This window comes from Streptomyces sp. NPDC044704 (genome assembly GCF_056433525.1).
Map to the genome: position 1 here is coordinate 1 of NZ_JBWKGY010000024.1, position 106345 is coordinate 106345.

At 73.1% G+C, this 106345-nt stretch carries 77 protein-coding genes and 2 pseudogenes; 53 read left to right on the forward strand and 26 right to left on the reverse strand.

Features of this window, described 5'->3' with window-relative positions; all coding sequences use genetic code 11:
• From AC07B0_RS35390 to AC07B0_RS35405, 4 genes are all read left to right on the forward strand, one after another.
• A partial coding sequence (locus tag AC07B0_RS35390; RefSeq protein ID WP_478900011.1) for an elongation factor 1-alpha C-terminal domain-related protein occupies positions 1 to 616 on the forward strand: 616 nt, incomplete at its 5' end.
• A 2-nt stretch (positions 617 to 618) separates the two neighbouring features.
• Positions 619 to 1749: an aliphatic sulfonate ABC transporter substrate-binding protein gene (locus AC07B0_RS35395; RefSeq protein WP_478900012.1), complete on the forward strand. Its 1131-nt coding sequence runs from the start codon at positions 619 to 621 to the stop codon at positions 1747 to 1749.
• A 6-nt stretch (positions 1750 to 1755) separates the two neighbouring features.
• Positions 1756 to 2541 carry an ABC transporter ATP-binding protein gene (locus AC07B0_RS35400; protein WP_478900013.1) on the forward strand — a complete coding sequence of 262 codons (786 nt, stop codon included), beginning with the start codon at positions 1756 to 1758 and terminating at the stop codon, positions 2539 to 2541.
• Positions 2528 to 3481: an ABC transporter permease gene (locus tag AC07B0_RS35405; protein ID WP_478865468.1), complete on the forward strand. Its 954-nt coding sequence runs from the start codon at positions 2528 to 2530 to the stop codon at positions 3479 to 3481. Before AC07B0_RS35400 ends, AC07B0_RS35405 begins: the two co-directional genes overlap by 14 nt.
• A 10-nt stretch (positions 3482 to 3491) precedes the next feature.
• Here AC07B0_RS35405 and AC07B0_RS35410 read toward each other — a convergent pair whose 3' ends face one another.
• From AC07B0_RS35410 to AC07B0_RS35420, 3 genes are all read right to left on the reverse strand, one after another.
• Positions 3492 to 4247 carry a sirohydrochlorin chelatase gene (locus tag AC07B0_RS35410; protein ID WP_478900015.1) on the reverse strand — a complete coding sequence of 252 codons (756 nt, stop codon included), beginning with the start codon at positions 4245 to 4247 and terminating at the stop codon, positions 3492 to 3494.
• 10 nt (positions 4248 to 4257) lie between these two features.
• Positions 4258 to 5037, reverse strand: a complete 780-nt coding sequence (locus tag AC07B0_RS35415) for an AfsR/SARP family transcriptional regulator (protein ID WP_356883078.1) — start codon at positions 5035 to 5037, stop codon at positions 4258 to 4260.
• Between the two features lie 336 nt (positions 5038 to 5373).
• The gene (locus AC07B0_RS35420) at positions 5374 to 6792 is read right to left on the reverse strand and encodes an MFS transporter (protein ID WP_478900017.1); all 1419 of its coding nucleotides are present in this window, start codon (positions 6790 to 6792) and stop codon (positions 5374 to 5376) included.
• Between the two features lie 158 nt (positions 6793 to 6950).
• Here AC07B0_RS35420 and AC07B0_RS35425 point away from each other — a divergent pair, with 158 nt between their 5' ends.
• Positions 6951 to 7550 carry a TetR/AcrR family transcriptional regulator gene (locus AC07B0_RS35425; RefSeq protein WP_356883074.1) on the forward strand — a complete coding sequence of 200 codons (600 nt, stop codon included), beginning with the start codon at positions 6951 to 6953 and terminating at the stop codon, positions 7548 to 7550.
• Positions 7551 to 7626: 76 nt separating this feature from the next.
• Here AC07B0_RS35425 and AC07B0_RS35430 read toward each other — a convergent pair whose 3' ends face one another.
• The 5 genes from AC07B0_RS35430 to AC07B0_RS35450 all read right to left on the reverse strand — a co-directional run bounded on the left by AC07B0_RS35430 (position 7627) and on the right by AC07B0_RS35450 (position 14981).
• A complete protein-coding gene (locus AC07B0_RS35430) occupies positions 7627 to 8088 on the reverse strand; it encodes a nuclear transport factor 2 family protein (protein ID WP_356883072.1) in 462 nt (153 codons plus the stop codon).
• 87 nt (positions 8089 to 8175) lie between these two features.
• A complete protein-coding gene (locus AC07B0_RS35435; RefSeq protein ID WP_469382532.1) occupies positions 8176 to 8967 on the reverse strand; it encodes a thioesterase II family protein in 792 nt (263 codons plus the stop codon).
• A 5-nt stretch (positions 8968 to 8972) separates the two neighbouring features.
• Complete coding sequence (locus tag AC07B0_RS35440; protein ID WP_356883068.1) at positions 8973 to 10574, reverse strand: long-chain-fatty-acid--CoA ligase; 1602 nt, start codon at positions 10572 to 10574, stop codon at positions 8973 to 8975.
• Positions 10575 to 10641: 67 nt separating this feature from the next.
• Positions 10642 to 14724, reverse strand: a complete 4083-nt coding sequence (locus tag AC07B0_RS35445; protein WP_478900019.1) for a type I polyketide synthase — start codon at positions 14722 to 14724, stop codon at positions 10642 to 10644.
• Positions 14725 to 14747: 23 nt separating this feature from the next.
• Complete coding sequence (locus AC07B0_RS35450; protein ID WP_356883064.1) at positions 14748 to 14981, reverse strand: acyl carrier protein; 234 nt, start codon at positions 14979 to 14981, stop codon at positions 14748 to 14750.
• A 202-nt stretch (positions 14982 to 15183) separates the two neighbouring features.
• Between AC07B0_RS35450 and AC07B0_RS35455 the strand changes: the two genes are divergently transcribed.
• On the forward strand, positions 15184 to 15936 hold the full coding sequence (locus AC07B0_RS35455; protein WP_356883062.1) for a 2OG-Fe dioxygenase family protein: 753 nt from the start codon (positions 15184 to 15186) through the stop codon (positions 15934 to 15936).
• Positions 15937 to 16121: 185 nt separating this feature from the next.
• On the forward strand, positions 16122 to 16808 hold the full coding sequence (locus tag AC07B0_RS35460) for an RlpA-like double-psi beta-barrel domain-containing protein (protein ID WP_478900020.1): 687 nt from the start codon (positions 16122 to 16124) through the stop codon (positions 16806 to 16808).
• 116 nt (positions 16809 to 16924) lie between these two features.
• Here the strand turns inward: AC07B0_RS35460 and AC07B0_RS35465 are convergent, their stop codons facing one another.
• Together AC07B0_RS35465 and AC07B0_RS35470 are read right to left on the reverse strand one after the other, a co-directional pair.
• Complete coding sequence (locus AC07B0_RS35465; RefSeq protein WP_356883058.1) at positions 16925 to 17263, reverse strand: DoxX family protein; 339 nt, start codon at positions 17261 to 17263, stop codon at positions 16925 to 16927.
• Positions 17264 to 17407: 144 nt separating this feature from the next.
• On the reverse strand, positions 17408 to 18379 hold the full coding sequence (locus tag AC07B0_RS35470) for a LuxR C-terminal-related transcriptional regulator (RefSeq protein ID WP_469382537.1): 972 nt from the start codon (positions 18377 to 18379) through the stop codon (positions 17408 to 17410).
• A gap of 327 nt (positions 18380 to 18706) precedes the next feature.
• On the opposite strand from AC07B0_RS35470, the gene AC07B0_RS35475 reads away from it, so the two are divergent.
• From AC07B0_RS35475 to AC07B0_RS35570, 20 genes are all read left to right on the forward strand, one after another.
• Positions 18707 to 18955: a hypothetical protein gene (locus tag AC07B0_RS35475; protein WP_356883054.1), complete on the forward strand. Its 249-nt coding sequence runs from the start codon at positions 18707 to 18709 to the stop codon at positions 18953 to 18955.
• 268 nt (positions 18956 to 19223) lie between these two features.
• The gene (locus tag AC07B0_RS35480) at positions 19224 to 20186 is read left to right on the forward strand and encodes an LLM class flavin-dependent oxidoreductase (RefSeq protein ID WP_478900022.1); all 963 of its coding nucleotides are present in this window, start codon (positions 19224 to 19226) and stop codon (positions 20184 to 20186) included.
• Positions 20187 to 20251: 65 nt separating this feature from the next.
• Entirely contained in the window at positions 20252 to 21304 is a 1053-nt protein-coding gene (gene mpaB / locus AC07B0_RS35485; RefSeq protein WP_467298928.1) for a daptide biosynthesis RiPP recognition protein, read from the forward strand.
• Positions 21301 to 22122, forward strand: a complete 822-nt coding sequence (gene mpaM / locus AC07B0_RS35490; protein WP_467298926.1) for a daptide-type RiPP biosynthesis methyltransferase — start codon at positions 21301 to 21303, stop codon at positions 22120 to 22122. The genes mpaB and mpaM overlap by 4 nt, the downstream gene beginning before the upstream one ends.
• Positions 22119 to 23390, forward strand: coding sequence for a daptide-type RiPP biosynthesis aminotransferase (gene mpaD / locus AC07B0_RS35495; RefSeq protein ID WP_356883046.1), 1272 nt, complete (start codon positions 22119 to 22121; stop codon positions 23388 to 23390). Before mpaM ends, mpaD begins: the two co-directional genes overlap by 4 nt.
• 108 nt (positions 23391 to 23498) lie before the next feature.
• Entirely contained in the window at positions 23499 to 23669 is a 171-nt protein-coding gene (locus AC07B0_RS35500) for a daptide-type RiPP (RefSeq protein ID WP_478900023.1), read from the forward strand.
• 331 nt (positions 23670 to 24000) lie between these two features.
• Positions 24001 to 25401: a daptide-type RiPP biosynthesis dehydogenase gene (gene mpaC / locus AC07B0_RS35505; protein WP_478900025.1), complete on the forward strand. Its 1401-nt coding sequence runs from the start codon at positions 24001 to 24003 to the stop codon at positions 25399 to 25401.
• Positions 25402 to 25466: 65 nt separating this feature from the next.
• The gene (locus tag AC07B0_RS35510) at positions 25467 to 25625 is read left to right on the forward strand and encodes a daptide-type RiPP (protein ID WP_356883040.1); all 159 of its coding nucleotides are present in this window, start codon (positions 25467 to 25469) and stop codon (positions 25623 to 25625) included.
• 127 nt (positions 25626 to 25752) lie between these two features.
• Positions 25753 to 25911, forward strand: a complete 159-nt coding sequence (locus tag AC07B0_RS35515; RefSeq protein ID WP_356883038.1) for a daptide-type RiPP — start codon at positions 25753 to 25755, stop codon at positions 25909 to 25911.
• Positions 25912 to 26017: 106 nt separating this feature from the next.
• On the forward strand, positions 26018 to 26179 hold the full coding sequence (locus AC07B0_RS35520; protein WP_356883036.1) for a daptide-type RiPP: 162 nt from the start codon (positions 26018 to 26020) through the stop codon (positions 26177 to 26179).
• 238 nt (positions 26180 to 26417) lie between these two features.
• Positions 26418 to 28055 carry a daptide biosynthesis intramembrane metalloprotease gene (mpaP, locus tag AC07B0_RS35525; protein ID WP_356883034.1) on the forward strand — a complete coding sequence of 546 codons (1638 nt, stop codon included), beginning with the start codon at positions 26418 to 26420 and terminating at the stop codon, positions 28053 to 28055.
• 78 nt (positions 28056 to 28133) lie between these two features.
• The gene (lanKC, locus tag AC07B0_RS35530; RefSeq protein ID WP_467298915.1) at positions 28134 to 30671 is read left to right on the forward strand and encodes a class III lanthionine synthetase LanKC; all 2538 of its coding nucleotides are present in this window, start codon (positions 28134 to 28136) and stop codon (positions 30669 to 30671) included.
• Positions 30671 to 31939, forward strand: a complete 1269-nt coding sequence (locus AC07B0_RS35535) for a YcaO-like family protein (protein WP_469382541.1) — start codon at positions 30671 to 30673, stop codon at positions 31937 to 31939. The genes lanKC and AC07B0_RS35535 overlap by 1 nt, the downstream gene beginning before the upstream one ends.
• 53 nt (positions 31940 to 31992) lie before the next feature.
• Positions 31993 to 32877, forward strand: coding sequence for an ABC transporter ATP-binding protein (locus tag AC07B0_RS35540; protein ID WP_356883030.1), 885 nt, complete (start codon positions 31993 to 31995; stop codon positions 32875 to 32877).
• On the forward strand, positions 32874 to 34133 hold the full coding sequence (locus AC07B0_RS35545; protein ID WP_356883028.1) for an ABC transporter permease: 1260 nt from the start codon (positions 32874 to 32876) through the stop codon (positions 34131 to 34133). The genes AC07B0_RS35540 and AC07B0_RS35545 overlap by 4 nt, the downstream gene beginning before the upstream one ends.
• 50 nt (positions 34134 to 34183) lie before the next feature.
• The gene (locus AC07B0_RS35550; protein WP_356883026.1) at positions 34184 to 34372 is read left to right on the forward strand and encodes a hypothetical protein; all 189 of its coding nucleotides are present in this window, start codon (positions 34184 to 34186) and stop codon (positions 34370 to 34372) included.
• 33 nt (positions 34373 to 34405) lie between these two features.
• Positions 34406 to 34639: a hypothetical protein gene (locus AC07B0_RS35555; protein WP_478900027.1), complete on the forward strand. Its 234-nt coding sequence runs from the start codon at positions 34406 to 34408 to the stop codon at positions 34637 to 34639.
• Positions 34640 to 34775: 136 nt separating this feature from the next.
• Positions 34776 to 34979, forward strand: a complete 204-nt coding sequence (locus AC07B0_RS35560; RefSeq protein WP_356883022.1) for a cold-shock protein — start codon at positions 34776 to 34778, stop codon at positions 34977 to 34979.
• 152 nt (positions 34980 to 35131) lie between these two features.
• Positions 35132 to 35725: a flavodoxin family protein gene (locus AC07B0_RS35565; protein ID WP_356883020.1), complete on the forward strand. Its 594-nt coding sequence runs from the start codon at positions 35132 to 35134 to the stop codon at positions 35723 to 35725.
• 110 nt (positions 35726 to 35835) lie between these two features.
• Positions 35836 to 36372 (forward strand): GNAT family N-acetyltransferase, encoded by a 537-nt coding sequence (locus AC07B0_RS35570; protein WP_478900028.1) that lies wholly within the window; start codon positions 35836 to 35838, stop codon positions 36370 to 36372.
• Positions 36373 to 36388: 16 nt separating this feature from the next.
• Here the strand turns inward: AC07B0_RS35570 and AC07B0_RS35575 are convergent, their stop codons facing one another.
• The 9 genes from AC07B0_RS35575 to AC07B0_RS35615 all read right to left on the reverse strand — a co-directional run bounded on the left by AC07B0_RS35575 (position 36389) and on the right by AC07B0_RS35615 (position 40583).
• A complete protein-coding gene (locus AC07B0_RS35575) occupies positions 36389 to 36841 on the reverse strand; it encodes a hypothetical protein (RefSeq protein WP_467298903.1) in 453 nt (150 codons plus the stop codon).
• 77 nt (positions 36842 to 36918) lie between these two features.
• Complete coding sequence (locus AC07B0_RS35580) at positions 36919 to 37395, reverse strand: DUF3515 family protein (protein ID WP_478865456.1); 477 nt, start codon at positions 37393 to 37395, stop codon at positions 36919 to 36921.
• The gene (locus tag AC07B0_RS35585; RefSeq protein ID WP_356879862.1) at positions 37395 to 37736 is read right to left on the reverse strand and encodes a hypothetical protein; all 342 of its coding nucleotides are present in this window, start codon (positions 37734 to 37736) and stop codon (positions 37395 to 37397) included. Before AC07B0_RS35585 ends, AC07B0_RS35580 begins: the two co-directional genes overlap by 1 nt.
• Before the next feature lie 55 nt (positions 37737 to 37791).
• Positions 37792 to 38103: a VOC family protein gene (locus tag AC07B0_RS35590; protein WP_469382545.1), complete on the reverse strand. Its 312-nt coding sequence runs from the start codon at positions 38101 to 38103 to the stop codon at positions 37792 to 37794.
• A 108-nt stretch (positions 38104 to 38211) separates the two neighbouring features.
• Complete coding sequence (locus AC07B0_RS35595) at positions 38212 to 38493, reverse strand: hypothetical protein (protein WP_478900031.1); 282 nt, start codon at positions 38491 to 38493, stop codon at positions 38212 to 38214.
• Complete coding sequence (locus AC07B0_RS35600; protein ID WP_478900032.1) at positions 38490 to 38864, reverse strand: DUF6247 family protein; 375 nt, start codon at positions 38862 to 38864, stop codon at positions 38490 to 38492. Before AC07B0_RS35600 ends, AC07B0_RS35595 begins: the two co-directional genes overlap by 4 nt.
• A complete protein-coding gene (locus AC07B0_RS35605; RefSeq protein WP_478900034.1) occupies positions 38861 to 39142 on the reverse strand; it encodes a hypothetical protein in 282 nt (93 codons plus the stop codon). Before AC07B0_RS35605 ends, AC07B0_RS35600 begins: the two co-directional genes overlap by 4 nt.
• 57 nt (positions 39143 to 39199) lie before the next feature.
• Entirely contained in the window at positions 39200 to 39958 is a 759-nt protein-coding gene (locus tag AC07B0_RS35610) for a hypothetical protein (RefSeq protein WP_478900035.1), read from the reverse strand.
• Between the two features lie 163 nt (positions 39959 to 40121).
• Positions 40122 to 40583, reverse strand: coding sequence for a nuclear transport factor 2 family protein (locus AC07B0_RS35615; RefSeq protein ID WP_469382548.1), 462 nt, complete (start codon positions 40581 to 40583; stop codon positions 40122 to 40124).
• Between the two features lie 356 nt (positions 40584 to 40939).
• On the opposite strand from AC07B0_RS35615, the gene AC07B0_RS35620 reads away from it, so the two are divergent.
• The gene (locus AC07B0_RS35620; RefSeq protein ID WP_467298886.1) at positions 40940 to 41182 is read left to right on the forward strand and encodes an MbtH family protein; all 243 of its coding nucleotides are present in this window, start codon (positions 40940 to 40942) and stop codon (positions 41180 to 41182) included.
• A gap of 94 nt (positions 41183 to 41276) precedes the next feature.
• On the opposite strand, the gene AC07B0_RS35625 is transcribed toward AC07B0_RS35620, so the two are convergent.
• Entirely contained in the window at positions 41277 to 42629 is a 1353-nt protein-coding gene (locus tag AC07B0_RS35625) for a lysine N(6)-hydroxylase/L-ornithine N(5)-oxygenase family protein (protein ID WP_356879850.1), read from the reverse strand.
• A gap of 300 nt (positions 42630 to 42929) precedes the next feature.
• Between AC07B0_RS35625 and AC07B0_RS35630 the strand changes: the two genes are divergently transcribed.
• A complete protein-coding gene (locus AC07B0_RS35630) occupies positions 42930 to 43574 on the forward strand; it encodes an FMN-binding negative transcriptional regulator (protein WP_356879848.1) in 645 nt (214 codons plus the stop codon).
• Between the two features lie 56 nt (positions 43575 to 43630).
• Here AC07B0_RS35630 and AC07B0_RS35635 read toward each other — a convergent pair whose 3' ends face one another.
• Complete coding sequence (locus tag AC07B0_RS35635) at positions 43631 to 44302, reverse strand: LmbU family transcriptional regulator (protein ID WP_356879846.1); 672 nt, start codon at positions 44300 to 44302, stop codon at positions 43631 to 43633.
• A 525-nt stretch (positions 44303 to 44827) separates the two neighbouring features.
• Between AC07B0_RS35635 and AC07B0_RS35640 the strand changes: the two genes are divergently transcribed.
• Positions 44828 to 46009 (forward strand): serine hydrolase domain-containing protein, encoded by a 1182-nt coding sequence (locus tag AC07B0_RS35640; protein ID WP_478900037.1) that lies wholly within the window; start codon positions 44828 to 44830, stop codon positions 46007 to 46009.
• 117 nt (positions 46010 to 46126) lie between these two features.
• Positions 46127 to 47158, forward strand: coding sequence for an acetylglutamate kinase (gene argB / locus AC07B0_RS35645; protein WP_478900038.1), 1032 nt, complete (start codon positions 46127 to 46129; stop codon positions 47156 to 47158).
• A 26-nt stretch (positions 47159 to 47184) separates the two neighbouring features.
• On the opposite strand, the gene AC07B0_RS35650 is transcribed toward argB, so the two are convergent.
• Positions 47185 to 47931, reverse strand: a complete 747-nt coding sequence (locus tag AC07B0_RS35650) for a thioesterase II family protein (RefSeq protein ID WP_356879840.1) — start codon at positions 47929 to 47931, stop codon at positions 47185 to 47187.
• 501 nt (positions 47932 to 48432) lie between these two features.
• On the opposite strand from AC07B0_RS35650, the gene AC07B0_RS35655 reads away from it, so the two are divergent.
• The 11 genes from AC07B0_RS35655 (at position 48433) to AC07B0_RS35705 (ending at position 74767) form a co-directional block, all read left to right on the forward strand.
• Positions 48433 to 48648 (forward strand): MbtH family protein, encoded by a 216-nt coding sequence (locus AC07B0_RS35655; RefSeq protein ID WP_356879838.1) that lies wholly within the window; start codon positions 48433 to 48435, stop codon positions 48646 to 48648.
• A 73-nt stretch (positions 48649 to 48721) separates the two neighbouring features.
• Entirely contained in the window at positions 48722 to 49441 is a 720-nt protein-coding gene (locus AC07B0_RS35660; protein WP_356879836.1) for an LmbU family transcriptional regulator, read from the forward strand.
• 91 nt (positions 49442 to 49532) lie between these two features.
• Positions 49533 to 51089, forward strand: coding sequence for an amino acid adenylation domain-containing protein (locus AC07B0_RS35665; RefSeq protein WP_469382553.1), 1557 nt, complete (start codon positions 49533 to 49535; stop codon positions 51087 to 51089).
• A gap of 20 nt (positions 51090 to 51109) precedes the next feature.
• Positions 51110 to 51340 carry an acyl carrier protein gene (locus AC07B0_RS35670; RefSeq protein WP_467298870.1) on the forward strand — a complete coding sequence of 77 codons (231 nt, stop codon included), beginning with the start codon at positions 51110 to 51112 and terminating at the stop codon, positions 51338 to 51340.
• A gap of 270 nt (positions 51341 to 51610) precedes the next feature.
• On the forward strand, positions 51611 to 52795 hold the full coding sequence (locus AC07B0_RS35675) for an NAD(P)/FAD-dependent oxidoreductase (protein ID WP_356879832.1): 1185 nt from the start codon (positions 51611 to 51613) through the stop codon (positions 52793 to 52795).
• A gap of 48 nt (positions 52796 to 52843) precedes the next feature.
• Positions 52844 to 60640: an amino acid adenylation domain-containing protein gene (locus AC07B0_RS35680; protein ID WP_478900039.1), complete on the forward strand. Its 7797-nt coding sequence runs from the start codon at positions 52844 to 52846 to the stop codon at positions 60638 to 60640.
• Positions 60637 to 68400 carry an amino acid adenylation domain-containing protein gene (locus tag AC07B0_RS35685; protein WP_478900040.1) on the forward strand — a complete coding sequence of 2588 codons (7764 nt, stop codon included), beginning with the start codon at positions 60637 to 60639 and terminating at the stop codon, positions 68398 to 68400. The genes AC07B0_RS35680 and AC07B0_RS35685 overlap by 4 nt, the downstream gene beginning before the upstream one ends.
• A gap of 11 nt (positions 68401 to 68411) precedes the next feature.
• Positions 68412 to 72227, forward strand: a complete 3816-nt coding sequence (locus tag AC07B0_RS35690; RefSeq protein ID WP_478900042.1) for a non-ribosomal peptide synthetase — start codon at positions 68412 to 68414, stop codon at positions 72225 to 72227.
• 79 nt (positions 72228 to 72306) lie between these two features.
• Positions 72307 to 73044, forward strand: a complete 738-nt coding sequence (locus AC07B0_RS35695; protein WP_478900043.1) for a thioesterase II family protein — start codon at positions 72307 to 72309, stop codon at positions 73042 to 73044.
• Positions 73041 to 74009: an ATP-binding cassette domain-containing protein gene (locus AC07B0_RS35700; RefSeq protein WP_478900044.1), complete on the forward strand. Its 969-nt coding sequence runs from the start codon at positions 73041 to 73043 to the stop codon at positions 74007 to 74009. Before AC07B0_RS35695 ends, AC07B0_RS35700 begins: the two co-directional genes overlap by 4 nt.
• The gene (locus tag AC07B0_RS35705) at positions 74006 to 74767 is read left to right on the forward strand and encodes an ABC transporter permease (RefSeq protein WP_478900045.1); all 762 of its coding nucleotides are present in this window, start codon (positions 74006 to 74008) and stop codon (positions 74765 to 74767) included. The genes AC07B0_RS35700 and AC07B0_RS35705 overlap by 4 nt, the downstream gene beginning before the upstream one ends.
• 76 nt (positions 74768 to 74843) lie before the next feature.
• Here the strand turns inward: AC07B0_RS35705 and AC07B0_RS35710 are convergent, their stop codons facing one another.
• Positions 74844 to 76352 (reverse strand): FAD-dependent monooxygenase, encoded by a 1509-nt coding sequence (locus tag AC07B0_RS35710; RefSeq protein WP_356879818.1) that lies wholly within the window; start codon positions 76350 to 76352, stop codon positions 74844 to 74846.
• A gap of 398 nt (positions 76353 to 76750) precedes the next feature.
• Here AC07B0_RS35710 and AC07B0_RS35715 point away from each other — a divergent pair, with 398 nt between their 5' ends.
• The 11 genes and pseudogenes from AC07B0_RS35715 to AC07B0_RS35765 all read left to right on the forward strand — a co-directional run bounded on the left by AC07B0_RS35715 (position 76751) and on the right by AC07B0_RS35765 (position 104294).
• The gene (locus AC07B0_RS35715) at positions 76751 to 77065 is read left to right on the forward strand and encodes a phosphopantetheine-binding protein (RefSeq protein ID WP_356879816.1); all 315 of its coding nucleotides are present in this window, start codon (positions 76751 to 76753) and stop codon (positions 77063 to 77065) included.
• Positions 77062 to 78312 (forward strand): cytochrome P450, encoded by a 1251-nt coding sequence (locus tag AC07B0_RS35720; protein ID WP_478900046.1) that lies wholly within the window; start codon positions 77062 to 77064, stop codon positions 78310 to 78312. The genes AC07B0_RS35715 and AC07B0_RS35720 overlap by 4 nt, the downstream gene beginning before the upstream one ends.
• Entirely contained in the window at positions 78309 to 79046 is a 738-nt protein-coding gene (locus AC07B0_RS35725; protein WP_478900048.1) for a thioesterase II family protein, read from the forward strand. The genes AC07B0_RS35720 and AC07B0_RS35725 overlap by 4 nt, the downstream gene beginning before the upstream one ends.
• Before the next feature lie 52 nt (positions 79047 to 79098).
• On the forward strand, positions 79099 to 82239 hold the full coding sequence (locus AC07B0_RS35730) for a type I polyketide synthase (RefSeq protein WP_478900050.1): 3141 nt from the start codon (positions 79099 to 79101) through the stop codon (positions 82237 to 82239).
• A gap of 82 nt (positions 82240 to 82321) precedes the next feature.
• Positions 82322 to 87826, forward strand: a pseudogene (locus AC07B0_RS35735) (type I polyketide synthase); the annotation flags it as partial.
• Positions 87827 to 87835: 9 nt separating this feature from the next.
• Positions 87836 to 94477, forward strand: a complete 6642-nt coding sequence (locus AC07B0_RS35740) for a type I polyketide synthase (protein ID WP_478900052.1) — start codon at positions 87836 to 87838, stop codon at positions 94475 to 94477.
• A 1-nt stretch (position 94478) separates the two neighbouring features.
• Positions 94479 to 97598, forward strand: coding sequence for a type I polyketide synthase (locus AC07B0_RS35745; RefSeq protein WP_478900053.1), 3120 nt, complete (start codon positions 94479 to 94481; stop codon positions 97596 to 97598).
• Between the two features lie 171 nt (positions 97599 to 97769).
• Positions 97770 to 101012: a non-ribosomal peptide synthetase gene (locus AC07B0_RS35750; protein ID WP_478900055.1), complete on the forward strand. Its 3243-nt coding sequence runs from the start codon at positions 97770 to 97772 to the stop codon at positions 101010 to 101012.
• Positions 101013 to 101066: 54 nt separating this feature from the next.
• Positions 101067 to 102422, forward strand: coding sequence for a crotonyl-CoA carboxylase/reductase (gene ccrA / locus AC07B0_RS35755; protein WP_478900058.1), 1356 nt, complete (start codon positions 101067 to 101069; stop codon positions 102420 to 102422).
• Position 102423: 1 nt separating this feature from the next.
• Positions 102424 to 103413, forward strand: a complete 990-nt coding sequence (locus tag AC07B0_RS35760) for a 3-oxoacyl-ACP synthase III family protein (RefSeq protein WP_356879798.1) — start codon at positions 102424 to 102426, stop codon at positions 103411 to 103413.
• Positions 103410 to 104294 carry a 3-hydroxybutyryl-CoA dehydrogenase gene (locus AC07B0_RS35765; RefSeq protein ID WP_467298841.1) on the forward strand — a complete coding sequence of 295 codons (885 nt, stop codon included), beginning with the start codon at positions 103410 to 103412 and terminating at the stop codon, positions 104292 to 104294. The genes AC07B0_RS35760 and AC07B0_RS35765 overlap by 4 nt, the downstream gene beginning before the upstream one ends.
• A gap of 60 nt (positions 104295 to 104354) precedes the next feature.
• Here the strand turns inward: AC07B0_RS35765 and AC07B0_RS35770 are convergent, their stop codons facing one another.
• The 3 genes and pseudogenes from AC07B0_RS35770 to AC07B0_RS35780 form a co-directional block, all read right to left on the reverse strand.
• Positions 104355 to 105119 (reverse strand): thioesterase II family protein, encoded by a 765-nt coding sequence (locus tag AC07B0_RS35770; protein ID WP_356879794.1) that lies wholly within the window; start codon positions 105117 to 105119, stop codon positions 104355 to 104357.
• Positions 105120 to 105408: 289 nt separating this feature from the next.
• Positions 105409 to 106200 carry an ABC transporter permease gene (locus AC07B0_RS35775; protein WP_467298838.1) on the reverse strand — a complete coding sequence of 264 codons (792 nt, stop codon included), beginning with the start codon at positions 106198 to 106200 and terminating at the stop codon, positions 105409 to 105411.
• Positions 106197 to 106345: pseudogene (locus AC07B0_RS35780) on the reverse strand (ABC transporter); the annotation flags it as partial. The gene AC07B0_RS35775 and the pseudogene AC07B0_RS35780, both read right to left, overlap by 4 nt.

Consider the following 106345-nt stretch of genomic DNA (forward strand, 5'->3'; position numbering starts at 1 on the left):
CCGCTTCCCCGTCCAGTACGTGATCCGCCCCCAGTCCGCCGAGCACCCGGACTACCGCGGCTACGCCGGCCAGATCGCCTCCGGCGTCCTGCGCGCCGGCGAAGCCGTCACCGTCCTGCCCTCGGGCCGCACCTCCGTCATCGAGGGCATCGACGCCCTCGGCGAGAGCGTCGACATCGCCCGGGCCCCCCAGTCGGTCACGCTCCGGCTCAAGGACGACATCGACGTCTCCCGCGGCGACCTCATCGCCCCCTCCACGAGCCCTCCCGAATCCACCCGGGAGATCACCGCGACGGTCTGTCACGTCGCCGACCGGCCCCTCACCCCCGGCCAGCGCGTCCTCGTCAAGCACACGACGCGCACGGTGAAGGCGATCGTCAAGGAGATCCCCTCCCGGCTGACCCTCGACGACCTGTCCCAGCACCTGAACCCCGGCCGGCTCGTCGCCAACGACATCGGCCGCGTCGTCGTCCGCACCGCCGAGCCCCTCGCGCTCGACGCCTACGCCGACTCCCGCCGCACCGGGTCCTTCCTGCTGATCGACCCCGCCGACGGAACCACCCTGACCGCGGGCATGGCGGGCGATGCCTTCACCGAGAACGAACGGACCCCCTGACGATGCCCTCACCGCGCCGTCCTCGCCGTCCTCGCCGTACCGCCGCCCCGCTCTGTCTGCTCCTCCTCGCCTGCGCCGCGACCGCCTGCGGCTACGGCTCCAAGGCCGCCGAGTCGGCGCCCGGCCCGCAGGCTCCGGTGGCCGCCGTCGGCGAGGAGCTCTCGGCGGACTCCGTACGGCTCGGCTACTTCCCCAACCTCACCCACGCGACCGCCCTGGTCGGCGTGCGCGAAGGCCTGATCCAGAAGGAACTGGGCGGCACCACCCTGAAGACCGTCACCTTCAACGCGGGACCGGCCGAGATCGAGGCCCTCAACGCGGGCTCCGTCGACATCGGCTTCATCGGGCCCTCACCCGCGGTCAACGGCTACGCCAAGTCCAAGGGCGAGAACCTGCGCATCATCTCCGGGTCCGCATCGGGCGGCGTCAAACTCGTCGTGAACCCGGCGAGGATCAAAACGCCCGACGACGTCAAGGGCCGCCGGATCGCCACCCCGCAGCTCGGCAACACCCAGGACGTCGCCTTCCTCCACTGGATCTCCGCACGCGGCTGGAAGGTCGACGCGACCAGCGGCAAGGGGGACGTGTCCGTCGTCCGCACGGACAACACGATCACCCCGGACGCCTACCGGTCCGGCTCGGTCGACGGAGCCTGGGTACCGGAACCGACGGCCTCCAAACTGGTCGCCGAAGGCGCCAGGGTGCTCCTCGACGAGCGGGACCTGTGGCCCGGCGGCACCTTCGTGATCACGAACGTGATCGTGTCGCAGAAGTTCCTGAAGGCGCATCCGGACGTCGTCGAGGCGGTGCTGCGCGGCACGGTGAAGACCAACGAATGGATCAACGCAGACCCGGACCGGGCCAAGGCCTCCGCCAACGCCGCCCTGAAGTCCCTGAGCGGCAAGGAGCTGGAGGCCGGGGTCATCGACCGGGCCTGGCCCGGCATCCTCGTCACCGACGACCCCCTCGCCGCGACCCTGCGGGCCCAGGCCGGTCACGCGGTCGCGGCCGGCCTGCTGGAGGAGCCCGACCTGACCGGCATCTACGACCTCGGGCCGCTGAACAAGGTCCTCGGTTCCCTGCACAAGCCCGCCGTCACCCCGGGCGCGGGCACCGACGACCAAGGGAGGTGACCGGCGATGGCGACCGCTCTGGTCAACGCGGAGAACACCACGGCGGTCCGCAGCGCCGTCCGCATCGAACACGTCTCGAAGTCCTTCCCCGGCCGCGCCGGCCCCCAGACGGTCCTGGACGACATCACCCTCGACGTCGGCCCCGGCGAGTTCGTCACCCTCCTCGGGGCCTCCGGGTGCGGGAAGTCCACCCTGCTCAACCTGGTCGCGGGACTGGAAGAGCCGACCGGCGGGACCATCGCTACCGAGGGCCGTCCCGCGCTGATGTTCCAGGAGCACGCCCTCTTCCCGTGGCTGACCGCGGGCAAGAACATCGAACTCGCCCTGCGTCTGCGCGGGGTCGCCAAGGCCGACCGGGGGCCCGAGGCAGAGCGGCTGCTGGAACTGGTGCGGCTCGGCGGCTCGTACGGCAAGCGCGTCCACGAACTCTCCGGCGGCATGCGCCAGCGCGTCGCCCTCGCCCGCGCCCTCGCCCAGGACAGCCGACTGCTCCTGATGGACGAGCCGTTCGCCGCCCTCGACGCCATCACCCGCGACGTGCTCCACGGCGAACTCACCCGCATCTGGGCCGAGACGAACCTCTCCGTCCTCTTCGTCACCCACAACGTCCGCGAAGCGGTCCGCCTCGCCCAGCGCGTGGTCCTCCTCTCCTCCCGGCCCGGACGCGTCGCGAAGGAATGGACCGTGGACATCCCGCAGCCGCGCCGCACCGAGGACACCGACGTCGCCGACCTGTCCCTGGAGATCACCGAACACCTGCGTGGGGAGATCCGCCGCCATGGCCGCCACTGACCTCGGGCCCCGGCCCGGTGCGAACGAACTGGCCGGGCTGGACGCGCTCGACACCCACCAGGACATGCGCACCCCGCTGCGGCGGGTCCTCGCGGCCAAGGCGCTGCCGCCGCTGCTCGCCGTCGTCCTGGTCCTGACGGTGTGGCAGGCCCTCACCCTCGCCCAGGTCACCGACGACTACATGCTGCCGCCACCCGCCGCGGTGTGGGACAGCCTGTCCGACCTGTGGCTGCGCGGCACCCTCCTGGACGTCGTGTGGACCAGCATCTGGCGCGGCCTGTCCGGCTTCCTGCTGGCCCTGGCCATCGGCACGCCGCTGGGACTGCTCGTCTCCCGGGTGAAGACCGTGCGCGCCGCGATCGGCCCCGTCCTGTCGGGGCTCCAGTCGCTGCCGTCGGTGGCCTGGGTGCCCCCGGCGGTGCTGTGGCTCGGCCTGAACAACTCGATGATGTACGCCGTCATCCTGCTCGGCGCCACCCCCTCCATCGCCAACGGCCTCGTCTCCGGCATCGACCAGGTCCCGCCGCTGTACCTGCGGGCCGGCCGTTCCCTCGGTGCGACCGGGCTGCGCGGCGCCCGGCACATCGTGATGCCCGCCGCGTTCCCCGGCTACCTGGCCGGGCTGAAGCAGGGCTGGGCCTTCTCGTGGCGTTCCCTGATGGCCGCCGAGATCATCGCCAGCTCCCCCGACCTGGGCCTCGGCCTCGGCCAGTTGCTGGAGTCGGGGCGCGAGACCTCGGACATGGCGCGGATCTTCCTCGCCATCGGGCTGATCCTGCTGGTCGGCATCGCCGTCGACCTGCTGGTGTTCTGCCCGGTGGAGCGCCGGATGCTCCGCCGCCGCGGGCTGCTCGCCGCGCCGGCCGCCGCCGGCTCCGGCCGCCCGCGCCGCAAGGGCGCCGGAAGGAGCACCGGGTCCCCTTCGCCCGGGCGGAGATGACCCGTCGGTGTCAGCCCGTCAGGGCCGGGGCGCGTACGGCGGCGTCGTACCGGCGCAGTACGAGCCGGGCGAGTTCGGGCGCGGCGCCCAGGACGGCGCCCAGGAGGTCCGCGCCGCCCTCGGCGGCGCCGTCCGCGATCCGGTCCGGGAGCCTGCCCGGGGCAAGGACGTAGGGGGCCACCGCCACCCGCCGGGCGCCGTCGGCGCGCAGGGCCCGTACGGCCTCCCCGGTACGGGGGAAGGCGCCGCCGGAGGCGAAGGCGGGGCGTACGTCGTACCAGCCGGTGCGCCGCCACTGCCGGGCGGTCCCGGCGAGCAGGGCGACGGCCTGCGGGTCGGTGGTGCCGGCGCAGGCGAGCACGACGGAGGTCGCGGCGCGGTCGCCGGGGTCCAGGCCCGCCTCGGTGAGCCGGCGTTCCAGCGCGGCGGTCAGCAGGGAGTGCGGTCCGAGCACCCCGGCCTGCCGTACGGAGAGGGACGCCGGGGCTCCGCGCAGCGCGTCGGGCAGGTCGGTCCTCGCGTGGAAGGCGCGGGTCAGGAGCAGGGGCTGCGCCACCACCCGCCGGGCGCCGAAGTGGGCCATCCGGTCCAGCTCCCCCGGTACGGAGGGCGGATCGAAGTCCAGGAAGGCCGTGCTCACGCGCAGTCCGGGCCGCATCGACCGGACCCGGCGGGTGAGGGCCCGTACGGTCGCCGCGTGCCGCGGATCGCGGCTGCCGTGCGCGATCAGGAGCAGCACACCGGCGTCGGCGTCAGCGTCGGCCATGGCCGTCGTCCTAGCTCGCGGCGAGGGCGGGCACGGGCCAGTAGGGCTCGTCCTGGAGCAGCATCGGGTCGTGGGTGAGGATCGCCCGCTCGTACTGGCTCAGGACGGGGGAGGGTTCGATGCCCTGGGACTCGATCATGTTGTGCCGGCACTGCCGGTACACCGTCAGGGCGTCGAGCTGCCGGCCCGAGCGGTACAGGGCCCGCATGAGGAGCATGCAGAACTGCTCGTGGTTCGGGTTGCGGGAGTAGAGCTCCGTGAGCTCCGGGAGAATCCGCTCGTGTCCGCCGGTGCGGAGTTCTAGATCGTAGAGCAGAATCAGTGCCGAATTTCTCGCCTCCAGATATCTCGCGGAAGCCGTCCGGCAGATCGGGCCGCCCGCGAGTCCGCCGAATACGGGCCCCCGCCAGCGCGAAAGCCCTTCGCGGAGGTCGGCGATGTTCTGCCGGTGTTCGGAGAGGCTGTCGTTTCCGGTCCGCGCGTGGATGGCGTCCACGGTGTCGAGGAATAAGTAGGCGTCGAGTTCCCACCGGTCGAAGAGGAACATGTAGCCCGAGGTGCTGGTCACCACCCGGGATCCCTCGCGGTCGGGCTCGACGGCCGAAAGCGTCCTGCGGACCCTGCTGACCTGCGCCTGGAGGGCGTTCTCGACCTTGGCGGGGGGAGTGGTGCCCCACAGTTCGAGGATGAGGGCGTCGACCGTGACGAGCGATCCGCCGGCGGCCAGCAGGGCCGCGAGAAGGGTCTGCTGCATGGCGCCGCCGAGCCGTACGGCGCCGCGGTGCTTCATTATCTCTATGGAACCTAGGACTGAGAACAGCAACACAAACATCTCCCCGCGAGATGGAAAGAGAACGGTGTCGTGTGCACGGGCGCCGGGCGAGTCATATACGTCCGGAACGAGACTGAATTCCTAGTGGACCGATCGGTCCCGACCGTACTTGGTCAGGTAGGAGCATGTCAATGAAGCCCCCGGCCGACGCGGGGGCGTCGTACCCGGGGGCAAACACGACAATGCCGTGCAACACGTCCGGCGCCGGATGCGGGGGATCCAATGGGTGCGCCTGACGTGTTGCACGGCGTTCGGGGGGCGGGGGCGCGGCCGCGGCGGCGCCCCCGGGTCCGGTCAGGCGGTGGCGGACTTGCGGTAGCGGGCGGCGCCCGCGAGGGCCACGGCGGTCACGGCGAGGGTGATGGCCGTGACGGTCCACAGGCCGGCCCGGTAGGGGGCGATCCCGCCGGCGGAGAGGGAGAAGGCGGTGGCGGTGATCGCGATGACCACGCCGTTGCCGATCTGCGCGCCGGCGTTGAAGAGGCCGGACACCAGACCCTGCTCGTCCGGGGCGGCGGTGCCGACGGCGGCGATGTTCAGCGCCGGGTAGACCGCGGCGAAGCCGAGGCCGCCGAGCAGCTGCTGGGCGAACAGGGTGACCAGCGGGTCGACCTGACCGAGCAGCAGGACCCAGCCGAGGTAGCCGATGCTCAGCAGGACCAGGCCGCCGGTCGCGACGGGCCAGGCGCCGTACTTGGTGACCAGCGCGGCGCCGTAGCGGGCGGTGCCGGCGGTCAGGACGCCGCCGAGGAGGAAGGCGAGTCCGGCCTGGAGCGGGCTCCAGCCCAGCTGCTCCTGGTAGTAGAGGGTCAGGACGAACTGGAAGGAGACGTAGGCGCCGAAGAAGAGCATGGCGACCAGTGCGCGGGTCAGCTGGCCCTTGCGGAAGACGGACAGCGGGACCAGCGGGGCCGGGTGCCGGCTCTCGACGACGGCGAACAGCGGGAAGAGCACGGCGGCGGCGAGGAGCGAGCCGATCGTCTGCGCATCGCCCCAGCCGTCGCTGGCGGCCCGGCTGAGTCCGTACACGAGGGCCACGGCTCCGGCCGTCACGGTGACGGCGCCGAGGATGTCGATGCTGCCGCGCTTGCCCGCGTCCTGCTGAGAGGGGACGACCGAAGCGGCGAGCAGGGCGACCAGCACGCCCGCGACGGCGGGGGCGAAGAGGACGAGCCGCCAGGAGACGCCCGCCATCAGGCCGCCGAGGATCAGGCCGAGGGAGTAACCGGCCGAGGCGACCGCGAGGAAGGTGCCGAGGGCCTTGTTGCGTGACTGCTCGTCACGGAAGGCGTCGAGCAGGATGGCCATGGCGGCCGGCGCGGTGATGCCGGCGCTGATGCCCTTGAGGAGCCGGGCGACGACGAGGACCACGCCGTCGTCGGCGATGCCGCCCAGGATGCTGGCGACCACGAAGACCACCAGCCAGCCGATCAGCAGCTTCTTGCGGTTGTAGAGGTCGGCCAGCCGGCCGCCCAGCAGCAGGAAGCCGCCGAAGCCGAGCGCGTAGGCCGATACGACCCACTGGAGCGCGGAGGTGGACATCCCCAGGTCCGCCTGGACCAGGGGGAGGGCCGGTCCCATGCTCGCGATGTCCATCGCGTCGAGGAACTGCACCGCGCACACGACCAGGAGCAGGAGCGGAAGGCTCTTGACCGCGGGAGCGGGCGGTAACGCCCGTGCGACAGGAGGAGAGGTGGGGGATGCCTCGGTCATGATCAGACTCCGATCGGAGTGTCGTCGGAAGCGGTGAGCGCAACAGGAAGAATGACGGACCGATCAGTCCCGGACTGATCGGTCCATTTCTAGCGCTCACAAACCCCTGTGTCAAACGTATGCTGGGATCCGCGGGGGAGAGGGGAAGGAGTTCAGACATGGCGCGCACACCGGCACCAGGCACGCGGCGGCGGATTCTGGAGGCTTCGGCCAAACTCTTCGGTGAACAGGGGGTCCGGGCCGTCGGCATGCAGCAGGTGATCGACGCGACCGGAGTCGGCAAGAGCCTGCTCTACCGCGAGTTCGCCAGCAAGGACGAACTCATCGCCGCCTGGCTCCGCGAGAGCGACGCCCAGTGGTGGGAGCGGGCCGAGGAGGTCACGGCGCCCCACACCGGCGACCCTGCCCGCCAGATCCTGGCCCTGATGGAGTTCTTCCACACCAGCGTCCAGGAACCGGACTTCCACGGCTGCATCTACTACAACACCTCCAGCGAGTTCCGCGACCCGCGGCACCCGGGTCGCCAGGAGGCGAAACTGCACCTCACGGGCCTGCGCAACTGGCTCCGCGACCGCGGCGCCCAGGCCGGGGCCGAGGACCCGGACGCCCTGGCCGACACGCTGATGCTCATCGTCGGGGGCCTCCTCGCCAACGGCGAGGTCCTCGGCGCGGCCGGCCCGGCCCGCATGGCCGTCGCCACCACCGAGCTCCTCCTGCGGCAGTACTGCCCGGACACCGTGACGGCCGCCGCGCACTGACGCACCATCCGGTACGCGACCGGCCCCGCGGCACGTCGATGCCGCGGGGCCGGGGTGCGTGCGCGTCCGCCCCCGGTCAGGGGCCCGCGACACCGGTCCGCCGCGGCCGGGCCGCCCGTACCGCCACGCCGTGCTCCTCGTAGCCGTCGTCGTAGACGAACGACGAGGGCATGCGGTCGTGGAACTGGTAGTCGGCCTGAATTCGCCCGTCCTCGGCGAGCACGACGATGTCCTGGCCCGACATCTCCATCTCGCCCGTGGCCGCCGAGACCATCACCCAGTTGAACCGGACGACGTCGTGGTGGCCGGTCGCGTTGTTCGAGGACCGGAACTCGTAGCCCATCGGCCCGTACACCTGGTGCGTGTACGCCAGCTGGTCGAGGATCGCCGCGTGACCGCGGATCGGATCCTTGCGGTAGAACACGTACACGGCGTCCGGCGCGTACAGGGCCTCCACCCTCTCGCGCCGGCGCGCCGGATCGGTCTCGTTCCACAACGCGACGTAGCGCGCGAGGAGTTCGTTCGGTCGGGGCAGCATGGGGAAACCTCCTGGGTCGACGGGTCGACGGGGCGACGGGCCGATGGGTCGATGGGGTCGGCGTGATCGCCGTGCGGGGCCGCCCGCTCAGCGCCCCGCGGCGTACCGCGGCAGCAGCTGGGCCAGGTCGGCCGTGATGGCGCGGGCGTGGGTCCGCAGGTAGAAGTGGTCCCCCGGAAAGGTCCGGCACCCCAGGTACTCCGGAGTCCGGCCCGCCCACGACCGCATGGCCCCGGGCGCGAGGAGGGGATCCTCCCGCCCGCAGTACGCGACGACGGGGCAGCCCACGGCCGCCCCGTCCTCCGGCCGGTCCGCGCACACCGCGGCGTCCGCGCCCATCGCCCGGACCGCCGCCGCCAGCTGCGCCGGATCGCCCTCGACCGCCGCCGGCAGCCCGCCCAGCAGCCGCAGCGCCTCCAGCGGATCGGCCGACAGCCCGGCCGGCGCCGAGAACCCGGCCGGAGCCCAGCCCGACACCGCGAGCAGCACCGGCGCCGGCAGGCCCCGCCGCTCCAGCTCCACCGTCAGCCGGTACCCCAGCAGCGCCCCCATCGAGTGGCCGAACACCGCGTACGGGCGCTCGTCCGGCTCGTCGGACACCACCCGGGCCAGAGCCTCCGCCAGCGGACCGAGCCGCGTGTACGGGGCCTCCCGGCGCCGCTCCTGCCGCCCGGGCAGCTGCACCGCCCGGCACGCCACCGACGGCAGCAGCCCCGCCCACTCCCGGTACATCGAGGCCCCGCCCCCGCTGTGGTGCAGCAGGAACAGCCTTACCTCGCCGTCCGGTTCGGCGTCGGCCGGATGCAGCCACCGCGCCGCGCCCTGCACCTCGGGCAGCGGACCCGCGGGCGCGGCCGGCCGTACGACGGTCCCGTCCACGCCGGTTACACCGCGGGCGCGGCGGCATCGGCCCGCGGGGCGGTGAACCGCTCCCGCAGCACCCGCCGCAGCACCTTCCCGGTGGGGTTGCGCGGCAGCGCCCCGACCAGGTCGTAGCCCGTGGGGATCTTGAACCCGGCGATCCTGCCGTTGAGGAACCTCAGGAAGTCCCGCGGCGTGGCCGCGGCGCCCGGACGCAGCACCACCGCGGCCCGCACCGCCTCGCCCCACTCCGGGTGCGGAACCCCGTACACGGAGACCTCCTCGACGGCCGGATGCTCCCGCAGCGCGTTCTCGACCTCGGTCGGATAGATGTTCTGACCCGCGACGATGATCGTGTCGTTGACCCGGTCCACCAGGAACAGGTAGCCGTCCGCGTCGAGGTGACCCATGTCCCCCATGGACAGCCACTCGCCCGACAGGGACCGTGCCGTCACCTCCGGCAGCCGCCAGTACCCGAGGAAACGCGCCGGGCTCTTGACGACGACCCGTCCGACCCCGCCCGGCGGCAGCTCGTTGCCGTCCTCGTCCAGGATCCGCACCTCGTTGCCGGGACACGCCCGCCCCGCCGAACCCAGCACCCGGCTGTCCGGGGTGTGGTCCGCCGGCGCCAGACAGGTCACGAAACTGCCCGCCTCCGCCGACGAATACCCCTGCGCCAGCTCGCAGCCCAGTACGTCGATGCAGGTCAGCAGGAGCTCGCGGTCGATCGGCGACCCGCTGTACACCACCTTGCGCAGCGACCGGAACGTCTCCCGCGTCGTACCCCGCTCGGTCAGCATCATCCGTAGCATCGCGGGCGCCGCCCACAGCGTCGTGATCCGGTGCGCCCCGATCAGCCGGGTCGCCTCGTCCGCGATGAACTGACGCATGATCACCGTCGTGGCACCGGCGTTGAACGCGTGCATGAACCAGCCGAAGCCGGAGGTGTGCAGGCCGGGGAAGCAGCTCAGCCCCCGGTCCTCGGGCCGCCAGTCGATCCAGTCCACCCCCTGCGCCCGCGTGTCGGCGATGAAGGTGAAGAACGTCCGCTGCGCCAGCACCACGCCCTTCGGCAGGCCCGTCGTCCCGCTCGTGTACAGCTGCGCCACCGCGTCGTCGAACCCGGCCGCGCCCGCCGCCGACGGCTCGCTGTCCGGCCGCCCCGCCTTCCACTCCAGGAACCCGCCCGCCACGTGCCGGTCGGAGTCCATCTCCACGACCTGCCGCAGCTCGGGCAGCAGCGGCAGCAGCTTGTCCACGACCGGCCGGAACTCCCGCTCCACGAAGAGCAGCCCGGCCTGCGAATCGCGCAGCACGTGCTCGACCTCGCCGGGCGTCAGCCGCGAGTTGACCGGCACCAGCACCGCACCGCTCTTCGCGCAGCCCAGCGCCAGGTCGTAGTAGTGCTCCGACTCCCGGCCCAGGTAGCCCACCCGCATCCCGGCGGCGGGGCCCGCGGCCAGCAGCGCGTGCGCGGTCCGGTTGCTCTCGCGGTGCAGCTCGCCGTAGGTGAGCGTGCGGCCCTCGCAGATCACCGCCGGGTGATCGGGCCGGGTCCGGGCGTGCAGCGCCGCGCGGGCGGCCAGCGTCCGGTCCTCCGTACGGTGGTTGTCTTCGTCGTCCATGGGGATCCCCCGTCGTGTCGTCCGTGTGGTCGTGTGGTGGGTGGGTGGGTGGGCCGGGCCGGCCGGCTCAGGGGGCCGGGTGCGCGGCCGGTTCCGGGGCGAGGGTCCGGCCCAGGTGGGCGGCGAGTTCCTCCACCGACGGGTGGTCGAACACCGTCGACGAGAGCAGCGGGACGCGCAGCCGCGCCTCCAGCCGGCTCTTCAGCACGATCGCCGTCAGCGAGTCCACGCCCAGCTCCAGGAAGCCCGCCCGGGTGTCCACGTACTCCGGGTCGTCGATCGCGAGCAGCGCGGCGACCGTGCCCCGGACCAGCGCGACCAGCACGCCGTGCCGTTCCTCCGGCGGGGCCTGCGCCAGGACCGCCGGGTCGAGGGGCGCCGCGGCCGCCGCGAGCTCCGCCTCCCGGGCGGTGTCCGCCGCCGGGGCCGGGCGGTCCGGAAGCCGGGTGAAGCCCATCCCGGACAGCTCCATCACCGGCCGGCCGCCCGTGGGCCCGCCGTCCAGCAGCAGCACGTCCAGGGTGAACGCCGGGTCACCGCCCGCGCCGACGACGGGATCCGCGGCGCGCCGCACCCGCGCGGCGGACCGCAGCACCTCCCCGCGCGGCTTCTTGAAGGCCCGCAGCCGGGCCACGCTCGTGGCCACGTACCGGTTCCCGTCGTCGGTGAGCGCGGCCAGCGCGTGCGTCGCCCCGTCCAGCACCGGCGGCGGCAGGTGCTCCGCCCGGGAGACGTCCGCCCCCGACAGCTCCGCCACCGCGAAGTCCGGGCCGTACGCCGCCACCCGGCGGGTCCGGCTGAACTGCGGCCCGTACGTGAGCCCGGCCCGCCCGTACGCGGCCCGTACCTCCTCGCCGTCCAGTACCCGCGCCGGCTCCTCGTCCTCCATCGCCCCGAGCAGGCCCAGCAGCTCCCGGCCCGGGCCCGCGAGTCCGCTGCCCGCCCGCTCCGCCGCCGCCGCGATCCACGCCGTCGCGTGCAGCCGTTCGGCGCCCCCGGCCTCGTCGGCCGGCCGGCTCGACACCTCCACGGCCAGCCGCCCGCCCGGCCCGGGCCGCACCCGGGTCAGCAGCAGCGTCGGCCGGTCGGTCAGGAACAGCGCCTCGTGGAAGCGCACGTCCTCCACCGCCCGCCCGGTGTCGCCGTGGACCTCGTCCTGTACCGCGAGCAGCAGCTCCAGGTATCCGGCCGCGGGCAGGAACGCCTGCCCGCCGATCGTGTGGTCCGCCAGGTACGCGGGCCGTCCCGCACTGATGCGCGCCGTGAACTCCCGCTGCCCGCCGTCCCGTTGGACCTCACGGCCCAGCAGTGGATGGGTGTCGGCGGTCCCGCGCGCCGCCGGGCGGGCGGGGAGCCGGTAGCGGCGCCGGTCGAAGGCGTACCCCGGCAGCGGGATCCGCCGCCCGGGGCCGCCCGCGTACACCTCGCCCCAGGCGATGTTCAGCCCGGCCGTGTAGGCACCCGCCAGCGCGGCGTCCAGCGAGGCGCCGGTGGTGTCCTTGGCACGCAGGCAGCTCAGCCAGCGGTGCTGCTCCTGCGGGACGCAGCGCCGGGCCAGCGAGGTCAGCGCCGACGACGGCCCGACCTCCAGGAACACGTGCCGGCCGCGCTCCGCGACGGCGCGCACCCCGGCCGCGAACTCGACCGTCTCGGTCACGTGCCGCACCCAGTACCCGGGGGTGGCCAGCTCCGCCGGCGACGCGATCCGCCCCGTCAGGTTCGACACGAGGGGCAGCCGCGGTTCGTGGAAGGAGATCCGGCCCAGCACCTCCGCCAGGGGCTCGGACACCCCGGCCATCAGCGGCGAGTGGAACGCGGCCGTCACCTGCAACGGCGTGACCGTCCACGTCCGTTCGCGCAGCGACTCGACCGCCTCGGCCAGCGACCCCTCCCCGCCCGAGATCACGCACTGGCCGGGCGCGTTGACCGCCGCGACCGCCAGGTCCGGCCAGACCTTCAGCAGCGGCCGCACCTCGTCCGCCGCCGCCGACACCGCCGCCATGCCGCCCGGCTCCGCCGCCGACACCGATTCGATCAGCGCGGACCGGGCGGCGAGGAAGGTGATCCCGTCGGCGAGCGTGAACAGCCCGGCCACCGTCGCCGCCACGATCTCCCCGACGCTGTGCCCGATCAGCACCCCGGGCCGCACCCCCCACGACAGCCACAGCCGGGCCAGCGCGTACTCCAGGGTGAACAGCGCCGCGTGCGTGAAGGACGTACGGGCCAGGGTCTCCTCGGCGTCGGGCGCCTCGCCGAACATCACGGCGGCCACGGAACGCCCGAGCAGCGGGGCGAAGAGGGCGTCGCACTCGTCCACGTACCGGGTGAACGCGGGGAAGCGGCCGTACAGGGACCGCCCCATGCCCACGTACTGCGAACCGGAGCCGGTGAACAGGAAGGCCACCTTGCGGAAGGCGTCCGGCTTCTCCTCCCCGCGCGGCGGGGCGCTCCACCGCTCCAGGTGGGCGCCCAGGTCGCCCGTGCCGGCGACGGCCGCCGCCGCCCGGTACCGGAAGTGCGAGCGGCCCGTGGCGCGGGTCCGGCACAGGTCCGCCAGGCCGGTACCGGGGTGCGCGGCGAGGAAGCGCGCGTACCGCTCGGCCTGTAGGCGCAGCGCCGGCCGCGACTTCGCCGACAGGGTGAAGACCTGCCCGGGCCGTGCCCGCTCCTGCGGCCGGTCCTGCGCCTGCTCCTGTTCCCGCTCCCGCTCCCGCTCCTGCTCTTGCTCCCGTTCCTGCTCCTGCGCCTGTTGCGCCGGGCGTTCCGGTGCCGGCCCGGTCCGCGGGGCCTCCTCCAGTACCGCCACCGCGATGGCCCCGGCGACGCCGAAGCCGTTGACGGTGGCCCGGCGCACCGGCGCCTCCCACGGCCGCTGCTCCGTCGCCACCGTGATCGGGTACGTCTCCCAGGGGATCCGCCCGGACAGGTTCCGCCACACGTGCGGGAAGAAGGCCCCCGCCCGCATCTGCGTGATCACCTTGATCACCGCACCCAGCCCGGCCGCGGGCTCCATGTGCCCGATGTTGGCCTTCAGGGAGCCGATCGTCAGCGGGTTCTCCGCGTCGTGCGAGGCACCGAACACCCCGTTGACCGAACCGAGCTCGATCGGGTCGCCCAGCGGCGTCCCCGTCCCGTGCGCCTCCACGTACTGGATGTCGCCCGGCTCCAGCCGCGCGTTGGCCAGCGCGGCCCGCATCACGGCCTCCTGCGCCGTGCCGTTGGGCGCGCTGAGGCCCGCGCTCTCGCCGTCCTGCCCGATCGCCGTGCCCCGTACGAGCGCCAGCACCGTGTCACCGTCCGCCAGCGCGTCCGACAGCCGCTTCAGCACCAGCGCCCCGCAGCCCTCGGCGCGCGCGTAACCGTCCGCGCTCTCGTCGAAGGTCTTGCAGTGCCCGTCGGGAGCGAGCATCTGGCCATGCGAGAGGATCACGAACGAGCGCGGATTGTGCAGCGCGTTCACCGCCGCGCACAGCGCGATGCCGCACTCGCGGCGCCGCAGCCCCTCGACCGCCAGGTGCAGCGCGGTCAGCGAGGCCGCGCACGCCGTGTCCGTCGTCAGGCTCGGACCGCGCAGGCCGAGGAAGTACGAGAGCCGGCCGGACATCGAATACCCGCCGAGCCCGGTCGTCAGGCTCCCGTCGAGCTGCTCGTCGGAGAGCCCTTCCAGCTCCAGCGCGAAGTCCAGCGGCGAAGCCCCCACGTAGACGCCGCCGTCGCCGTGCCGCAGGCCGGCCGGATCGATGTTGGCGTCCTCCAGGGCCTGCCACACCGTCTCCAGCAGCAGCCGTTGCTGCGGATCGATGAAAGGGGCCTGCTTCGGCGGAATGTTGAAGAACTGGGCATCGAATTCGTCGATACGGTCGAGAAAACCACCGGCGACCGCCGTGATGTCACCCCCGGCCACCTCCGGAACCCAACGGTCGCGCGGCAGCGGCCCGATTCCGGAACGGCCGTCCCGCAGGAAGGAATCCAGAGCCGAAGGGGAATCGTTCCCGCCGGGAAAACGCATTCCGATGCCGACCACCGCGATCGGCTCGTGCTTCTCCAGGAGGAACTGCCCGAGCTCGCCCTGCTGCCGGCGGATCGTCTCCTCCGCCGCTTCGAGCCTTTCCAGCAGGTCCGGATCCGGATTTCCCGGAGGATTCGGCATTCCCGGCATGGCGGCCGCCTCTCTCAGTTCGCGTCGAAGATGTCGGCCAGTACTTCGGAGGCCAGATAATCCGTCAACCGCTCGACGGTGGGCTGGTTGAACAGGGCCGTGCTGCTGATGCCCCGCCCCAGCTGCCCCTCCAGCCGCTGCTTGACCAGAGTGAGCAGCAAGGACGTCATGCCCAGCTCGAAGAAGCTGTCCTCCAGCGGCAGCTCCTCGTCTTCGGGCATGAGCAGTGCCGTCTTGAATTCCGCCACGACGATTTCTTCCAGAACCGAGCGGCGTTCCGATCTGGGTGAGGACACCAATTGTTCTGTCATACCGGCCGAGTGAACCACAGGCCGTGTGACGACCGGCTGACGTCCTCCTGACCCGTCCGCCCTGTCAGTTCAGCGTCAGCAGCACTGTGGGAACCTCGGGGAGCAGGAGTGCGTGACATCCGGCACGGAGGAGCCAGCAATGCAGAACAAGGTGCGAGAAGAACTGCGGACCAGTGGATATTCATTGATTCCGGCCGACCGGCTCGTCATCGACGCCGAATTGAGGCAGCACGTCAAGGAACTGGCCGCCGAATGGGAGAACCTGGAGACGGACCAGTACCTGAAGGGCGGGTCCCGGTTCCGGGAACGCCGCTACGACCGGTTCTTCTTCGTCCCCCGCACCGGAGAGGTCCGGCTGCGCCCGCACCGCCCCTACTTCCAGTCGATGGGCGCCAACGACTACGCCGGCGGCATCGACCGCGACGTCGCACCGCTCAGCCGCACCACCCTGGACAACCCGCTCCTCACCCGGCTCCTGCGGTCCGACTTCGAACGGTTCCCGGTCCCCGAGGACACCTGGCTCGACGACCCCTGGGACGTCCAGTGCCACCAGTTCCGCATCATCAGCACCCCGGACGAGACGGGCGAGCCGACCCCCGAGGGCCCGCACCGCGACGAGGTCGACTTCGGGGTCATCCACCTCATGGGCCGCTTCAACGCCCGGGGCGGGGAATCGCAGGTGTACGGCCTCGACCGGGAACTGGTCACCGAGTTCTGCCTCACCGAGCAGATGGACACCATGTTCTGGGCCGACGCCCAGATCCTCCACGCGGTGCGTCCGATCCTTCCCGTGGACCCGTCGAAGGCGGCCGTGCGCGACGTCCTGATCATGGGCTACCGGCACGCGCCGGAGCTGCTGCGCGAAGAACTGACCGCCGATCCCGTGAAGTGATCCGGGCCGCACGCTGTCACGGAGGCGTGGTGCGCGGTGTCTCGTGCCCGAACCGCGCCGAAACCTGTCGCAGGCGGATTTGTGGAGCGGTGACAAAACTGAACTCGCGTCCGACCCCGGGCCGTATGCAGGTCGTGGGGGAGCGTCCATCGGATCGAGGAGTGTCAGTGTCCAGAAAACGGACCATGAGTCCTGTGAAGAAGCTCGTGTTCACCGTGGTCGCGGGAGCGCTGGTGACCGGCGGCGTCGCCGTCACGGTGGCGACCGGCCACGCCGCGGCCCCCGACGTCGTCTGCCCGGGGTCGACGGTGACGTTGTCCGGTGAGGCGGGTGCTCCGGCGGCGAGCAGTGGGACGTTCCCGGTGGGGACGAGGCTGAAGGTGACGAACCTGGACAACGGCCGGGCGACGACGGTGACGGTGACGGGTCCGTCGGGCAGTTGCGCGCTGCTGAACAACGCGGCCTTCGAGCAGGTGCGGGAGCCCGGGAAGAACCTCATCCGGCGGGCGCGCGTCGAACGCGTGTCGGGCGGCGGGGGAGCGCAGGCCGGTGCGCCGGCGGGTCCTGCGGCCGGTTCCACGCCCGGTGCCGGTGCGGCCGGTCCGAAGGTGCCGTCGGCGACCGGGCAGGTCGTCTGCCCGGGGTCGACGGTGACGTTGTCCGGTGAGGCGGGTGCTCCGGCGGCGAGCAGTGGGACGTTCCCGGTGGGGACGAAGCTGAAGGTGACGAACCTGGACAACGGCCGGGCGACGACGGTGACGGTGACGGGTCCGTCGGGCAGTTGCGCGCTGCTGAACAACGCGGCTTTCGAGCAGGTGCGGGAGCCCGGGAAGAACCTCATCCGGCGGGCGCGCGTCGAACGCGTCGGCTGAGCGCCCCGGCGCGGTGCGAAGGACCGGGCCACGGCGGGGGCCACGGCGTTCCCGCCGTGGCCCGGTCCCCGCGGCCGCGCTGACGCGCAGTACCCGGTACCGCACGCCCCCGCCGCTCAGATCAGGGCGAGGACGGCGACGGCCGGGGCGGCGTAGACCATCGGGAACGCGACGTGGGCGTAGGAGCGGGCGCGCAGCACGGTGATGACGGCGCCCGTGAAGTAGAGGACGAGCCCGATGGCGGCGGCGACGCCGATCGCGGGGACGAAGAGTCCCGCGACCAGACCGGCCGCCCCGGCGGCCTTCGCGGCGCCGAGCCAGTTCCACCAGCTGCGGGGCACACCGTAGGCGGCGAGGGGCTCGACGGTGAACTTGGCCCCGAAGAAGATCGAGGCGCCGGAGAAACCGGCCATGAACGCGGCGACCAGGGTGACGACGGTGGCGGTGGTGGACATCGGGGGCTCCTCGGGGGCGGGGTTGCTGTGCTCGACACCCCTATGACCCGCGCCGCCGCACGGATGTGACAGCCGCCCGGAAAAAATTCTCGGGGGCGGGTCCCGCCGGCTGCGGCGCGGCGGACCCGCCCGGGACGTACGTCCCTACAGCCAGCCCTTCTCCTGTGCCAGGAGGGCCGCCTGGAAGCGGTTGGCGGCGTTCAGGCGCTGCATCAGCGTCGCGATGTGCTTGCGGTAAGTGCGGACTGAGATGTTGAGGTCGCGGGCGCCGGTCTCGTCCTTGTCCGCGTTGTAGAGCGTGCGCAGGATCCTGCGCTCGATCTCCGTGGGCTGCTCCGTGTCCTGCGTCGGCAGCTCCTGCGCCATCGCCCACATCCGTTCGAAGAGGGCGACCAGCGTGGCCACCAGGCCCGGTTCGCGGGTGAGGAGCGCCCCCTTGGCGGTATGCGCCGGATCCATCGGCGTGAGCGCGGCCGCCCGATCGCAGATGATCATGCGTTCGAGGGGCTGGTGGGAGATCCGGATCCGGGCCCCTTTGGCGGCGAGCTCGCGCAGGTACGCCATGGTGGTCGGATCGTCGAGCGCGGGCGAGGCCATCAGGGTGCGCATCCGTACGCCCCGCCGCAGCACCCGCAGGTCCAGCGGCCGGGAGATGTCGATCGACTCGGGGGTGAGGATCCCGTACGGATTGGTCGTCAGGTTCTCCGTCCGCGCGAAGAACGTCAGCTCGTCGATCGCCGAGCGCACCGCGTCCATCCCCTCGATCTGCTGGACGGCGGGAGCGTCGTGCGGGGCGGCCACCGGAGCGCGCGGGGCCGGCTCGCGCTCGCTCAGCAAGGAGTCCAGGATCCCCTGCCGGCGCGCGGCCTCCTCCAGTTCGTCCTGGAGCCGGGTCACCATGTTCTCGATGAGGCGTTCGACGGCTCTCGAAGGCTGGGCCGGTCTGAGCGCGCCGGTGAGCGTCTTGGTCGCGAGCCCCAGTTCGGTGACCCGCGCGAGGGTGTCGTCGGTGGCGTGAAGTTGACCCGGCTCGGTCGTCCCCCGGCGGAGGAGTTCCCGGTAAAGGGCCTCCTCGGCTGGGCCGAGGCCCAAGAACTCCAGACTTGGCTGCGCCACAGTTCCCCCCTGTGTTCATGGCCGATTTACCAGGAGTAAGAGATACATCGGCGGGATGCCGTGGCGCCATGGGCGGGCGTGACCCATGGGGCCCGTGGGGCTGGTGGGGACGGCGGAACGGCGGCGGGCGGGGGCGCTCGCGGGGCGTGCAGGAAACGGCACGGGAAGGCGCAGGATGCTGCACGGTCAGAGCCCTCGAACAGGGCTTGAGCGAAGGCAGAGTTGTCCTCGCAAGGAAGCAACGGGAACGGAAACGCAGACCGAAGACCGCAGACCGAAGACCGCACCATCCGATCACTGGGGGACAACGTGAACCGCACTGCCGCTGTGGGTGTTCAGGCCGGCATCGCTCGCCGAGGCGCTCGCGCCGCGGCGGTACTGCTGGCCGGGGGGCTGCTGACCCTCGCGGGCCAGGGCGCCGCCCAGGCCGACGGGACCACGCCGGTGCCCCAGCCCGCCCCCGTGGTCCAGCCGGTCACGCCCTGCACGCTCCTCGACGCGGTGGCCGGCCGGCTCCCGGACCCGCTCGGATCGGTGCTGGCCCCCCTGTGCAAGGAGACCAACGACTGGGGCTGACCCGGCCCGCGAGGGCCCGACCGGCCGACCACCGGACGGACCCGCGCACCCGGCGTCACCCCCACCGAGAACCACCGCACGAAGCACCACCCGCACCACCGCACGAAGCGCAACCGCACCGAGCACCACCCGCAGCGAGCACCACCGCACCGCGCACCCGCACCACCCCAGGCCCGCCGGGCCCGCCGCGCCACCCGCGCCGCACCGCCGCCGGCCACGCACCACCCCTCCCGCCCCCGCCCCCTCTACCAGAGAGACGTCTACCGCCATGACGGACTTTTCGGTCCTGATACCTTTCGTGCCGCGCCGATTGGAGCAGGCACTCCCCTTCGCGGGGCTGGTGAACTGGACCTCGGCGCTGCGCCTGTGGCAGGGGCAGTCGATGATCCTGGAACCCCACCAGACCTTCGTCGGGGCCGCGGGGGCCGGCTTCAGGGTTCCGACGGGCTTCGGTGTGACGCTGATGCCGCTGCGGCACCCCTTCGAGGCCGCGAACCAGGCCCGCTCGGTGGCCCTCACCACCGGCCACCCGGTCATCGCGGGCTTCGGCCCGGGAGCCCCGGCCTTCCAGGCGAACATCCTGGGGGCCCCGTACGACAAACCCCTCTCCGTGGCACGCCAGTACGTCACCGCCGTACGGCGCCTGCTGGACGGCGAACACGTCGAGATGGACGGCCCCCACTTCCGCTTCCAGGCACAGCTCGCCCCCAGCGCCGCGCCCCGCGTCGACGTCGGACTCGGTGTCCTGCGCCCCGGCATGGCCCGCCTGGCCGGCGAGGTGGCCGACACGGTCATCACCTGGCTCACCCCGCCCTCCTACATCCACGAGGTGCTGATCCCCGCCGTGGAGGAGGGCATGGCCCGGGCCGGCCGCACCACACGGCCGCGCATCGTCGCGATGGTCCCCGTCGGGATCGACCGCGAGGGCACCGAACCCGAACGCCTCGCGATGGCGAGCAACTACGCCCACATGCAGGCACCGCACTACCTGGACATGCTCCGGCGGGCCGGTGTGGACGTGGCGGGCGAGGACGTGAAGTCGGTGGCCCGGGGCGTGGTCGACGTGGGCGCGTTCGTCGCCGGCGACCTGGACACCGTCGCCAAACGGCTCGCCGCGTACGGCGACGCCGGCGTCGACGAGGTCGTACTCAACACCACCGGCGTCAACAAGATGTTCGGCACCCAGGAGGCGCTCGGCGACCTCCAGGCGATCCTCCGCGCCACCACGTGAACCGCACGGCACCACCACGGAACCAGGACTCACCAGGACACCAGGCCATCAAGGACGGGACTGCAATGGAAACGCAAGCGCGCAGACGCGCGAAGGAGCACATCATGTCGTGGGGCTCGGGCGGCGCACGCCCGGCAGGAGTCCCCACGGGCTCGGTCGCCACCATCGTGCTCGCCGACCGCGCCCACCTCGCCGCCCTCACGGCCTCCGGCCTCGTCGGCCCGGGCACCCTCGTCTTCGCCCCCGGCAGCGCCGACGGCGACGAAGCCGCCCAGGTCGTCGGCTACGAGGGGTCCCTCGCCGAGCCGGGCGCCGACTTCGCCCTCGGCGAGGACTTCTACCTCCAGACCCAGGACTACGCCTCCAGCGCCTACATGTCGGTGCTCGGCCCCACCCTGGTACGCGTCTTCGGCACCGAGGACTTCGCGGCCTTCTGCGCCGACGCCGACCGGGCCTTCGCCCAGGGCGTCTTCCCCGAGTTCCTCATCACCCCCTCCGTCGTCATCGCCGACCTCGCCGCCCTCGGCGCCGCCGGCCAGGAGGACGGACCCGGCCTGCGCCTGTACGTCGGCCCCGACGGCTCGGTGTCCACCTCACCGGGCGGCACCCCCCTCGGCACCGTCGGCGAGGCGCCCGAGGTCCTCGCCACCCGCTTCGAACACGTCAACGCCGCCAGCGAAGTCCCCTGCGCCGTCAGCCTCGGCGCCGTCGTGCCCGAGGAGGCCCGGACCGCGGCCCTCCAGGTCCGCCCCTTCCTGGCCCGCTACCTCGCCGCGGTCAGGGCCCTGCGCACGCTGACCGCCCAGGACATCGGCGGCCTGAAGGTCTCCGGCTTCGGCGCCCGCCTCACCCCGGGCCTGTCCGCCGCCGGTCACGAGAGCGACCTCCTCGACGCCGGCCTGCCGCTGGTGCTGTTCACCCCCGACCAGGCCTACGCCGTCCACTCCGGCCGCGTCTTCACCATCGGCCACACCACCGCCCGGGCCCTCGAAGCCCTGCTGGCCGCCCAGGACGCCGCCGAGGACTTCGCCGCCCCGGCCGTCCTCGACCGGGTCCGCACCTTCTTCGCCGACCGGGGCATCCGCCTCGACGCCCGCATCCCGGCCGGTGTCCGATGACCGCCACGACCCTGACCGCACCCGCCCCCCGCGCCCTCCCCGGCCGGGCCGGCCTGCGCGTCGCCGAACTCGGCGACCGGGCCCGCCTCTGCGGGATGTACGACACCGCGGGCGCCCCCGTCTACGACGACCTCGCCGCCGCCGACGGCTTCGAGGTCCGCGAGATCCTCGCCGCCGTACGCTCCGCCGACGGAGCCGTACTCGACCTGGCCGCCGGCTCGGGCCGCTTCACCCTCCCGCTCCTGGCCATCGGACGCGAGGTCACCGCCCTCGACCTGTCCACCGACATGCTCGCCCTGCTCGACGCCCGGCTCGCCGCAGCCCCCCGAAGGCTCCGCGAACGCGCCACCGTCGTCCACGCCGACATGTCCGCCTTCGACCTGGGCCGCACCTACGGCCACATCGTCCTCGGCACCACCTCCCTGTCCCTGCTCGACGCCGCCCAGCGCGCCGGCCTCTACCGGGCCGTCGCCGCCCACCTCGCCCCCGGCGGACAGTTCCTCGTGTCCGTCATGGAACGCGGCGACGCCGGCGGACCCACCGAGGTCAGCGCCCGGGTGACCGGAGCGAGCGGCACCACCTACGACATGTACGAGTACTGGCCCGAAGGGGCCGCCCACCGCAACGTCACCATCGTCCCCGCGGCGCCCGGGCCCGGCCCGGTCACCGTCTGCGTCGACGCGGTGTCCACCATGAGCGCCGCCGTGACCGAGGCCGAACTCGCCGCGGCGGGCCTCACGGTCACCGGACGCCGAGAACTGACCGGTCCCGGCGAACGCCACCGCGTCGCCCTGCTGAAGGCACAGGCCACCCCATGACCACCTCCGCCCTCTGGCCCTACCTGATCCCCCCGAGCACCCACGGCGACGACGGCCTCTGCGCCGTCTCCGCCCGGGGGCACCGCGTCACCTTCGCCGACGGCAGCGTCGCCCTCGACGCCGACAGCGGACTGTGGAACGCCAACCTCGGCTACGGCAACGAGGCGATCGCCGCCGCGATCGCCGAAGCCGCCACCACCGGCTCCTACCTCAACTCCTTCCGCTTCGAGAACACCTACGCCCGGCGGGCCGCCGACGCCCTCCTCCAGGTGTGCGGACCCGAGCACTACGCCCGGGTGCTGTTCTCCTCCGGCGGCGGCGCCGCCAACGACGCCGCGATGAAACTCGTCCGGCACTACCACGCCCTGGCCGGCCGGCCCCGCCGCAACCTGGTCGTCGCCCTGCGCGGCAGCTTCCACGGCCTGACCTTCGGAGGCTTCGCCCTCACCGGCGAGGACCTCGGACAGCGGGTCTACGGAGTCGACCAGCGGCTCATCCGGCACGTCACGCCCAACGACGCCGGCGAACTGCGCGACCTCGTGGCCCGCAGCGGCGACCAGATCGCCGCCGTCGTCGTCGAACCGGTCCTCGGCACCGGCACCGTACCCCTCGACGAGGAGTACATCGCCGAACTGGTCCGGCTGCGCGACGAAACCGGCTACCTGCTGGTCGCCGACGAGGTCGCCACCGGCTTCGGCCGCACCGGCACCTTCTTCGCCTCCCAGACCTGGCCCGGACAGCCGGACGTGCTCATCACGTCCAAGGGCCTCACCAACGGCACCTGCCCGGCCTCCGCCGTGGTCTTCTCCCAAGAGATAGCCGACGCCTTCATCGGGCACGACGCGATCCTCACGCACGCCGAGACCCAGGGCGGCAGCTCCATACCGTGCGCCGCCATCGGCGCGACGATCGCCGAGATGCACCGCCTGAACGCCGTCGTCGCCGGCCGGGCGCTCGCCGCCCGCCTCGACGCCGCCGTCGAGGACCTGATCGCCCGCCACCCCCTGGTGGTCGGCGCCTCCGGGAAGGGCTGCTTCCGCACCCTGCACATCGCCTCCCCGGGCGGCAACCGCCTCTCCGGAGCCGGCGTCGCCCACCTGGTCACCCGGATCAGGCAGGCCGGCGCCATCGTCCACCCCGGCCCCGCCGGCATCCAGCTCGTCCCCGCCCTGACCTACTCCGACGCCGAGCTCGACGAGCTCATGGCCTGCGTCGAGAGCGGACTGGACGCCCTGCTGCCCACCGCACCGTCCGCCGCCCGGAACTGACCCCGCACCACACCCGGCGCACACCACCCGCACCGCACCACCACCCGCACCACGCCACCACCCGCACCACACCCACCGCTCCGCACCACCACACCAAGGGAAACCGCCATGACCGAGCAGAACCCCACCGACCAGATCACCGCCCCGGCCACCGAGGAGTTCCAGCCGGAGACCACCGAGCTGGAGATGCAGGAGCTCGAAGCCCTCGAATCCCCGGGCTTCTGGACCGGCGTCTCGATCGGCACCATGGTCAGCGTCTCGGTCGTCGTCGCGACCTGATCCACCCCGGCTCCGCCGGAAGCCCCAGCGGCCCGGCCGGCCCGGTCGGCCTCAGCGACCTGAGGACCTGAGGGGCGACGACGGCCCGCACACCGGCAGTACCGCCCCACGGGGCCCGTACGGCCGCGCGTCACAAGAACCGAGGGAACGGCGGGTACGTCCCCCCGTCCCGTCCTTCCCCACCGGCGAGCCCCGCTCGCCCCCTGCGGTACGACCCCCGGCCGCAGATCCTGCCTCGGCCCCGCTTCCGGCAAAGGAATGAGCCGGGCCGAGGCAGGAACCCACACCGTAACCGATGCAGAGCACGAGTGCTCGTGGTCAAGGAGCTGACGTGAGTACCACCGCTGTACCCGGCGCCCGCCACGCCGCCCTCGGATCCGCCCCGACCCTCCCGGACACCCACCCCATGGCCCCTGCCGCCCCGACCGCAGCCCCGACCGACGCCACCGCACCGGCCCGGGCCAGGGCCCGCAAGGGCGCCATCCGCCCCCCGTTCGTCCCGCCGGCACCCCCGCTGCGCTCCATCGGCGAACTCGCCGACTGGCTGCGCCGCGACGGCGCCCCGGCCGTCACCGTCCTCGCCGACCCGGCCGTCGCCGGCCAGAGCGTCACCACCCTGGTCTGCGCACAGGTCCGCGCCGCCGGCCTCGACCCCCGCCTCGTCACCCTCGACCCGGCCGGCGGGGTCCGTGCCACCACCGAACTCGCCGCCCTGCTCGCCCCCGGCGAACTCGTCATCGGCATCGGCGGCGGCACCACCCTCGACTTCGCGAAACTCGCCGCCCTCACCGCCGCCCGGCCCGAACTGCCCAAGTACCTGAACTCCCCGCAGCGCAGCGGCTTCCTCGTCCTGCCGCCCGCCCTCGGCACCTCCGTACGGGTCCTCGCCGTCCCCACCACCCTGGGCACCGGCAGCGAACTGGGCACCGTCGCCTGCTTCGCCAAGGACGGCGCGAAACTCCTCGCCACCGGCGCCTGCCTGCGGCCCGTCGCCGCCCTGTGGACCGCCGAGGCCACCGCCACCCTGCCGCCCGAGCTGATTGCCGACGGCGTGCTCGAAGCCCTCTTCCGCACCGTCAGCCCGTACGCCGGCGACCACACCGACCTGCCCGAACAGGACGCCCAGGTCGAGGAACTCGCCGCCCGGCTCCTCGCCGCCGGCTACCACGTGGCCGCCCACCGCGCACACGGCACGCCCGTCCCCGCCGAACTGCGCCTGCGCATCGCCGAGATGAGCGGCGAGAGCCAGATCGGCCTGCTCAACATCGGCCGCAGCCCGTACGCCGTCAAATGCTGGGCCATCGCCAACGAACTCTCCACCACCCTGAACCTGGCCAAGATGCGGACCGTCTCCGCGCTCTGGCCGGTGCTGTGGCGGCGCACCCTCGCCGGAGACACCCGCCTCGGCAGCCCCGACCGCATCCGCCGCCTGTGGAGCACCCTGCGCGGCCACGCCCCCTGGCTCGACGAGGACCCCGCCGACGGCCTGCTGGCCCTGATGCGCCACTGGCACATCGACCGCACCGTCACCGCGACCGGCACCGAGATAGCCAGGGCCACCACCCGCACCATGCGGGCCTGGGGAGCGGGCCTCCCCATCCTCGACGAGTTGAGCGCCGCCGACGTACGCGCGCTCCTCACCGAGGCCACCGACCAGGCCGCCCGAGGCGCCGCACCCGGCGCCCGCGGCCGACAGGACCACCACGGCGCACAGTCCCCTGCGCGCCCGTGATGGAGCACCACCGCACCACCCGCACGGCCGTACCACCCACCGCAGCATTCCCGAGGAGGAACCGCATGAGCGACAAGAACCCGATCGAGACCGAGCTCCAGGACCTGGCGCTCTCGGAGCTGGAGATGCAGGAGCTGGAGGCCCTGGAGGCCCCGGGCTGGGCCACCAGCATCGGTGTCAGCGTCGGCATCTCGGTCGTCTCCGTCGCCTGGAGCCTGACCTGATCCCACCGGCCGGCCCGCCGGGACCCCTCCCGGCGACCGCCCACGGGCTCTGCGCACCACCCCCGGAAACCCCGGACACCACGGGACACCCCGGAAACCACCGGAACAACCCACAGAGGAGAAACACATGAGCGAGCACGACAACGTCGAGACCGAACTCCAGGACCTGGCCGTCTCGGAGCTGGAGATGCAGGACCTGGAGGCCCTGGAGGCCCCGGGCTGGGCCACCAGCGTGGGCGTGAGCGTCGGCATCTCGGTCGTCTCCGTGGCCTTCAGCCTCACGTAACACCCCCGTCCGCACCCCGCGGACCGCATCACCGCACCACCCGCGTCACCGCACCACACCACTCATTTCCGTTCACCGAGCACCACCCACCGAAAGGAAAGCCACCATGGCCGAGAACATCATCAAGACGGACGACATCACCGCCGAAGCGGGCGTCGAGCTGGAGATGCAGGAGCTGGAGGCGCTGGAGGCCCCGGGCTTCTGGACCGGCGTGTCCATCGGTGCCGGCGTCTCCTCCGCCGTCGCCACCTCGATCGCCCTCACCTGATCGAGCCCGTCAAGGACGCGACTCCCCGGTGAGCACCCCTCACCAGATCTTCGGTGACTGAGGACCACGGGTCCCAGCGCTTCGGCAACGCCGCAGATCCTGCCTCGGCCCGGCTTCCGGCAGAACGAATGAGCCGGGCCGAGGCGGGGGGCGCCCCTGAACCACCCCCGACCGCCGCAGCCCCCGGCAGGGCCCGACGGTCACCCCCGCACCCCGACCCGCCGCTAAGGAACCCACCGTGAGCGCCACCACCGCACCACCCGCTGCGCCCGCCGCGCACACGCGGCGGCCCAACCGGGCCCCGGGCACCGAGATCCACCCGCCCATGGGCGACGGCGGCACGTGGGTGCTGCAGCGGGGCCCTCGCTACATCCGCGTGACCCCCTCCGTCGCCGACCTCGCCGAGCACTTCGACGGCGAGCGCGACCACCAGGACCTGGCCCGCCTCATGGGCCGCACCTGGACCCCCGAGCTCGTCGCGGTCGCGGTCGACCGCCTCGACGGCCTCGGCCTGATCGACCGCGGCGACATGAAGGCCGCGGGACCCGACCCCCGCGTCAAGATGATCCCGCCGTTCACCGTCCAGCTGACCCTGCTCCGCCCGGGCCGCGCCATGCAGGCCCTGCAGCCCCTGTTCGCCCGCCTCGGCAACCGCGCCGTCATCGGCTCCGCCCTGCTGACCGCCCTCGTCGGACTGATCGCCCTCGCCGTCCAGCACACGTTCGTCAAGAGCTCCCTCAGCGGGCCGCTCTCGCCGCTCACCTACCTGGGCATCCTCGCCGGCCTCGTCATCGGCACCTCCATCCACGAACTGGGCCACGCCGCCACCCTGATCCGCTACGGCGGCCGCCCCTCCCGCATCGGGATCATGCTCTTCTACCTGATGCCCGCGTTCTTCTGCGACGTGTCCGACTCCTGGCGCCTGCCCCAGCGCCGCCAGCGCGTCCACGTCGCCCTCGCCGGACCCACCGTCCAGACCTTCCTCGCCGGAGCCGCCGCCCTCGCGGCCTGGCCGCTGGCAGAAGGCGGACTCAAGACCGGCCTGGTGTTCTTCGCCCTCGGCAGCTACCTCACCGGCCTGCTGAACCTGCTCCCCTTCATCAAGCTCGACGGCTACATCGCCCTGATGAGCCACGTGGACGTCCCGTACCTGCGCGACCGCGCCATGACGGACGCCCGGCGCGCCCTCGCCCGCCTCCTGTTCGGCGGCACCTACACCCGGGAGCTCGACACCCGCTGGACCACCTGGTACGGCCTGGCCTGCATGGCCTTCCCCCTGTACCTGCTCTCCACGGCCCTCGACCTGTGGATCGACCTCCTCCAGCGCGGCGGCACCATCGGCGTCTGCCTCGCCGGGTCCGCCCTCTCCTACGCCCTGTACTTCCTCGTCCGCGGAGCCCAGCGGCTCGCCGGCGAAGTACGGGCCGCGGGCGCCGCACCGCGCCGCGTGGTCCCGGTGACCGCCGCCCTCGCCGCGGCGGCCGGCGCGCTGATGTTCCTGCCCGTCACCCACACCGTCCCCGCCGCCTACGTCACCCGCGGCCAGCACACCGAGCTGGTCCTCCTCGACGGCGCCGACACCGACCGCCTCGCCCCCGGCCAGCAGGTCACCCTCACCGCCAACGGCCCGGTCCTGCACCCCGTCGTCGGCACCGCGGCCATCGCCGCCGGCGCCCCCGGCCCCGGCACCGCGCCGCTCTCCTCCTTCTTCCCCATCTCCCTCGACGGAGCCCCCGAACTGCCCGTCACCAGCTACCGGCTGACCGTCGACGGCACCCCGGGGCAGCCCACCGGAGCCGCCGAGGTCGCCACCGGCACCCTCCCGCTCTGGGAAGTCGCCTACCGCACCTACATCAGCCCCTTCATCCCGTCCTGACACCCGGGACCGCGCCACCGTCCACTTTCCCCGCGGCCACCGCCGCACCCGCACGCATCCACGGCCAGGAGACGTATCGTGCTTGACTTCCGCTTCCTCGACTTCTGCCGCGAGGACTCCCTCTTCTACGACGCCCCCGACCACACCGGCGCCGCCGACCAGGACTTCCACGCGGGCCGCATTCCGGCGCCAGGCTGGACCGTGACCCGCGGAAGAGAATGGACGGTCTGCACCCCGCCCGTGCTCGACATCCCCGACCAGGGATGGAAGATCCACGTCTCGGCCTCGCCGGACAACGCGGCGACGCTCCTCGACCTGGTCGCCCCGTACTGCGCGGACCACGAGCTGATGTACAAGTACATCTCCAACCGCGACATCCTCGGCCGCCGCGGCAGCAAGTACGGCGACCGCAGCGCCAGCGGCAAGTTCATCACCATCTACCCGCCGACCGACGCCTCCCTCGAAAAGACGCTGAACGACCTGGAGGAACTGGTCGGCGGCACCCCCGCCCCCTACATCCTCAGCGACCTGCGCTGGAAGCAGGGCCCCCTCTTCGTCCGTTACGGCGGCTTCGTCCTGAAGATGGCCCGCGCCGACAACGGCACCCTCGTCCCCGGCATCCGCAACCCCGCCGGCGAGATGGTCCCGGACCTGCGCCGCCCCGCCTTCAAGCCGCCGGAGTGGGTCACCCTCCCGGACTTCCTCGCCGAGGCCCACCTCACCCGCAAGCAGGGCACCCTCAAGGACTTCCCGTTCCGCGTCTACAAGGCCCTGCACTTCTCCAACGGCGGCGGCGTCTACCGCGCCGTCGACCACCGCACCGGCACCGAGGTCCTCCTCAAGGAGGCCCGCCCCCTCGCCGGCCTCGACGGCAGCGGCGCGGACGCCGTCACCCGCATGGAACGCGAGCACTGGGCCCTGACCAAGCTCGCCGGACTGCCCACCGTCCCCGCCCTGCTCGACTACCGCGACGGACACGAACACCGCTTCCTGGCCCGCGAGTTCGTCGAGGGCGAGGCGCTCATCGACGTCCTGCGGACCCGTCACCCCTTCACCAACGGCAACAACACCCCGGCCGCCCGCGCCGCCTACACCACCTGGGCCCTCGACATCCTCGACCAGGTCTCCGAAGGCGTCGCCGCCATGCACGCACGGGGCGTCGTCTTCGGCGACCTCCACCCCGGCAACATCCTCGTCAAGCCCGACGACACCGTGGCCTTCATCGACATGGAGACCTCCACGCCCGTCGAGGCGAACAGCGAGCAGGCCATGGGCGCCCTAGGCTTCCACGCCCCCCACCACATCACCGGCGCCGACGTCGACCTGTTCGCCCTCGCCGTGCTCCGCCTGACGATGTTCGTCCCCATGCCCCAGGTCGTGCCGTGGGGCGTCGCCAAGGTCCGCACCCTCATCAAGGTCGCCACCGAACAGTTCGACCTGCCGGCCTCCCTCGTCACCGCCATCGAGGACGCCCTCGGCCCCGAGGTCCTCACCTCCGGCAAGGACTTCTCGGCGCCCTGGCCCGAGGACCCCTCCTACGCCGCCGTACGCGAGACGATCGCCCGCTCCATCATCGACACCGGCACCCCCGAGCGCGCCGACCGCCTCTACCCCGGCGACGCCATGCAGTTCCTCGCCCCCGGCGGCGGCACCACCTTCGCCTACGGCGCCGCCGGCATCCTGTGGGCCCTGTCCCACACCGGCCACGAACCGCCCGCCGAGCACGTCCAGTGGCTCGCCGACCACTCCCGCGACGTCGAGACCGACGGCCCCGGCTTCTACACGGGCCTCGCCGGCATCGCGTACACCCTCGACCACTTCGGCCGCCACGACGAAGCCGCCGCCCTCATGGCCCGCGCCTTCGCCACCCCCGCCCCCGGCATCAGCGACTCCCTCGCCAACGGCTGGTCCGGCCTCGGCCTCACCGCCGTCCACCTCGCCGAACGGCGCGGCGACAGCGGGTACCTCGACATGGCCCGCAGCATCGCGGCCCGCCTCGGCGGACCCGACAGCGCCCTGCCCGGCCCCAAGCGCGTCGGCCTCGTCCACGGCCGCGCCGGCCACGCCCTGTTCCTGCTGCGCCTCTTCGAAGCCACCGGCGACACCTCCTACCTGGACGCCGCCACCGTCGAACTCCGCGCCGACCTGGAGACCATCGACCTCGACCAGGCCGACAGCCGGCTGCGCCTGGGCCCCGGCCTCGTCGGCAGCGCCGGCCTGGCCATGGTCACCCACGCCCTCGCCGCCTACCGGCCCGACCCCGACCTCCTCAAGGCCCACGACCAGCTCCTGGACACCGTCCAGACCCACTTCGCCGTCCCCTGCGGCCTCTTCAACGGCCGCTCCGGCGCCGTCCTCGCCCTCACCGACCACACCGCCGGAGCCCCCGGCCGGCTCGGCGCCCACATCGAGGCCCTCGGCTGGGAGGCCCTCGCCGCCGAACCCGGCCGCATCGACTTCCTCGGCGACCACGGCTACCGCCTCTCCACCGACCTCGCCACCGGCTCCTCCGGCGTCCTGCTCGCCCTCACCGCCCTGACCACCGACGACACCCAGCCGCTGCCCTTCTTCACCTTCGCGCCGCGGCCCACCTCCACGGTCCAGGCGGCCGCGTGATGATCGACATCCCGCGCACCCTGGCCCCCACCACCGGAGTCGCCTCCCGCTACTCCCTCATCCCGCCCAGGGGCACCAACCCGCTGTGGAGCGCCGCCGTCGCGCTCCACGCGGTCCCGGGCATGACCGACGACCAGGTCCCCCTCTCGGCGCTCGTCGCCGGCGCCAGCGGCCACTCCCGCGCCGACGCCCTGCTCCGCGGCGCCGGCGAGGCCGTCGAACGCCGCGCCCTGCACCCGCACCCGGCCCTGCCCGGTCTCTGCGGCACCGCCACCACCCTGGGCCGGCCCACCCTGAACCCCGAGCACCCCCGGCACGCCCTCGCCCACCCCGACGCCGCGACCGCCTTCCTCGGCTGGGTCCCCGGCCGGCGCCTGAGCGACGGCGCCACCGTGATGGTCCCCGCCGACCTCGTCGACTGGCCCACCCTCACCCCGACGTCCCTCTTCGACCCCGGGCCCTCGGGCGCCGCCGCGGGCAACTCCCGCACGATGGCGCTGCGTTCCGCGCTCATCGAGGTCATCGAGCGGGACGCCTTCACCGTCGCCTGGGGCCGCCAGCTGCGACTGCCCGCCTACACCGACCCGGCCGCGGCCGTCACCACCCCCGCCGACCGGCCCACCGCGGAAGCCCTGCGCGGCCTGTGGCAGCGCGCCCTCGACGCGGACATCACCCCCACCCTGGCCCGCATCCCCACCGCCGTCCCCGGCCTGTGGTGCATCGTCGCCTCCCTCGTCGAACCGGCCCGCCCCGGCGCCCTGGCCACCGTCGGCATGAAGGCCTCCGACCGCCCGCACGACGCGCTCCTCGGCGCCCTCCAGGAGGCCTGGCAGGTCCGCACCGCCCTGGAGACCGCCCGCCTCGACCCCCGGCCGGTGCCCGAGGTCCTCGTCACCGAGCACGACCGGATCCAGTACATGCTCACCCCCCGCGCCCACACCGCCGTCAGCGACTGGGTCGCCGGGTTCACCCCGAGCCGCCGCCCCATGACGCCCACCGAGGTCAGCACCGAGGACATCGTCGCGGGGATCCTCGCCGACGGCGCCGACCCGGTCGTCGTCGACCTCACCCCGCGCCTGCCCGCCACCGTCGCCTCCATGGGCTGGCAGGCCGTCAAGGTCGTCCCGGCCGGCTACCAGCACCTGCGGATGGACGAGACCCACCGCTGGAGCTGGAACCGGCCCCGCCTGGACAGCGCCCCCGAACGCACCGGCTGCCCCGCCCGCCTCGACGACCACACGGCCGCCGCCCCCCACCCCCTGCCCTGACCCACCGCCCCGCACGACACGCCCCCGGCCCCGGACGGGAGGAAAGGAACCCCATGCTGGAACTGGACAACGTGGTGAGGCGCTTCGGCGAACACACCGCGGTCAGCCACGTCTCCTTCCGCGTCGACGACGGCCGGATGACCGGCTTCGTCGGCGGGAACGGCGCCGGGAAGACCACCACCATGCGCATGATCATGGGCGTGCTGTCGCTGAACGGCGGCGAGATCCGCTGGAACGACGACCTCGCCACCGACGCGGACCGCCGCGGCTTCGGCTACATGCCGGAGGAACGCGGCCTGTACCCCAAGCAGTCCGTCCTCAGCCAGCTCGTCTACCTCGGCCGGCTCCGCGGCCTCGGCCAGGCCGGCGCCCAGCGCTCCGCCACGGCTCTCCTGGAGCGGCTCTCCCTCGCCGACAAGCGCGACGCCCGCCTGGAATCCCTGTCCCTGGGCAACCAGCAGCGCGTCCAGATCGCCGCCGCCCTCATCGGCGACCCGCACCTGCTCGTCCTGGACGAGCCGTTCTCCGGACTGGACCCGCACGCCGTCGACAGCATGGCCGACCTCCTGCGCGAACACACCGACCGGGGGGTCCCGGTGCTGTTCTCCTCCCACCAGCTCGAACTCGTCGAACGGCTCTGCGACGACCTGGTCTTCCTCTCCGGCGGCCGCGTCCTCGCCCAGGGCACCTCCGACGTGCTGCGCCGCCGCGGCACCGTCCGCCACCGCCTGGTCACCGGCGGCCCGACCCGCTGGATCCACGAGGTCCGGGGAGTGACCGTCATCGAGGAACACGAGGGCGCCGCCCTCGTCGAAGTGGCCGCCGCCGACGCGGCCGACCGGCTCCTGGCGGAGGCACTGCGCCGAGGATCGGTACGCGAGTTCGCCGAGATCGTCCCCAGTGTCGCCGACGTATTCAGGGAGATGACGGCAGCATGAGCAGCACCCTCACCACCGAACGCACCACCGCCCCCACCGCCCCCGCCCCGGCACCCGCCACGCCGGCACCGCGCCCCGCCGCAGAGCGCCGCGAGGCGGCCTGGCGGATCGTCACCGCCCGCGAGATCGCCGTCAAGATCCGCGACCGCGGGTTCCTGCTCTCCACCCTGGCCACCCTCGCCCTGATCCTCGGCGCGGTCGCCCTCCAGGTCTACCTCGCCTCCACCGCCGGGAAGATCAGCGTCGCCGCCGTCGGCGCCGACAGCGGCCGCCTCGTCCAGCAGGCCGTCGCCCTCGCCGACCGGGCGGGCCAGGACGTCGAGATCACCGTCAAGGCCGAGGCCTCCGAGGAAGCCGTACGGGAGGCCGTCCGCTCCGGCGACGTCGAAGCGGGCCTGATCCGCACCCCCGAGGGCTGGACCCTGCTCGGCAAGACCGACCGGGACCCCACCGCCTCCACCTGGATCGGCGCCGCCGTCCAGAACACCGCCCTCGAAGCCAACGCCACCGGCGCCGGCACCAGCCTCGACGCCCTCACCCGCGGCGCGGCACTCCAGCACACCCTGCTCTCACCGGACGAGACCCCCGAAGCGGTCGTCCACATGGCGGTCTACTTCTTCGGCTTCCTCTTCTACCTCGCCGCCGTCCTGCTCGGCGTCTCCCTCGCCACCAGCATCGTCGAGGAGAAGCAGAACCGGATCGTGGAGATCATCGCCAGCTCCATCCGGCTGCGCGACCTCCTCGTCGGAAAGATCGTCGGCTCCACGGTCCTCGCCCTCACCCAGATGCTCGCCTTCGCCGCGGCCGCGGCCATCGGCCTCGTCGCCATGGGCGAGAGCGAGACCCTCGGCCAGGTCACCGCCGGCCTCGGCTGGTTCCTCGTCTACTACGTCGTCGGAATCGCCGTCCTGGCCTGCGTGTTCGCCGCCGCCGGCGCGATCGCGACCCGCACCGAGGACATCCAGTCCACCACCACCCCGGTCAACGCGATCGTCGCGGTCGTCTTCATCGCCGGGATCTCCGCCTCCGGCACCGCCCAGACCGTGCTGTCCTTCCTGCCCCTGACCTCCACCATCACCATGCCCGGCCGCATCGTCGCCGGCGACACCACCTGGTGGGAACCCGCGCTCTCCCTCCTCGTCTCCCTCGCCGCGGCCGTCCTGGTCATCCTCACCAGCGAGCGGATCTACCGCCGCGCCCTCATGCAGACCGGCGGACGGCTCTCCTTCCGCCAGGCCCTCAAGCTCGGCGACTGACCGACCCCTTCCACCCGGACCCCACCACCCCTCATCCAAGGAGAAACACCATGGCCGCCAGCACCTCCCAGCGCTCCACCACCCTCATCGCCGCCCTCCTGGCGATCCTGGCCTGCGCCGAGATCGCCCTGGTCGCGAGCGACGTCGACAACACCCTGCGCTACGGCGGCGGCGCCGCGATCCTCGTCGCCCTCGCCGCGGGCACCTTCCAGCTGAGCCGCGCCCGCCGCAACAACTGACCCACCCGCACCTCAAGCACGCAGGAGTCACCGATGGCCACGGAGCACCACATCCGGATCGAAGGCCCCGCCGACGCGACCCCGGAAACCGCCGCGATCCGTCTGATCGCCCAGCTCCCCACCGATTGGAGCGCCACCGTCGACTCCTGCGCCGGCTCCACCGCCACCCTGACCCTGACCACCCCCGAGCTCCCCCCGGCATCGGTGACCACGGCCGTCGACGCCGTCCTCACCGGCGCCGCCCTGCGCGGCTGGCACCGCCACTGACCCACCCCGACGCCACGTGCCCCCGCCCCCGGCGGGGGCACGGCCATGCCCGTTTCACCCGCCGGAGGCTGGGGAGTAATGAGCGCGGGAGCCGGGCGCGACGACAGCGCCGGGCCCGACGGACGGAAGGCACGGCATGGCTCAGGGCACTGTGAAGTGGTTCAACGCCGAGAAGGGGTTCGGTTTCATCGCTCCGGACGACGGCACTCCCGACGTCTTCGTGCACTTCTCCGCGATCGACTCCACGGGCTACCGCTCGCTCGACGAGAACCAGCGGGTGGAGTTCTCCACCTCGCAGGGCCCGAAGGGCCCCCAGGCCGAGCAGGTCCGCCCGCTCTGACCGCGGCCCCGCCGGGTCCGCCGCCCGAGCCCCCGACCGGGCCGGGGCGGCGGATCTGACAGACCGGCAGGCCGACGGAATATCCCCGGCGGACACGGTGGTTGGAGGCGTCGAACGCAACCGACCGGCCCCGTACCCGCACCGGAGCAGACATGACGACCGACGCCGCCCGCTCGTTCCTCTTCGTACTCGGCAGTTCCCGCCCCGACGGCAACACCGAGATCCTCGCCCGCGAGGCCGCCGCTCAACTGCCCGCCGGCGTTCCGCAGACCTGGGTGGACCTGGCCCGCCTCCCGCTGCCCGACTTCCAGGACGGCCGTCACGAGGGCGGCGCCTGGACGCCGGACGAGAACGAACTGGCCCTGCGGCAGGCCACCCTGGAGGCCACGGACATAGTCCTCGCCTCACCCCTGTACTGGTACACCGTCTCCGCCCACACCAAGCGCTACCTCGACTACTGGTCCGGCTGGCTGGCGGTCCCGGAGCTGGACTTCAAGCAGCGCATGGCGGGCCGCACCCTGTGGGGCGTCACGGCCATGGCGGAGTACGACGAAGCCGTCGCCGACGGCCTGGCCACCACCCTCACCAACACGGCCGCCTACCTGCGCATGCACTTCGGCGGCGTCCTCCTCGGCAACGGCTCCCGCCCCGGCCAGGTACGCGACGACGCACGCGCGATGGTCCGCGCCAAGACCTTCTTCGAGCGCGAAACCCCCCTCGCCCGCTTCCCGAACGAACAGCCCTAGACCCCGCACGCGCAGGTGAGGGGAGTCGGCGCGGGGGAGGGCGGCCGCCGGTGGGCGCGTACCGTCCACCGCCCCTCCCCACCAGGGACGCGGCACGGTTGGATGGGGGCATGCCGATACGCACCGGACCCCAGTGGGTGAAGCTCGCACTCGACCTGACCGCCTTCGACGCCCGGCGCTTCGGCGCGTACGTGGCGAGGGCCCGCCGCGAGGACATCCGGCTGACGACCCTCGCCGACCTCGGCGACACCCCCGGGCACCGCCGGGCCCTGTACGAACTCGACAGGACCTGTTCCGCCGACATCCCGGAGCGGGGCGGGTTCCACACGTACGACGAGTACCTCGCGCGCCGCTTCGACACCCCCTCCTACGACCCGCGCGGCATCGTCCTCGCCCTCGACGGCGACGCCTGGGTGGGCATGGCCGCGACCTCCCACCACGACGGCTACCTCCTCAACGAGATGACCGGCGTCCGGGCCGGCCACCGCGGCCGAGGCCTGTCCATCGCCATGAAGACGATCGGCACCCGCTTCGCCGGCCTGTACGGGGCCTGCGAGATCCGCACGCTCCACCACCCGGCCAACACGAACGCCATCGCCATGAACCGGAAGATGGGATTCGTCGACGCCGACTGGCCCGACCCCTGACGGGCCGCCGGCCGGATCACCACGTCAGCTTGTAGGTGCTGTCCTTCGGGACCGGGTGCGGCGCCGTGTCGGTGTAGAGGAGCCGCATCGTCGTGAACCGGTCCAGGTCGGGGTGGTCGGGCCAGCGCTCGGGGTTCGCCAGGGTCACCGTCACCGGGTACGCGCGGAAGCGGCCCGCCGCGCAGTACGGACGGCAGTCGTTCACCATGTCGGTGCCGGTGGCCGTCGCGGTCCGTGTTCCCCAGTCGTGCCAGCGCAGGTCGACGAGGCGGTTGTTCCCGTCACCGCAGGCCAGCAGGTACTCCTCGGGCCGCACCTGGGCCTGCGCGAAGCAGTCGACGACCACGACCGGATCGGGATCGACCCGGGCGGGGGCGGAGGTGGCGGCGGAGGCCGGCACGATGGTGGTCAGCAGCGCCGCCGCCGCGAACAGTGCGGCGCCCGTCCGCGCCCTGCGTGATACGTCCACGGAACCCTCCTCGCCCTGCGATCACACCCAGCCTCTCCCATACCGGCCGCACTCGCACACGCTGTACGCACCGTGACTCAGGTGTCACTCAGGGCGAGGCACCTGGACTTCCGTACCAACCCCCCCAGACTGCCGCCGACCGCCACCAGGGCGTCCCCCGCGAGCTGACGGCTCTCCTTGAAGGACACCTCGACCGCCGGGTCGGTCCCGTACACGGTGAAGACCCACCCGTCGCCGCGCTTCGCCCGCTCGTCGTCGAGCACCCAGTCGACGCCGTTCACGTTCATGCAGGTGTCGACGGTCGGTGCCGGCGGCCGCACCCCGCACCGCAGGACCACGGCCCCGCCGCCCCACCCGGCCGCGCCGGCTCCCTCGACCGCGTCGCGGTCCCGCCCGAGCAGCCGCTCGGGCAGCCGGCCGACCACGTCCGTACACGCGGCGCTCCGCGCGAAGGGCCCGGCCGGCACGGCGTAGTCGTCCAGGGCGGTCACCAGGCCGCCGACGGCGGCCGCGACCGCCACCGCGCACACCGCGCCCGTCCTCGTGCGCGTCATCAGCAGTGGTATCCGTCCGGGCACTCGGAGGCGAATTCCCAGAACGCGAAGAAGAGCAGGACCGCGACGGCGGACACCGCGCCCATGACGGCGAAGCGCCGCAGGACGTCCCTGCGCCCTCCGAACAGGGCGATCCCCAGCCCGACGGCCGGCGCGAGCACCAGACCGCCCAGCCCCGCCCACACCAAGGCCGCCAAGGCCCACTCGTCGACGAGGTACCGCGTCTGCGCGAAGGCGCCGACGAGCACCGCCGCCACGAAGCACGCGGGTGACGCCATCCACCACCGCCCCAGCAGACCGACCGCACGCCCGGGAGGCCTTCCGACATCATGAGAAGCCATCTCCGGATCATAAGGACCCCCGGCCCGGCCCCTGTTGGCGCCCACCCGCCCCGGCCTAGGCCGGCCCGTGCTCCTCCGGGACGGTCAGCACCACCGTCCGCCCGTCCGGGTCGGTCAGGGTGTGCCGGCCCGCAGGCAGGAACCGGGTCCCGTGCGCGGGCGCGGTGAGCCCGAGGCGCAGGTACCCGGTCGGCGGCCGCCTGGTCGCCGGGTAGAGCTCGAGGACACCGCCGTCGGCGAGCGTGGCGGCATGGTGCTCGGGCCCGCTCCCGTGCTGCTCCGGCACGAACACGAGGCCCAGCAGGCCGTAGAAGTCACGACAGGCGTCGAGCCGGTCCGTGTAGATCACAACGAGATCGATGATCACAAAGGCGCTCCAGGTATCGGGGGACACCCCCCGGTGCGTGCGTCGGCAGACCCCCAGTCTCGGTCACACCGAACCCCCCACCCCCGAGACCCCGTTCAACGGCCGCGGTCACAGGACTTCGTACGGCGGGATGACGCGGACGATCGCGATGAGCCGGAGGCGCGGCAGGGCGAGGGCGTAGAACCATCCGTCGTCCAGGAGCGGGATCCGGCGCAGGCCGCCCGACACGCCCCGGCGCGGACCTTCACCGATGTCACCGACGTCGACGCCGACGCCGGCGAGGACGACGAGCTCACCCGCCAGCCGTTCGACCTCGTCGACCACGTGCGATGGGAGGCCCTTGATGACGTGCTCGGCGTCGGGGTCGTACTCCCAGCGCCAGGCGCTCACTCGGCTCCGCCGTGCGGAAGGCCGGCTTCGGCGGCCGCCTTGTCCAGGATCAGCCCGATCTCGGCGGCGAGGGCACGGGCCTCGTCGACGTCCGTGACGTGCGCGGCCCGGTCCTCCAGCGCGCGCAGCCGGGCGGCCTGGGCGGGGTGCCGTTCGACGGCGACGTAGAGGGCCCACTGCCGCAGGAACCTGCGCACCGGGGCGGAGCTGACCCGGTCGCGGGCCAGGGCGAGGGCGGCCGCCCGTTCCGCGTCGAACGAGGGCACGGCCTCGGGCGCGACCCGGGCCAGAGCGGCGCGCAGGTCCTCCGCGGTCATCGCGGGCTGGGGGAGCCCGGTGCCGTTTCCGGGGTGCTCGGCGGCGGTGCTCATGCGGCGTCGGCCTCGTCGTCGTGGGAGGTGCGGGAGGTGTCCCGGTGGGCGGCCGCGAGGGTCGAGACGTGCTGGCGGGACCATCCGACGCGGGCGGCGACCGCGGCCGGCCCGCCGCGCTCGTAGCGTGCGGCGATCCGCCCCGCCGCCTCACCGAGCGCGCCGCGGGCCTGTTCGAGAGCCTGCGTGCACGCCGCCAGGGCCTCGGCCAGCCGGTCCAGCTCGGCCTCCTCTTCGGGGCCGAGTGCCACCTGGGTCGCACGGGTTCCGACAACCATGGGCGCCACCCTTCCGCACCCCCGCCGAAATCGCAACCGCGCTTGACAACCCGGTCCCTACCGGACGGCAGCCCGCCGGTACCGGTGGAGCTGCCGGGCCGCGTATCCCACGAAGGGAACGACGACGGCGGGCACGACCCACCAGGGGACGTCGAGGGCGAGGGCGAGGAACGCCACCCCGCCGCAGGTGATGCCCGTCCCGATCAGCATGGGCTTCACGAACGGGCGCCAGCCGAGGTGCCCGTGCCCGTCGCGTCCGGCCAGTCGGACCGTGCCGAGTACCAGCCCCAGGGCCGCCAGCAGGCCCGCGAACGTGGCGACGCCGGCGGTCATCTGGGCTTCGTCGCGGGGTTCGTCGGCGGAGCTTTCCCGGATGCCGTCCCGGCTCAGCGCCATGACGTCGCCGCGCCAGACGGTACCGGTCACCCGGTCCCCCGGCCGGAGCTGTTTCACCAGCGGCCCCCCACCGCCGAACGGGACCAACCCCCTGCCGAAGGGCGTGCCGTGCACGATGACGTCGTACACGGTGCTCTTCCCCGAGTCCTTGGACACCACGCTCTCGACGGTGAACGAGACCGTACGCAGGCAGTCCTCCCCGGGGCAGGGCCCGGTCGCCGCGTAGGCCTCGTACCGGCTGACGTCGGACGGCAGCACCTCGGCAGCCAGGAAGAAACAGGCCAGGGCCGGGACCAGGGACAGCGCGATCAGCGCGGCGCCGAGGAGCCGGTCCCCGGCGGACCGGCGGGCGGGTACGTCCCCGTCCGGCGGAGGCGGCATCGGCGTGTCCGGCCGGTCACCCGTGGTCGTTCCAGTCACTTCAGGCCTCCCCCTGCTCGGGAGACCGGGTCTCCGGAGCGCACCCGCGGTTGCCTCCGGCCGAAGAACCGCCGGCGCGAAGGCGGTTGGTCCAGGCTAGCTACCGGAAACCGGCGCCCGACGGCCGGGGTGCGCGGTCCGGTACGGACCGGGCGTGCGGGGCTCAGGCCAGGTCGTCGCGGGTTATGCGGCGGTGTGCGGTGCGCCATTCGCCGCGGGTGCGCAGCAGGACGTCCTCCATGACGTACACGTGCAGCACCTTGGAGCCGCCTCCGGCGGGCGTCACGTACACGAGGGCCGAGCAGCGGGTGTGCAGGGCCCCGTCCGGCTGGGGCCGTACGTCGAGCATGCCGATCCAGTGGTCGAGGCGGCTGCCGGCCCGCCGCTGCCGTTCCGCGCCGGCGCGGACGTAGCCGGCGAGTCCGGTGCGGGCACGCACCGGCACGGACAGGGAGGGGGTCTCGAAGACGGCGTCCTCGGTGAAGGTGGCCGCCCAGCGCTCGGTGTCGTGCGCGTCCAGGATCCGCATCTGGTGCGCGTAGAACTGCTGGACCTGCGCGTACAGGGCGGCGAAGTCCTGGCTCTGGGCGTTGAGTTCGGCGGTGCCCACCAGCTCGATGGTCATGATCTCAGCCTCCGCTTGCGTCCGTGTCCTTGGGGTGGTGGGGGACGCCGAGGGGATCCCGGGGATCTCCAGGGGATCCGCACTCGGTACGGACAGTCTCTGCGGCCCGGATGGAGCATCCTTTAAATACTCCTCAAGCGGTCCCGCCGACCCTGGCGACGCCGGACCGGGAAAAGTCCTGGCAACGGGACAGCGGGTCGCCGATATCGAGAGGAACGGGCACCGAAGGCCTCCACGGGATTCCTGAAAGGTGCCATGATCGGGGCTGGCTTATCGCCAGCCCGATGCCACCGAGGAATGATGGTTCACTTTCCGCTCGAAAGTGAATCGTGGACGGCTTGAATTGGAGTGCATTCATGAGCAGCAACCCGTTCGACGACGCTGAAGGCCGGTTCTGGGTTCTGGTGAACGACGAGCAGCAGCATTCACTGTGGCCCTCGTTCGCGACGGTGCCCGCCGGCTGGCGCATCGTGTTCGGCGAGGAGAGCCGCGACAAGTGCCTCGCGTACGTGGAGGAGCGCTGGACCGACCTGCGGCCGCAGAGCCTGCGGGACGCGATGGACGCCGGCGCGGCCGCCGCTGCCGCCGACGCCGCGTGAGCTGACCGGCCGACCGGGCGTACCCCGGGAACCGCCAAGGGGTGGGCCCCGGTGCTGCGGCCGCAGCACCGGGGCCCACCCCCTCCCGGCCGTCTCAGGCGGCCGAGGGCTCCCGCTCCGCGGCCGAGGTGCGGTTCAGCTCCCGCTCGGTGCGCCGCAGCACGATCGAATCGGCGATCTCGCCGCTGCGGACCGCGATGTTCGACAACAGCGACGACGACAGGCCGTGGCTGTGCTCGGTGCCGCCCTGGACGTAGACGCCGCAGGTCAGTCCGGAAGCGGCGACGAGGCGGTAGTCGCGCTCCACCCGGTGCCGGCCCGCCGCGTCGCGCTGGAAGTGGCGGTCGAAGTCACCGAGCAGGCGGGCCGGGTCCAGGCCGTCGTAGCCGGTGGCGAACACCAGCGCGTCGACCGTCAGTTCCTCCGTCCGGTCGTCGAGCAGCGAGCGCAGCACCACCCGCGCCCCGCTTCCGACGCGCTCGACCGCGTCGACCCGGGTGAGGTTGCGGAAGTGCAGCCGTCGGCTGTCCCGCACCTGCTCGTCGTACGAACGCTGGTACAGCGAGCGGATGACGTCGGAGTCGACCACCGAGTAGTTGGTGTTGCGGTGGTAGCGCCAGAACGCGTCCTGCGCCTTCTCGCTGCCGAAGTAGTACTCGTCCACCGCGGCCGGGTCGAACACCTGGTTGGCGAAGGGGGTGTCGTCGGCGACGGAGTATCCGTAGGACGGGATGACCGCGGAGACCTGGGCGTGCGGCAGCGCGTCGTGCAGGAAGCGGGTGATCTCGGCCGCGCTCTGGCCGGCGCCGACCACGGCCACGCTCTTCAGGTCCTCCGGGGCCTGCGCGTTGAACTTGGTCAGGAACTCCGAGCTGTGCCACACGCGTTCGTCGGCGCTCACGCCCTCCGGCAGGCGCGGCACCAGGCCCGTCGAGACGGCCACGTTGCGCGCCGTGACCGTGCTGGTGGTGCCGTCGCTGCCGCGCACCTCGACCTCCAGCAGGTCGGGCGCGCCGGCCCCGGCCTCGGCCACGGGCCGGATCGAGGTGACCTCGGCGCCGTAGGTGACCCGGTCGGCGAGCCCGGCGGCCGCCCACTCCAGGTACTGGTGGAACTCCTGCCGGGTCGGGAAGAAGTCCTGGTTGTTCACGAACTGCACCAGCCGGTTGGAGGCGTGCAGGAACGAGATGAAGCCGAACCGGGATACCGGATTCCGGAAGGTCACCAGGTCCTTGAGGAACGAGATCTGCATGGTCGTCGACGGCAGCAGCATGTTCCGGTGCCAGCCGAAGGACGGCTGCCGCTCGAAGAAGTGGGATCTGACCGGATGCTGCGGAGCGCTCGCTCCGTGCTCCTCCAAGGCGATCGCGAGCGACATGTTGGACGGGCCGAACCCGATGCCCACCACGTCGTAGATCTCTTGGCTGCGCCTATCCGTTACGCCCATAGAAAACTCTCCCGCTTGCGTCTGAAAAACTCGGACGGTGGCCCGAGAGACCGTTATGCAGTGTTGCTCCGGAGAGTGCCCCAAGGCAACTTGAAGACGGTATGAAGGTCATTGGAGAGTGCTTCTCGCGTTGCTCGATATGCGAAAGCGTTGTCCTGTCGACGGGACGCCGGTACGGTCGGCGCATATCTGCAGAATCCCTGCGTGGCGAGGCCGATGGCGTGTTTCCGGAGGAGTGCCGTCAGTCATGCACTGAGCCAGAGCCATGCCCTGAGTCAATTGCCGAAAGGGTGAATTCGGATGTACGTGCCCAGCTTTTACCGCGAACCGGACAGTTCGTGGATGGTGGACCTGATCCGTGGTAATCCATTGGCGCTCGCGGCGGCCAACGGCAGCCGGGAGGACGGCCCGTTCGCCACGCACCTGCCGGTCATCTTCGACCCCGAGACGTCCGGCGACTGGTCCGGCGACCTGACGGGGGCCACGCTGCTCGGACACATGAACCGGGCCAATCCGCACTGGGCGGCCCTGGAGTCGGGCAGCGTCCTGCTGCTGACGTTCACCGGTCCGCACTCCTACGTGTCGCCCACGGTGTACGGGGTGACCCCGGCCGCCCCGACCTGGAACTTCACCTCGGTGCACGTCCGGGGCGTGGTGGAGAAGATCGACTCGACGGAGGAGGCGCTGGGCGTGGTGCAGTCCACCGTACGGGCCTTCGAGGGGGAGTTCGGCAGCGGCTGGGACATGACCGGGTCGCTCGACTACTTCCGCAAGATCGTGCCCGAGGTGGGGGCCTTCCGGTTCACCGTGACCGGGGCCGAGGGCATGTTCAAGCTCAGCCAGGAACAGCCGGGCGAGGTGCGCGAGCGGGTACGGGAGTCGTTCGGGCAGAGCGCGTGCAGGTACCAGCGCGAGACCGCCGGGCTGATGAGTGCCCTGCCGTGACGCGGGGCGAGGTGACGTGACGCGCCGGCGTGCCGGGGCCTGCGGGCAAGGGGCCCTCAGGCCCCGACGGCCACCGGCCGGGTCCGTACCGCGAGACCCTCGGGGCGCGCGTTCTCCTCGGCGGTGCCCGCCGCCGGCGCGGCCAGGCCCTTGATGCCCGTGAGGTCGGAGACCGCCTTGCGGTCCGGCCGCTCGCCGAGGTCCTCCAGGGCGCTCGCGGCCGCGCTGTCCAAGGTGGCCATCACCCACTGCTCGAAGTCGACGCCCAGCTGCTCCGCGGCCTGGCCCCACCACTCGACACGGCTGCCGGGCACCTCCAGGCGCCGGCTCGGCTCGGCGGGAGCGCCCGGCTGCCGCTCGCCCTGGCGCACGGCCCGGATGGCGTCGCGCAGCTGCTTGGTGGTCCACTGCCGCTGCTCGGCGCGGTCGAGCCAGTGGTCCTGTTCCTCGACCGGCATCGAGGCCAGCTCGGCGTGGTGCTGGAAGCTCAGGGCGGGCCGGCGCCGGTCGAGGTCGAAGCGTCTGGAGACCCACGCGTAGTTGCGCAGGGTCTGGTAGGAGAGGCCGACGGCGCGGATCCCGCGCTGGTACCGGTCGGTGTAGTGGTCCTTGCCGTACACGAGCCAGTCGCCCAGCCACCAGGAGGACGAGTCGAGGACGTCGGCGAGCTGCCGCCCGGCCCGTTCCCACTCGGCGTAGGCCAGCCCGGCCGGCATCTGGAGGCTCACCTTGGTCGTCAGTACCTGGCCCCGTCGCGGCGCGGTCCCCGCAGTGCGCGGCTGCCGAGGCTGGGGCTGCGGGAGAGCGGTTGCCGGGGCGCCACGCGACCCCGCGGTGTGACCGGCCTGACGTGCCATCATGCCTCCATGGAAGGGCGTACGTAACCGGCGAGCAGTCTCGCGAGGCGGTCTGGAGCTGCGCCGGAGCGGCGTTCGAACGACTGCGCCGCGACCCTTTCCGTGGCATGAAACCGATCGTCCGGTGCATCATCGGTGAGCTCCCGGCGGCCGGGTACGGGATCGTTCAGGTGCCCCGCCCGGGGGAGTTGTCCCGTCGACGGGACGCCACGTGACCGCAGGCGCCGCCGTGTGCCGAGCGCCCCTTCCGGCGCGCGTTCCGCATCGCGGAGCCGTGCGACCCGGCCGCCGCCGCTGTGCGCGTGAGCGCCGGGTGTGGACCGCATCAGCCACAGGACGCTGCCGCCCACGGGTCACACAAGTGCGAAATCAGCCAAATCCGGACGACTCAGGGGAATGACGATGGGGAAGAGATACAGAGCCGGGGTGGTCGCCCTGGTCGCGGCCGCGATCACGGCCACCGCCTTGACGGCTCCCGCCCAGGCGGCGCGCGACACCGGCCCCACGGCGGCCGGCCACCGGGCGACGCAGCGCGCGATCGACGCGGCCGTCGCGGCCGGGGTCCCCGGCGTCACCGCCGAGGCGCGGGACGCGGGCGGAGTGTGGAAGTCCGCGTCGGGCGTGGGCGACCTGCGGACGGGAGCGCCGCGCGGCAAGGACGACCGCTTCCGCGTCGGCGGCATCACCAACACCTTCGTGGCGACGGTCCTCCTCCAGATGGAGACGGAGAAGAAGCTCAGCCTCGACGACACCGTGGAGCGGCACCTTCCGGGCCTCGTGACGGGCAACGGCAACGACGGCCGCGAGATCACCGTACGGCAGCTCCTCAACCACACCAGCGGCCTGTTCGACTACCTGGCCGACGAGGAGTACGCGAAGACGTACCTGACGGGCGACGGCTACCTCCAGCACCGGTACGACACCCTGACGCCCCGGACGCGCGTGCGGGTGGCCCTCTCCCACGAGCCGCCGTACCGGCCCGGCGCCCGGCACTGGTACTCCAGCACCAACGACGTCCTGGCCGCGCTCGTCGTCGAGAAGGTCGGCCGCAAGCCGTACGAGGCCGAGGTGCGCAACCGCATCATCGAGCCCCTGGGCCTCAGGGCGACGTCCCACCCCGGCACCGGCGCCCAGCTGCCCCGGCCGAGCAGCCGCGGCTACTCGAAGCTCTTCGGCGCGCAGCCGGACCGGATCGACGACGTCACCGAGATGAACGGGTCCCAGGCCTGGGGCAACGGCGACATCATCTCCAGCGCGGCCGATCTGAACCGGTTCTACGAGGCCCTCATGCGCGGCAGGCTCCTGCCGCCGCAGCAGCTGGCGGCCATGAAGACGACGGTCGACAACCCCGACTTCCCGGGCTCGTCCTACGGGCTCGGCATCGAGCGGCTCACGACGAGCTGCGGCGGTTCCGTCTGGTACCACGACGGAGGCGCGGTGGGGTGGATCACCGTGGCCACCTTCACCGAGGACGGCCGCCGCCAGTTCACCTACAACTACAACGCCAACTGGGGAGCGGAGACCCTCCTCCCCATCCTGAACGCCGAGTACTGCGAGCAGCCCGCGCGCACGCGCTGAGGCAGGTCGCGAGGACGCCCCTTCCCGACCGCGACACCCGTCGTATCGAAGGCGAACGAAACGGATGGCGGCGCCTGGATCGCGTGACAACGACACGTCCGTCAACCGGGAGGGTTCATGACAGTGCGAGCAGCCGTGGCGGGAGCGGCCGGACATCCGGACGGACAGCCGGACGGACGTCCGGACGGACAGCCGGGCGGGCGTCCGGACGGCGGGGCGCGCCGCTCCGCCGAGCGTTCGGTCCCGCCCAAGGCACACGCCCTCATCGAGGCGCTGCCCCGGATGGCCCGCCACCACGGCAAGACCGTCGTCATCAAGTTCGGCGGCAACGCCATGGTCGACGACGACCTGAAGGCGGCCTTCGCCAAGGACGTCCTCTTCCTGCGGCACGCGGGCCTCAACCCCGTCGTGGTGCACGGAGGCGGCCCGCAGATCAGCGCGCAGCTGCGGCGCCTGGGCCTGGAATCCCGGTTCGAGGGCGGGCTGCGGGTCACCACCGACGAGACCATGGACGTCGTACGCATGGTCCTCGCCGGTCAGGTGCAGCGCGAGCTCGTCGGGCTGCTCAACGAGCACGGCCCGCACGCGGTGGGCCTGACCGGGGAGGACGCCCGCCTGATGACCGCCACCAAGCACTACGCGGAGGTCGACGGCCGGCCCGTGGACATCGGCCGCGTCGGCGAGGTGGCCGACGTCGACGCCGGGATCGTGCAGGCCCTCATCGACAACGGACGCATCCCCGTCATCTCCTCCATCGCCCGGCCCGCGGACGACAAGGACGCCGCGGGGGGCGGGGTGTTCAACGTCAACGCCGACACCGCCGCCGCCGCCCTCGCCGCCGCGCTCGGCGCCGAGACGCTGCTGGTCCTGACCGACGTCGCGGGCCTGTACGCGAACTGGCCCGACAGCGACGAGGTGATCCCCCGGCTGACCGCCGGCGAACTGACCGGGCTGCTGCCCGGGCTGGCCGCCGGGATGATCCCCAAGATGGCGGGCTGCCTGCACGCCGTGAACAACGGGGTCCGCAGCGCCCGCGTCATCGACGGCCGGGTCAAGCACTCCGTCCTGGCGCAGATCCTCACCGACGAGGGCGCCGGCACGCTGGTCGTACCGGACGAGGACGCGAGTTCCGGGGGAGCGGCACCCTGAGCCGCACGCCGGCCGCACGGCGAGGCTCAGGAGGGGCGCGTCGCGGCCGCCGCGTCGAGCGCCGCGGTCGCGTCCCGTTCGATCTGCCGCAGCAGCGGCCGGGGATCGTCCTGGAAGTAGAAGTGACCGCCGTCGAAGATCCGCAGCCCCAGGAAGTGCTCGGTGTACCGGGCCCAGTCGGCCATCCGCTGCGGTGAACAGGCGTGGTCCTCGGCTCCCGCGTAGGCGGACAGCGCCACGGGCAGCGGGGCGGCGCCGGGAGCGGGGCGCCAGTTCTCCACCAGGGCCAGGTCGGCCCGGATGACCGGTTCGAACAGGGCCCACAGCTCGGGGTCGTCGAAGACCTCGTCGGGCGTGCCGCCGAGCAGCTTCAGCCGGGTCCGCAGCTCGGCGTCGGGCAGCTCGTGGTACGGATGCGCCGGTCCGGCCGGCTGCGGTGCGGACCGTGCGGAGACCCCGATCCACACCGGCAGCGGCAGGCCCCGGTCGACGGCCCGCCGGGTGATCTCGTACGTCACGAGGGCGCCCATGCTGTGCCCGAACAGGGCGTAGGGGACGGTCAGTTCGGACTCGACGTGGCTCAGCAGGAAGTCGGCGAGGCGGCCGGCGTCCGCGATCTGCGGCAGTTCGAGGAGGAAACCGTGGCCCGGGGCGTCGAGCAGCCGTACGTCCCACGTCGCCGGCAGCCCGGCCCGCCAATGGCGGTAAAGGGTGTGTGAGCCCCCGGCGTGGTGCAGGACGAACAGGCGCAAGGTGGGTCGGGTGCTGTCCATCTCTCTCCCTCGGATAGGGCCGCGCGTCCTCGGACCGTAGAGCGGTGGCCGCTCGCGGGGGCGCGCGCACCAGAGGGCCTCCGCCGCAGGTGTGGCGGCTCTTGGCCGATCCTCAGGTGGCGCGGACGGGAGCCGGCCGCCGGTTCCGCGCCCGCGGAGCCCCCTGCCGGGAGGCCCGGCAGCTGCCCGGACGCCGGCCGCCGGCCGCGGATCCCCGCCCGCCACCTGCTCCTCCAGGAGACCTTGACCGTGTCTCAAAAGGGTTGTGTCTACAGTGTGCGCGTCGGCTACCCGGCAACGCGTACAGCCGGCCCGTACGACGACCGTGACCCGGCTCGGACGGCCGGGGCCCGCACCACCGCCCGAACCGGGCGGACGGCGCACGGGCCGACCGGTAGTCGTGGGTTCCCCTTCCGGGGAACGCGGGGCGGCGGCCCTCCCGCACCTGCCCCCGCGCATTCCCATCCCGAGCCACCCCATGACAGTTGAGGACGGTGCGAGTTGAGCACGAACCCCTTCGATGACGAGGACGGCCGCTTCCACGTGGTGGTCAACGACGAGGAGCAGCACTCCCTGTGGCCGGCGTTCGCCGAGGTGCCCGCCGGCTGGCGGGTCGTCTTCGGTGAGGCCGCCAGGGCCGAGTGCCTCGAGTACGTCGAGAAGAACTGGACCGACCTGCGCCCCAAGAGCCTGCGCGAGGCCATGGCCGCGGGCTGACGGAGCAGCACGGCTTCGCGGTCGAGTGATCGGTTACGCCCGGGCAAGCACTCTGAGTGGGGGGATGACGGTGGTGAGCGGCGCTGTGAGGACCGCGAGCGGTATCAAGGCGGGGCCGGGGGGCAACAGCGGTGAGCCCGCGCGGCGCGACGTGGTGCCGTCCTTCGTGGGGTCGCAAGCCACGGTGCAGAAGTCGGGGATGATCCTCCCGCAGAACCTGCCGGAGCGCTCCTGGGAGCGGATCGGGACCGACCTGCGCGAGCTCGTGAACTCCTCCGCGTGGTGGCTCGCCGACTGGCTGATCTACGGGGAGGCCACCTACGGGTGGCGGCGGTACAAGGAGGCGATCGAGCGCACCGGGCTGGACTACCAGACGCTGCGCAACTACGCCTGGGTGGCCCGGCGGTTCGAGCACTCGCGCCGGCGGGACGGCCTCAGCTTCGCCCACCACGCCGAGGTGGCCCGCCTGGCGCCGCCGGAGCAGGACTACTGGCTGCGCAAGGCCGAGCAGCAGAAGTGGTCGCGCAACGAACTCCGCCGGTCGGTCCGGGCCAGCCTGGCCGTGCAGAGCGACACGGCCGAGATCCCCCCGGGCGGCGACGAGAAGCAGGACGTGCCCCGGCTGGCCGGTCCGGCGGCCGCCGAGAAGCGCCGGCAGAAGGTCACCACGCTGACCATCGAGCTGTCCGTCGGCCGGCTGGAGTGCCTCGCGGAGACGGCGGCCGCGCACGGCCTGTCCGTCGACAAGTGGGTGGCCCAGATGCTGGAAACCGCCGACCGCAAAACCGCCTAGAGGCGCGCCCGAACGTGCCGGCAACGCCCGTTGCCCGTGTCGCGCCGAGACGGCGCGTGCGGCCGGACACCTCTCACATCGGAGCCAGTTGATGATCCTTCAGGGAAAGCGGGTCGCCCTGCCCCCGGCGCCCGTCGTCCACAAGCGGTTCGAGGCGCACGTGGCGGCCGCCCCCGACGCCGTGGCCGTCGTCCGGGCCGGCCGGCAGGTGACGTACGCCGAGCTGGACGCGAAGGCGAACCGTTTCGCCCACCTGCTCGTCGCGCGCGGACACGGCCGGGGCGCGAAGGTCGGCGTGTGTCTCGACTACTCGGTCGACATGCTCGTGGCCATCCTCGGCACCCTGAAGGCGGGCGCGGCCTACGTACCGTTCGACCCGGCCTACCCGGAGGCCCGGCTCCGGCTGCTGCTGGGCCAGGTCCCCGGTCTCGCCCTGATCGTGGCCTCCCCCGCGACGGCCGCGATGGTCGAGTCCGCGAGCGTCGACGTCATCGACCTGGAGCAGCTGGCCGGTCACCTGGCAGGTCTCCCGGCGACCGCGCCCGACGTCCCCGTCACCGGGGACGACGTCTGCTACGCGGTCTTCACCTCCGGATCGACCGGTACGCCCAAGCTCACCGCGGTGCGGCACGAGGGCTGGTTCAACCTGATGAACTGGCTCCAGGTCGAGTACGGCCTGGACAGCGGGTCGAACAACCTGGTCGTCAGCGCCTTCGGCTTCGACCTCTCCCAGCGCGCCCTGATGACCGCCCTGTTCTGCGGCGCCACCCAGTACCTGCTGGCGAGCCGGAACTTCGACGCCATGATGGCCTACCGCATCCTGAACGAGCACGACATCCGCACGGTCCACTGCGCCTCCAGCACCCTGTACCTGCTGGTGGACTGGGAGACCGCGCGCGGCGGCGACGCCCTCACCCGGCTGGACTACGTCCTCTTCGGCGGCGAGGCCCTGAAGGCCGGGCGGCTCACGGACTGGGCGCGGCGCGAGGGCAACACCTGCACCCTCCTGCACCAGTACGGGGTCGCCGAGTGCACGGACGTCGCGACCTCGTACGACCTCGCCGGGTACCGGCCCGGCGAACAGGACGTCCCACCGGTCGGCAGGCCCGCGTACAACACCGACATCCACCTCCTCGGCGAGGACCTGCGCGGTGTCGCGCCCGGGGAGCAGGGCGAGATCTGCATCTCCGGGGCCAGCGTCGGCGCGGGTTACCTCAACGCCGGTCCCGAGAACCGGAAGTTCACCACGATCACGGTCGACGGGGAGCCGCGCCGGGCGTACCGCACGGGCGACCGCGGCTACGTGAACGAGGCCGGCGAGCTCGTCGTCCTCGGCCGGATCGACGCGCAGGTGAAGGTGCGCGGCATGCGCATCGACCCCACCGACATCGAGCGCGCGCTCGCCCGGCTGGCCGGGGTCCGGGAGGCCGCCGTGGTGGTCACGTACACCGAGTCCGGCGACGCCGAACTCGTCGCCTTCGTCGTCCCCGCGGGGGACGGCCCCACCGAGAACGACCTGCGCACGGGCCTCCTGGAGACGCTGCCGCGGAACATGGTCCCGGCCAGGTTCCTGAACATTCCGCGCATTCCGCTGAGCCCGCACGGGAAAGCGGACCGCGCGGCGCTGGCCGATGCTTGCCGAGCCTGAAGACAATCGAGAGGACTGTGATGATCGCCGATCGTGTGCGCGCCATTTGGTGCCGGGAACTCCAGCAGGAAGACATATCGGTCGACGATGATTTCTTCGCCCTCGGCGGCCAGTCCCTGATCATGGTCAACATTCAGGGTGCCTTCATGGACGAATTGGGCGTCGAGGTCCCCATCGACCAGATGTTCCTCAACTCGACGGTGGCGTCGATCTCGGCGTACATCGAGTCCCAGGGCGCGGTGACCTCCTAGCATCGGGCGTGGTCGACGCCGCGCCGTGTCTCGCCGGCGAGACACGGCGCGGCGTCGGTGCGCGTTCTCCGCCGCGTTTCCCGCGCTTTCCCCGCCGCGTTCTCCGCCACTGGTTCCCTTCATTCCGCCAGTGCGGACGGCTAGCATCGCATTCATGCCCGGCAGCGGTTGTTCCGTCCGCCGCGCCGATAGCGCGCCCCCCTTGCAACGGATAATCCGGTTGCGGCCGCGCTGCGTCAAAAACCACCTGCTAAGAGAGGCGTAGGCGCCATGTACGACGTGATTGTCATAGGTGCTCGTTGTGCGGGTTCGCCGACGGCCATGCTATTCGCGCAGCAGGGATATCGCGTCCTGCTCCTGGAGAAGGCGAATTTCCCGCAGGACACCCTGTCCTCGCACTACCTGCACCAGCCGGGCGTGGCGCTCCTCAACAAGTGGGGGCTGCTCGACAAGCTCCGTGAGGCGGGCTGCCGGCCGATCAACCACGAGAGCTACCAGGGTCCCGAGGTCCGCCTCGACGGCTTCTCCCTGCCGGTCGACGGCCAGCGGACCACGTACGCGCCGAGGCGGTTCGTGCTCGACCCGATCCTCGCGGCCGGCGCGGTCGCGGCCGGGGTGGAGTTCCGCGAGGGCTGCGCGGTCAACGACCTGGTGTTCGAGGACGACCGGGTCGTCGGAGTGCGGTACACGACGCCCGACGGCGCCGAGGCGACGGACCGGGCGCGCCTGGTCGTCGGCGCGGACGGCATGCGCTCGCTGGTGGCCCGCAAGGCCGGTGCGCCGAAGGTCATCGAGCACGCGCGGATGACCTGCGTCTACTACAGCTACTGGGCCGGGGTCCCGTCGAGCTTCGAGCTGTACGAGCGGCCGGGGCGCTGGGTGGCCGCCCTCCCCACCAACGACGACCTCACGCTGATCATGACCTACTTCCCGCAGGACGAGTACAACGAGGTCCGCAAGGCGGCGGAGGCCGCCTACCTCGAGGCCGTCCGCACGACGGCGCCCGACCTGTTCGAGCGGATGTCGGCCGGCACCCGCGTGGAGCAGATGTACGGCACCGGGCACCAGGAGAACTACTTCCGCAAGGCCTACGGACCCGGGTGGGTCCTGGTCGGCGACGCGGTGCACCACAAGGACTCCATCACCGCCCGCGGCATCACCGACGCCTTCGTCCAGGCCCAGGCGCTCACCGACTACATCGGGGCGGGCCTCCACGACGACGCCGCGCTCAAGGCGGCGCTGCGGCGCTACGAGAACGACCTGGGCAACAACGCCCTCAGCCTCTACCAGGGCGTGCTCAACGTGGCCGAGCTCAAGCCCGAGGGGCGCACGGAGATGCTGCGCAAGCTGGTCGGTCACCAGGACCTGATCGACCGCTACTTCTCGACGACGTCGGGCGCGATCTCCCTCGACGACTTCTACAACGCCGACCTGTTGACGGTACTCGATCAGTAATTGAGCGGCGGACCGCTCACTGGTAGTTCTGCCGATTTTGGAGAAACAATGATTCCGTTGTCGTTCGCGCAGCGCCGGCTGTGGTTCGTGGACCGGTTCGAAGGCCCTTCGCCGACCTACAACGGCGCTTTCGCCCTGCGGCTGACCGGTGAGCTGGACGTGGATGCGCTCCGGGCGGCGCTCCACGACGTCATCGACCGGCACGAGGTCCTCCGCACGGTGATCGTCGAGGACGGCGACGGCGTCCCGCACCAGCAGGTGCTCCCCCCCGAGGAGAAGCCGTTCGAACTGACGGTCGCCGAGGTCACGCAGGAGGAGCGGGCGGCGGCCGTCGCCGAAGCGGCCACCCGGACCTTCGACCTGGCCGCCGACGTGCCGATCCGCGCCACGCTGGTGCGGACCGGCCCGCGCGCCCACACCCTGGTCCTGGTGGTGCACCACATCGCCCTGGACGGCGAGTCCCTCGGACCGCTGCTCCGCGACCTGAGCGTGGCGTACTCGGCGCGCGGGCACGGCGCGGCCCCGGTGTGGGAGCCGCTCCCGGTGCAGTACGCGGACTACACCCTGTGGCAGCAGGACGTCCTCGGTGACGAGTCCGACCCGGACAGCCTCGCCGCCCGCCAGCTGGCGTACTGGCGCGAGGCCCTGGCCGGCATGGTGCAGCCGCTGGCCCTGCCGACGGACCGCCCGCGCCCCAAGCGGACGAGCCCCCGCGGCGGCCTGGTCGAGTTCCCCGTCGACGCCGCCCTCGTCGGGGCCGTGGAGAAGCTGGCCGCGGAACAGGACACCACGGTGTCCATGGTCATGCAGTCGGCGCTCGCGGTGCTCCTGCACCACCTCGGATGCGGCGACGACATCCCCCTCGGCGGGCCGATCGCGGGCCGCACCGACGAGGAACTGCGCGACCTCGTCGGGTTCTTCGTCAACACCTGGGTGCTGCGCGTCGACGTCTCCGGCAACCCGACCTTCCTGGAACTGCTCGGGCGCGTGCGGGAACGGGCCCTGGCCGCCTACGACAACCAGGACATGCCGTTCGAGCGGCTGGTGGAGCTGCTCAACCCGGACCGGTCCACCGCCTACCACCCGTTCTTCCAGGTGATGCTCGCCTGGCAGGAGCCGCTGGGCGCCCTGGACTTCGCCGGACTCGACGTCGAGTCCGAGACGCTCGACACCGGAACGGCCAAGTTCGACCTCTTCTTCAACATGATCCCGAACGCCTCCGGCGGGGCGGGGGTCCGGCTGGAGTACGCCACCGACCTGTTCGACCAGGGCACGGTCGAAGGCCTCGCGGACCGGTTCGTGCGCGTGCTGGGCCGGCTCGTGGCCGACTCGGGACGCGGTGTCAGCGGCATCGACGTCCTCGACGCGGCCGAACGGGACCGGCTGCTCCACCGGTTCAACGACAGCGCCACCGAGCAGTCCGGGCTGACGGTCCCGGAGTTGTTCGAAGACCAGGTGGCCAGGACGCCGGACGCCCCGGCGGTCCTGTGCGAGGGCCGGACGCTGACCTACCGGGAGCTCGACGACCGGGCGAACGCCCTCGCGCGGGAACTGGTCCGCCGCGGCGCCGGGCCGGAGGACCTGGTGGTCCTGGCACTGCCCCGCACGGAGGACCTGGTGGCCGGCCTGCTCGGCATCCTCAAGTCCGGTGCCGGCTACGTGCCGCTGGACCCGCAGTACCTCGCCGGACGGGCGGAGACCGTGCTGTCCGAGGCACGCCCGCGTTTCGTGGTCACCGACACCGCGACGGGCCGGGACCTGCCCTCCCACGACATGACGAGCGTCAACATCGACCACCGCACCACGTGGGAGGCGACCCCGGGAACACCCGACGACGCCCCGCGCAGCGCGCCGCCCGGCCCGGACAACCTGGCCTACGTGATGTACACCTCCGGCTCCACGGGCACGCCGAAGGGCGCGGCGATCACCCACCGCAACGTCGTCAACGGCGTGCGGGAACTGGTCCGCGTCCTCGACGCGCCCCCCGGCTGGAAGATGCTGGCCGGCACCTCCGTGAACTTCGACGTCTCCGTCTTCGAGCTGCTGACCACCCTGTCCACGGGCGGCACGGCCGAGGTGGTGGCGAACGCGCTGGCGCTCGCCGACCGGGACGGCTGGGACGGCCACGTCATCAGCGGGGTCCCCTCCGTGCTCGGCGAACTGACCGGCCACCTGGAGAAGGCGGCCGACGTCCGCACGGTCGTGTTCGCCGGCGACGTGCTCCCCGCCCGGCTGGTGCGCCAGGTGCGCGAGGCCCTGCCCGGCGCGCGGATCGTGAACTCCTACGGGCAGAGCGAAAGCTTCTACGCCACCACCTTCGCCCTCCCGGCGGCCGAGGAGTGGGCGGACGGCGACGTCGCGCCCATCGGCACCCCGCTGGGGAACATGCGCGCGTACGTGCTGGGCCCGGGACTCGCCCCGGTGCCGCAGGGCGTCATCGGTGAGCTGTACGTCGTCGGTACCTGTCTCGGCCGCGGCTACCACGGCCGCCCGGGCCTGACCGCCGAGCGGTACGTGGCGAACCCCTTCGGCCCCGCGGGCGAACGCATGTACCGCACCGGCGACCTGGCCCGCTGGAACGCGCACGGCCTGCTGGAATGCGTCGGCCGCGGCGACGGCCAGGTCAAGGTGCGCGGCTTCCGCATCGAGACGGCCGAGGTCGAGGCGGCGCTCACCGCGCACCCCGGCATCAGCGAAGCCGTGGTGATCAGCCGCGAGGTGCCCTCGGGCGGGCGGCGGCTCGTCGCGTACGTGGTGCACACCGGCGAGGGCGGCGTCGGCGACGACGGCGCCGGCGGCATCGGCGACGTGGACGTGCAGGCCGGAGCCTCGGCCGCCGAGCTGCGCAAGTTCGCCGCCGCGCGGCTGCCCGACTACATGGTCCCGTCGGCCTTCGTCGCCGTCAGCCGGCTGCCCCTCGGACCGACCGGCAAGCTGGACCGCTCGGCGCTGCCCGAACCGGAGTTCCTGGGCGAGGCGTACCGGGAGCCCCGCACCGAGGCCGAGAAGATCATCACCGCCGCGTACGCGGACGTGCTCGGCGTGGACCGGGTCGGCGTCGACGACGACTTCTTCGCGGTGGGCGGCGACAGCCTGCGCTCCATCCAGGTCGTGGCGCGGGCCCGCGCCCGCGGCCTGACCCTCACCACCCGGGAGATCTTCGAGAGCCGCACGGCGGCCCGGCTGGCCGAGGTGGCCTCCGACCGCCGGGACGAGGTACCCGTGCTCGCGGAGCTGGAGGGCGGCGGCGTCGGCCCGATGGCCCTCCAGCCGGTGGCGCGCCACGTGTTCGAGCACGGCGGCGGGACGGACCGCTTCGCCATGTCGATCGTGCTGGAACTGCCCGCGGGCATCGACGGGACCGGGCTGGCCGCGACGCTGGACGCCGTCCTCGACCGGCACGACCTCCTGCGCTCGCAGCTGGTGGGCGGCGCAGAGCCCTCCCTCGTCGTACGCCCGCGGGGCGCCGTGCGGGCGGCCGACCTGATCCACCGCGTCCCCTGCGACGGCCGGTGGGACGACCCGTCGGCCCTGGAGGCGGCGAAGGCCGAACTCGACGCCGCGGCCGGCCGCCTCGACCCGGAAGCCGGGACCATGGCGGACTTCGTCTGGTTCGCCGCGGACCCGGGCGCCGGCCGGCTGCTCGTCGTCCTGCACCACCTCGTGGTGGACGGCGTCTCCTGGCGCATCCTCATGTCGGACTTCGCCGAGGCGTGGCAGCGGGTCCGCTCCGGCTCCGCGCCCGAACTCCCCGAGGTCGGCACCTCGGCCCGCCGCTGGGCGGCGGCCCTGGAGACCGAGGCCCTCTCCCCGGAGCGGGAGGAGGAGCTGGAGTACTGGCGGGACCTGCTCGAAGCGTCCGACCCCCCGCTGGGCGCCCGGCCGTTCGACCCGGCCGTGGACCTGATGTCCACCCTCGACACCGTGCGGGTGCAGCTGCCCGCCGACGTCACCGAGGCGGTCCTGACCACCCTCCCCGCCGCGTTCAAGGCCACCGGCACCGACGTACTGCTCGCCGCGCTCGCCCTCGCGGTGAACGAGTGGCGCGGCGCGGACCGCTCCACCCTGGTCCGGCTGGAGGGACACGGCCGCGAGGAGGACGTCGTCCCCGGCGCCGACCTCTCCCGCACCGTCGGATGGTTCACCAGCATGTACCCGGCCCGCGTCGACGTGCGGGGAGTGGACCTGGCCGACGCACTGGCGGGCGGCCCCGCAGCCGGCCAGGCCGTCAAGCTGGTCAAGGAGCAGCTGCGCGGGGTCCCGGACAAGGGCATCGGGTACGGACTCCTGCGCTGGCTCAACCCGGAGACCGCCGAACAGCTCGCCGAGTACCCGGCGCCGCAGATCGGCTTCAACTACCTCGGCCGGATATCCGACACCGACGTGCCCGAGCACCTGCGCGCCGACGGGTGGGTGCCGGCGGACTGGTCCTCCGAGCTCATCCCCATGCCCGACCCGGACCTGCCCGCGCTGTCCGCGCTGGAGGTCAACTCGGTCGTCACGGACACCGCGGACGGCAGCCGGCTGCAAGCCGTCTTCATGTTCCCCACCGGAGTGCTGTCCCGGACCCGGACCTCCGAACTGGCCGAGCTGTGGACCCGGGTGCTGCGCGGCATGGCCGCGCACGCCGCACGCCCGGGAACCGGCGGCCTCACGCCCTCGGACGCCCCGCTGGTCTCGGTGCGGCAGGCCGAGATCGACGACTGGGAGGAGCGCTACGGCCGGCTGGTCCAGGTCTGGCCGCAGGCCCCGGGCCAGTCCGGCATCCAGTTCCAGGCGGCGCTCGCCGACGGCACCTTCGACGTCTACCACATGCAGTTCGTGCTGCACCTGACCGGGCACGTGGACCCGGCGCGGATGCGGGCGGCCGGGCAGGCCCTCCTCGACCGGTACCCGAACCTGCGCTCCGCGTTCCTCGCCGGAGCCGACGGCGATCCCGTACAGGTCGTCGCGGAGCACGTCGACGTGCCCTGGCGGCACCTCGACCTGACCGGTCTCGGCGAGGCCGAGCAGGAAGCGGAGCTGGGCAGGGCCCTCGCCGGGGACCGGGCCGACCAGCTCGACCCCACCCGGCCGCCGCTGTTCCGCCTGGCCCTGCTCACCTGCGGACCGCAGAAGGCCAAGCTCCTGATCACCGCCCACCACACCCTCTTCGACGGCTGGTCGTCGCCGCTGGTCATCAAGGACCTGGTGCGGCTGTACGCCGGGACCGAGGAGCTCGCCCCGGTCCGCAGCTACGGCGACTACCTGGGCTGGCTGTCGAAGCAGGACCGGGACGCGTCGGCCGCCCGCTGGAAGGACGAGCTCGACGGATTCGACCAGCCGACCCTCCTGGCCGCCGGCCTGCCCGAGAAGGGCGAGGCCTCCCGCCTCGGCCGCGTCGAGGTCCCCCTGTCGATCGACAAGGGGCGGGAACTCGCCCGGCGCGCCGCCGAACTCGGGGTCACCCTGAACACGCTCCTCCAGGGCGCGTGGGCCGTCCTGCTCTCCACGCTCACCGGGCAGCAGGACGTGGTGTTCGGCGCCGCCGTCAACGGCCGCCCCGCGGACCTGGTCGGTTCGGACGAGATGGTCGGCCTGTTCATCAACACCCTGCCGACCAGGGTGGTCTGCCGGCCGGACCACACCGTGGGCCAGGTCATCACCGACCTCCAGGACCGGCAGATCTCCCTGCTCGACCACCACTACTACGGGCTGGCCGACATCCAGCGCGGCGTCGGACTGCCCGCCCTGTTCGACACCATCGTCGTGTTCGAGAACTATCCGATCGACCGCGAGGGCATCGTCGAGGCCAACGACTCGGCCGGCTTCACCATCGACGCCATCCGGCCGTTCGCGGGCTCGCACTACCCGCTCACCCTCAACTCCTCCGACCCCTACCTGCGGCTCTCCCTCGACTACCAGACCAACCTCTTCGACCACGCCGCGGCCGAGGAGGTCGCCGCCCGGCTCGTCCGGGTGCTGGACCAGGTCCTCGAAGACCCGCAGAAGCCCGTCGGCGCCCTGGAGGTGCTGTCGGACCAGGAGCGGGACTGGCTGGTCAGGGGCGTCAACGACACCGCGGCGGAGGTGGCCGCGGACACCCTGCCGGACGCCTTCGAGGCCCAGGCGGAGCGCACCCCCGACCGGGTGGCACTGATCGGCGAGCACGAGACGCTGACGTACGGGGAGTTCAACCGGCGCGCCAACCGGCTCGCGCACTGGCTCATCGAGCAGGGCGCCGGCCCGGAGCGGCTGGTCGCCGTACGCGTCCCGCGCTCGGTGGACCTGATGGTGGCGGTCTACGCGGTCGTGAAGGCCGGAGCCGCCTACGTCCCGGTGGACACCGAACTGCCCGAGGACCGGGTGCGGCACGTACTGGACGGCGCGAAGCCGCTGCTGGTGCTGGACGGGACCCTCCCGGACGTGTCCGGGTACGCGCCGACCAACCCGGAACGGGAACTGTCCCCGGACCACGCCGCGTACGTCATCTTCACCTCCGGTTCCACGGGCGGCCCCAAGGGCGTGCAGGTGGCCCACCGGTCGATCATGAACCGGCTGAAGTGGGGCCTGTCCCACTTCGACGTCGGCGCCGAGGACCGGGTGCTGCTGAGCACCACGGCCAGCTTCGACGTGTCGGTGCCGGAGATCTTCGCACCGCTCCAGGCCGGCGCCGCCGTGGTCATCGCCCGCCCGGACGGACGCCGCGACCCGGCCTACCTCGCCGACCTGATCCGGCGCGAACGCGTCACCGGCGCGGACTTCGTGCCCTCCCTGCTGGAGGCGTTCGTCAACGAGCCCTCCGCCAAGGAGTGCACGAGCCTGCGCTGGATCGAGGTCGCGGGCGAGGCGTTCCCGCCGGCCCTGGCCGACAGGGCCGCCGACGTCCTGCCCGGCTGCGGGATCCACAACCTGTACGGCCCGACCGAGGCGTCCGTGGAGGTCACCGCCTACCAGCACGTCCCCGGCGCCGGCCGGCTGCCGATCGGCGCACCGGTGTGGAACACCCAGGTGTACGTCCTCGACGCGGCGCTGCGCCCGGTCGCGCCCGGCGTCGCCGGCGAGCTGTACCTGGCCGGCACCGGCCTCGCCCGGGGCTACCTGGGACAGACCGGGCTGACGGCGGGCCGCTTCGTCGCCTGCCCCTTCGGCGAACCGGGCACCCGGATGTACCGCACCGGGGACCTGGTGCGCTGGACCCGCGACGGCCAGGTCGACTACATCGGCCGGACCGACTTCCAGGTCAAGATCCGCGGTTTCCGCATCGAACTCGGCGAGATCGAGAACGTACTGGCCGCGCACCCCGACGTCGACGGCGCGGTCGCCCTGGTGCGCGAGGACCGTCCCGGAGACCAGCGGCTCGTCGCGTACGTGGTGCCGCGAGCCGCCGCGGCGGACACGGCCGGACCCGACCTCACGGCCCTGACGGACCTCGCCCGGGAGCACCTGCCGGAGTACATGGTCCCCTCCGCGATCGTCGCGCTCGCCGAACTCCCCGTGACACCCAGCGGGAAGCTCGACCGCAAGGCGCTCCCCGCCCCGGACCGCACCGAGGCCGCCGCCGTCGGACGGGGGCCGCGCACCCCCCGGGAAGAGGTCCTCTGCCGGCTGTTCGCCGACCTGCTGGACGTCGAGGAGGTCGGCATCGACGTCGACTTCTTCGACCACGGCGGACATTCGCTGCTGGCCACCCGGCTGATCGGCCGCATCCGCAACGCGCTCGACGTCGACGTCAAGGTCACGACGGTGTTCCGCAACCCGACCGTCGCCCAGCTGGCCGAGCAGGTCGAGGAACTGGCCACGTCGAACCGCCCCCAGCTGCGCCCCAAGCTGGGCCAGATGACCGTATCGGAGACGCGTCGATGATCCCGCTGTCCTTCGCCCAGCGCCGGATGTGGTTCCTCCACCATCTGGAGGGACCGACCTCGACCTACAACATCCCGTTCGTCCTGCGCCTGGACGGGCCGCTGGACACGGCGGCCCTGCTGGCCGCGGTGACGGACGTCGCGAACCGGCACGACAGCCTGCGCACGCTGATCGCCGAGGACGCGGACGGCACCCCGGAGCAGCTGATCCTGCCCCCGGAGGAGGCGGCCCTCCAGTTCCAGGTGGTCGACGTGGCCGCGGACGAGGTGGACGCCGCCCTGCACGCGGCCGTGTCCCGCGGCTTCGACCTGGAGACGGAACTCCCCCTGCGGACCACCGTCTTCCGCGTCTCCCCGCAGGAACACGTCCTGGCGTTCGTGTTCCACCACATCGCCGCCGACGGTTCGTCGATGGCGCCGTTCCTGCGGGACCTGGTCTCGGCCTACACGGCCCGCCGGGGCGGGAGCGCACCGCGGTGGACGCCGCTGCCCGTCCAGTACAAGGACTACACCCTGTGGCAGCGGCAGCTGCTGGGCGAGGACGGCGGTGAGGACGGCGTCGCCGCCTCTCAGCTCGCCTACTGGCAGCGGGAACTCGACGGCGTCCCGCAGCCCGTGGAACTGCCGCTGGACCGGCCGCGGCCGAAGGTGATCAGCCACCGCGGCGGCCACGTCGAGTTCCTGCTGGAGGCCGACGTCGTCGCCGGACTCGGGAAACTGGCCACCGGGCACGGCGCCACGCTGCCGATGGTCGCCCAGGCCGCGCTGGCCGTCCTGCTGAACAAGCTGGGCGCCGGCGAGGACGTCACGATCGGCAGCCCGATCGCCGGGCGCACCGACGAGGCCCTGGCCGACCTGATCGGCTTCTTCGTCAACACCTGGGTGCTGCGCGCCGACCTGTCCGACAACCCGCGGTTCACCGACCTGCTGGAGCAGGTGCGGGACAAGGCCCTCGCCGCGTACGACAACCAGGACGTCCAGTTCGAGCGGCTGGTGGAGCTCCTCGACCTGGAGCGTTCCACCTCCTACTCACCGCTGTTCCAGGTGATGCTGGCCTGGCAGTTCGTATGGCCGGAGATAGAGATCCCGGGGCTGCGGGTCACCCCCGTCGCGGTGGGCACCGACACCGCGAAGTTCGACCTCTACTTCAACATCGTCCCCGACGCGTCCGGCCGCGCCCACGGGCGGCTCGAATACGCGGCGGACCTGTTCGACCCCGCCACGGCCGCAGCCGTCGTCGACCGGTTCGTCCGCATCGTGGAGCGGGTGGCCGCCGACCCGGGTGCGCACGTCGCGGACATCGACGTGCTGGGCCGGGACGAGCGGCGGTGGCTGCTGAGCACGGCGAACGACACGGCCGAGCCGACGCCGGAACCGGGCCTGGCGGAGACCGTGTCCCGGCGGGCCCGGGCGACGCCCGGGGCGCTCGCCGTCGTCGCCGAGGACCTGACGCTGACCTACGGGGAACTGGAGGCGCGGGCGAACCGGCTGGCGCACTGGCTCGTCGGCCGGGGCGTGCGGCCCGAGTCGCTGGTGGCCGTCCGCCTGCCCCGCTCCGCGGACCTGGTGGTCGCCCTGCTGGCCGTACTGAAGGCGGGCGCGGCCTACCTCCCGATCGACCCGGACCACCCGCGCTCCCGGATCGACCACATCCTCGACGACGCCCGTCCGGCACTCGTCCTCGACGCCGACGCGCTGGCCGGCGCGGACCTCTCCGGCCGCCCGGACTCGGCGCCGGCCGTGCGCGTCGCCCCGGACAACACCGCGTACGTCATCTACACCTCTGGATCGACGGGAAACCCGAAGGGGGTCGCGATCCCGCACGGCGCGCTGGCGAACTTCCTCGCCACGATGGGCCGGCGGGTCCCGCTCTCGCCCGCGGACCGGTGGCTCGCGGTGACCACGGTCTCCTTCGACATCGCGGCACTGGAGCTGTACCTGCCCCTGGTCTCCGGAGCGGCGGTGGTGCTCGCGAGCAAGGACACCGTCACCGATCCGTCGGCCGTCGTCGCCGCGATGCGCCGCCACGGCGTCACCGTCGTACAGGCGACTCCGGCGTTCTGGCAGATCCTGGCCCTGCACGAGCCGGACGCCGCACGGGGACTGCGGGTCCTGGTCGGCGGTGAGGCCCTGCCGGCGCGGCTGGCCGGGACGCTGGCCGACCGGGCCGCCGAAGTGCTCAACGTGTACGGCCCGACCGAGACCACCATCTGGTCGACGATGGCGCCCGTGACGGCGGGCACGGGCGTGGCGATCGGCTCACCGATCGGGAACACCCGGGTGTACGTGCTCGACTCCGCGCTGGCACCGGTCCCGCGCGGGGTGCGGGGCGAGCTGTACATCGCCGGCGACGGACTGGCCCGCGGCTACCACGGCCGCTCCGACCTGACCTCCGAACGGTTCGTGGCCTGCCCGTTCGGCCCCGCCGGCGCGCGGATGTACCGCACCGGCGACCTGGTGCGGTGGGGCCGGGACGGCCGCCTGGAGTACGTCGGCCGGACCGATTTCCAGGTGAAGGTCCGGGGCTTCCGGATCGAACTCGGCGAGATCGAGCACGTGCTGGCCGGGCATCCCGCGGTCGCGCAGGCCGTGGTCGTCGTACGGGAGGACGGGCCAGGCGGGCAGGACGGGCAGGACGGGCAGGGCAGGGAGAGCGCCAAGCGCATCGTGGGCTACGTGGTGCCCGCCTCCGACGACCCGGAGGCGACCGGTCCGCTGCTCGCCGAGCTGCCCGCGTACCTGCGCGGCCGCCTGCCGGACTACATGGTGCCCACCGCGCTCGTGCCGCTCGCGGAGATACCGCTGTCCCCGGCCGGGAAGGTGAACCGGCGCGCGCTGCCGGCGCCGGACCAGACGCGGGCAGAGGCCGGCCGGGCGCCCCGCGACCAGCGTGAGGAGGCCTTCTGCGCGCTGTTCGCCGACGTGCTCGGCGTACCGGCGGTCGGCGTCGACGACGACTTCTTCACCCTCGGCGGGGACAGCATCCGTTCCATCCAGGTCGTCGTGCGGGCCAGGGCGCTCGGCCTCGCGGTCAGCACGCGGGAGGTCTTCGAGCACCGCACGGTCGCCCGGCTCGCGGAACTCGTCGAAGGCCGGGCCGAGGAACGCGTGACCCTGGCCGAGCTGCCCGGCGGCGGCGTCGGCTGGGCACCGCCGACCCCCATGGCGGCGCACGTCCTCGCGCTGGGCGGCGGCGTCGGCCGGTTCGCCATGTCCGGGCTGCTGACCCTGCCCGGGGACGTCGGCCGTACGGAGCTGCTCGCCACGGTGCGGGCCGTACTGGACCGGCACGACGTGCTGCGTTCCCGGCTCGACCGGACCCGGCCGGGCCTGCTGATCGCGGAGCCCGGCAGCGTGGACGCCGCCGCGCTGCTGCGGGAGGTACCCGGCGACGCCGACGTGCACGCCGAACTGGACGCGGCCGCTGGCCGGCTGGACCCGGACACCGGGGTGATGGCGCAGTTCGTGCGGTTCACCTCCGGCACCGGACCGGAAACCGGCACCGCACCGGAAGCCGACGCGGCAGCGGGAACGCCCGCGGACCGGCTGCTGATCGTGCTGCACCACCTGGTCGTCGACGGGGTGTCGTGGCGGATCCTGCTGCCCGACCTGGTCGCGGCCTGGCAGCGGGTCCGCGACGGCCGCGCACCGGAACCGGCCCGGGCGGGCACCTCGCTCCGGCGGTGGGCGCACGCCCTGGCCGACGCGGCGGCCGACCCGGAGCGCGTGGCGCGGGAACTGCCCGTGTGGCAGGAGGTCCTGCGCGGCGACGAGCCCGTCCTGGGAGCACGGCAGGTCGACCCGGCGCGCGACGTCGCCTCCACCGTGGACACGGTGCGGGTCACCCTCCCCGCCGACGTCACGCACACCCTGCTGACCACCGTGCCCGCGGTGTTCCGCGGCGGCCCCGACGACGCCCTCCTGGCCGCCCTCGCGCTGGCCCTGGCCGGGCGGCGCCAGGCGCGCGGCGAGTCCGGGACCTCGACGCTCGTCCGCAGGGAGGGCCACGGCCGGGACGAGGACCTGGTCCCCGGCGCGGACCTGTCGAACACCGTCGGCTGGTTCACCTCGGCCCACCCGGTCCGCCTCGACCTGGCCGGCATCGACGTGGCCGACGCCTTCGCGGGCGGCCCCGCCGCCGGCCGGGCCCTCAAGGCCGTCAAGGAGCAGCTGCGGGCGGCGCCGGACCACGGCACCGGCTACGGCCTCCTGCGCCACCTCAACCCCGAGACGGCCGCCGTACTGGCCACCGGACGGGAACCGCAGATCGGGTTCAACCACCTCGGCCGGACCTCCCCCGCGGACCTCCCCGAGGACCTGCGCGGCCTCGGCTGGGCACCGGACACCACCCACCGGGACCTGACCCCCGCGCCGGACGGGGACATGCCGGTCCTGTCGGCCCTGGAGATCAACGCGGTCACCACCGCCACCCCCGACGGCGACGAGCTGACCGCCCACTTCGCCTTCCCCACCGGAGTCCTCTCCCGCGAGGAGGTGAGCGAACTGGCCGGGCTGTGGGTCCGGGCGCTGAACGCCCTGGCCCGGCACGCCACGGCCCCCGGCGCCGGCGGTCTGACCCCGAGCGACGCCCCCCTGGTCGACGTGCGCCAGGAAGAGATCGACACCTGGGAAGCCCGCTTCGGCAAGCTGACCGAGGTGTGGCCGGCGACCCCGGCACAGTCCGGGATGCTCTTCCACACGATGCTCGCCGGCACCTCCTTCGACCCGTACCACATGCAGATGGTGTTCCACCTGTCCGGCGAGGTCGACCCGCGGCGGATGCACCGGGCCGGACAGGCGCTCCTGGAGCGCCACCCCAACCTGCGCGCGGCGTTCGCCGACCGCGCCGACGGCGACGTCGTACAGGTCGTCACGGCGGCGGGCACCCCCCTGCCCTGGCAGTACCTCGACCTCACCGCGGCCGACGAGGCCGAGCGGACGGAGACCTTCGAACGGTTCCTCACCGAGGACCGGGCCGCCCACTTCGACACGGGCGCCCCGCCCCTGATGCGGCTCGCACTCGCCGTCCTCGAACCCGGACGCGCCGAACTCGTGATGACCTGCCACCACGTACTGCTCGACGGCTGGTCCCTGCCCCTGCTGATGCGGGACCTGCTGCTGCTCTACGCGTCCCACGGCGACCCGGCCGCCCTGCCCCGCACGCGCGGCTACGGCGAGTTCCTGGCCTGGCGCGCCCGGCAGGACGACGAGGAGTCCGCCCGGGTGTGGGCGGCCGAGCTCGACGGCGTCGAAGAACCGACCCTGCTCGCCCCCCGCTCCGACGGCGCGGGCGAGAAGGGCGTCGACGAGATCGACGTCGGCCTCCCGGCCGACGAGGCGCGCGAACTGGCCCGGCGCGCCGCCGAGCTGGGCGTCACCGTCAACACCCTGGTCCAGGGCGCCTGGGCGCTGCTGCTCGGGCAGCTCACCGGCCGCCAGGACGTCGTGTTCGGCGCCACCGTCTCCGGGCGCCCGCCCGCGGTGACGGACGTCGACTCGATGGTCGGGAACTTCATCAACACCCTCCCCGTACGCGTCGAGTACGCGCCCGGCGACACCCTCGCCGAGGTCCTGGGCCGGCTCCAGAGCCGGCAGGCCGGTCTCCTGGAGCACCACCACTACGGGCTGACGCAGATCCAGCAGGCCGCCGGCCTGCAGTCCCTCTTCGACACGCTGGTCGTCTTCGAGTCGTACCCGATCGACCGGGAGGGCCTCGGCGCCGCCGCCGAGGCCGCGGACGGGATCGCCTTCACCGGCCTGCGCCCGTCCACGGCCACCAACTACCCCCTCGCCCTGATGGCTGCGGCCGACCCGCACCTCCAGCTCGTCCTCCAGTACGCGCCGGGGGTCTTCGGCCGGGAGGCGGTGGAGGCGCTCGCGGCCCGCCTCGTGCGCGTCCTGCGGCAGCTGGCGGCCGACCCCGGGCTCAAGACCGCGCACGTCGACGTCCTGGAGCCGGCCGAACGCGACCGGCTGCTGGCCGGGCTCAACGACACGGCCGTACCCACCCCGGACGTCACGGTGGCCGGTCTCGTCGAGGCGCAGGCGGCGCGGACCCCGGACGCGGTCGCCGTGGACGCCGGGGGCGTGTCGCTCACGTACCGCGAGCTGGACGACCGGGCCCGCCGCCTGGCGCGCGAACTGGCCGGACGCGGCGTGGGCCCCGAGTCGGTGGTCGCGGTGTCGCTGCCCCGGTCCGCGGACCTGGTCGTCGGCCTCCTCGCGGTCCTCAAGGCCGGCGGCGCCTACCTGCCCGTCGACCCCAAGTACCCCAGCCACCGCCTCGCGGCCATCTTCGGCGAGGCTCGGCCGCACCTGGTCCTGACGGACTCCGCGACCGTCGCGGTCCTGCCGCGGCACGACGCCCCGGACCTCCTCCTCGACGCGCTCGACCTGACCGCGGACGACACCGGCCCCGAACCGCGGGTCCACGCGGACCAGCTGGCGTACGTGATGTACACCTCCGGCTCCACGGGCAAGCCCAAGGGCGTCGCCATCACCCACGCCAACGTGGTCAACGGCGTCCTGGAGCTCGCCTCCCGCGTGGACATGGAGCCGGGCAAGCGGCTCCTCGCGGGCACGTCGGTCAACTTCGACGTCTCGGTGTTCGAGATCTTCACGACCCTCGCCGCCGGCGGCGTCGTCGAACTGGTCCGTGACGTCCTGGTCCTCGGGGAGCGGGACGGCTGGAACGGCGCCGTCATCTCCACCGTGCCGTCGGCCTTCGCCGAACTCGTCGACGACATCGCCGGCCGCACCCGCGTGGAGACGGTCGTCTTCGCGGGCGAGGCCCTGCCCGCGTCGCTCGTCGAGAAGGTGCGGGGAGCCTTCCCGGGCGTACGGGTCGTCAACGCCTACGGGCAGAGCGAGTCCTTCTACGCCACCACCTCCACCGTCTCCGGCGGGACGGGCGGCCCGGCGGGCAGCGCGCCCGTCGGCACCCCGCTCGGCAACATGCGGGCCTACGTCCTCGGCCCCGGCCTGGCTCCGGTGCCGCCCGGCGCCGTCGGCGAGCTGTACGTCGGCGGGAACGTGGGCCGCGGCTACCACGGCCGCGGCGAACTCACCGCCGAACGCTTCGTGGCCGACCCGTACGGCCCGGCCGGCGCACGCGTGTACCGCACCGGTGACCTCGCCCGCTGGAACGCCGAAGGGCAGCTGGAGTACGTGGGCCGCGACGACGCGCAGGTCAAGGTGCGCGGCTTCCGCATCGAACCCGGCGAGGTCGAGGCCACCCTCACCGCGCACCCCGAAGTCGACCAGGCCGTCGTCATCGCCCGGCAGGGCGCGGGCACCGGCAAGCGGCTCGTCGCGTACGTGGTGGCGTCGGGCGGGACCGCCACCGAGGACATCCGCCGGTTCACCGCCGAACGGCTGCCCGAGTTCATGGTGCCGTCCGCGTTCGTGCTCCTGGACCGGCTGCCGCTGATGCCCAACGGCAAGCTGGACCGGTCCGCGCTGCCCGAACCGGAGTTCACCGGCGCCCCCTACCGCGCACCGCGCAACGCCCGCGAGGAGACCCTGGCCGCGCTGTTCGCCGAAGTGCTCGGCGTGGACCGGGTCGGCATCGACGACAGCTTCTTCGAGCTGGGGGGACACTCCCTGCTCGCCACCCGGCTGATCAGCCGGGCCCGTACCGAGATGGGGACGGAGATCCCCATCCGCAAGGTCTTCGATCTGCCGACGGTGGCCGCGCTCGCGGCGTGGCACGAGGAATCCGCCGCTCCCCGTCGCCCCAGCCTCCGCCAGATGTTCGCTTGAGGAGTGAACCAATGATTCCGCTGTCATTTGTGCAACGTCGTACGTGGTTCCTGCACCAGCTGGAGGGTGCGGAGACCTGGAACATCTCAGCGGCGTTCCGGCTGACCGGGCAACTGGACCAGGACGCCCTGGTCGCCGCGCTCCGCGACATCGTCGACCGGCACGAGATCCTGCGCACCACCTACCTCACCGACGACGACGGCGAGCCCTACCAGCACATCCTGCCGACGGAGCGGGCGCGGGAGCAGGTGCGGGTGCCGGTGGCCGAGGTGACGCCCGAGGGCGTCTCCGCCGCGGTCGACGAGACCGTCGCGCACTGGTTCGACCTGACGGCCGAAATCCCCCTGCGGGCCCGCCTGCTGCGCTCCGGCCCCGAGGAGCACGTCCTGGTGCTGGTCATCCACCACATCGCCTCGGACGGCAGCTCGGGCGCACCGCTGGCGCGTGACCTGGCCGCGGCCTACAACGCCCGCCGCGCCGGCCGGGTACCGCGGTGGGAGCCGCTGCCCGTGCAGTACAAGGACTACACGATGTGGCAGCGCGAGGTGCTCGGCGACCTGGCGGACCCCGACAGCCTCGGCGCGCGGCAGATCGCGTACTGGCGCCGGGAACTGGACGGGGTGCCGCAGCCGCTCAACCTGCCGCTGGACCGCCCGCGGTCCGTGGAGGCGGGCACGGAGGGCGACGCGGTCGCCATCCCGGTGGGCGCGCAGGTGATGAACGGCCTGCAGAAGCTGGCCGACGGGCGCGGGCTGACCATGTCGATGGTCATGCAGGCCGCGCTCGGCGTGCTGCTGAGCAAGCTCGGCGGCGGTGACGACATCCCGATCGGCACGCCGATCGCCGGCCGGACCGACGAAGCGCTGAACGACCTGATCGGCTGCTTCGTCAACAACCTGGTCATCCGCATGGACCTCTCCGGCGACCTGACGTTCGCGGACCTGCTCGCCCAGGTCCGCGACAAGGCGCTGACGGCCTACGAGCACCAGGACGTGCCGTTCGAGGTGCTGGTCGAACAGCTCAACCCCGACCGCTCCGCGGCCTACCGGCCGATCTTCCAGGTGATGTGCGGCTGGCAGAACACCGAGAAGTGGTCCCTGGAGCTCGACGGCCTCGACGTGGAGTACCGCCAGGCCCTCCTGGCGACCACCCAGGTCGACGTGTTCTTCAGCATGACCACGGACGAGTCGGGGGCGCTGCGGGGAGACATCTCGTACGCGACGCACCTCTTCGACCGGGACACGGTCGAGGACATGGCCGCCCGGTACGCGCGCGTCCTGGAGCAGCTGGCCGCCGATCCGGGCGTGCTCGTCGCCGACGTCGACGTGCTGATCGCGGGCGAACGGGAGCGGCTGCTGGAGGAGGTGAACGACACCGCCGAGCCGACCCTGGACGGCGGACTCGTGGAGGCCGTGCGGCGGCAGGTGCGGGCGGCCCCGGAGGCGCTCGCCGTCATCGCCGAGGAGGAGTCCCTCACCTACCGGGAGCTGGACGCGCGCTCGAACCGGCTGGCGCACTGGCTCGTCGGCCGCGGCGTGCGGCCCGAGTCGCTGGTCGCCGTGTGCCTGCCCCGGACCGCGAACCTGCTGGTGGCGCTGCTGGCGGTGCTGAAGTCCGGCGGGGCCTACGTTCCGGTCGACCCGGACCACCCCCGCTCCCGGATCGACTTCGTCCTCGAACAGGCGAAGCCGGTGCTGGTGCTCGACGCGGACGCGCTGGCCGCCGCCGACTTCGACCGGTACCCGGACTCGCCGCCCGAGGTGGGCGTCCACCCGGAGAACACCCAGTACGTGATCTACACGTCGGGCTCGACGGGCACCCCGAAGGGCGTGACGATCCCGCGCGGCGCGGTGGCGAACTTCGTGGCCGCGACCCGGCGCCGGTTCCCGCTGTCGCCGGGGGAGCGGATGCTGTTCAGCACGACGGTCTCCTTCGACATGGCCAACACCGAGCTGTACCTGCCGTTCGTCTCCGGCGCGACGATGGTCCTGGCGAAGAAGGAAGCCGTCACCGACCCGTCGGCCGTGGTGGCGCTGCTGCGACGCCACGAGGTCACCGTGGTGCAGGCCACCCCCGGCTTCTGGCAGATGCTGCTGACGCACGAGCCGGAGGCCGCCAAGGGCCTGCGGATCATCACCGGCGCCGAGGCCGTCCCCGTACGGCTGGCCGAGACGCTGGCGGAGCAGGCCGCCGAAGTGGGCAACTGGTACGGCCCGTCCGAGACGACGACGTGGTCCACCACGGCGCCGCTGAAGGCGGGAGCGGGCGTGGCGATCGGCTCGCCGATCGGGAACACCCAGGTGTACGTCCTCGACCCGCGGATGCGTCTGGTTCCGCGCGGGGTGCAGGGCGAGCTGTACATCGCCGGCGCCGGCGTGGCCCGCGGCTACCAGGACCGGCCGGAACTGACCGCGGAGCGGTTCGTGCCCTGCCCGTTCGGACCCGCCGGCGCGCGGATGTACCGCACCGGAGACCTGGTGCGGTGGAACAAGCAGGGCCTCCTGGAGTACATCGCGCGCACCGACCACCAGGTGAAGGTCCGCGGGTTCCGGATCGAACTGGGCGAGATCGAGCACGTCCTGGCCGGACACCCCGCCGTGGCCCAGGCGGCCGTCGTGGTGCGCGAGAACCAGCAGGGCGACAAGCGCATCGTCGGCTACGTGGTGCCCGAGGCGGGCGCGGCGGCCGGCGCGGCGGACGCGCTGCTCGCCGAGCTGTCCGAGCACCTGCGCGGGCGGCTGCCCGAGTACATGGTGCCGTCCGCGCTGATCCCGCTCACCGAGATCCCGCTGACGCCGAACGGGAAGCTCGACCGGCAGGCACTGCCGTCCGAGCACACGCCCGCCGTGGCCGGCCAGGCGCCGCGCAACTCCTTCGAGGAGAAGCTGTGCGCCGTCTTCCGCGAGCTGCTCGGCAAGGAGAACGTCGGCGTCGACGACGACTTCTTCGCGCTCGGCGGCCACTCGCTCCTGGCCACCCGGCTCAGCGTCCGCATCCGCAAGGACTTCGACGTCGACCTGCCCCTCAGGACGATCATCAAGTTCCCCACCGTGGCCGAGCTGGCCGCGCTGCTGCTCGCCGGCGCCGTCCCCGACGAGGTCGCCAACCCCTTCGGCGTCGTGCTGCCGCTGAACAGCGACCCCGGCACGGGCAAGAAGCCCCTGTGGTTCTTCCACGGCGGAGGCGGTCTGGGCTGGGCGTACTTCAGCTTCGTGACGCACGTGAAGGACCGGCAGGCCTACGCGCTTCAGTCCCGCGGCGCGGACGGCGTCGACCCGCTGGTGGACTCGATCGAGGAGATGGTCGACCACTTCATCGAGGAGATCCTGAAGGTCCAGCCGGAAGGGCCCTTCAACCTCGTCGGCTGGTCCTACGGCGGCACCCTCGTCCAGGCCATCGCGGAGGGGCTCGACCGGCGCGGGCACGAGATCGCCCTCACCGCCATCCTGGACTCCCAGCCGGGCGGCCAGGGCTGGACGGACATCCACCGCAACAAGACCGTGGCGGACTACCGGGGGGAACTGGAGGAGTTCTTCGGCCAGTACATCGGCACCGGCAACCAGCAGGACTTCCTGGACAACATGTCGAAGGTCCTCGCCAACAACACGAACCTCATGATGGATTGGGAATCCCCGGTCTACCGGGGCGACGTGGTGTTCTTCCACGCGACGCTCAAGGACGACATGTACGCCCACCTGTGGCGGCCCTACGTCCTCGGGACCATCGAGGAGCACGACGTGCGCGCCACGCACCACGAGATGAACCTGCCCGGACCCGTGTCCGAGGTCTTCGAGGTCCTCAACCGCAAGCTGGCGGACGCGCGATGACCGGAGCCCGGATCCCCGCGGCCACGTCAACGAACCACCGAACGGAAGATTGGGGTTGGTCGGGATGACAGAACCCGGCATGTCCGCGGAACAGGGGGACAAGACCACGCTGCTGTGCGTGCCGTTCGCGGGAGCGGGTCCCTCGTTCTTCCACCCGTGGCGCGAGCTGGCCGCCGGCCGGTGGCGCGTGACCTCGGTCGAGCTGCCGGGCCGGGAGCGGCGCATCATGGAGGAGCCGTACCGCAACGTCGTCGAGGCGGCCGAGGGCTCGGTCGACGACGTCGTCGCGGACCTCGGCGAAGGGGCCCGGGTCGTGCTGTTCGGGCACAGCCTGGGCGCGGTGCTCGCGTACGAGCTGGTGCACCTGCTGACCGCGCGGGGCGTGCACGTCGAGCGGCTGGTCGTCAGCGGCTCGCCGGGCCCCTGGACCCAGCGCGAGCGGCGGGCGGCGGGCCTGCCCGACGAGGAGTTCCTCGCCAGGGTCGAGGAGTTCGCGGGGTTCAGGCACGAGGCCCTCGACCACCCCGAGATGCGCGAACTGATCCTCCCCGTGCTCCAGGCCGACTGCGAGATGCACGAGGCGTACGTACCGAGCACCGACGCGCCCGTGACGGTGCCGGTCTGCTCGCTGCGCGGCGCCGTCGACGGGCTGGTCACCGCGGAGGAGGCCCGGCAGTGGCGGGCGGCGACCACGGCCGGCTTCACCTACGTGGAGTTCCCGGGGGACCACATGTACCTGGTCGACGCCGGCCGCGAGGTGCTGGACGTCATCGAGGCCCAGAGCGCCGGCGACCGGGAGCGGGCGGCGCGCGCATGAGGACCTCGGCGATCTCGGTGTCGGGGCTGCGGAAGGCGTACGGCGACAAAGCCGTCCTGGACGGCATCGACTTCGAGGTCGCCGAGGGCTCGGTCTTCTCCCTGCTCGGCCCGAACGGGGCGGGCAAGACGACGACGGTGAACGTCCTGACGACGCTGATCAGGGCGGACGCCGGAACGGTACGGATCGCCGGGCACGACGTGGCGACCGCGACCGGGAAGGTCCGCGCGGCCATCGGGGTGACCGGCCAGTCCGCCGCCGTGGACGACCTGCTGACGGGCCGGGAGAACCTGCGGCTGATGGCGGACCTCCGGCGGGTGCCCGCGGCCGCCCGGCTCGTCACGCGGCTGCTGGAGCGCTTCGACCTGGTGGAGTCGGCCGAGAAGCGGGCGTCGGCCTACTCCGGCGGCATGCGCCGGAAGCTGGACCTGGCGATGACGCTGGTCGGCGACCCGGAGGTGATCTTCCTGGACGAGCCGACGACGGGCCTCGACCCGCGCAGCCGGCGCACGATGTGGGGGATCGTCCGCGAGCTGGTGTCCGAGGGCACCACCGTCTTCCTCACCACCCGGTACCTGGAGGAAGCCGACCAGCTCGCCGACCAGGTCGCGGTGCTCCACCAGGGCCGCCTGGCCGCCCGGGGCACCCCCGAGGCGCTCAGGCGCCGCATGCCCGGCACCCACGTCCGGTTCCGGTTCGCCGACCTCTACGAACTCGACTCGGCGGCCCGGATCCTGGTCGAGGCCGCGCGGGACGACGAGGAGCTGACCCTGCGGGTGCCGAGCGACGGGGAGACGAAGTCGGTGCGGGCCCTGCTGGAGCGGCTCGACGTCCACGCGGTCGACGCCCAGGAGTTCTCGGTCCACCGACCCGACCTCGACGACGTCTTCCTCGCCCTGACCGGGCGGACGGGACCGCAGGGGACGGAACCCGCGTACGAGGGCAAGGAGGCGAGCTCACGGTGAGCACCGTACCGACGTCGTTGGCCGATTCGGCGATCATGCTGCGCCGCAACCTGAGGCACACCGCGCGGAACCCGGTCGTGATGTTCAACGCGGTCCTGTTCCCCATCGTGCTCATGATCATGTTCGTGAAGGTGTTCGGGGGCGCGTTCAGCGTCGGTGAGGACTACGTCGACTACGCGACGCCGGGCCTGCTCGTGATGGCCGTCAGCCACGGGCTGGTCGCCACCGCGAGGGCCGTGAACGACGACATGACCAAGGGCGTCATCAACCGGCTCAAGGTCATGGACGTCTCCCGCGGCTCCGTGCTCACCGGCCACGTCGTCGTCACGACGGTGCGCTGCCTGGTGTCCTGCGCGGTGATCCTCGGACTGGCCTTCGCGATGGGCTTCGCCCCGTCCGCGAGCGCCCTCGACTGGCTCGCCGTCTTCGGCGTCATCGTGCTGGTCAGCTTCGCGGCCGGCTGGCTGACCGTCGCCCTGGGACTGGCCGCGAAGACCGCGGAGTCCGCGGGCCTGGCCACCGTGCCGCTGATCATGCTGCCGTTCCTGAGCAGCGCTCTCGTACCCGCGGCCACGATGGGGGCCGGCGTGCGGCAGTTCGCCGAGTACCAGCCCTTCACCCCGGTCGTCGAGACGCTGCGCGGGCTGCTGCTCGGCGGCGTGTCGAGCGGTGACGTGATCGCGGCCGTCTCCTGGTGCGCGGGGATCGCCCTCCTCGGCTACGGGTGGGCGGTCTCCACGTTCGACAAGCGGGCGTGACCGTCCGGCCCGCACCACGACGGCGGCCGCGGAGACCCACCGGGTCTCCGCGGCCGCCGTCGTGAGCGGACCTCCCTCACCCCCGCGGGGCCGGTCCGAACCAGGTGGTGAGGGCGGCCCGCAGCGCGGAGGTGTCGGGCGCGCCGTCGGCCGCCCAGGCGACATGGCCGTCGGGGCGGACGAGCACCGCGGCCGGCGCGGGCACCTCGCCGATGACGGGGACCGGCCAGAAGCCGTCCTCGCTCCGCGCTTCGACGAGGTCGACGCGATCGGCCCAGCCCTCGGCGGCCGCCACCGCCGCGCCGCCGCCCAGGTCGAGCAGCAGGGGGCGGCCGGCGTGCAGCAGTTCGTAGACGCGGGTGGCACCGACGGACGTCTTGAGATCGGCGTCGGGGACCCGGCGGCCCGCCAGCTGGTGGTCGCCGTCGACCGGATACCGGATGTCCAGCGCGGTCAACATGCCCCGCAGGTACCCGTTGACGTCGTCGGAGACCATGAGCGCGCTGAACACGTCGCGCAGCGCGTCGGTCTGCGGGCCGGGGCGGGCCAGGGCGGACTGCGCCCTGGTGTTGTGCAGCACGCGTTCCCCGACGGGGTGACGCTCGGCGTGGTAGCTGTCCAGCAGGCCCTCCGGCGCCCGGCCGTTCACGACCGAGGCCAGCTTCCAGCCGAGGTTGAACGCGTCCTGGACGCCCATGTTCAGCCCCTGCCCGCCGGCCGGGAAGTGGATGTGGGCCGCGTCGCCCGCCAGCAGCACCCGGCCCTGCCGGTACCGGGCGGCCTGCCGCGCGGCGTCGTTGAACCGGGACACCCACCGCGGGGCGCGCATGCCGTAGTCGGTGCCCGCCAGCCTGACCAGGGACTCCCGGAGCTGCTCGAACGTCGTGGGCTCGTCGCGGTCCACGACGCGGTCGTACTCGGACGTGATCACCCGGAACCAGCCCGGCTCGAAGGCGATCGCCGAGAAGTCACCGCCCGCACAGCGCCGCACCCAGACGTAGTCCTCGGTCAGACCGGGGAGCTCGACGTCGCCGATCAGCGCGGTCATCGTCGCCGCAGTACCGGGGAAGTCGATGCCCGCCAGCTTGCGCACGGTGCTGCGCCCGCCGTCGCAGCCCACGAGGTAGCGGGCACGCAGCGTCGAGGGCGGCGCCTGCGGCGTACGCAGTTCGACCGTCACGCCGTCCTCGTCCTGGCGGATCCCGCACACCTCGGACGAGCGGCGCACCCGCACGCCGAGCTCGGCGGCCCGCTCCTCCAGCAGCTGCTCGATCGCGGACTGCAGGATCATCAGCGGGTAGGGGTGCCTGGACTCGTGCTCGTCGAATTCCAGATAAAGGCCGGAGAAATGGCCCACCGGCTGCGGTTCGCCGACGTCGAGGAAACGGTCCAGGATTCCGCGCTGGTCCAGAACCTCAAGGGTCCGGGAATGCATTCCACCGGCCCGCGACTCGCCCGTCCGCTCCGCGAGCCGCTCCAGCACCACCACCTCGACGCCCGCCAGCCGCAGTTCGCAGGCGAGCATCAAGCCCGTCGGCCCGGCCCCCGCGATCACCACGTCCGCATCCATGCCGGTGTGTCCCACGTCGTTCCCCCTCACTCCACTGCGCCTCTAACGTCGTTGAATCACCCCCACGTTCACTGAACGCGGATCAGCCGGTCAAGGAACGCCGGGGCCGGTACGGGACGGGCCGCAGCCGCGCTTGCCTGTCCCGCCGGCGGGACGGGCGGCTGCTCCGGGCGCCGGCATGCAGGCCGGCCGGTCCACTCTCAACCCCGCGGGCGGTGAAACGCCGGACACCGCCGATGCGGTGTGCGCGGACGCGCATTCACGCGACGCTCCATTCGGCCATTCGAAGAATTCGTCTCGCCGGCGGGACAGCGTGAAGGGCCGCAGCGCCCGTCACGGCGATGACGGACCGGGACAGGACCGAAAAGGACGCGAGCGGGCATTCCCGGTCGGCGGAGGAAGGAAAACGGGCAATGGAATCGTCGCCGCAGGTGCTCCACCCGCGAGGTGGACAGGACGAGACGTCGCAGCGACAGGACGCGCCTCCGGGCGCGCCGGTGCCGCTGGCGCAGGAGATCGCGGAGCTCTGGGGGGAATTCCTCACCTCCGGCGAGGTCGGGGTGGACGACGACTTCTTCGTGCGCGGCGGCAATTCGCTGATCGGCATCAAGATCATCGAGCGGGTGGCGCAGGACTACGGCGTCAAGCTGTCCGTCCGCGACTTCTACCTGGCCCAGACCCCGGCCCGGGTCGCCGAGCTGATCGAGCAGGGGAGGGCCGCGGCGTGAGACTGACGCCGGGTCCCGGGCGCGACATCGACCTCGACGACGTCGACCTGTTCGACCTGGACCTCTACGCTTCGGGCGATCCGCACCCGGTCTGGGACGTGATGCGGGCCGAGGCGCCCCTGCACCACCAGGTCCTGCCGGACGGCCGCGAGTTCTGGTCCGTGACCCGGTACGAGGACGTCCGCCGCGTGCTCGGCGACCACCGGGAGTTCACCTCCGAGCGCGGCACCGTCCCCACCCACCTCGGGACGGACGACGTCGCCGCCGGCGTGCTGATGACCTCCACCGACCCGCCGCGGCACACCGAGGTCCGCCGGCCCCTCGGCTCCAAGCTCACCGCGCGCGCGGTGAAGGCCTGGGAGGACCGGATCCGCGCGACGGTCGTGCGCTTCCTGGAGCCGGCGCTCGACGGGGCCACCTTCGACCTCGCCGAGCAGGCACTGCTCCTCCCGGCGCTGGTCACCGGCCCGCTGCTCGGGATACCGGAGAAGGACTGGGAAGAGCTCGTCCGGCTGACCGCGATGGTGACGGCCCCCTCGGACCCGCACTTCCGGCTGGGCAGCGAAGCCGCGACACTGGCCATCTCCCACCACGAGCTCGTCACCTACGTCAAGGACTGGGTCAAGGAGCGGCGGGACACCGGGGACGAGGGCGACAGCCTCCTCCACCACCTCATGAGCGTCCGCCCGGGAGGCGAACCGCTGGACGACGAGGAGATCGCCCTCGACGGCTACAGCATCCTCCTCGGCGCCAACGTCACGACCCCGCACACCGTCTCGGGCACCGTGCAGGCGCTCATCGAGCGCCCCGAACAGTTCGACAAGGCAGCGGCCGACCTGTCGCTGGTACCGAACCTGGTCGAGGAAGGGCTGCGCTGGACGTCGGCCGCCTGCAACTTCATGCGGTACGCGGTCGACGACGTCGAGATCGGCGGGGGCACGATCCCGGCCGGCGGCGCGGTCGTGGCGTGGATCGGGTCGGCCAACCGCGACGAGACCCTGTTCCCCGACCCGCACACCTTCGACATCACGCGGGAGGGCGCGAAGCGCCAGGCCGCGTTCGGGTTCGGACCGCACTTCTGCATCGGCGCCCCGCTGGCCCGCATGACGCTGCGCGTCTTCTTCGAGGAACTGCTCCGGCGGTTCGAGTCGATCGAGCTCGCCGGCGAACCGGAGCACCTGCGGTCGTACTTCATCGCCGGAATGACCCACCTCCCCATCGTCGGCCAGAAACGACAGACGCCATGACAACCGGCTCCACCACCGTCGCCTCACCGTGGTTCGTCCGGCCGGGGGCCGCCGAGCACCCCGCCCGGATCTTCTGCCTGCCCTTCTCCGGGTCCGGGGCGTCGGCCTTCAGCGCCTGGCCGGCCGCGATCGGCGACGCCGAGGTCTGCCCGGTCCAGTTCCCCGGCCGCGAGAACCGGCTGGGCCACCCCCACTACGGCACCTACGAGAACCTGGCCGCCGGCCTGGCCGAAGCGCTGGAGCCGCTGCTCGACCGGCCCTTCGCGTTCTTCGGGCACTGCGCGGGCGCGCTGCCGGCGTACGAGACCGTGCTCCGGCTCGCCGAGCTCGGCCTGCCCGGCCCGGACCGCCTCTACGTGTCCGGCCAGCCCGCCCCGCACGACGCCTCGCGCGACCGGATGCTCACCATGACCGAGCCCGAGCTGCGCGCCGAACTGGAGTCGTTCCTCCGCGGCCGCGGCATCGAACCCCGGCCGGACATGATCGACATGGGGATGTTCGTGCTGCTCCGCGACCACGCCGCCGCGGGTGCCTACCGGAGGCCGGAGCCGGTCAGGATCGACTGCCCCATCGTCGTCCTGCACTGGCGCGACGACCCCGACGTGAGCGCCGAGGAGCTGGAGGGCTGGCGCCGGTACTCGGACTCGGTCGAGATCCGGGTCGTCGACGGCGGCCACTACGACTTCATGGACGCGCCGGACGAGCTGCTGACGCTGCTGGCCGGCCGGCGGTGAGAGCAGTTCAGCCCGCACGAGCCGTAAGCCGAGGGAACCGGAAGGAATTCGTATGAGTGGCGCAGCCGCCGGCATCGCCGTCATCGGGATGGCGTGCCGCTTTCCCGGCGTGAACGACCTGGGTGAGTTCTGGCGCCTGCTGGCCGACGGGAAGTCGACCGTCGGCCAGTTCCCCGACCACCGGGCGGCCGGCTCGGCGTACACGTCCCATCCGGACGCGGACACCCTGAGGTCGGGGTCGTTCTTCGACTCCGTCGACGGGTTCGACGCGGAGTTCTTCGGCACGGGCGCGGCGGAGGCGGCCGCCATGGACCCCGTGCAGCGGCTGGGGCTGGAACTCGCCTGGGAGGCCGTCGAAGACGCCCGCGTCCCGGCGAGCGCGCTCGCGGGCCGCGAGATCGACGTCGTGGTCGCCACCGCGCCCTCCGGGTACGACCTGCTCCGCAAGCTGTCCGGCAGCGACCGGGACGACCACTACGCCGCGCTCGGATCGAGCGGTGCGCTGATCGCGAACCGCATCTCGGCCCTGTTCGACGTCCGCGGCATGAGCTTCTGCGCGGACTCGGGCCAGTCCTCCTCGCTCGTGTCGCTGGCGCTGACGTGCGAACGGATACGCGCCGGCGCGGTCGACATGGCGATCGCGGGCGGCGTCCACCTGATCACCGACCCGGAAGCGGGAGGCGCGCTGGCGAACCTGGGCGCCCTGTCGCCCGACGGCCGCTGCTTCACCTTCGACGAGCGGGCCGGCGGTTTCGCCCGGGGCGAGGGCGGGGCGTTCGTCGTGCTGAAGCGGCTCGACCTCGCCGTCGCCGACGGGGACCACGTCTACGCGGTCGTGCGCGGCTGGGGCGTCGGCAACGGCGGCGCCTCCACCCGGATGCCGGATCCCAGCCCCGAAGGGCAGGCGGCCGCGGTGCTGGCCGCCCTCGACCGCGCGGCCGTACCGTTCGACAGCGTCGACTACGTCGAGGCCCACGGCACCGGCACCCGCATGGGCGACCCGGCCGAGATCTCCGGCCTGCGCCGGGTGTTCCGGGAGACCGGCCGCAGCCGCCCCCTGGCGATCGGCTCGGCGAAGACGAACGTCGGGCACCTGGAGCCCGCCGCCGGCATGGTCGGCTTCGTGAAGGCGGCCCTCTGCGTGGACCGCGGCCGGCTGGTGCCGAGCCTGAACTTCCGCTCCCCCAACCCCGGCATCCCCGACTTCCACGAGGACTTCGAGGTCCCGCTGGCCGCACGGCCCTGGCCGGGCGAGCCCGGCCGGCCGCGACGCGCGGGGGTGTCGGCGTTCGGCATGGGCGGCACCAACGCGCACGTGATCCTCGAACAGGCCCCCGAGCGGCGGACGGAACCCCGCCCCGCCGGGGAGGACGCGGCCTCCGCGGGCGGTTCCGCGGTGCTGCCGTGGGTGCTGTCGGCGCGGTCGGAGACGGCCCTGCGCGAGCAGGCGGCGCGGCTGCGGGACCTGCTGGCCGCGGACGCCTCGCTGTCGGCCGCCGACGTCGGCCACTCACTGGTGTCGACCCGGTCGCTGTTCGACCACCGGGCGGTCGTCCTGGGCGCCGGCCGCGAGGAGGCGCTGGCAGGCCTCGACGCGCTGGCGGCGGGCGATGACGCGGCGACGGTGGTCCGCGGGGCGGCCGCCGGAACGGCGGGTCCGGTCGTCTTCGTGTTCCCCGGCCAGGGGTCGCAGTGGCTCGGCATGGGCCGGCGGCTGTACGCCGAGTCGGAGGTCTTCCGGCACGGCATCGACGAGTGCGCGCGGGCCCTGGAGCCCTGGGTGGACTGGTCGCTGGTGGACGTGGTGACCGGCGCGGAGCCGGCCGGGTGGATGGAGCGGATCGAGATCGTCCAGCCGGCGCTGTTCGCGATGCTGGTGTCGCTGGCGCGGGTGTGGCGTTCCCTGGGGGTGACGCCGGACGCGGTGATCGGGCACTCCCAGGGCGAGATCGCCGCGGCCTGCACGGCGGGCGTCCTGACCCTGGCGGACGCGGCCAAGATCGTGGCCCTGCGCTCCCGGCTGCTCGCCACGGTCGCCGGACAGGGCAGCATGGCCGGGATCCTGCTGCCCGAACAGCAGGTACGGGAACTGCTGGAGCCGTGGGGAGCCCGGGTCGGGATCGCCGCGGTCAACGGCCCGAACTCCACCACGGTCTCCGGCGAGAGCGCGGTCGTCGAAGAGCTCGTCGCGGCCTGCGAGTCCCGGGGCGTGCGCGCCCGGCTCATCAAGTCGACCGTCCCCGGCCACTCGCCGCTGCTGGACCAGCTGGAGGACCGGCTCACGGACGGGCTCGGCCGGATCACCCCCGGCCCTTCGCCGGTGGCGGTCTACTCGACGGTGACCGGCGACCTGATCGACCCCGCGGAACTGGACACGGCCTACTGGTTCCGCAACCTGCGGCAGACCGTCCGGTTCGAAGCGGCCATGAGGCGCGTCATCGAACACGGACACGGCACGGTCGTCGAGATCAGCCCCCACCCCGTGCTCCAGGTGGCGGTCGAGGAGACCGCCGACGCGCTGGCGGCCTCGCCGGTGGTGGCGGGCACCCTGTACAAGCACGACGGGAGTACGGGCCGGGTCCTGGCCTCGCTCGCCGAGCTGTGGGTGCGCGGCGTGCCGGTCGACTGGGAGGCGGTGTTCGCCGCGGACCGCCCGCGCCGGATCGGCCTGCCGCACTACGCCTTCCAGCGGCAGCGGTACTGGCTGACGGCGCCCGACGACGGCGGCGCCACGAACGGCCCCTCCGCCCGGACGGGCGCACCGGGGGCGGCCGGACCCGGGACGGGCACCCGGGCCGCGGACCTGGACTCGGAAGCCGCGGTCCTCACCCTCGTGTGCGCGGAAACGGCGGCGCTGCTGCGGGCGAAGGGCACGGACCTGACGGGCGCCGGCCTGGAAGCGAGGCCGACGGACACCTTCAAGTACCTGGGCTTCGACTCCTCGCTGGCGGTGGCCCTGCGCAACCGGCTCGCCCCGGCGGCCGGAGTACGGCTCCCGGCCACCGTCGCGTTCACCTACCCCACCCCGCAGGCCCTCGCCCGCCGGCTCTTCTCCCTCCTCCGGCCGCAGGAGCCCGAGACCCCGGAGACGCCCCCGCAGGCACCCCGGGTCCCGGAAGCCGCGGAGGGGACGAGCCCGGAAAACCACAGCGATGACGATCTGTACGCACTGATCGACCGCGGCTACGTGTAGCCGCACCCGTAGCCGCACCCGTTCTTTCAAGAAACCGTAGGGGGAGGTCCTGGTGGAGGATGTCGACAAGCTCCGGTCCTATCTGCGACGCGCCGTCGGCGACGCGCAGGAGCTGCGCGAGCGGGTGCGCGAGCTGGAGGATTCCGCCCGCGAGCCGATCGCGGTCGTGGGCGTGGGGTGTCGCTTCCCGGGCGGCGTGACGTCCCCCGAAGGGCTGTGGGGGGTCGTGGCCGACGGGGTGGACGCGATCGGCGGCTTCCCGCAGGACCGGGGATGGGACCTGGAGGCGCTGTACGCCGCCGATCCCGAGGCGCCCGGCACCACGTACACGCGCTCGGGCGGGTTCCTGCACGGTCTCGCGGACTTCGACGCGCCGTTCTTCGGCATCAGCCCGCGCGAGGCCCTGGCGATGGACCCGCAGCAGCGGCTGATGCTGGAGACGTCGTGGGAGGCGCTGGAGCGGGCGGGCATCGACCCGGCCGGACTGCGCGGTTCGGCGACCGGCGTGTTCACCGGGATCTACGCCGTCGACTACGGCCCGCGGATGGGCGGCGGGGCGGCCGCCGAGGTGGAGGGCTTCGCCCTCACCGGGACGAACGCCAGCGTGGCCTCGGGCCGGGTGGCGTACGTACTGGGCCTGGAGGGCCCGGCGGTGTCGACCGACACCGCGTGCTCCTCGTCGCTCGTCGCCGTCCACCAGGCCGTACGGTCCCTGCGGTCCGGGGAGTCCACCCTGGCCCTCGCCGGAGGCGTGTCGGCCATGCCCACCCCCGGACTGCTCGTGGAACTCAGCCGGCAGCGGGGCCTGTCGGACGACGCACGCTGCAAGGCCTTCGCGGACGCCGCGGACGGCACCGGCTTCTCCGAGGGCGCGGGCGTACTCGTCCTCGAACGGCTCTCCGACGCCCTGCGCAACGGCCGCCGGATCTGGGCGGTGATCCGCGGCTCGGCGGCCAACCAGGACGGCGCCTCCAACGGCCTCACCGCGCCGAACGAACTGGCGCAGCGCCGGGTCATCAGGGCCGCCCTGGCCGATGCCGGGCTGCGGACGGACGACGTGGACGCGGTCGAGGCGCACGGCACCGGCACCCGGCTGGGCGACCCCCTGGAGGCGGAGGCGCTGCTGGCCACCTACGGGCAGGACCGGGACCCGGACAGCCCGCTCTGGCTCGGCTCGCTGAAGTCGAACATCGGCCACACCCAGGCGGCCGCCGGCGTCGGCGCCACCATCAAAATGATCATGGCGATGCGGCACGGCGTACTGCCCAGGACCCTGCACGTGGACCGTCCGACGACGCACGTCGACTGGTCGGCCGGCGCGGTCGAACTGCTCACCGAGGCCCGGGAGTGGACCAGCGCACCGGGACGTCCCCGGCGGGCCGGCATCTCCGCCTTCGGTATCAGCGGCACCAACGCCCACCTGATCCTCGAACAGGCACCCGAGACCCCCGAACCGGCCCCCGCACCACAGCGCGCCCCGGCCCGCCCCGCCCCCGCGTCCGTGCCCTGGGTGCTGTCGGCCCGGTCGGCGGAGGCGCTGCGCGGACAGGCGCTGCGGCTGCGCGACGCCCTGGCCGCGGACGCGGACCTCCCGCTCGCCGGCGCGGGACACGCGCTCGTGACCACGCGCTCGCTCTTCGACCACCGCCAGGTGGTCATCGGCGCCGACCGCGACGGACTCCTCGCCGCCCTCACCGCCGCTGCCGAGGGCGACGACAGCGCCGCCGGCGTGGTGTCCGGGGTCGCCAAGCCCGTCGGCAAGACGGTGTTCGTCTTCCCCGGCCAGGGTGCCCAGTGGGCCGGGATGGGCCGCGAACTGTGGGAATCCTCCCCGGTCTTCGCGCGCCGGATGCGCGAGTGCGCCGACGCGCTGGCGCCCCACGTCGACTGGTCCCTCCACGACGTGCTCGGGGACGCCGACGCGCTGGAGCGGGTGGACGTCGTACAGCCCGCGCTGTGGGCCGTGATGGTCTCGCTCGCCGAGCTGTGGCGCTCGCACGGGGTGCACCCCGCCGCGGTGGTGGGCCACTCGCAGGGCGAGATCGCCGCCGCCTGCGTCGCGGGCGCCCTGTCGATCGAGGACGCCGCCAAGGTGGTGGCCCTCCGGGCGAAGGCCGTCCTGACCCTGTCCGGTACCGGGGCCATGGCGTCGATCGCGCTCCCCCTGGAGGACGTGCGCGCCCGCCTGACCGACGGGCTGTCCGTCGCCGCCGTCAACGGGCCCTCCTCCGTCGTCGTGGCGGGCGACGTGACCGCACTGGAGGCGTTCCTCACCGCCTGCGAGGCGGACGAGGTGCGGGCCCGCCGGGTACCGGCGGACTACGCTTCGCACTCCGCGCACGTGGAGGCGCTCCACGGGGAACTGCTCCGCGTCCTCGCCGGACTGGAGCCCCGCACGGCCGAGGTCCCGTTCTTCTCCACCGTGACCGCCGACTGGCTGGACACCACGGTCATGGACGCCGAGTACTGGTACACCAACCTGCGCGGAACGGTCCGCTTCGAGGAGGCGACCCGGGCCCTGGCCGCCCAGGGCTTCCGCTTCTTCGTCGAGGCGTCCGCCCACCCGGTCCTGACGCTCGGGGTGGAACAGACCCTGGACGGCGCGGGCGCCGAGGCCACCGCCGTGGGCACGCTGCGCCGCGGCGACGGCGGCCTCGCCCGCTTCCACCGGTCGGCCGCCGAGGCCTTCGTGGCGGGCGCCGAGGTGGCGTGGGAGACGGCGTTCCCCGAAGGGGACCGCCCGTGGGTCGAACTGCCCACGTACGCCTTCCAGCGACAGCGCTACTGGCTGAACACCCCCCACGAGACCACCACCGGGACCACGTCGGACCACCCGCTGCTCGACGCCGCGATCGACCTGCCCGACGACGGGGACGGCGGCGGCGTCGTGGGCAGCGGGCGGCTGTCCCTCGAAACCCACCCGTGGCTCGCCGACCACGTCGTCCACGGCGCCGTCCTGGTGCCCGCCGCCGTGCTGCTGGAACTGGCGCTCTGGGCGGCGCACAGGGCGGGCCACGACGCCGTCGACGAACTCACCCTGGAACCCCCCCTGGTGCTGTCCCGGACGGCCGGACGCGAGATCCGCGTCGTCCTCGACGGCAAGGGCGCGATCAGCGTGCACTCCCGCGGCGAGGCCGAACCCGCATGGACGCGCAACGCCGTCGGCGTCGCCGGGTCCGGCGCCGGACGCCCCCGCGCCGAGGAGGGCCTCACCGCGTGGCCCCCGCCCGGAGCGGCCGCCGTCCCGGCCGAGGACGAGTACGACCGGCTGTCCGCCCTCGGCTTCGGCCACGGCCCCCTCCTGCGCGGCCTGCGCAAGGCGTGGCGCCGCGACGACACCCTCTTCGCGGAAGTGGAGCTGCCCGCCGCCGACGGCGCGGGCGGCCGGTACCGGATCCACCCGGCGCTGCTCCACGCCGCGCTGCTCCCGGCCGGCCTGGGGCGGACCGCCGACGGCTCCCGGCCCGGAGGCCGGCTCCCGTTCCGCTGCACGGGCATCCGCGTGGACCCCGCCGAGCCGGCCGCGCTGCGCGTCCGGCTGACGCCCGCGGGGGAGGACGCGCTGTCCCTGACCCTCGCGGACCAGGACGGCGCCCCCCTCGGCGGCATCGCCTCGCTGAGCCTGCGGCCCGCGGACGCCGAGGAGCTGACGGCCCTGGGCTTCGACGACCAGGACTCGCTGTTCCGGGTGGACTGGGTGCCCCTCCCGGTCCCCGCGGGTACCACCACGGGCCGGTACGCGGTGCTGGGCGACCCCGGAGCGGTCCCCGGGGCCCCGGACACGGACGTCTTCGCCGGCCTCGACGCGCTCGCCGCGTCCGGCGGCGCGGTACCCGCGCTCGTCGTCGCCGCCCTCGACCCGGCGGGCGCGGACGACGCGGACACCCCCGCCGCCGTCGGCCGGAACCTGCACCGCGTGCTGCGGTGGACGCGGGACTGGCTCGCCGACGACCGGTTCGCCGACTCCCGCCTGGTCATCGTCACGCGGGACGCGGTCCAGGACGGCCAGGTGCTCCGCACCGACCCCGCGGCGGCCGCCGTCTGGGGATTCGTACGCACCGCGCAGACCGAGAACCCCGGCCGGTTCACGCTCGTGGACACCGACGGCCGGGCCGCGTCCCTGGCGGCCGTCCCGGCCGCGGCCGGCACCGGGGAACCCCAGCTCAAGATCCGCTCCGGCGAGGTGACCACGCCGGAACTGGTACGCGCCCGCGACGCCTCCGCCGGCCGGGGAGCCCCCGGCGGGGCGGCGGACGCCCCCGCCCTCGGGCCGGGCACGGTACTGATCACGGGAGGCACCAGCGGCCTGGGCGCGATGCTGGCCCGGCACCTCGTGGACCGTCACGGCGTACGCCACCTGCTGCTGACCAGCCGGCGGGGCCCGGCGGCCCCGGCGGCGGCAGCGCTGCGGGAGGAGCTCACCGCGGCCGGAGCACACGTGGAGATCGTGGCCTGCGACGTCACGAGCCGTGAGTCCGTCGCCGGACTCGTCGACGCGGTACCGCACGGGCACCCGCTGACAGCGGTGGTCCACTGCGCGGGCGTACTGGCCGACGGGGTCGTCGAGGCGCTGACCGAGGAGCAGGTGGACGCGGTCCTCGCGCCGAAGGTGCGCGGTGCCTGGCACCTGCACGAGCTGACCCGGCACCTGGACCTGTCCGCGTTCGTGCTGTTCTCCTCGATCGCGAGCGTCCTCGGGACGGCCGGTCAGGCCAACTACGCGGCGGCCAACGGCTTCCTCAACGGCCTCGCCGAAGCCCGCCGGGCCCGGGGACTGCCGGCCACCTCGCTGTGCTGGGGCTTCTGGGCCGAACGCAGCGAGATGGTCGCCGGCATCGGCGACACCGACGTCGTACGCCTGCGACGCCAGGGCGTACTGCCCCTGGCGTCACGGGAGGGCCTCGCGCTCTTCGACCGGGCCGTCTGCCTGGACGAGCCGGTCCTGGTGCCCGCGCGCCTGGACCCCGCGGCGGCGGGCGCGGCCTCGCCGCTCCTGCGCGCCCTGACCGGGACACCCGCCGGACCCGGCGGCCCGGCCGGCCGGGACACCGCCGGCACCGGCCTCGCCCGGCAGCTGACGACGCTGCCGCCGGCCGAGGCGGAGGCGGTCCTGCTCGACGCCGTCCGGACGCAGACCGCCCTCGTGCTCGGCCACCCGGACACCAAGAGGATCGGCCCGGCCGCGACGTTCAGGAAACTGGGGATCGACTCCCTCACGGCGCTCGAACTGCGGAACAAGCTCTCGGCGGTGACCGGCCTGAAGCTGCCCGCCACGATCGCCTTCGACCACCCGAACCCGAGCGCCCTCGCCCAGTTCCTGCACGCGGCCGTCACACCCGGCTCCGCGGCCCCGGAATCTCCCGCCGGCCACCTGGCCAACGAGATCGAGGGCCTGGGCGCCCGGCTGGAGGACGCCTTCCTCCAGCTCGCTCAAGAGGAGCGGGACACCCTTTCCACCCTGCTCGGCGAACTGCAGGGTCGGATCCGTTCACTGGCGGGCGCCGGATCACCGGCCGGCCTCGTCGACCAGATCAGTTCGGCCTCGGCGGGAGACCTTCTCGCGCTACTGGACAGAGAGCTCGGCTAGGGGATAGCGATGACCAACGACAACAACGCCGAAGTCCTCGACTACCTCAAGCGGACGTCGATCGAGCTGATCGAGACGCGCAAGCGCCTGAAGGAACTGACGGAGGCCGCCGCCGAGCCCATCGCGGTGGTGGGCGTCGCCTGCCGGTACCCGGGTGGCGCGGCCTCCCCGGAGGCACTGTGGGACCTGGTGCGGGCCGGCGCGGACGTGGTGTCGGACTTCCCCGAGGACCGCAACTGGGACCTGGAGGGCCTGTACGACCCCGATCCCGACCGGCCGGGCACCTGTTACACGCGCTCCGGCGGGTTCCTGCCCGACGCGGGTGACTTCGACGCCGAGTTCTTCGAGATCAACCCGCGCGAGGCGCTGGCCGCCGACCCGCAGCAGCGGTTGCTGCTGGAGACCTCGTGGGAGTCCCTGGAGCGGGCCGGCATCGACCCGCAGACCCTGCGCGGCAGCAGGACCGGCGTGTTCGCCGGTCTCGCCTACTTCGGATACGGCAACCACTTCCAGACCCCCGAGGCCATCTCGGGGTACGCGCAGACCGGTTCCCTGACGAGCGTGGCGTCCGGCCGCGTGTCGTACGCGCTGGGTCTGGAGGGCCCGGCGGTGTCGACCGACACCGCGTGCTCCTCCTCGCTGGTGACGGTGCACCAGGCGGTGCAGTCGCTGCGGCAGGGCGAATGCGGCCTCGCGCTGGCCGGCGGGGTCACCGTCATGGCGATGCCGCAGGTGTTCCGCGAGTTCGCGCGGCAGCGGGGACTCGCGCCGGACGGCCGGTGCAAGGCGTTCGCGGACGCCGCGGACGGCACCGGCTTCGCCGAGGGCGTCGGGATGCTCGTCCTCGAACGGCTCTCCGACGCACGGCGCAACGGACGCCGGGTCTGGGCCGTGATCCGCGGCTCGGCGATCAACCAGGACGGGGCCTCCAACGGCCTGACCGCACCGAGCGGGCCCGCGCAGCAGCGCGTGATCCGGGCGGCGCTGGCGAACGCCCGGGTGCAGCCCGGCGACGTCGACGTGGTGGAGGCGCACGGGACCGGCACCACGCTCGGCGACCCCATCGAGGCCCAGGCGCTGCTCGCCACCTACGGGCAGGACCGGGACCCGGGCAACCCCCTGTGGCTGGGCTCGCTGAAGTCGAACATCGGACACACGCAGGCGGCCGGCGGCGTCGGCGGGATCATCAAGATGATCATGGCGATGCGGCACGGCGTACTGCCCAAGACGCTGCACGTGGACCGTCCGTCGACGCACGTGGACTGGTCGGCCGGCGCCGTGGAACTGCTCACCGAGGCCCGGGAGTGGACCAGCGCGCCCGGCCGCCCCCGGCGGGCCGCCGTGTCCAGCTTCGGGGCCAGCGGCACCAACGCCCACCTGATCCTCGAACAGGCCCCCGAGGAGGAGACAACCCCCGGCACCGGCCCCGACAGCGCCCCCGACGCCGCCGGCCCGGTGCCGTGGGTGCTGTCGGCGCGGTCGGAGCAGGCCCTGCGGGCGCAGGCCGAGAAGCTGCGCGAGTTCGTCGCCGCCGACCCGCACGCGGACGCCGCCGCGATCGGCGCGTCCCTCGTGTCGGGCCGGTCGCGGTTCGAGCACCGCGCGGTGCTGCTGGGACACGGCCGGGACGAGTTCCTGACCGCCCTGACGGCGCTGGGCGAGGGCGCCGAATCCCCCGCGGTGGTGCGCGGCGCGGCCGGGGAACCGGGCGGGTCCGTCTTCATGTTCCCGGGCCAGGGAGCGAAGTGGACCGGCGCGGCACGGGAGCTGTACGACACCTTCCCCGTCTTCGCGCAGAGCCTCGACGAGGTCTGCGCGGCTTTCGACGCGCACCTCCCCTTCGCCCTGAAGCCCCTGCTCCTCGCGGACGACCCCGCCGAGCCCGCCGACCCCGCCGAGCCCGCCGACCCCGCCGGGCCCGCCGGGCGCACGGACGTCATGCAGCCGGCGCTGTTCGCCCTCCAAGTCGCCCTGTACCGGCTCATCACCCGGTACTGCCCGCCGCCGGACCACCTGATCGGCCACTCCGTCGGCGAGATCGCGGCCGCCCACGTGTCCGGCGCCTTCGGCCTCGACACCGCCACCAGGCTCGTCGCCGCTCGCGGACGGGTCATGCAGACCGTCACCGAGCCCGGCGCCATGCTGGCCGTCCGCGCCTCGGAAGCCGAGGTGGGCACGCTGCTCGGCCGCTACGCCCGGGTCGGCTTCGCCGCCGTCAACGGCCCCGAATCGGTGGTGGTGTCGGGCCTGCGCGACGAGGTCCACGACCTGCGGGACCGCCTCGTCGCCGACGGCCGGTCGGCGAAGCTGCTCCCCGTCGCCCACGCGTTCCACTCCCCGCTCATGGACCCCGTCCTGGAGGAGTTCGCGCAGGCGCTCCACACCCTCCCCGGGGTAGGCGAGCTGACGGTCCCGGTCATCTCGACCAGGACGGGCCGCGAGGCCACGCTCCAGGAGCTGACGTCCGTCGGGCACTGGGTGGACCACGTCCGCGAACCCGTGCGCTTCCACGCCGCGGTGGAGCGCGCGCGTGAGGCCGGGGCGAACGTCTTCCTGGAGGTCGGGCCGGGATCGACGCTCGCCGGCCTCACCAAGGACGCCTTCGCCGCCGAGGGCGTGCACGACGCGGTCGTCGTGTCCTCGTCGCGGCGCGGCCGCGGCCCGGCGCGCGCGCTGGCCGGCGCACTGGCCGAACTGCACGTCCGGGGCGGGTCCGTGGACTGGGCCGCCCTGACCGGCACGCACCCGCGCGTGGACCTCCCGACGTACGCCTTCCAGCGGCAGCGCTACTGGATGGACTTCCTGGCCGGGACGGAGCAGACGGACGTGGCCTCCGCCGGTCTGTCTGCCCCCGGGCACCCGTTGCTGGGCGCCGTCGTGGACCACCCCGGCACCGGCGAGGTGGTGTTCACCGACCGGTGGTCCCTGCGGACCCACGCCTGGCTCGGCGATCACGCCGTGTTCGGTGCGGCCGTCGTCCCGGCGACGGCCTACCTGGACCTGGCGCTGTCGGTGGGCGGCCACGTCGGGTGCGCGGCCGTCGGCGAACTCTCCCTGGAAGTCCCCCTGGTCCTCCCCGACCCGGGCGAGGTACAGGTGCGGATCGTCGTCGGCGCCGCGGACGGAACGGGACGCCGCCCGCTGGACGTGTACTCGCGCCCCGCCGAGGACGCCGCGACCTCCGGCGGCTGGACCCGGCACGCGACGGGCCACCTGGCCCCGGGTACACCGCCGGCCGCCGAAGGGGCCGACGGCGCGGACGCGCTCGCCGTGTGGCCGCCCGCCGGGGCCGAACGGCTCGGCTTCGACGGTCTCTACGACTCCCTCGTGGACGCGGGCTTCGACTACGGCCCGGCGTTCCGCGGACTGCGCGAGGTCTGGCGGCGCGGCGACGACCTCTTCGCCCTCGCCACCCTGCCCGAGGACGCCGGGGGCGCCGACGGCCCGGCCGGGGGCGGGTTCGCCCTGCACCCGGCGCTGATCGACACCGTGCTCCACTCGGTCGTCGTCGGCGGCGTCATCGAGGTCACGGGAGAGCAGGGCTGGATGCCCTTCTCGTGGTCCGGCGTGTACCTCTCCGGGGAGTGCGGACCCACCGTGAAGGTCCGCATCACCCCGTCCGGCGAGGGCGTCGTCTCCCTCACGGTCGCCGACGGGCACGGCCGCGAGATCGCCCGCGCCGACGCGCTGGCGTTCCGGCCCGCCCGCGCCGAGCAGGTCCGCTCGGCGCCCGGCGGCCGGGAACGGCCGCTGTACGAGGTGCGATGGCGGCCGGCCCCCCGGGCCGCGCGGGAAACCGGCCGCGGACCGTGGGCCGTCGTCGGCGCCGAGAACGGCCAGGCCTCCCGGCTCGCCGGGACGGCCCGGGGGAGCGCCACGCTCCACACCTCCCTCGACGCGGTCCTCTCCGGGGACGCCCCCCGGCACGTCGTCCTCTGCCTGGACGACGTCGTCACCGCCGGGCCCGACCTGCTCACCACGGTCGGCGACGCCGACAAGCACGTACTGGACCTGCTGCAACGGTTCCTCGCCGAGGAGCGGCTCGCCGGATCCACCCTGGTCGTCCTCACCCGCCTGGCCCTCGCCACCGGTGCGGGGGAGGGCGTCGAAAGCCTGCCCGGCGCCTCCGTGTGGGGTCTGGTCCGCTCCGCGCAGACGGAACACCCGGGCAGGTTCCGCCTGGTCGACGTCGACGACGAGGAGACCTCCTGGGCAGCCGTCCCGGACGCCCTCGCCCTCGGCGAGGAGCAGCTCGCGCTGCGCGGCGGCGCCCCCCTCGTCCCCCGCATGGCGCCGGCCCAGCCCGCGGACCACCGGCTCGAACCGCCGGCGGACGGCGCCCACCGGCTGGGCATCCCGAAGAAGGGCACCCTGGAGAACCTGACGTGGGTGCCGTGCCCCGAGGTGGAAGCACCCCTGACGAGCGGGCAGGTCCGCATCGCCGTACAGGCCGCGGGCCTCAACTTCCGCGACGTCACGATCGCCCTGGGACTCATCGACAGGACGGCCTTCGACGCCGGACTCGGCAGCGAGGGCGCCGGCGTCGTCCTGGAGACGGCCGACGACGTGACCGGTTTCGCACCGGGCGACCGGGTGACCGGCATCTTCAACGGCGCCTTCGGACGCGTGGCCGTCGCCGACCACCGCCTGCTGACGCCCGTCCCCGACGGATGGAGCCACGCCGAGGCGGCGTCCGTGCCGAGCACCTTCCTCACCGCCTACTACGCGCTCTTCCACGTGATGCGGCTGGAGAAGGGACAGCGCATCCTCGTCCACGCCGCGGCGGGCGGTGTCGGCATGGCCGCCGTCCAGCTGGCCAAGCACGTCGGCGCCGAGGTCTACGCCACCGCGAGCCCGGCCAAGTGGCCCGCCCTGCGCGCCCTGGGGCTGGACGACGCGCACCTGGCCTCGTCGCGCGATCTGGAGTTCGTGGAGAAGTTCCTCGGCTCCACGGCCGGCGACGGCGTCGACGTGGTCCTCAACTCCCTCGCGCACGCCTTCGTCGACGCCTCGCTGGAACTGCTGCCCCGGGGCGGACACTTCATCGAGATGGGCAAGACGGACATCCGCGAGCCCCGGCAGGTGGCGTCCGACCACCCCGGAGTCCACTACGAGGCCTTCGACCTCTACGGCTCGGCGGGCACGGACACCATCCACGACATGTTCCGGGCCGTCATGGAGCTGTTCGCCGACGGACGCCTGGAGCTGAGCCCCGTCTCCGTCCGCGACATCCGCGACGCGCGCGCGACGTTCCGCGAGATGAGCCAGGGCCGCCACATCGGCAAGCTGGTCTTCGACGTGGGCGGCGGTTTCGGCGGCGGGACCGTACTGGTCACCGGCGGCACCGGGGGAGTGGGCTCCCTCGTCGCGCGGCACCTCGTCACCGGACACGGAGTACGCAGCCTGGTGCTGGCGAGCCGCCGGGGAACGGCGGCCGAAGGGGTCCGCGAACTGGTCGCGGACCTGGAGGGAGCGGGCGCCGCCGTCCGGGTCGTCGCCTGCGACGTCGCGGACCGGGCCGCCCTGGCGGAGGTGCTCGCGGACATGCCCGGCCGGTACCCGCTCACGGCGGTCGTGCACGCGGCCGGCGTGCTGGCGGACGGCACCGTCGCGTCGCTGACCGCGGAGGGCGTCGACCACGTCCTGCGCGCCAAGGTCGGCGGCGCCGTCAACCTGCACGAACTGACCCGGGGACACACCCTGTCGGCGTTCATCCAGTTCTCCGCCCTCGCGGGCACGCTCGGCACCGCGGGACAGGCGAACTACGCCGCCGCGAACGGCTTCCTGGACGGTCTGGCGGCCCGGCGCACCGCGTCCGGCCTCCCCGGCACCTCACTGTGCTGGGGCTGGTGGGAACAGAGCAGCGGCATGACCGGGGACCTGAACCAGGCCGACTTCTCCCGCCTCCGGAGGATGGGCGTCGACGCCATGCCGACGGCCGAGGCACTGGCCCTGTTCGACGCGGCGTACGCGTCCGGCAAGCCGGTCCTCATCCCGGCCCGCGTGGACGTCACCGCGCTGCGGAAGAAGACCGCCGACGAACTGCCGCCGCTCCTGCGCGGCCTCGCCGACGGCGGCCGCCCCCGCCGGAACAAGACGGGCACCCCCCAGGACGGCGGCCCGGCCGGCCTGCCCGCCCGGCTGGGCACCCTCCCGGCCGACGAGGCGCAGGCGTCCCTCCTGGACTGGGTCCGCGACCAGGCCGCCATCGTGCTCGGACACCCCTCCAGCGCGGCCGTCGACGCCGACCAGCCGTTCACCCAGCTCGGATTCGACTCGCTGACCGCGGTCGAACTGTGCAACCGGCTGGCCGCCGCGACCGGACTGCGCCTGGCGTCCACGCTCGTCTTCAGCTACCCCACACCGCGCGAGCTGGGCCGGCACCTGCTCGGCCTGCTGCGCCCCGCGGCGGACCCGGCCGCGGACGAGGACGCGCGGATCCGCGAAGTGCTGCGGACCGTGCCCGTCGACCGCCTGCGCAGCGCCGGCCTCCTGGAACTGGTCCTGGCGTGCGCCGACCCGACCCGGCCGGACGGCGCCGCGGACACGGCGGAAGCGGCGGACACCGGCACCGGTGCGGACGCGGACGCACTCTCCGACATGGACCTGGACGCGCTGCTCGACCTGGCTCTGGATGAAAGAGGTAAGTGACATGACCAACCCCGGGGATCAGCCGGCGGAGGGCACGGACCGGGTCCAGCGGGCGCTGCGCACCCTGCTGGAGGAACGCGACCGCCTGCGCCAGGAGAACGAGGCCCTGAAGGCCGGCCACGGCGAGCCCATCGCCGTGGTCGCCATGGCCTGCCGCTACCCGGGAGGCGTGGCGTCGCCCGAGGACCTGTGGGACGTGGTCCGCGAAGGCCGCGACGTCGTGGGCGAGTTCCCGACGGACCGCGGCTGGCGGGACGTGTACGACCCGGACCCCGACACCGTCGGCAGCGCCTACGTCCGCCACGGGGGCTTCCTCACGGACGTGGCCGGCTTCGACGCCGACTTCTTCGGCATCAGCCCGCGCGAGGCACTGGCCACCGACCCGCAGCAGCGCCTGCTGCTGGAGACGTCCTGGGAGGCCTTCGAACGGGCCGGCATCGTCCCCGCCGACGTGCGCGGCGCCGACGTCGGGGTCTTCTCCGGGGTCAGCTCGACCGAGTACGGGTGGCGCTTCCTGGAGGCGGGCCAGAGCGAGCTGGAGGGCTACCTGCTGTACGGCAGCTCGCTGAGCGTCGCGTCCGGCCGGGTGGCGTACGAACTGGGCCTGACCGGGCCGGCGGTGTCCGTGGACACGGCCTGCTCCTCGTCGCTGGTCACCCTGCACCTGGCGGTCCAGTCACTGCGCGCCGGGGAGTGCTCGCTCGCGCTCGCGGGCGGGGCCCTGGTGATGTCGACGCCCGCGCCCTTCGTGGAGTTCGCCCGGCAGGGCGCCCTGTCGGCCGACGGCCGGTGCAAGGCCTTCGCGGACGGGGCCGACGGAACCGGCTGGGCCGAGGGCGTGGGCGTACTGCTGCTGGAGCGGCTGTCCGACGCCCGCCGCAACGGCCACCCGGTCCTCGCCGTCGTCCGGGGTTCCGCCGTGAACCAGGACGGGGCCAGCAACGGGCTGACCGCCCCCAACGGCCGCGCCCAGGAGGCGGTGATCCGGCGGGCCCTGGCGAACGCCGGGGTCGCGGCCCACGACGTGGACCTGGTCGAGGCCCACGGCACCGGAACCACCCTGGGGGACCCCATCGAGGCGGGCGCCCTGCTGGCGACCTACGGCAAGGACCGGGCCGGGGACAGGCCGCTCTGGCTGGGATCCCTCAAGTCGAACATGGGCCACGCCCAGGCGGCCGCCGGCGTCGGCGGGGTCATCAAGACCGTCATGGCCCTGCGCCACGGCTACCTGCCGAAGACCCTGCACGTGGACGCCCCCTCGCGGCACGTGGACTGGTCGTCCGGCGGGATCGAACTGCTGGCGGAGGGCCGCGAGTGGACCCGTACGGACGGTCCGCGGCGGGCCGGCGTGTCGTCGTTCGGCGTCAGCGGCACCAACGCGCACGTCATCCTGGAAGAGGCGCCGCACCAGGAAGAGGACCGGGAGCGGGCCGGCGGAAACGCTCCGGACCCGGCGGCCGCCCGCGCACTGGTGCCGTGGATCCTGTCGGGCAAGAGCCCGGCCGCCGTGGAGCGCCAGGCGGCCAGGCTGCGCGACTTCGTCGCCGCCGGTCCGCACACGGACCTCGCCGCCGTCGGCGCTTCGCTGGTGTCGGACCGGTCGCGGTTCGAGCACCGTGCGGTGGTGCTGGGGCGCGACCGCGACGAACTGCTCGGCGCCCTGACCGCGCTGAGCGAGGGCGCCGAATCCCCCGCGGTGGTGCGCGGCGCGGCCGGCGCCCGCGGCGGGGTCGCCTTCGTGTTCCCCGGACAGGGATCGCAGTGGGCCGGCATGGGCCGGCAGCTGTACGACACCTTCCCCGTCTTCGCGCGGAGCCTCGACGCGTGCGCGGCCGCACTGGACGAGTGGGTGGACTGGTCGCTGCTCGACGTGGTGCGGGGCACCGCGGGGGCGGCGTCACTGGACCGGGTGGACGTGGTCCAGCCCGCGCTGTTCTCGGTGATGGTGTCCATGGCCGCCCTGTGGCGTTCCTGGGGCGTGGAACCGGCCGCGGTGGTGGGACACAGCCAGGGCGAGATCGCCGCCGCCCACGTGTGCGGCGCGCTGTCGCTGCGGGACGCGACCCGGGTCGTGGCCCTGCGCAGCAAGGCGCTGGTGGACCTGATCGGTCACGGCGGGATGGCATCGGTCGCCGAGTCCGCGGACCTCGTGGCGGAACGTCTCGCTCCGTGGGGTGGCCGGGTGAGCATCGCCGTCGTCAACGGGCCCCGCTCGGTGGTGGTGTCCGGGGAGCCCGACGCGCTCGACGAGTTCGTCGAGAAGATGAAGGCCGAAGGCTCCCAGGCCCGGCGGATATCGGTCGACTACGCCTCGCACTCCCACCACGTGACGCGGGTCCGCGACCAGGTCCTCGAAGCGCTGCCCGGCCTGAGCCCGAAGACGTCCGCGCTGCCCTTCTACTCGACGCTGCACGGGGAGGTCATCGACACCGCCCGGCTGGACGGCGGCTACTGGTACGACAACCTGCGCGAGAAGGTCGTCTTCGAGACGTCCGTCCGGCGGCTGGCCGACGACGGCTTCCGGGTGTTCGTCGAGATGAGCCCGCACCCCGTCCTGACCGTCCCGGTACAGGAGACGGTCGAGGACGTGGACGACGCGGTGGTGCTGTCCTCGACCCGGCGGGACCGGGACGAGGTGGCGGACCTGGTCGCCTCGCTGGCCCAGCTCCACGTCCGCGGCGGACCGGTGGACTGGGACGCCCTGCTCGGCACGGACCGGCGCGCGGACCTTCCGACGTACGCGTTCGAACGGCAGCGGTACTGGCTCAGCGCCTCGCGGACGGCGGCGTCCGCGGAAGTGCCGCCGACGCAGCCGCCCGCGGGCGACGACCACCTCGTCCCGCTCGCGGACCGGGTCTCCGCGCTCCCCGGCGACGAGGCCGAGGCACTCGTCCTCGACCACGTCCTGGAGCGGGTCGCCGTCGTCCTCGGGCGCCCCTCCGGCGCCTCGGTCAACCCCGACCAGGAGTTCAAGGAGATCGGGTTCGACTCGCTGCTGTCGGCCGAGCTGAGCAAGCGCCTGACCGCCTCCACCGGCCTCAAACTGCGGGCCAACCTGGTCCTGAAGCACCCGTCACCCCGCCGGATCGCCGGGCACATCGTGTCCTCGATGGCCGCATAGGCGGCGCGGCCCGCCGGCGGGAATGTCTCGCCGGCGGGACACCGCAAGCCCGGCCGCGGCCCGTCCCGCCCGGCACCGAGTTGCATTGAACGGCCGTGTCGCTTCCCCGAAGGTGGGGGTGATCTGCGACGACTTCCGATTCCGGTCCTGTCTGCTGAGAGGTTGATCTGTATGCCTTCGTTCGGCGCGTCGTCTGCGCACAAGGGGTTGTGGCGGGCGCAGGAAATGGCCGCCGACACGCCGAACCACGCGCTGACCATGTGGGACGTGGCCGGTGAGCTGGACGCGGCGGTCATGGACACCGCGTTCCTGCACGTGATGGGCGAGGCGGAGGTACTGCGCGTCAACTTCGTCGACGACGGCACCGGGCTGCGCCTGGTCCCCAGGGAACTGGGCGACTGGCGTCCGTTCTTCCTCGACCTCAGCGCCGGGCCCGACCCCGAGCAGGCGGCGCGCGAAGCGCTGGCCGACCTGGTGCGGCAGCCGTTCGACCTGGAGCGGGACCTGCTGTTCCGGCTGGGCGTCGTCAAGCTCGCCGAGACCCGCTCCCTCCTGGTGATCGCCTACCACCACCTCATATCGGACGGGTTCGGCGCGGGCGGCCTCCTCTCGCGGCGCCTCGCCGAGGTGTACACGGCGCTCGCGCGGGGCGAGGACGTCCCGCCGCTGCCGCACCCCTGGGACGTCGCCTCCTTCTCGGCCGAGGCCGTGGACTACCTCGCCTCCGACACGTTCACCGAGGACACGGAGTTCTGGCGCGACTACCTGAAGGACGCGCCGGCGCCCGCCCGGGTACCGCGCGTCACCCTGTCCGACTCCGCGCGGACCGCGCTCTCCGAACCCCTGGGCAACGCCGACCGCTGGGCGGAGGTGGCCGGCGCCATCGGCATGTCCGGCCGGACGCTGACCGTCCCGCGCGCCCGGGCGGACGCGTGGACCGCGACCGCGACGTCCATGGGCGTGTGGATGTCCCAGATGCTGACCGCGGCCGCCGCGGTGTACTTCCGGCACCGCTGCGACCGTCCGGAGTTCCTCCTCTCGCTGGCCGTCGGCAACCGGGTCGGCGTCGCGAGCAGGACCCCCGGCCTGGCCGTGAACGTCGTACCCGTGCGCGTGGCCGTTCCGCTCACGGCGACGTTCACCGAGATCGCCGACGCGATCGTCGACGAGACGTACGAGCTCTTCGGCCACACCGCCTGCCACTACTCGGACATCCAGCGCGCGAGCGGCACCGTCCTCAGCGACCGCGGCAGCTTCGGCGCCGTCGTCAACGTCGTCGAGTTCGCGGAGCAGCTCCACTTCGCCGACAGCCCGGCGAGCTACTTCGGCGCGACCACCGGAACCTTCGACGAACTGTCGATCGGCGTGTACTCCGACGGCACCCCCGACAGCGACCTCTTCATCCGCCTCGACGCCCCCGAGAGCCTGTACTCCCGCCCCGAGCTGCGGTTCGTCGGCGAGGAACTCATCGCGTACGTCGACGCGCTGGTGGCCGCCGCGGACCAGCCGGTCGGCGCCCTCGACGTGGTGAGCGGCGTCGAACGGGACCGGGTGCTGACCGCGCCGGGCGACACGCGGGAGCCGGCCGCGGAGCCGGCCGCGCCGCGGGAGGTGACGGTGCCGCGGCTGTTCGCCCGGCAGGTGGAGCGGCGCCCCGACGCCGTCGCCCTGGTCTCCGGGGACTCGGCGCTCTCGTACCGTGAACTGGACGACCGCTCGACCCGCCTGGCCGCGGCGCTGAGGCGGCTCCGGATCGGCCCCGAGACCGTCGTCGCGGTGGCCCTGCCCCGCTCCGCGGACCTGGTCGTCGCCCTGCTGGCCGTGGCGAAGGCGGGCGGCGCCTACCTGCCGGTCGACCCGGCGCTCCCGGCGGAGCGCACCACCGCGCAGCTCCTCGGCTCCGCCGCGCGCGTCCTGCTCACCGACGCCAAGACGGCCGGCGCGCTCTCCATCGGCCCCGACGTCTCCCCGATCCTGTTCGACGACATCGCGTCGGAGCCCGCGTCGGAGCCCGCCGACGGAGCCGACGGCGTGCCGGAGGCCGCGGCCCCCCACCCGGACGGCCTGCTGGCCGTCGCGTACGGCTCCGGACCGGCCGCAACGGCCACCGCCGTCACGCACCGCAACCTGAGCCGGTTCGTCACGGACACCAACTGGACGGAAGCCGGCGACGGCACCGTGCTGTGGCACGCGCCGCACACCTGCGACTCCCTCGCCCTCGAAGTGTGGGCGCCGTTGCTCAACGGCGGCACGGTCGTCGTGGCCCCGCCGGGCGACCTGGACCTCGACGCGCTCACCCCTGCGGGGGAGGCGCACGGCGTCTCCGCGGTGTGGCTCCCCGCGGCCCGGTTCTCGGCGATCGCGGCGCAGCGCCCCGAACTCCTCGCCGGGCTGCGCGAGGTGTGGACCGGCGGTGACCGGGTGCCGGCGGCCGCGCTGCGACGCGTCCGGGAAGCCTGCCCCGGGCTGACGGTCGTCCACGGCCACGGCCCGACGGAAACCACCGTGTTCGCCGCCTGCCACCGCCTGGCCGTCGGCGAACCCGTCCACCGGGCGGGCGCGGTCGGCCGCCCCCTGGACGACACCACCCTCTACGTACTGGGCCCGGGACTGGCACCCGTCCCCGCCGGCGTGGTGGGAGAGCTGTACGTGGCCGGGCCCGGAGTGGCCCGCGGATACGCCGGCCGGCCCGGGGCGACCGCCGAGCGCTTCGTGCCCTGCCCGTTCGGTCCGCCCGGCGCCCTCATGTACCGGACCGGGGACCGGGTCCGCTGGGGCACCGACGGCCGGCTGGAGTACGTGGGCCGGGCCGGCGCCCAGCTGGAGGTCCGCGGAGTCCGCGTCGAACCGGCCGAGGTCGAAGAGGCGCTGGCCGAGTACACCGGGCTGGCGCAGTCGGTGGTCGTCGCCCGCGAGGACGGCACCGGGCAACGGCGGCTGGTGGCCTACGTGGTCCCGGTCGCCGGCCGGACCGTCCCGGCCGACGAGCTCCGCCGGTTCGCCGCCGGGCGGCTGCCGGAGTCCGGGGTACCGACGGTGTTCACGGTCCTGGAGCACCTGCCGGTGACGTCCGACGGCAGGGTGGACCGGCCGGCGCTGCCGGAACCCGGGTTCGACGACGGGAAGTACCGGGCACCGCGCAACGACACCGAGCGGATCCTGACCGGACTGTTCGCCGACGTGCTCGAAGTGGACCGGGTCGGCATCGACGAGGACTTCTTCGACCTCGGCGGGAACTCGCTGCGCGCGATCCGGCTGGTCGGCCTGATCCGGGCGGAGCTGAAGCAGGAGGTGTCGATCCGCAAGCTGTTCGCGGCGCGCACCGTCATCGGCCTGTCCGACATGTGGAAGGACCTCGACCGGTCCAGCAGGCCGAGCCTGCGCAGGAGGACGAAGGACGGCGCGGTCCTCTGACCGCTGCCCGCCGCCCGGCCGCGGAGTTCGGCCACTGCGAAGGAGTGAGGCAACATGGATTCTTTGACCGAGGCCCTGCTGGGCGGGGCCGGCCCGGACGAGATCGAAAGACACGCCCTGCCGACGGAATACGAGGCCGCGCACCTCCTGGCCTCCGACGTCGGCATGTTCGACGGCGTGCAGGACAAGGACGTCCGCAAGTCGCTGCACGTCGGCCGGGTGCCGATGCCCGACCTCGCCCCGGACGAGGTGGTCGTCGCCGTCATGGCGAGTTCCATCAACTACAACACGGTGTGGTCGGCGACGTTCGAGCCGGTGCCCACCTTCGAGTTCCTCAAGCGCTACGCCCGGGAGGGCGGGTACGCCGCCCGCCACGACCTGCCGCACCAGGTGGTCGGCTCCGACGCGGCCGGCGTCGTCGTGCGCGTCGGCGCCGGGGTGCGGCACTGGAAGGCCGGCGACCACGTCGTCGCCAGCTGTGTCCAGGTCGACGAGCAGGAGCCCGCCACGCACGCCGACGCGATGCTCGGGTCGGGCCAGCGCATCTGGGGCTACGAGACGAACTTCGGCGGACTCGCCCACTACTCGGTGGTGCGCGCGAGCCAGCTGCTGCCCAAGCCGCCGCACCTGAGCTGGGAGGAGTCGGCGGGTGTCCTGCTGACCGCGGCGACCTCGTACCGGATGCTGGTCGGTGACAACGGCGCGCGGATCAAGCAGGGCGACGTCGTGCTCATCTGGGGCGCGACGGGCGGGCTGGGCGCGTTCGCGGTACAGATGGTGAAGAACGCGGGCGGCATCGCCGTCGGCGTCGTCAGCTCCGAGCACAAGGCCGGGGTGCTGCGCCGCCTCGGGTGCGACGTGGTGATCAACCGCAACGAGATCGGCATGGGCGGGGACGACGCCCTCACCCCCGAGCGGACGATCGAGCTCGGCAAGCGGCTCGGCCGGGAGATCCGGCGGCAGGTCGGCGAGGACCCGCACGTCGTGTTCGACTACGTCGGGCGGGCCACCTTCGGGATCTCCGTCTTCGTCGTGCGCAAGGGCGGAACGGTCGTCACCTGCGGATCGAGCACGGGGTACGACCACCACTTCGACAACCGCTACCTCTGGATGAACCTCAAGCGGATCATCGGCAGCCACGCCGCGAACCTCCAGGAACAGGCCGAGTGCAACCGCCTGTTCCGGCTGGGACAGCTCTCCCCCATCCTCTCCGAGGTGTTCCCGCTGAAGGAGGTGGGCGAGGCCGCACGACTGGTCCAGCTGAACCGCCACACCGGCAAGGTCGGCGTGCTCTGCCTCGCACCCGGGGAAGGGCTCGGCGTCACCGATCCCGTCCTGCGGGAGAAGATCGGGGCGGCCCGGCTCAACCCGCTGCGCGGCTCCGGCGCGCCCGCCGCCGAGGTGTCCTGACGTGGGGATCGGCATCCTCTCCACCGGCTCCTACCTGCCCAAGAACGAGGTGGGCAACGAGGAGGTCGCCGAGCGGGTCGGCGTCACCGCGGAATGGATCGAACGCAAGACCCAGATCCGCTCCCGGCGCTACGCGGCCCCCCACGAGGCGACCTCCGACCTGGCCCTGAAGGCCGCCGAACGGGCGCTGGAGCAGGCGGAACTGACCGCCGACCAGATCGACTACCTCATCGTCTCGACCTCCACCGGCGACCACCCGCAGCCACCCACCTCCTACCTCGTCCAGCACGGGCTCGGCGCCTACGGCGCGGCCTGCTTCGACGTCAACGTCGTGTGCAGCGGCTTCGTCTACGCGCTCGCGCTGGCCCACAGCCTGGTGGCCGTACGCCCGGACGCCCGGGTCCTGGTCATCGGGGCGGACGTGTACTCGCGGATCCTGGACTTCACCGACCGCAGGACGGCGGTCCTGTTCGCCGACGGCGCCGGGGCCGCGGTCGTCGGCGCGGTGCCGGACCCGTACGGGATCATCGCGAGCGACCTGGCCAGCCGGGGCGACGCGCACCACCTGATCCGTGTCGAGGCCGGCGGCAGCCGCACTCCGGCATCGGCGCAGACCCTCGCGGACGGCGGCCACTTCTTCCGGATGGACGGCCGCGGAGTACGGGACTTCGTCGCCGAACACGTACCGCCGGCCCTGATCGCGCTGACGCGCAGGGCCGGAGTGGACATCGGCGCCGTCGACCACTTCGTACCGCACCAGGCCAACGGCGTGATGCTCGGCGAGGTCGTCGAACGCGCCGGGCTGACCGCCGCGCACACCCACCGCACGCTGATCCGGTACGGCAACGTCGGCAGCGCCTCGGTGCCCGTCGCCCTCGACGAGGCCAACCGGACGGGAGCGCTGTCGCCGGGAGACCTGGTGCTGCTCGCCGGGTTCGGCGGCGGCATGTCGATCGGAGCGTCACTTCTGACCTGGGGGACCCGCACATGACCACGTCCACGCAGAACGCCGCCGCCCGCATCGACCGGGTGGGTGTCGTCGGCAGCGGCATCATGGGCACCGGCATCGCCGAACTGTGCGCGAAGGCCGCACTGGACGTCACGGTCGTGGTGTTCTCCGAGCCGTCGCTGGTCACGGCGCCGCAGCGGCTCGCCGCGTCCCTCGACCGGGGGGTGGCCAAGGGCAAACTGACGGAGGAGCAGCGCGACGCGGCGCTGGGCCGGGTGTCGTTCACCCGTGACCTCGGCGAGCTGGCCGACCGTCACCTGGTGATCGAGGCGGTCAAGGAGGACGAGCAGGTCAAGCTGGACCTGTTCGCCGCCCTCGACAAGATCGTCGAGGACCCGGACGCGATCCTGGCGACCAACACCTCCTCGATCCCCGTCGTCCGGCTCGCCGCCGCGACCGCCCGCCCGGGCCGGGTGCTCGGGATGCACTTCTTCAACCCGGTGCCGGCACTGCCGCTCGTCGAGCTCGTCGACTCGGTGCTGACGGACGGGGAGGCGAGCGCGCGGGCGCTGGTCTTCGTCCGGGACGTCCTCGGCAAGGAGCCCGTCGCCTCCCCGGACCGGGCGGGCTTCCTCGTCAACGCGCTGCTGTTCCCGTACCTGCTGTCCGCGGTCCGCATGGTCGAGTCGGGCCTGGCGACCGCCGAGGCCGTCGACCGGGCCATGGTGGCGGGCTGCGCGCATCCGATGGGGCCGCTGCGGCTCGCCGACCTGATCGGCCTGGACACCACCGTGTCCATCGCGCGGGCCATGTACGAGGAGTTCAAGGAGCCGCTGTACGCGCCCCCGCCGCTGCTGCTGCGCATGGTCGAGGGCGGTCTGCTGGGCAAGAAGTCCGGCCGCGGTTTCCACACGTACGCGTAGGGCGGTGTCGGTCCTGCCGGCTCCCGGGGTCCCGGGCAGTCGGCAGGACCACGCGCACGCTCAGGAGACGGCCGCGCCGGCGAGCAGCCCCTCGGTGACGGCCGAGGCGACCTGGTCCAGATGGTCGTTGAGGTAGAAGTGGCCGCCGGAGAACACCTCCAGGGCGAACGGGCCGCTGGTGTGCTCCCGCCAGGCCAGGGCCTCCTGGACCGTCACCACCGGGTCGCTGTCCCCGACCAGGGCGGTCACCGCAGTGGTGAGCGGCTCACCGCCGCCCCAGCTGTACGTGCTCAGGGCCCGGTAGTCGGCGCGCAGCGCCGGCAGCACCATCTCCAGGATCTCGGGGTTGTCGAGCGTCGTCTGGTCGGTGCCGCCCAGCCTGCGGACCTCGGCCAGCACCGCGGCGTCGTCGAAGCGCCGGTAGTGGGCGCTCGACTTGCGCAGGCCCGGAGCGTCCCGGCCGGAGAGGAACAGCCGCTGGGGGCCCGGGAGTCCGTCGCGGGCCAGCAGCCGGGCCGTCTCGAACGCGACGAGCGCGCCCATGCTGTGGCCGAACAGGGCGTACGGTCTTCCGGGATCCTCGGCCAGTTCGCGGGCCAGTTCCCCGGCCACCGCCTCGACGAGCGGATCCAGGGCCGTGAACGGTGCCTCCAGGTACCGGTCCTGGCGTCCCGGGTACTGCACGGCCACCACGTCGAAGTCCGCGGGCAGGGTGCGCGCCAGGTTCGTGTACGCCGTCGCGGAACCGCCCGCGTGCGGGAAGCACACGAGCCGCGGACCGTTGCCCGCGGCCGTGGTGAAGCGCCGCAACCATGTGTTGTTCACCGGTGTCTGTCCTCTCGTGTGGACGGCCGGCCGTACGGCTGCGGGGCTCCGAGCGGACCGGGCCCGGCGGCCGGGACCCCGCGGGGGCGCGCGTCCGTCCGTACCGGACCTGACCACCGAATATCCCGCTCCGGCCTCGACCGGTCCTCGTACAGCGGTGGAGCACCCGCGCGGACTCCCTCCGGCGGCCGGGCACGCGAACGGGGCGGTGTGCGCCGGCGTGGTGTCGGCGTACACCGCCCCGGGGCGGGACGGGCTGCGGGCGGTGTGGTCCCCGCTGTCACGGCGGCTACTTCGGGTCGTGGTTGAACTTCGAGGTCGACCAGAAGTACCCGAGGACCGTGAGGGCCAGGCACCAGGCGACGGCGAGCCAACCGTTGTGGCCGATCTCGCTGCCGAGGAGGAGCCCGCGGAGGGTCTCGATGGCGGGGGTGAAGGGCTGGTACTCGGCGATGGGCTGGAACCAGCCCGGCATCGAGTCGACCGGCGTGAAGGCGCTGGAGAGGAGCGGCAGCAGGATCAGCGGCATGGCGTTGTTGCTGGCGGCCTCGGCGGTGGGGCTGATGAGGCCCATGCCGACGGCGATCCAGGTGAGCGCCAGGGCGAAGAGGACGAGCAGGCCGAACGCCGCCAGCCACTCCAGGGCGGTCGCGTCCGTGGAGCGGAAGCCGATGGCGACGGCGACGGCGCCGACCAGGACCACGCTCGCGATGGACTGCAGGACGCTGCCGATGACGTGCCCGACGAGTACCGAGGGGCGGTGGATCGCCATGGTCCGGAAGCGCGCGATGATGCCTTCGCTCATGTCGTTGGAGACCGACACGGCGGTGCCGATGACGGTGCTGCCGATGGTCATCAGCAGCAGGCCGGGGACGAGGTAGGCGATGTACGCCGACCGGTCGGGGGTGCCGCCGGTGATGCCCGCGCTCATCGTGCCGCCGAAGATGTAGACGAAGAGCAGCAGCAGCATGATCGGGGTGAGCAGGAGGTTCAGGGTGAGGGAGGGGTAGCGGCGGGCGTGCAGGAGGTTGCGGCGCAGCATCGTGGACGAGTCGCGCACGGCGAGGGAGAGGGAGCTCATCGGACGGTCTCCTTGGGCTGGCTGGTCTGGCTGTTCTGGCTGGGCAGCTTGGTGTCGCCGGTGAGGGCGAAGAACACGTCGTCGAGGTCGGGGGTGTGGACGGTGAGTTCGTCGGCCTCGATGCCGGCGGTGTCGAGCCAGTCGA

What these genes read in the sequence shown, in the direction of transcription:
- AC07B0_RS35510 (WP_356883040.1), top strand. Translation starts at nt 25,467, where the DNA reads ATGAGCGACAAGAACCCGATCGAGACCGAGCTCCAGGACCTGGCGCTC.
- AC07B0_RS35480 (WP_478900022.1), top strand. Translation starts at nt 19,224, where the DNA reads ATGACGGACTTTTCGGTCCTGATACCTTTCGTGCCGCGCCGATTGGAG.
- AC07B0_RS35455 (WP_356883062.1), top strand. Translation starts at nt 15,184, where the DNA reads ATGCAGAACAAGGTGCGAGAAGAACTGCGGACCAGTGGATATTCATTG.
- AC07B0_RS35630 (WP_356879848.1), top strand. Translation starts at nt 42,930, where the DNA reads ATGTACGTGCCCAGCTTTTACCGCGAACCGGACAGTTCGTGGATGGTG.
- AC07B0_RS35460 (WP_478900020.1), top strand. Translation starts at nt 16,122, where the DNA reads ATGAGTCCTGTGAAGAAGCTCGTGTTCACCGTGGTCGCGGGAGCGCTG.
- AC07B0_RS35580 (WP_478865456.1), bottom strand. Translation starts at nt 37,395, where the DNA reads ATGACGCGCACGAGGACGGGCGCGGTGTGCGCGGTGGCGGTCGCGGCC.
- AC07B0_RS35545 (WP_356883028.1), top strand. Translation starts at nt 32,874, where the DNA reads ATGAGCAGCACCCTCACCACCGAACGCACCACCGCCCCCACCGCCCCC.
- AC07B0_RS35570 (WP_478900028.1), top strand. Translation starts at nt 35,836, where the DNA reads ATGCCGATACGCACCGGACCCCAGTGGGTGAAGCTCGCACTCGACCTG.
- AC07B0_RS35725 (WP_478900048.1), top strand. Translation starts at nt 78,309, where the DNA reads ATGACAACCGGCTCCACCACCGTCGCCTCACCGTGGTTCGTCCGGCCG.
- AC07B0_RS35500 (WP_478900023.1), top strand. Translation starts at nt 23,499, where the DNA reads ATGACCGAGCAGAACCCCACCGACCAGATCACCGCCCCGGCCACCGAG.
- AC07B0_RS35395 (WP_478900012.1), top strand. Translation starts at nt 619, where the DNA reads ATGCCCTCACCGCGCCGTCCTCGCCGTCCTCGCCGTACCGCCGCCCCG.
- AC07B0_RS35685 (WP_478900040.1), top strand. Translation starts at nt 60,637, where the DNA reads ATGATCCCGCTGTCCTTCGCCCAGCGCCGGATGTGGTTCCTCCACCAT.
- mpaM (WP_467298926.1), top strand. Translation starts at nt 21,301, where the DNA reads ATGACCGCCACGACCCTGACCGCACCCGCCCCCCGCGCCCTCCCCGGC.
- AC07B0_RS35715 (WP_356879816.1), top strand. Translation starts at nt 76,751, where the DNA reads ATGGAATCGTCGCCGCAGGTGCTCCACCCGCGAGGTGGACAGGACGAG.
- AC07B0_RS35690 (WP_478900042.1), top strand. Translation starts at nt 68,412, where the DNA reads ATGATTCCGCTGTCATTTGTGCAACGTCGTACGTGGTTCCTGCACCAG.
- AC07B0_RS35440 (WP_356883068.1), bottom strand. Translation starts at nt 10,574, where the DNA reads ATGGACGACGAAGACAACCACCGTACGGAGGACCGGACGCTGGCCGCC.
- AC07B0_RS35605 (WP_478900034.1), bottom strand. Translation starts at nt 39,142, where the DNA reads ATGGTTGTCGGAACCCGTGCGACCCAGGTGGCACTCGGCCCCGAAGAG.
- AC07B0_RS35740 (WP_478900052.1), top strand. Translation starts at nt 87,836, where the DNA reads ATGACCAACGACAACAACGCCGAAGTCCTCGACTACCTCAAGCGGACG.
- AC07B0_RS35620 (WP_467298886.1), top strand. Translation starts at nt 40,940, where the DNA reads ATGAGCAGCAACCCGTTCGACGACGCTGAAGGCCGGTTCTGGGTTCTG.
- mpaB (WP_467298928.1), top strand. Translation starts at nt 20,252, where the DNA reads ATGGAAACGCAAGCGCGCAGACGCGCGAAGGAGCACATCATGTCGTGG.
- AC07B0_RS35555 (WP_478900027.1), top strand. Translation starts at nt 34,406, where the DNA reads ATGGCCACGGAGCACCACATCCGGATCGAAGGCCCCGCCGACGCGACC.
- AC07B0_RS35675 (WP_356879832.1), top strand. Translation starts at nt 51,611, where the DNA reads ATGTACGACGTGATTGTCATAGGTGCTCGTTGTGCGGGTTCGCCGACG.
- AC07B0_RS35560 (WP_356883022.1), top strand. Translation starts at nt 34,776, where the DNA reads ATGGCTCAGGGCACTGTGAAGTGGTTCAACGCCGAGAAGGGGTTCGGT.
- AC07B0_RS35540 (WP_356883030.1), top strand. Translation starts at nt 31,993, where the DNA reads ATGCTGGAACTGGACAACGTGGTGAGGCGCTTCGGCGAACACACCGCG.
- AC07B0_RS35680 (WP_478900039.1), top strand. Translation starts at nt 52,844, where the DNA reads ATGATTCCGTTGTCGTTCGCGCAGCGCCGGCTGTGGTTCGTGGACCGG.
- AC07B0_RS35410 (WP_478900015.1), bottom strand. Translation starts at nt 4,247, where the DNA reads ATGGCCGACGCTGACGCCGACGCCGGTGTGCTGCTCCTGATCGCGCAC.
- AC07B0_RS35425 (WP_356883074.1), top strand. Translation starts at nt 6,951, where the DNA reads ATGGCGCGCACACCGGCACCAGGCACGCGGCGGCGGATTCTGGAGGCT.
- AC07B0_RS35415 (WP_356883078.1), bottom strand. Translation starts at nt 5,037, where the DNA reads ATGAAGCACCGCGGCGCCGTACGGCTCGGCGGCGCCATGCAGCAGACC.
- AC07B0_RS35400 (WP_478900013.1), top strand. Translation starts at nt 1,756, where the DNA reads ATGGCGACCGCTCTGGTCAACGCGGAGAACACCACGGCGGTCCGCAGC.
- AC07B0_RS35640 (WP_478900037.1), top strand. Translation starts at nt 44,828, where the DNA reads ATGACGATGGGGAAGAGATACAGAGCCGGGGTGGTCGCCCTGGTCGCG.
- AC07B0_RS35565 (WP_356883020.1), top strand. Translation starts at nt 35,132, where the DNA reads ATGACGACCGACGCCGCCCGCTCGTTCCTCTTCGTACTCGGCAGTTCC.
- AC07B0_RS35615 (WP_469382548.1), bottom strand. Translation starts at nt 40,583, where the DNA reads ATGACCATCGAGCTGGTGGGCACCGCCGAACTCAACGCCCAGAGCCAG.
- AC07B0_RS35700 (WP_478900044.1), top strand. Translation starts at nt 73,041, where the DNA reads ATGAGGACCTCGGCGATCTCGGTGTCGGGGCTGCGGAAGGCGTACGGC.
- AC07B0_RS35650 (WP_356879840.1), bottom strand. Translation starts at nt 47,931, where the DNA reads ATGGACAGCACCCGACCCACCTTGCGCCTGTTCGTCCTGCACCACGCC.
- ccrA (WP_478900058.1), top strand. Translation starts at nt 101,067, where the DNA reads ATGGATTCTTTGACCGAGGCCCTGCTGGGCGGGGCCGGCCCGGACGAG.
- AC07B0_RS35625 (WP_356879850.1), bottom strand. Translation starts at nt 42,629, where the DNA reads ATGGGCGTAACGGATAGGCGCAGCCAAGAGATCTACGACGTGGTGGGC.
- AC07B0_RS35665 (WP_469382553.1), top strand. Translation starts at nt 49,533, where the DNA reads ATGATCCTTCAGGGAAAGCGGGTCGCCCTGCCCCCGGCGCCCGTCGTC.
- AC07B0_RS35585 (WP_356879862.1), bottom strand. Translation starts at nt 37,736, where the DNA reads ATGGCTTCTCATGATGTCGGAAGGCCTCCCGGGCGTGCGGTCGGTCTG.
- AC07B0_RS35695 (WP_478900043.1), top strand. Translation starts at nt 72,307, where the DNA reads ATGTCCGCGGAACAGGGGGACAAGACCACGCTGCTGTGCGTGCCGTTC.
- AC07B0_RS35515 (WP_356883038.1), top strand. Translation starts at nt 25,753, where the DNA reads ATGAGCGAGCACGACAACGTCGAGACCGAACTCCAGGACCTGGCCGTC.
- AC07B0_RS35430 (WP_356883072.1), bottom strand. Translation starts at nt 8,088, where the DNA reads ATGCTGCCCCGACCGAACGAACTCCTCGCGCGCTACGTCGCGTTGTGG.
- AC07B0_RS35420 (WP_478900017.1), bottom strand. Translation starts at nt 6,792, where the DNA reads ATGACCGAGGCATCCCCCACCTCTCCTCCTGTCGCACGGGCGTTACCG.
- mpaD (WP_356883046.1), top strand. Translation starts at nt 22,119, where the DNA reads ATGACCACCTCCGCCCTCTGGCCCTACCTGATCCCCCCGAGCACCCAC.
- AC07B0_RS35465 (WP_356883058.1), bottom strand. Translation starts at nt 17,263, where the DNA reads ATGTCCACCACCGCCACCGTCGTCACCCTGGTCGCCGCGTTCATGGCC.
- AC07B0_RS35405 (WP_478865468.1), top strand. Translation starts at nt 2,528, where the DNA reads ATGGCCGCCACTGACCTCGGGCCCCGGCCCGGTGCGAACGAACTGGCC.
- AC07B0_RS35550 (WP_356883026.1), top strand. Translation starts at nt 34,184, where the DNA reads ATGGCCGCCAGCACCTCCCAGCGCTCCACCACCCTCATCGCCGCCCTC.
- argB (WP_478900038.1), top strand. Translation starts at nt 46,127, where the DNA reads ATGACAGTGCGAGCAGCCGTGGCGGGAGCGGCCGGACATCCGGACGGA.
- AC07B0_RS35535 (WP_469382541.1), top strand. Translation starts at nt 30,671, where the DNA reads ATGATCGACATCCCGCGCACCCTGGCCCCCACCACCGGAGTCGCCTCC.
- AC07B0_RS35775 (WP_467298838.1), bottom strand. Translation starts at nt 106,200, where the DNA reads ATGAGCTCCCTCTCCCTCGCCGTGCGCGACTCGTCCACGATGCTGCGC.
- AC07B0_RS35730 (WP_478900050.1), top strand. Translation starts at nt 79,099, where the DNA reads ATGAGTGGCGCAGCCGCCGGCATCGCCGTCATCGGGATGGCGTGCCGC.
- AC07B0_RS35765 (WP_467298841.1), top strand. Translation starts at nt 103,410, where the DNA reads ATGACCACGTCCACGCAGAACGCCGCCGCCCGCATCGACCGGGTGGGT.
- AC07B0_RS35670 (WP_467298870.1), top strand. Translation starts at nt 51,110, where the DNA reads ATGATCGCCGATCGTGTGCGCGCCATTTGGTGCCGGGAACTCCAGCAG.
- AC07B0_RS35745 (WP_478900053.1), top strand. Translation starts at nt 94,479, where the DNA reads ATGACCAACCCCGGGGATCAGCCGGCGGAGGGCACGGACCGGGTCCAG.
- AC07B0_RS35520 (WP_356883036.1), top strand. Translation starts at nt 26,018, where the DNA reads ATGGCCGAGAACATCATCAAGACGGACGACATCACCGCCGAAGCGGGC.
- AC07B0_RS35750 (WP_478900055.1), top strand. Translation starts at nt 97,770, where the DNA reads ATGCCTTCGTTCGGCGCGTCGTCTGCGCACAAGGGGTTGTGGCGGGCG.
- AC07B0_RS35445 (WP_478900019.1), bottom strand. Translation starts at nt 14,724, where the DNA reads ATGCCGAATCCTCCGGGAAATCCGGATCCGGACCTGCTGGAAAGGCTC.
- AC07B0_RS35600 (WP_478900032.1), bottom strand. Translation starts at nt 38,864, where the DNA reads ATGAGCACCGCCGCCGAGCACCCCGGAAACGGCACCGGGCTCCCCCAG.